Below are 88746 nucleotides of genomic sequence, written 5' to 3'. Positions count from 1 at the left end.
AACGCTTTACACAACGTGGATGGAGAGGGGAGATCGGCCGTGTCGAGGCCGATCTCCCCGGTTATTTGTGGCATCTCCTTCAGCAGATCAATCGTCATTCGGTAGGACGTATCGAGGTAAATCCGCAGACAATGGAGGGAAACGAGGGCATAGTCGGCGAATCCGCCGCCACCTTGCGGGGCGGCGGATTCGTCTCCATCACCGGTAACAACTTGGGCTATCGGCACAATCTCACCAGTGAAGCGGGAGATTTGTGTCATGGACAACCGAATCTCTCCGCTTCAACTCCTTTGATTTAGCGACCCATCCTGGTGCCGTCTAGTGATTCAACACAGCCTTTGTGAGGTACTGAACCTTCGGCAGGATGCTACGCCAGCTAGTGGACTTAGAGGTCTTAGCCCTTCAGACCGAGCCGCTCGATGCTCGCATCGAGCGGCGACTCAAGCAGTTCTGGGCGGATGCTTCCTGTCCACACTGCGAGCATCACAGCATTCGCGTCTGGGACGACATCGACCGTGTCTGGTGCCGTAACTGCGATTTCCGCCCGGTATACACGTATGGACCCCGTTCCACGAGAAGCACCTCACCACAGGAGAGGTGCTTCTCGCGTACATTATCTACGCTGATACGCTGTTGAACATCTCCCAGATCGCGGTCTTGTTTGACCGCACGTACAAGACCCTCTATTACGTGATCCGAGACGTGGAAGCCGCGACCTCTCGTGGCTTCCCCGCTGTCTTGGCACGAATCCAGCAAACGGTGTTCGGTTCGACCGAAGTCGACGAGAGCGGCAAAGTCTGTTCGGGCTACAAAGGACAAGAGCCGCTCTCGTGGCGGATCGTTCCGTAGGGGACGCACTCGCTGGCAGGGTCGCCACGGCGATCAGTTCACGCTCGTCGCGGCCTGCCGCGACAAGTTCACCGTGATACGGGTAAAGGAGGGGATTCGTTTCGAGAGGGATCTTCTCAGCGTAATCCAGGAGGCTGAAGACCTCTCCCAGCCGCTGGGAGAGGTCTGGACCGATGGGTTGCAAGCGTATCGAAGACTTGACTATAATCATCGGGTTGTGATACACGACGAACGATATGTGTCGCCTGGCGGCGCCCACATTAACCACGTTGAGAGTCTCTGGTCGGTGATTCATCCGTGGCTGCGGAAATTTCGCGGCCTGTCCGAGCAAGGCTTGGAACAGGCCGCTTACACCTTCGGCTTGCTGCAGTCACTCAATCGCGTGAGAGCACCGTTACTGACACTCGTCGATAGCGTTGCAATCGACTCGTTCCACAGTTCTACATAAGAGCGATAGAAGTCCCAATTCAGATCCAGGTCATAGAATCAGGGCTGAAACAGCCGTTAGATACAGGTGGTCAACCAGCCGCATCGTCTCGATAGGCTCGCTAAGGTCTTCCTCCCAAATGAAGGGCCTTGTTTAGACGCGTGAATTCACGGGGGTGAGTGTCTACTGCTGAGTTCGATGTTTCTCACGGCGCATTTCAACACGAGTTCGCGGAAGTGACCGAACCTGGTACCGAGAATTTCGTGAACTCGGGCTGAAGTGTGTCGTGAGAAACATCAAGCGACCCGTGACACAGTAAAATCACTCGCCGTATGGTGATTCACCAGAGCCCTCGTGCCCAACGCCTCGCTGTTGTCCTCTGGGCGGTCCAACGCCACCCGCCATAGTACGTGATAGCAGATAGTTCGGGGTACTGTGTAATCAATTTGGCTGCGTCTGCACGGTGGCCGGCGTGACCACTGAGGCGACCGGAGCAAACGATAGTGACGCGTGAGCCGGCAGCGAAGGGCCAGTGGTTATTACACTTCCAGCACAACAAATCGAACGACGCATGGAACACGGCTCTGACGCGCCCGAGAAGCCGAGGGCACTGGTCGTCGACGACGAGAAACAGGTCGCCGACGCGTACGCCCTCCGACTGGAGGGCGTGTGCGACGTCGACACCGCATACAGCGGCGGGGAGGCGCTTCCGACGGTGGAGGAGCGAGAGGTGGACGTGGTCCTCCTCGACCGTCACATGCCCGGCATGTCGGGAGACGAGGTCCTGTCGGAACTCGAGGAGCGGGACTACTACGGCCGGGTGATTATGGTCACGGCCATCGACCCGTCCTTCGACGTGCTTGAGATGCCGTTCGACGACTACCTCTGCAAACCCATCGAGCGAGCGGGCGTGCGTGCCGCCGTCCGCCAGCAGTGTTCTGTCCTCGGCTACGAGACGCTGGGGGAGTACTTCAGCCTCGAATCGAAGCGGGCGGTCCTCGAGGCGGAGCTACCGCCGGCAGAACTGGAGGCCAACGAGAAGTACCAGGGACTCGGGGAGCGGACGACGACGCTCGAACGTCGTGCACGCCGCGTGCTCGAGGACCCGGACCCCCTCTTCGACCGCTTCGAGACCGTGGAGCGCGAGGGCCGCTGAACGGGGATTTGGCCCGGAATCGACAGGGTGGGGACAGGGGATGACAGACGGTCTCGCTGCCGGATACTGCCGGCCGCCTCCGGACGAGGCGGGCACCCGTCGATACGCCGCGAGCGAGTGTCAAGGGTGATGCAGTGTCTCGCACGCTGAAACACCGCTTTGACTGTGCAGACGAGGGGGTCGCCGCTGTCCAAACTGCGGTGGTGAACCCAGCCAGCGACCACGCTCCATCCCGCGACCGTCGGCGGAGCGGCGCGACCCTCGTACCATCGCCGCGGTGGCGGTGCGCCTCGACGGCTGTCGGTCAGGCGAAGGGCGCTTCGAGAGATCATCGCCGCAGGGACACTGCGGGAGCGTGTCGGATTAGGTCAAGCGGTACGTGACGTCCGCTACAGCAGCCCACAAGTCGTGCTGATGGCGGCTGCAGCCATCGAGGCCGACCTGCTGCTCGCCGGCGAGGCGGCCGTCGAGACTGGCTGTTCTCGGGGAGCCCAGAGGTCTATCCTTCGCGGGGGTCCTGCTGGCGTCTCCTGTCGGCGGACCGGGGCTGCCCGAGCAGGAGTGGAAGGTGCTGGGTGCCGGCGAGGAGACCCAACTCGTTCACGGGAGCGGGCTCGGCCTGTGGCTCGTCTACTGGATCGTGCAGGGGTGCGACGGGGCGGTGTCGGCCGAGAACGTCGACACCGGTGCCTGCACCACGATTCGTCTGCAGGCGGTCGACTGAGTCGTCCTCCCACAACGTGTGACAGGTCACAGGTGATGATGACTGTGTCAGTTGTCGAGTACCGTCTGCGCATTCTCGAAGGTCGACAGTGATTGGTCGCGGACCGGGATGCAGCCACCACCCGGAGCGTCCGCCTCACTCGTCGTCTGGGTTGCCCTCGCCGATGAGCCCCTCCCACTCGTCGGTGTTCTCTCTGTCCGACTCCTCGACAGCCTCGAGCTCCGCCTCCATCACGCGTTCCTCCTGTCGCCGCTCCTCCTTGAGCGCCTTCTTGTCGCGACCTTTCTTCGTGTCTGCCATGTGCTACCAATCGACGCGTACCCTCCTAACTTTTGTGTATGCTGACGCAGTCAACGTGGTCTGCGGATTCCGGTCACGGGAGAGGAGTGGGCCGCAATCACCGGACGACCTAAACCATCGACGGACGTAGTTGCAGGTAAGCCACTGCCCCCATCATGGAACACATCGAGTACGCGTACACGCGAGGGATGGACGACGCGGAGATCGCCGAGAGACTGGAGTCCGCAGAGTCGGGTGTGCTCTCGATGGCGGCTGCGGGTGACGCCTACGGCGTTCCACTCGCCCACTACTACGACGGGGAGGACATCTACTTCCGGCTGGGGATGACGGAGGACAGTCACAAGCGCGCGGTCCTCGACCAGGACGGAGCGGTCTCCTACACCGTTTACGGCACCGAAGACACCGACGACCCACGCGGTGTCGACTCCTGGAGCGTCATCGTGCGGGGGACGGTAGAGCGCATCCCCGAGTCGGGCCACGACCGGTTCGACACCGCGGCGATCAACCGGCAGTTCACCCCGATACGCGTGTTCGACGAGGACATCAGCGAGATAGAGATCGTCATCTACAGGCTGGACGCCGACTCGATGACCGGACGCTCGACGCCGCTGGACTGAGTGGCAGAACCTGCGCGGGCCTAGCCACCGAAGTCGGTGACGACCTCCACGCCGCGTGTTCCGTAGTCGGTCATCGCCGCGAGCCGGTCCGATACGTCCGAGAGTGCGACGCGACGGGTCACGAGCGCACCCGGGTCGATACGGTCGGTCGCTATCATCCGCAGGAGTTCGTCGTATCGCGTCGGCGGCATCCCCCGGGAACCGAGGAACGAGATGTCCCAGCGTGACATCCGGTCGACCGGGAGCGCGATCTCCCCGCGTTCTGCGTCTGTCGTCAGCCCGAGCTGGACGTGGGTCCCACGCGTCCGCAGGCACTCGATGCTGTGCCGGCAGGTCTCGGCCCGGCCGAGCGCATCGATAGAGACGTGGACACCGCCGTCGGTGTGCGCCGCTACCGCCTCGGGGACGTCGGGGACGGTCGAGGCGTCGACCGTCGCGGTCGCTCCGAGGTCTGCAGCCAGTTCGAGCGGGCTTTCGCGCACGTCGACCGCGACGACACCTGCCCCGAGCGCTGCTGCCAGTTGCACGGCCGCGAGGCCGAGTCCGCCACAGCCGTGCACGGCGACCCAGTCGCCCGCCGCGAGATCGACCCGGTGCGAGAGGGCGTGGAACGCCGTCACGTACCGACAGCCGAGCGCGGCCATCTCCTCGGGGTGGACGTTCTCCGGAAGCGTCACGGCGTTGTAGTCGGCGTACGGGACGTGGACCGCCTCCGCGAAGGCACCGGGTGCGGCCTGTTCGAAGCCGAGTGCGAGTCCGTCGTCGCAGACGTTCCCGTGCCCGTTGAGACAGTGGTGGCACGTCCCGTCGCCGAGGTTGAACGGGACCGCGACGCGGTCGCCGACGGAGAGTCGTGTCACGTCCTCCCCGGCGGCGACCACACGGCCCGCGGGTTCGTGGCCGAGCACCTGTCCACGCTCGACCTGGTCGTCCGCCCACTCGCCGTGGCCCTGCCAGGCGTGCCAGTCGCTCCGGCAGATACCACACGCCTCGACCTCGACCACCGCGCCGTGCGGGTCGGGGGTCGGCTCGGGCACCGACTCGATGCGCACCGGTTCGCCGTATGCCTCGAGGACTGCTGCGCGCATAGCAGGACCGAGCGGCGGGACCACCTTAGCTCTGCCCCGAGCTCGGACGGCGAGACCGGCAAGAGCTAAATGGCGTTGCCACACAGTGTCGCACAGCATGTCGGTCGCCGAGGACGCGTCGAGTCAGCCTCCCGAGGCCACGCGGTTCCTGCCGAGTGGGCCGTCGGGTGTACACCACCGGGGGAGAGCATGACCGGGCGTGACGTCGGCGCGCGCGAGGACCGGCCGCTCGCGGCGACGTTCGACCGGTACCTGCAGGACAAAGGGAAGGGCCGCGGTGGCGACGGCGGGAACTACCGGCGGAACGCCGCCCGCGAACTCGAGCGCTTCGCCGACTGGGTACGAGGCGAGCGCGGCCCGGACGACTGGCCCGGTATCGCCCCCGAGACGGACCGGGAGCCGACGTTCGCTGACCTCGACGAACGTGTCTTCCGGGAGTACGCGCGCCATCTCGCCGGCGACCGCGGGCTCAAGTCCAACACCGTCCATACCTACTACGCCTACGTCTCGGCCTGGTGTGGCTGGTGTGTCAACGAGGGGTACCTGAGCGCCCATCGCGCCCAGCGCGCGAGTGCGACGGCCCCGTTGCCCGCGGACGACGGCCGCAAGCCCGGCGACCAGCAGGCGTGGACGCCCGAACAGCGCCACGCACTGACCCGCCACGTGGACGCGGTAGCCCGGGACGCCGTCGAGGAGTTCACCGGGCTCCCCGAGGGCACCGACCCCCTCGACCGCGGGCGTGCACGGTACCGAGCCATCCGCGCCACCAGGGACCGCGCGCTCGTCTTCGTCGTCGCCTACACTGCCGTCCGCATCGGCGAGGTGTTGCGCGACCCCGACGACCCCCGCCGGCGCGGCGTCCGCTGGAACGAGGTCGACGTCGACGCGGGGAGCATGGAGGTGTACCGCAAGAAACAGCAGTGGGACGCCGCGAGCCTGCCCGACCCCGTGATCGGACCCCTGCGCCGGTACCGCAAGCTCCTCGACCCGCCGAGTGACCGGTGGCCCGTGTTCCCGACGTTCGACCAGCGGACACTCGGCACGGTCGTGACGGACGGGCTGGCCGACCGCGGGCGCACGCCGGACGAGATTGCCGACCGGCGCGCGGAGCACGCGCGCGACCTGCTCTTGGCGCTCGACGCCGACCTGCGGCCGCCGTCGCTGACGACCGACGGCGGGCGGCGGGTCCTCCAGCGCGTGACGGAGGCCAGCGACGTGACCGTCGACCACCCGAAGCACGACTACCTCGCGCCCCACGGCGGTCGCCGCGGCATGGGCGAGGTGCTGGTCCGGGCGTTCGGTTACACCGTGGCCGCCCGATACCTGGACAACTCCGAGGAGATGGTCCGCGACCGGTACTCCCACATCGAAGCCGGTGAACTGGGCGACGTTGCGACCGAGGCGCTCGACGAAGTCGACTTCTGAGCCGACCGGACTCGTTCCTGGCACCCATCGTGTAACGACCTGACGGTGGCGCTGGCAGCAGTCCGGTACTGACGGCCGGTCGACACCGACGTACACATACGGGTCGAGACCGAGGACGGCCCATGGGACTCGTCGCCGAGTTCGAGATCACCTGCGAGGTGCTGCCGTTCGTCTCCGTCATCGACGACCTGTCGTGCGACGGTATCGATCTGGAGATGCAGTTGAACCACGGCGACACGCCGATTTTCCTCGCGTACGTGACCGGAGCAGCCGTGACCGAGGCGGACGCTGCGTTCGACCGTGCGTCGTTCGTCGGACAGTCCACGCTCGTCGGGCGGGCCGGCGACACCCTCCGCTATCAGGTCGTTCCGAGCGTCGGGATGGACGCACACATGGGCGAGGAGATCGACGACCTCGACGGCCTCCGCGGCCTCGCCGAGGCGGCGGCCATCATCGACCACATCGAGGTCACACCGACCGGGTGGGTCCAGTCGGGCTGGTTCGCCGACCGCGCGGCGTTCGACGAGTTCAGGCGCTTCTGGCAGGACGAGGGCGAGTTCACGCTCCGACGGCTGACCCGCGACGGCGAACCCGAACCGCCGGGCGACGGGCTGACCGACCCACAGCGCGAGGCGCTCCGCACGGCCTACGAGATGGGCTACTTCGACGTGCCACGTGGAGCGTCGCTCGACAACGTCGCCGCGGAACTCGGTATCGGAGCCTCGGCGGCCTCGGAACGGCTCCGGCGTGCACAGACTCACCTCGTCGAGACCACCGTCGCCTCGACCTGGCCGCCGCTGCCGGACTGACTTAAACGGCCCCACGAGTGCGAGTCACCGTTAGCCCTGACCGGCCCCCAGCAATGCACACCGTATGCCGACAGTAACCTCCGCGGATGGAACACGAATCGCGTACGAACGACACGGCGAGGGACCACCGATGGTCCTCCTCCACGGCGACTCCATCGGCAAGGAGTACTGGGACGCGGTCATCCCCCACCTGGAGGGCGACTACGAACTCACCGTCTCGGACCGCCGTGGACGCGGTCGGAGCGGGGACAGCGAGGCCTACAGCCTCCAGCGGGAGGTCGAAGATGCACGGGCGGTCATCCGCTCGGTCGACGGGAAGCCGGTCGTCTTCGGGCACTCCTTCGGCGGCCTGCAGGCCATCGAGGCAGCCCGTGAGGTCCCGGTCTCGGCGGTCGTCGCCTACGAGCCAGCCATCCTCGTCGGGGAGTACCGCGAGGAGGCCGACCTCGCGAGCAGGATGCAGGAACGGCTCGACGCCGGCGACCGCGAGGGCGCGATGAAGCACCACGTGGCGGAGGTCATCCACGGCGGGTCCCTGTCCGGCGACGCGCTCGACGCCTGGCTCGAGGAGTGGCCGGTCTGGCCCGAGTACGTCCGGTTCGTCGAGAACTCGGTCCGGATGAACCGCGCACTCGAGAACTACGAGCTTCCCGAGACAGCCGAACTCGACGCTCCTGCGCTCATGCTCACCGGGACCGAATCCCCCTCGCATCTCCGGGACGGTGTCCGGGCCGCGAACGAGACCGTCGTCGACAGTCGGCTCGTCGAGTTCGACGGCCTGAGCCACATGGGACCCAACGAGGACCCCGACCGCGTCGTGGATGCGGTCCGGTCGTTCCTGGAGACGGTCGACGGCCAGCAACCGAGCACGTAGCCGGCTGACAGACAGGGGGCCGCCGGTCCGAGTACCTGCCGGCCCAAGACACTTCCCGGAGTCGTCGACAGTCGGCGATATGCGACCGCGTGCTCTCTCACTCCTGCTCGTGGTGGTCGTGCTCCTCGCCGGGTGTTCGGCGGTCACGCCCGACGGCACGCCCGAATCGACCACAGAGCCAGCCGAGACGCCAGTCGAACCGACGACAGCGACAGAGACGCCGACATCGGCGTGGACGCCGGGCGGCACCGGTGCGAGGGTCCCCGACTCGAACCTCGTCCGGCTGTCGGTCGCCGCGCGGAACCTCTGCGGCGGCTACCTGCTGTAGTGCCGGTAGGAGCCTCGGTTTACAGGGCACGGTTGTCGCGTACCGTCCTCGAGTCGAGTGCTGCGGCCGGGAGAGTACTGTTCGTGTCCGGTGAGACGACATCCAGGTGATGAGACCGAAATCTCGAAGACGGCCGTCCTCGAAGGATGCCACCAGATGACGGACCCAGTTGGTCTCGGTGGCCGCGACGAACCGGCACGGAACGGCGAGGACCACTCGGAACTCCTCTCGGAGCTGGATTCGCACGACCTGGCCCTCGCGCTTGACGTCGTAGATACAGAGGAGACCGACGTGTTCGAGCCCGACGCCGACGGCGACCCCGACGATGTGTTCCCCCAGTCGGTCGCGAGCGGCGGTCCGACTCCCACTGGCGTCATCCTCTGGACGCGGATTTCGCCGGACGTCTTCGACCCCGACACGCCGCTTGCCGTCCAGGTTTCCGAGGACGATTCGTTCGAGTCAATCGTCTACGACGGCGTCGTGACGGAGTCCGAGAGGATCCGTTCGCACGACCACACCGTGAAGATAGACCTCGACGGGCAACTGGAGTCCGGCAGCCGCTACTTCTACCGGTTCGTCTACGACGGCGTCGCCTCGCGGACCGGACGCTGTCGGACGCTGCCACACCCCGACGACTCTCCTGAATCGGTCTCCTTCGCGGTCGTCGCCTGTCAGAACTTCCTGAACGGCTACTACCCGGCGTTCCACTACGTCGCCAACGAGGACGTCGACTTCATCGTCCACGTCGGCGACGCCATCTACGAGTCCGAGGCTGGCGACTTCAAGGGATTCGGGTCCTACGACTACCCCGGACGGGAGAAGGACCTGCCGAGTGGCAACGACCGCGTCCGGAACCTCGAGGACTACCGCTACCTCTACCGGACGTACCGCTCCGACCGGTTCTTCCAGGAGGCGCTCGAGTCACACACCCTCATCGCCGGCTGGGACGACCACGAACTCGTCAACGACGTCTACTGGGACGACCGGACCGACGCCCCCGCCGGTGACCATCCACGCGGAGACGACCCCGGGTTCATGACCGAACTCGTCGCCGACGGGATGCACGCCTGGTGGGAGTTCATGCCCGCCCGTGTGGAGTACGACCCGAACGGCGAGTCGCTCCAGGACCGCTTCCGGCTGTGGCGCAGACTTCAGTTCGGCGACCTCGTCACGCTCGCGATGACCGACGAGCGGCTGTTCCGCGACCCGCCCCGTGAGGCCATCCCGACGCCCGACAACGTCGGTCCACAGTACGAACCGCCGGGGCGGACGATGCTCGGCGAGGAACAGCGTGAGTGGCTCGTCGACACGATAACCGAGTCCGAGACGCTCTGGCGCGTCTGGGCCGACGAGGTGCTCACGGTTCCGTTCCGTCTCGGCTCCGGGCCGCTCTCGGTGTATCCGGTGCAGGGCGGCTGGGACGGCTACACCCGCGAGCGACAGCAGATCACCGAGGCAATCGCGAGCGCGGACGTCGAGAACTACGTGACCCTGACCGGCGACATGCACTGCTACGTCGCGGCCTACCAGCAGACATCGTACCCCGGTCGGGTCAGCGGGGGCGAAGGTGTCGCACAGGGCGAGCAGATCGGGGTGGAGTTCATGACGCCGGCCGTCACGTCGTTGAACGCCGCCGAGGCGCTGCACATCACGCGTGGCTGGCGCGGGAAGATCACCGAGCCGCTCCTGACGAAGCTCGTCACCGGCATGAACCCGCATATCGAGTTCTTCGACAGCCACAACTGGGGCTACTCAGTCGTCGAGTTCACCCGCGAGGACTGCACCTACGTCGGCTTCGCGGTGGACAAGACGACGAACTCGGAGTACGCAGACCGGGACGTGGTCGTTGCGTACCGCGTCCCCGAGGGGAAAGTGAAGCTCGAGGACGTTACTGGCGCGTACCGACGACGGTACCCGTCCCGGTAGCTGGTCAGGCGCTGGCTCTCGTCCCGAGTTCGACGTCCAGCGGGTCCTCTATCTCACCCATCACGGCCTCCAGCGCGTCGGTTGCGGTGACGAGGCCGACAACCGACCCATCGTCGTCGGTTACGAGCGCCAGCTCCTGGCGTTCTCGCTGGAAGGTGTCGACCGCCTCGCTTATTTTTGTCCCACCGTCGATGGTCAGTGGTTCCGCGGCGACGTCTTCCCAGCTCGCCGCCCCGGACCGCAGGTCGTCGACGTTGTCTACTACGGCGGGCACGTAGACGATGCCCAGGAACTCGTCCTGACTGTCACCCACGAGGGGGAAACGCGTGTGGGGGCTCGACCCGATCCGGTCGAGGTTCTCCGCAGCGCTCGCATCAGCCGAGAGGAAGATAACGTCGTCCACGTCCGTCATGACCTCGTCGACGCGCCTGTCGCCGACCGTGAACGCGTTGAGTATCTCCTGTTTGCGCTCCGCACTGAGGCCGCCACGTTCGAGCAGGGAGCCGAGGCGGTTCCGGAGGTCGGCACGAGACTCGACACGCTCTTCCTCGGTCTCCAGCCACGCACCCGTCATCTCGACCCCGAACAGCCCCAGCGTCCACTTCGCGACACCGTCACCGATGTAGATGGCTGGGGAGACGAGCGTGGCGAACCAGTACAACGGCGTCGCTCCGTATCGTGCGACGAACTTCGTGCGCTCCACACCGAGGTAGGTCGGCGTCTGCTCTCCGTGGGTCAGGTGCAGCAGGTTGATGATGAGGAACGCGAGCACACCTCCGGCCCCGACCGAGGCAAGCGCGGTGTTCTGGAGGAACGGCTCGAAGAGCGCGGCGAGTGCTGGCTCGGCCACGATTCCGACCGCGATGCTCGAGGCCGTGATCCCGACCTGGCAGCTCGTCAGGTAGATCTCCAGTTCCTCCGTCATGTCCCACGCCCGACGCAGACCGGGTCCCTCGAACTCCGATTCGGGATACTGTCGGACCCGGGTGAGTGCGAACTCGATGGCGACGAAGAAGCCGTTGGCGAGGATGAGCGACAGCCCGACGACGAGCCGGACCACCAGTTCGAACTCGTTCATATTCCACACTTCTCGACCACGCTTGAAGTCACTACTGCCAGTTCCCACGGTCTACTCCTGGGCCGGGAATCACCTCCCATCGTCCGGGAATCGGGACAATCATCTTAGGGGTCCAGTTCCTCCGTCGAACTGATGTACGATAGAATCCTCCTTCCGACTGACGGTGACTCCAGCACGACCGACGCGACGCGGCACGCCATCGAGCTCGCCGCGGCAACTGGCGCCACGCTCACTGTCCTCTACGTGGTCGACGAGGACGTGTACGGCGCCTACCCGGGCGACGAGTACGTCCACGACCACGAGGGTGCCGAATCCGGACTCGAGGAGGCAGGCCGTGAGGCGCTCGACGCCGTGGCCGAAGAGGCCGACGACGCCGGCGTCACTGTCGAAACCGTCATGGAGTACGGCCATCCCCACGAGGAGATCCTCGACACGGTAGCAGAGAACGGTGCCGACCTCGTCGTCATGGGCACGAAGTCGCGCTCCGGCGAGTACCGACAGTTGCTCGGCAGCGTGACCGACCGTGTGGTACGCCTCTGTGACGTGCCCGTGACCGTCGTGAAAACCGAGACGGACTGAGCGCCTCCGGCTCAGGGGTGGATTCCGACCCGTCATTCGACACCGGGCATGCGCGCGCCCACTCGATCAATAGCAGGGTTTTTCTCCAGCCGACGGCACCTGCACAGAAAGATTAAGACGGCCCGCGACGAATCGGGCCTACGCTCCCGGGTACGGTCGCGGTGTTCGCTCCCCGCGACTGTGGGGACAGCCCGCAAAACGACGCGGAGTTCCGCGGTGGGCTCGTGGTTCGGGACCGGACGGAACTGGGTACCATACGATGGGCGGTGGGAGGGGACCAAGCATGCACGAGGACGAACACACCGAGTCGAAGGCGACAGTACAACGACAGTTCGATTTCGAGGGCATCGACCCGTCAATGGCGGTTGTCCAGACACTGGCCGAGGCCACGGAGCAACCACCCCTCCAGGTGGAGACGCTGTTCGACTACATCGACCCTGACGCGTTGGACACTCTGCTTCGGTCGAGTGGGCACGGCGACTTCGAACCGGTCACGAGCGTCGTGTTCTCCATCGAAGAGCGGACCGTCACTGTGGGCTGTGACGGGTTCGTCGTCGTCGCGGGACCCTGAGCCGGGGCGCTCCGGCTGACAGCCGGCGCAGGGTTCTCGGAAACCATAGTTAGGCACTTTCTACCCCGTGATACCGTGGCGAAACGGACTCGCGGCTTTATTGTCATCAGCGGGGATGGACGTGGTGATGACTCCGAGACAGTGGCACGCATCGGCGGGGTCTCGTCTGCGACGGGGACCAGTACTCCGGACGGCTGGCGTACCCTCCGTCTCCGACTGTCGGACGCAGGAGGAGGACTGACGATGCCGTTCTGCAACAACTGTGGTCGGTACGTCTCCCACGATTTCGTCCGGGTTTTCGGCTGGGAGGGCGAGGTCGAGCACTGCCTCGACTGTGCTCGCCACGCCGATATCCACGATGGCGCAGCTGCCCGCTGAACGACACCACGACGTCCACGAGCAGACCGTCATACTACCGGGACTGGTGGAAACGGGTGTCCGATACCGGGTCGAAGAAGCTGGTCGACCGGGAGCCCCACCCCTGTGACCGTCGACGGGCGACGCTCCCACCGAGAGACCGGTGCCGGTCCGTCCGGTCGGCAACGAAACTGTCGTCGACGCTGTCGTTACCGCATACCGTTCCACGCGACGCCCAGGAGCGACGCGACCACGACGAGACCACCGGCAACGATGCCGGGAACCCCACCGAACGCCGCGAGAGCGTACCCGACGACCGCAGCCGACCCGAGAAGCAGCGTCTGCCGGCTGTCGTCGTCCGCACGTTCGTCGACGTCGAGATACGGGTCCAACTGTTCGACGTTCGGGCCTTCCGAAACCGTCCCTCGATTCTTGTCGAACTCGACGACCCCCGAATCGGCCATCTTCGGGAGGTGGCATTGATACAGTCCGACGTAGACGCGCTTGCGCTGCTGCGCCGACAGGGCCTCCTCGGTCGTGTCGTTCTCGATTGCTGCGATGTGCTCCGAGAGTTCGCTCAGTTTGAGCGTCTCCGAATCGCTCTCGTCGAGGCACTGGAGCACCAGTCGTCGACGTCTGTTCCTGATTATCTCGAAGATGACGTCCAGTGGCAGCTCCTGTGCCACCCTATCCGGCCGATGGTCGTGGTCTGCCTTCCGGTCACCTCCCGTCGCTGTTTCTCCGCTCGATCCCCCACTGTCTGCCGATACCGTGTTATTTTGAGCGCTCATAGCCGTTGAAAGGTTTCCTCGCTTCGATTAGACTCGCGGTCCCTCTTCCCCATAGCAGTGCGTAGCGACAGCATACCGCAGAGAGTGCACGGGGATTCCCCTTCGGAATCGCCACACACTTTGCTATGAGAACACATGGCAGTGTCACGTATAAATTTAATTCTACGAATCCGACGATAATCAGTCCGCGTTCGTGGGACAGCACTGGCGTTCCTCGTGGAGAGAACGTGTGGCCTCAGACAGGACGACTGTCGACGGTCACTCCGATTCGACCTGCACCGAGCGCGCTGTGCCCTGGTCCGTGTCAGACGCGAGTGATCTCGACCGAGCCGTTACCGGATACGAAGATTCGGCACCCCTCGTAGAGAAACGAAACCGAGAGTGACGGCTCCGCTGACTTGACGAGAGCGTCCAGCGCCTCGCAGTCGACGAACGAACCGAGAGGCTCCAGCTCCATGGCTTCCTGTTCTGTTACCTGCGCGACAGCGAAGGCGATCGACGTTGCCACCGACTCGTCGCCTTCGTACTCGAACTTCGTCTCGTACTCCTGTTGCCTGCCCGTGTCGCCGCCCGTAGTGCTTCCAATAGTCATGTTATCGTCGCTCGTAGTTCGGGAACCGCCATCGATCGCGAAAAATGCCATCGACGCTACAATTCTGGTGCCTCATCGTGGCTCCCGGTCTGTTTGGAGACGGACCGCCTCGTGTATAAATTACCCGGTGTGGCTCAGGTTATTCGTCGGTTCTATCATCCCTATGTTATCCTCGATGACCAGTAAGGTCTGGTGTCGGTACCGGATTTACCCGAGCTACACCCTGTTTGGTATCCAGTTCGCGACACCTCGGGCTGAGTCTGGTCACATCCTGCAACAAGGTGGTCCGTGATAGCTGCGAGCAGCGAGTGCACTCTGCAGACGGTCGTCTCTCAGCCGCGCTGGAGCAAGGTGCGCCCTCTTGCGAGCGGATACGGGCATCGAAACAACTCGGCCAAGGTATCGAATTATATACGCACACAGCTTGTGATGAGAAAGCGTATACAAACGTCAACGGGAACGACTCGATGTTGTGCAGGCGTCGCGAACGAGCGATTTGTCGTGCATCATCCCCTCGACGGCCAGCTCGTCGAGCGCCTCACGGACCCTCTCGAGGTTGCGTTCGAACTCCGCGACAGTCCACCAGTCGTGGAGCGGGACACCACCGTTTCAGTAATTCAGTTTCGGGAACAGTATCGACGGGGGCGTAGCCAGACAACAGACCGTTCGACACGAGCACGCAGCGACCCGGCTTCTGGGGACGAGAGGCCGTTCACCGAGAGAAGACGAGTGGGATCGAGGCGGTTCGCTGCCAGGGTCTGTCTCCGGTGTCCCTTCTGACCCGCCCTGCAACCGCTGTTGCTGCAATTCCTCGTCGAGTAATCCGGGCCCCGATTCGGAAGGACAGCCGAACAGGAACACACCCACCACCGTTTCAGCAATTTCGTGCAGACGGTGCAGGGTCGTGGGTGACCCCCGGCGTCCGTTTTCGGCGTTTGTTGGGAGCGAAGTCGGGACCACACCGCAGTATCCGGGACCGGTTGGCCACCCACCACCGTTTCAGGAACTTTCCGGTGGTGCTGGGTTGGGACTGAGCGTTCTGGACGCCGGTTCCCAGAATGAGACCGGTACTGTCGGGGGGACACCCACCACCGTTTCGAGAATTTCGGCCACGTCTCCGCCGGCTCGAACGTCGTTTCGGGACGAACTGTCGACACCACCGGAAGCACCCACCACCGTTTCAGCAATTCGAGTCGCTGCCCCTGCAGTCCCTCCATCCAATTCGGTTCGACCGTCCGCCGGCTACCATCGGCAACAGTACCGATAGGAGCGATACACGTGGCCTAGCGCTGATTCGAAACACAGGACGAATCACCAGACACCCACACCACCGTTTCAGGAACTCGCGACGAATCGGCGGGGTGGGCGAGCCACACCCACCCCACCGTTTCGGCAATTCACGGCGGACCAACCGGATGGAGGACGAACCAATGGGACAGTCGATGAGTGGACACCCACACCGCCGTTTCAGCAATTGCCGAGCTGAGACGGGGGCATCGTAGGGGTTGCCGACGAGGTATCTGTCGGTGAACGTGCTTTCGAACCCAGCTGTACGGACTGATGGCCGCGAAACCGACGTGACGTGATCCGGACTGTAGCCGCTCGTCGACGTTCGAGAGAGCCGAATCCGCTACCGAACGGAACGGCGTTCGTTGCAGGAACGGTTCGATGTCGGGTCGAACCGTGGACGTTGGCAGTGGACCATCACCCTCACACCACCGTTTCAGCAATTAACCAGTAGGGTGGAGGGGAGTCGTTCAGCGAGAGCGCGGGTGACCGTGACACTGAATCGGCTCGATATCCGTTTGCCGTATAAGTAAAGAGGTAAGAGGAGTTTGTGTGTTGGAAACAGCTGTCTCGAGTGGTGAGACACTACCCTTACTACTACTAAACGAAAACGTTATATTATATAATATGGGGTGAACGAGCCGAGAATCGATTAATTCGCCCTTTTCGAGCCCCAGTACAGCGGAAAACACGTGTCCTGCCCCGACTCCCACTGAATCTTCCCCCACCCCATCCTTCCGTGCAAATTCGTGAAATGGTGGTGTGGGTGTGTTCCCGGCAGAACCCTAATTCTAGACGTTCTCGACATTGCTGAAACTGGGGTTTTATCACCCTCCGTCGTGTGTACTCTCGATAATGACCCAGTTCTCCGAGACCTCGCCGATATTCGAGCGGGAGGAGGTCCTCCGTGAGGAACACTACCCCGACGACCTCCCGGAGCGCAAAGGCGAGATGGACGACCTCCACATGTCTCTCGCCCCGGCTGCTCGAGGTGTCGGTGCGAACAACGTCTTCCTGCACGGGAAGGCCGGACAGGGCAAAACGGCCGCCGCGCAGGCGAAGCTCTCCGAACTTCAGCATCACGCGGAGGAGGAGTCCGACCACCTGAACCTGACGACCTGTTACGTCTCGTGCGAATCGCACGACCTCTCAACCTCCTACAAGGCCGCGTCCCGCATCTACCAGGAGTTGACCGGGGAGACGAGGCCGACGGGGTACGCGACAGACGTGGTGATGGACATGATGTTCGAGGCGATGAACGATATCGGTGGCACCATCATCATCGTCCTCGACGAGATCGACACCCTGGGCGACGACGACCGGATACTCTACAGTCTCCCCCGGGCACGGGCGCAGGGTTACGTCGACGACCACGTGTTCCCCAGTATCATCGGAATCAGCAACGACCTGCAGTGGCGGGACAATCTCAGCCCGAAGGTCAAGAGTTCGCTGTACGACGACTCGGTCCTGTTCTCCCCGTACGATGCCACGCAGCTCCAGCAGATCCTCCGACGACGGGCCGCCAAGGCGTTCCGCGACACCGATCTCGTGCCTGTCGACGGGCCGGAGCCGTCACGACCCGCCGACGACGGCGACGAATCGGATTCCAGCGACGACGCAGCGGACTCCAGTGACGACGCAGCGCCACCCTCGGCGGACGCGACCGCCACGGCGTCTCCATCCACAGAATCCCGTTCGACGGCTTCTGCAGCGACAGTAGAGCCAGAGGCGAACGAGGGACGTTCTCCCGAGGCGCTGAGCGCAACGACGGACACTGTCGCGAGCGACGAGGCCGAGCAGCAGACGGACGCCACCATCGAGGGAACGCCGGTACAGGTCGATAACTCGGGGCAGGAGTACATCTTCCGGAGCGAGATACTCACGGACGACGTCATCCCGCTCATCGCCGCGCTGTCGGCACAGGACACCGGCGACGCCCGCCAGGCGATCAAGTACCTCCGGAAGGCAGGTGAGCTGGCCGACAAGAGCGACGAGCCGATGGTCGCCGCGGAGCACGCTCGCGAGGCCCAGGCCCTCGTGGAGCGCGAGGCGGTCGTAGAGGCGATGCGCGAGATGACAACCCAGGCCCATCTCGCGCTGGCAGCGCTCACCGCACTCGAACTCTCCGGAGACGCCCCCGTCCGGGCGAAACCCATCTACGGCGTCTACAAGAGCATCGCCTCCGAGGTCGACGCGGACAAGCTCGGGCAACGTCGGTTCAAGGACCACCTCCGCGAACTGGACATGCAGGGTATCGCCGACGGTGAGAAGGTCGCAGCGGGCTCCATCGGCGGCCCAGCGTGGCAGTACCAGCTCCAGGTCGATACCGAGATAGCTGTCGAAGTGTTGAAGGACACGACCCGCGTCGCCAACATCAACTTCAAGACCATCGGCGACGACCGGTCGCTCCCCTGAGCGACGGGCTATCGGCCCCGTTGTCGCCTTCACCCGGTTTCTCGACCGTCAATCGGTTCTGCTCTTTCCCCTCTGTCGGTTCTGCTCTTTCCCCTCTGTCGGTTCTGCTCTTTCCCCTCTGTCGGTTCTGCTCTCACCCCTCTGTCGGTTCCTCGACCGTCCTCCGACCGCACGTTCCATCTTTCCCGGGCTCCGTCCCCGGACTGCTCGTCGACCTCGATGCCCGGCCGCGGCCAGAGCGAGCGGAACCAGTACCGAATGCCGCGGTCTCCGGTCCACTCCACCTCCACACACCCACCACCGTTTCGAGAAATTCATTTGAACTGTCGAGAACGCCGGGTGGCAGAATAGGACACCGGAGTTTAACGTAGTACACCGCGAAGCTACGGACGACAACCATGTACGATACGGTCCTCGTCCCGACGGATGGGAGCGACCACGCGATACGCGCTGCTGAGCACGGGAGTTACCTGGCGGTGCTGTTCGATGCGACGGTCCACGTCGTCTCGGCCAGTGACCCGGACGACATCGACAATCGAGCGGCAGGTGGCGACGACGAGGCGGCTGCGACCGAGGGCGAGGCCGAGGCGGCAGCTGCAATCGACACCGTGACGGGCGTGTTGGGCGAGACCGTCGAGGTCGAGACTGCGGTGCTCGAGGGCGCTCCGGAGGAAGCGATTCTCGGGTACGCGGACGAGAACGACATCGACCTCCTTGCGATGGGGACCCACGGTCGAACCGGGGTGCACAGGTACGTCACCGGGAGCGTGACCGAATCGGTGGTGCGGGACGCGAACGCACCGGTGTTAACGGTCCGGTCGGTCGAGGACAGCCGGGTGGATGGCTCGTACGACGACGTGCTCGTGCCCACCGACGGCAGCGACGAGGCCGGGCGGGCGGTCGAGCACGGACTCGCCATCGCGGCGGAGGCCGGTGCGACCGTTCACGTCGTCAACGTCGTCGACGTGGCGGGTCTGGGAGCGAGTCCAGAGTACACCATGCCAACGAGCGTCCTCTCGGACCTGGAGTCGAGCGGCGAGTCGGCGGCGGATGCCATCGCTGCCCGTGCGAGGGACGCGGGACTCGAGGCGAGGACCGCGGTCCGACACGGCTCCCCCGGCTGGGAGCTCCTGGACTACGCGGCGGAGTTCGAGATCGACCTGATCACGATGGGCACGGCTGGCCGCTCGGGGATCGACAGGTTCCTCCTCGGTAGCACGACGGAACGGCTCATCCGCCACGCGGACGTGCCGGTCGTGGCTGTGAACGCTGGCCGGCCCGGGTCGGAGTAAGGAACTGGAGTCCGGATTCGAATGCAGGGAAGGGACACGGCGGACCAGGCGCTTAACCAACAATACGGCGATGTTGGTTAAGACCCGACTTCTCGGAGTCCTCTCGCAGTCTCCCACTCCGGCGGTGCAGCGTGCTGGCTCAGTCGGCCCCGACGAGCACGTCGGCGACTGCTGCCAGGGACTCGACGCGTAGGTCCGGCGAGGGGCCGAACGGCTCCCACGGCGTCCCCGCCCGGTCGACCCAGGCCGCCTGCATCCCTGCGTTTACCGCTCCGAAGACGTCGAACCAGCCGGCGGTCACGTGCAGTATCTCGTCGATGGGCGTCCCCGTCCGGCCAGCAGCGTGGCGGTACAGCTCTGCGGCCGGCTTGAACGTCCGGACCTCGTCGGCGCTGATGACGTCGGCGATGAGGCCGCCGATATCCGCGTGTGCGACCATCGACGCCAGCAACTCGGGATCTCCGTTCGAGAGGATGTAGGTGGGCACGCCCGCATCGTGCAGGCGTTCGATGCTCTCGCGGACGTCCGCGAAGACGTCGAGCTCGTGGTAGACCGCGAGGACCGCTCCGCGTTCCTCCTCGGAGAGGCTGACGCCGTTCGTGAGAAGCGCGTAATCGAGGGCGTCCCGCAGAATATCGTAGAAGGGGACGTAGCCGTCGATTTGGTTGGCGAGGAACGTGTACTCGAGGGACCGGGAGCGCCAGAGTCGCGAGACCGGTTCCGGTTCAGAGACGCGGTCCGCGAGTGCCTCCCTCGCTGCCGTCACGTCCACGAGGGTGCCGTACGAGTCGAAGGTGACCGTGCCGACGCGTGACGGGTCGAGCGACATACGGTCAGCTCACGGGCGGCTGACGCATAGGTATCCGGGTGTCGTGGGGGCCGAACCGGAGAGCGATTACCTTCCACACACTAGAACAGTTACAAGCGCGGCCGCCGAGGTGGCACGTATGTCGGACCCGTTCGTAATCGTCGGAGGGGACGCTGCTGGACTGAGCGCGGCCAGCAAGCACAGGCGCGAGAACCCGGACCGGGAGGTCGTCGTCTTCGAGAAGGGACGCTGGGTCTCGTACGCGCAGTGCGGTATGCCCTACTACGTGAAAGGCGAGGTCGACTCGCTGCTGGATATGCTGTCGTTGACGCCGAGCGATGCCGAGGAGCGAGGTATCGACCTTCGACGGGAGCACGAGGTCGTCGGGGTCGACACGGACGCGAGCACGGTCTCGGTCGAGGGACCGGATGGGCGGTTCGAACAGCCATACGGAGACCTGCTCGTCGCGACCGGTGCCCAGGCGGTGTCGGAGCCCATCGAGGGGCACCATCTGGGTGGAGCGTTCACCATCCACAGCATGGACAGTACGGCGGCCGTGAGGGCGTTCCTGACCGACCCAGCGGAGCCCGAGTTCGCCGAGCCGAACGTCGAGTACGTGGACACGGCACTGGTCGAGGAGTTCCTGGCCAGAGAGCCACCGGAGACGGCCGCCATCGTCGGGGGCGGCTACGTCGGCGTGGAGATGGCGGAAGCGTTCGCCGCACACGACCTCGATGTCCACCTGTTCCAGCGCCCCGAACAGTTGCTGGAACCGTTCGGCGAGCCGGTCGGCGAGCGGGTCGCAGAGACGCTCCGGGAGAACGGCGTCACGCTCCATCTCGGCGAGGCGGTCGAGCGGATCGAGTCCGACGGGAACGGCGATGTCGGCGGCGTCAGTTCGACCGGCGGCTCGGTCGACGCGGGATTGGTGGTGGTCGGTATCGGCATTCGTCCGAACAGCGGGCTCGTCGCCAACACACCCGTGGAACTCGGCGAATCTGGGGCCATCGCGACCGACCGGTACGGGGAGACGAACGTCGACGGTGTCTACGCCGCGGGGGACTGTGCGGAGATGCGCCACGCCGTGACCGGTAGTCACGACTGGGTGCCGCTGGGACTGACAGCGAACCGGGCGGGGCGGGCTGTCGGCCAGACCGTCGCTGGAAGACCGACACCCGTCGGTGACATCGCGGGCACGGCCGTCGTGAAGGCGTTCGACATGGAGTGCGGTCGAACGGGGCTCGTCGACCACGACCGAGCCAGAGACGCCGGGTTCGACCCCCTCTCGAAGACGGTGACTGCGGGGTCGCGCTCGGGCTACTACCCCGGTGGGGCGGAGACCACGGTGACGCTGACCGCCGACCGCGGGAGCGGAAAACTGCTCGGTGGGACCATCGCCGGGACGGACCGTGCAGCGATCCGCATCGACACCGTGGCGACGGCGCTCGAGAACGACATGACTGTCGGTGAACTCGAGCGGACGGACCTCGCCTACGCGCCGCCGTTCAGTCCCGTCTGGGACCCCGTCCTCGTCGGGGCGAAAGTGCTGAACGGAGCACTGGAGGACTGACCGGACGGCAGCACTGCCGTGGTATCAGTCGGTGGGGTCGGTCAGGTGTTCGAGTCCCCAGTCCCGCATCGCGACGATGACCGGTTCCAGTGACCTGCCCTGCTCTGTCAGGGAGTACTGAACGCGGAACGGTTTCTCGCTGAGGATCTCCCGGACCACCAGCTGGTTCTCCTCGAGGTCCTCCAGACTGTCCGAGAGCACCTTCGAGGAGATCCCGTCCACGTCGGTCTTGAGTTCGTTGAAGCCGCTTGGCCCGTGTTCGAGGAGCCGGTGGATGATGACCGGGTGCCACTTCCGGCAGATGAGCGACGCCGTCGTCGTCACCGGACACCAGTCCTCGCCGGCACACCAGACCTCCAGTTCGTCGGGAGCGCCGCCCGCACCTGACTGGTCTGTCATGGTCGAACCATCACGCTCGCCCGTCTTAATGGTGAACAGTCGAAAGCTGCTTTCGACCCGTAACCACCTTCGAACGCGACCACTGCTGCGGTCGCGGCCACGAACGGTCGGGGCCGGCGTGCCGCTGGCTACCGATGCGCTTACTCTCTAGCTTTTGATTGTGTGGCGCGTACGAGTAGAGATGAACAGACGTTCTTTCCTCGGCGCCGGCGCAGTGGTCCTCGCGACAGCTATCGCCGGCTGCACGACGTTCAACGTGCAGAGCAGCGAGACGACGACGGATTCGATTTCGGCCGACGACATCGACCGGATCCGTGTCAGCAACGCCGTCGGGGACGTCACCGTCACCGGAGCCGACATCGACCGTATCGAGTACAGTGCGGAGAAGCGACTTCGTGGCGAGGGGGAGGACTTCGACCGACTCACCGTCACGGTAGCAACGTCGGACGGACTGTTGGAACTGATCGGCGGCTTCAGTGGGTCCAGTTCCGTCTTCGAGGACCGCGGCAGCATCACGCTCGCTGTCAGGGTGCCGCGAGACCTCGTCGTCGAGGCTGTCGACGTGGACGTCGGGCGCGTCTCGCTGCGTGACACCACCGGCGACAGCATCGTGCGCGTCGGTGTCGGGGCTGTCGAGGCCCGCCGGGTCGATGGGTTCCTCGACCTCTCCACGCAGACCGGGAGTCTCGATGCAACCGACATCGCCGGGCTCGACCACGCGAGCACCGATATCGGTGACGTGACCGTCGAAGTACGGGGGCTCCGGCGTGACGTCGACATCGGGACGGGTATCGGTGCGGTCGAAGTGCGCGTGCTCTCGGAGCTCGACCTGGAGCTCGACCTCCGTGGGTCCAGCGTCGAGAGCGACCTCTCGCTGACCGATACGACTCGTGAGGGCGACCACATCACCGGCCGGTTGAACGGCGGCGGCTACCGGCTACGGGTCGGTAGCGACCTCGGAGAGGCTCGGGTCCGCGCGCTCTGAGTGGGGCAGGCAGCGGACCCGGCCCGACCTGGCTCGAACCACTTCTGGCGGCTGCTTACGCCGCGTCGAGCACGGGGAACAACGAGTCGAGTTCGGGACGGGAGTCCCGGAGCTCGTACTCTGTGCCCACGAGCGAGACGACGTCAGCCTCACGGAGGTGTTCGAGGTGAGCGTAGGCCTCTCCGGGCCCGTGGAGGATGTGGATGCCCTCGAGCTCGCCGAACAGCTGGGCGCTCACCGTCCAGGCGTCCGCGGGTCCCTGCGCCTCGAGAACGTCCAGGACACGGTCCGTGCGATCCCGATGGTGTCGCAGTATCTGCCGGGCCCGCGCTTCGGGAGTCGAAATCGGTGCTCGATGGCCGGGATAGGCGACGTCGAACCCGCCGTCGGCGATGCGGACCAGTGTGTCGAGGTACGACTCGAGCGCGTGCTCGTCTCTGATATCTGCCCCGCCGACGTTCGGCGTGTACTTCGGCAGCAGCGCGTCGCCACTGAACAGTGCGCGGTCGCCGTCGACGTCGAGCACGAACCCGGACTGACCGACGGTGTGCCCGGGCAGGTGCCACACCGCCGCCTCCCCGTCACCGACGGGGAACCGGTCGCCGTCGGTGAACGGCTCGATGTCCGCATCGTCGGCCGACCAGAGCGCGTCGTCCGCGAGGCTCTCCCGGAGCTCGGCCGCTGCGGGTTCTGGCATCCCCCAGTGGTCGAACAGGGCCGAGTGTCGCTCGTCGAACTCGGTGAGGGCGGCCGGGTCGCGGGTCACCAGCGGCGCGTCGGCTTCGTGGACACGAACGACGGCATCCCCGGCTGCCTGTATCGCGCCGGCACCGCCCGCGTGGTCGCCGTGGAAATGCGTGAGGAGGACCTGGTCGATGTCGGCGGGTGAGACGCCGACGGCTTCGAGTTCGGCGACGAGTTCGGACTGTACGGCCGGCTGTGCGGTGGCGGTGTCCACCAGTGTCGTCGGTCCGGCGGAATCGGCACCCAGCAGATAGACCGCGTTCGACCCTTCGAACTCCCGATTGTCCAGCTGTATTCTGTGCACAACTACCGGGGAGAACGGACTCGGGGCTCCTTAGACTGTCGTCCTCGGCCGTCAGCATCAGGTTCGACCTCCCATTAACCAACAGAGCGAAGGAAAACGCCGTTGTTGGTTAAGTCGGTCCAGCAGATGTCAGACGACCCACCGACGCCGCCGGTCGCGATTCCCGACGACCTCTGCGAGACGCTGGAGGACTGCACGCCGACGCAACTGCGCGAGGCCGCGAAGTACGCGGAGAAACTCGCTGAACTCCGGGAGCGGGACGAACGCCTCGACGCAGGGGACGGTTCCGGGGCAGCGGGACCTGGCTCCGACGGCAGGCCGGCGGCTGTCCCGACGAAGGCAAGCATCACCACGAAGACGATCAACGAGAACCAGTACTACTACTGGCAGTGGCGAGAGGGTGACGAGATACACTCGAAGTACCACGGGCCGGTCCACGGTGGCGAGTAGCGGCCGGCCGCAGTCGTGCGCTCCGAGCGTTCCATCCTCAACCACCGCGTTTTCGGTACCAGACCTGCTCGCCGACGGCTGACCCGTCGTCTCCGATATCCAGCCGGGAGACGAACAGGTCCCTGATAGCGAACGTGACGACCAGGTCGACCGACTCGCCGTCCGCTGAACGGACCGTGACGACGCAGTGGCCGTCGACCTCGTCGATGGTCTGTATGGTCCCGACCGACCAGCGCTCGACATCGTGGCTCGGCTCCCTGGCGTGGATTCGGTCGTGGTTCATCGGGGGTCACCGGCGAGGACTGCGGATGACTCGAGACCCGCCGGCCGGGTCGGGCTCCGACCGACGGAGGCTGGGTTCGACGTGCCCATTCGTTCGTCAGTACCGGCCGCAGCAGCAAAACCACACCGGCGGTTGGGCGGTCGTGAGTCACCGAGTGCCGAGAGTGCCGTGATGTGTGGCCTACACGGACACGCCTATTGCGCTGGAGCACTCCGGGTCGAGTAACGTATGTCGCCGCCAGCGTCGGCCCGGGTCGCCGCCGCGCACCCCGCGTTCGTCGAACGAGCAACGGGACGGGAGCTCGACGATTGGCTCTCCTACTTCGAGCCCGACGCGGTCGTCCTCACCGGGACGGAGTCCGCGCGACGGGCCACCAGCGCACTCCGACGCGTCACCGACGCCGGAACGATAGTCTTCGACCCGAACGGACACGACCCGGTTCGTGGTCCCCGCCGGGTCGACGGTGTCGAGTTCGTCTTCGCGCCGACCCTCGCGGACCTCGACGACGTCCCGGAGACCGGGCCGGCGTACGTCCTCTCCGGGTTGCTCTCCCTCGACGTGGACCGGGCCGCGCTCTCGACCGCGCTGGCCGGCCTCGACGAGTACCGGGCCGCACTCGAGCAGGGGTCCGACACCGACGGGCTCGTCCACCTCTCGACCGGACTGCCCGAGGGGTACGCCCGCGAGTGGGACGGCCTGTCGGTCGTCGGGGCCGGGGCGGAGGCCGGGGTCGGTGACCGCCCGCTCGTTGCGTTCGACTGCCGTCCCGACGGCCTGGTCCTCTCCAACACGCTGAAGCCCTCGCGCCTCGGACTCCGCGCACTCGACGGCGTCGGCGACACTCGCGCACGCCGACTGCGGGAGGCCGGGTACGGGAGCCGCGAGGCCATCGCCGCGGCCGACCCCACCGAGCTGGCGGCCGTCGACGGGCTCGGCGAGTCGAGCACGGAGCGAATCGTCGAGAGCGCCAGCGCAGTCGTCGATGGCCGCGTGGTCCGCCGCTCCGATGCACCGCTGCCCGCCGACGACCCGGTGTTCGTCGACATCGAGACCGACGGGCTCTCGCCGACCATCACGTGGCTGGTCGGCGTCCTCGACGGCACGCCACCCGACGGAACGTACCGCTCGTTCGTCCAGCGCGACCCCGACGACCCCGGTGGCGCCATCCGCGAGTTCCTGTCGTGGTACGACGCGGAGGCCGACGGCCGTCCGGTCGTGGCCTACAACGGCTGGCGGTTCGACTTCCAGGTGCTCGGCGACCACGTCGTCGAGCACTGCCCGGAGCTCGAACCGATCTGGGACGCGATGGACCGGTTCGACCCGTACCGATGGGCCGTCGAGCAGGACAACGCCGTGCTTCCGGGTCGGACGAACAAGCTGGAAGACGTGGCGGCGGCGCTCGGCCACGAGAGTGCCGGCACGGGTCTGACGGGAGCCGCCGTCGCACGCGTCTACCGCGCCTGGATGGACGACCGGTCGCCCGAGACAGAACCGGACTGGGACCGCTTCGAGACCTACTGCGAGGACGACGTGCGCGCTCTCGCGACCATCTGGACGGCGCTCGACGAGAGCGGGCGGGTCGTCTCGGCGACGAGCACCGACGCCGGCGACGGGACCACCCAGGGCACGCTCTCGGACTGGTGAAACACGATGGCACAGGACACACCGACGGACGCACCGACAACGGAAGCACGGCTCCGGGAGACGTATCCCGACTACGAGGGACAGGTACAGCACGCGGCGACCATCCCTGCGCGACCGGCCCACACCGTCGACCCGCACGAGGTCCTGCCTCCGGACCTCGCGCGCAGGTTCGCGGACGCCGTCGGCGAGCTCTACACCCACCAGGCGCGGGCGCTGGAGGTCCTCGCCGACGGGGAGAACGTCTGTGTCGCCACCTCGACGTCGTCCGGGAAGACGTTCGTCTACGCGCTCCAGATCGCCAGGAACCACCTCGAAGACCCCGATTCGACCGCGTTCCTCGTCTACCCGACGAAGGCGCTCTCGCGCGACCAGGAGGGTGAGCTGAACGAGTTCTACGGCGACCTCGGACTCGACATCTCGGTCCGGGTGTACGACGGCGACACGCCGAGCGACCGGCGGCGGCGCATCCGTGACACCGCCGACGTCATCATCACGAACTTCGCGGGCGTCAACGCCTACCTCGGCCACCACAGCGGCTGGCGGCGCTTCTTCGCGAACTGCGAGCTGCTCGCCGTCGACGAGTCACACACCTACACCGGCGTCCACGGGATGCACGTCGCCTGGACCGTCCGCCGGCTGCGGCGTATCCTGGACCACTACGACAGCGACCCGCAGGTCGTCTGCACCTCCGCGACGGTCGGCAACCCGGCCGAGCACTCGGAGCGCCTCGTCGGGAAGCCGTTCGCGGTGGTGGACCGGGACGGGTCGCCACGCGGTACCCGTGACGTGGCGTTCTGGCAGCCGCCGGTCGACGAGGACGAACTCGACGACGACGCAGACTTCGAGGCGTTCCAGTCCGCGACGACGAGCCCGGTCTGGGAGGGGGCGTCCATCGTCGCGCATCTCGGGCTCCACGACCGACAGACGCTCATGTTCGCGCGGAGCCGCAAGAACGCGGAGCTCGGAGCGAAGTACGCGCGGGACGCCGCGAGCAAGCACCCGCGGCACGGCGACGTCGATGTCGCGCCGTACCACGCCGGGCTGGGCAAGGAGACGAGACGCGGTACCGAGTACGAGTTCAAGACCGGCCAGCTCGACGGCGTCACGTCGACGAACGCGCTCGAACTGGGAATCGACGTCGGCTCGATGGACGCCACCGTCCTCACGGGCTACCCCGGCACCCGACAGTCGTTCTGGCAGCAGGTCGGCCGCTCCGGCCGGGGTGAGAGCGACGCGCTCTCGGTGTTCGTCGCCCGCGCCGACGCCATCGACCAGTACATCCTCGACAATCCGGAGTACGTCCTCGGCGACGCCATCGAGGACGGCGTCGTCGGGCTCGACAACAACCCGGTGTACGCGGAGCACGTCCGCTGTGCGGCGCACGAGAAACCTCTGACTGCCGACGACCGGAAGTGGTTCGACGGGGAGCGCCTCGACCGGGCCGTCGAGATGTGGTCCGACGCCGGCCAGCTCGCTGGTGATCTCTCCCGTGCGGTTCGGTACACCGGGCCGCCGAGACCGCAGTCGGAGGTGTCGATGTACGGCGCGGCCGACACACAGTTCGTCGTCCGCCGCGCCGATGGCGACATCGACATGGAGCCGGTCGACCGCGACCGGGCGTACCGCGACCACCACGAGGGCGCGCTCTTCCTCCACGCCGGAGCACAGTACCTGGTGACGGAGTTCGTCGAGGACGCCCCGCAGCCGTACATCACGGTCGAACGCGTCCGCACCGACGAGTACACGGAGACGAGCTCGGAGAAGACCGTCCGTGGCCTCGCGGTGGACGAGCGCCGGGAACTCGGCGACGGCTACGCCATCGCTCACGGCACGGGCACCGTCGAGATCCACTACACACACTACCAGCGCAAGAACATCAGCACTGGCGAGGCGACGACGCCGCTCCAGCCGACAGGCCTGCCACCGGTCGAACTCCGCACCGACCTGCTGTGGATCGAGACGCCGCCGTCGCTACGGGACGAGATACTCTCCGACGTCGGCGGGCTGGACCCGGAACTGGCGAGCGAGGGAGAGGTGATGGAGGTGTTCGGCGGCGGCCTGCACGGCGCCGAGCACGGGATGATCAAGCTCACGCCGCTCGAACTCCGGCTCGACACGGGCGACCTGGGCGGCCTGAGCACGCCGCTACATCCCGAGACTGGCGTTCCGACGTGGTTCATCCACAGCGCCGTGGAAGGAGGGCTCGGCTTCGCGCGGCGCATCTACGACCGCGCGGAACCGCTCGCCCGACGCACACGGGAGCGGGTGGCCGGCTGTGACTGCGCCGGAACCGGTGGCTGCCCCGCCTGCATCATGGACTCCCAGTGCGGCAACCAGAACCAGTTCCTGCACACCGAGGCGACGGTCGCCGTGCTCGACCGGGTGCTGGGCCAGCTGCCGGCCGAGGCCGAGTGAACGCCGGCGGACGGTCCGACCTGCACTCCACCCGAGAAGTTACAGCCTCACGTCACTTTCGCAGTGGGGGATAGTCTCGTTGCCAGGCCTCACGTGTTGTACGAGAACAATACGTGCGCTTCCGGGGCGGTGTTCAGATAAGCACTGAAAGGTGAGGAACGGCATTTTCGAAGTGTTCTATGCCCAAAAACGCCGTCCTCAACGACTCTTTGGACGAGATCGAGTTAGGTTTTGTGGAGCGAGAAGCAACACCGCGGCTGTTGATGAAGCTCAGTATTCAGCTGCATCTTGCTGGTCTCTCGCTTTCGAATACTGTTTCGATTCTTGAACTGTTCGGTGTTAACCGCGTCAAATCGACCGTTCACAACTGGGTTGATAAGGCTGATCTACAGCCTGAGGACGGTCACTCGCCGGATCACGTCGCGGTCGACGAGACCGTGATCCAACTGAATGACGAACGCTACTGGCTGTACGCTGCTGTCGACCCAGAAACCAACGAACTACTGCATACGAAGCTTGAACCGACGAGAACGAACGTGCTCGCTCACGCGTTCTTCACGGAACTACGCGAGAAGCACGACGTCGACGACGCCGTGTTCCTCGTCGACGGTGCGACGCCGCTGAAAGACGCCTGCACCCGTCACGGCCTCGATTTCCGCTACGAGAAACATGGAAATCGCAACAGCGTCGAACGTGTCTTTCGAGAGGTAAAACGAAGAACTACCGCTTTCTCGAACTGTTTCAGTCACGCAAGCGCAGAAACTGCTGACGAATGGCTCAAATCGTTCGCCTTCGCATGGAATCAGCTAATCTGAACGCGACCGCTTCCGGAGCACAAATTTTTATCTGTATAATGTCGCAACCAAGAGGTGGCATGGCAGACGATAGCCCCCCACCGCAGCAACGCGACCGGTCCCCGTGTGAGCTCAGCCGACGACGGTTCCTGACAGGCGTCGCCTCGGCGACCGCAGGCGTCGCGGCCCTCGAGGCCGGGACGGGCCTCGCAGCCGCGGGGCCAGACCCCACAGACACCGAGGTCGGGACCGACTTCGACTACGTGTACCGCAACACCGCGCTCGGCGAGGAGATACCGACGAGCGTCCAGGTCGCCGACGCGGCGACACTCGACGCGATCTCGACGCTCGGCTCCGGGTTCCGGAGCGTCACGGACCCGGTTCCAGGTGCGTACGTCCGACTGACGCGCACCGAGGCGGTCGAGGTGTACCAGACAGAGGGCGTCGAGGCGATGCGATTTGCCCCGGGCGCGAACCCGTTCTGGCGGCTCGACGAGTACCCGGGGCGCGTGTTTCCGGACTCCGGCGACGCCCTCGACTACATCGCGTACGACGAGGCCCTCGCTGGCCTCGACACGCTCGCGTCGGCGAACCCGGACCGTGTCGACGTCCGGACGGTCGGGCGGAGTCCCGGTCACGTCGACCGGGTGAGCGGCGAGCCCGAACGCTACGACGTGACGCTCGTGGAGTGCACGAACGACGTCTCGGACGACGCGGCGATGGCGGAGAAGGAGAAGGTGCTCTGTTCGCTGGGCATCCACGGTGACGAGCGCGCGGGGGTCGAGGCTGGCCTCCGCTTCCTGGAGGCCGTCCTCCGAGGTGAGGAGCCGGACGTCGCGAGCCGGCTGGACGATGTCGCCCTCCTGTTCGTGCTGCCGAACCCGGACGGTTGGGCGTCGCGCAGCCGTCTCACGGACGTCCAGGCCGCGAGCTCCACGTTCAAACGTGTGAACGCAAGCGGCGTCGACCCGAACCGACAGTACCCGACGGTCGGCTGGATCGACCCCGAGCACAATCCGGCCGAACCGAACGGCTCCGACCTCGCCGACGACGTGCCGGGGATCGACGACGACGTGGACGAGCGCTACACCGACACCGTTCCGGATTCACTGGGCGTCGTCGAGGCGCTCCGCGAGTACGAGAACTACGCGTTCGCCGCGGACTTCCACGGTATGTTCGGCTCCGAGAACCTGATCGAGGGGCTGCTGATGAACGACCGGTATCGACCCGACGAGCACGCCGTTCTCGATGAACTCAACCGCGCGGTCGACGCGAGCCTCGACGAGACCGTCGGCCCGCTGCTCGAGGAGAACAGGGACGCACTCGAGGAGGGAGCCGACCGACGGGCCCCGCGGACCGCCCGGGTGCCCGAGAACCCCTACAGCTACGGCACCATCCTCGACACCATCGGCTACACGACCACCGGCGGGTTCGGCTCGTGGTTCTCGGACGCGCTCGAGTACGGCGGCATCGACGCGATGGGCGTCTCCTTCGAGATGGCGCTCGACAACCGCAACCAGGGCGAGATGGCGTTCATCCCGGGGCTCAACGAGGTGCAGGTGACGGCGTACCAGACCTGCATGCGCGAGATGGTTCGACAGTCCGCGCTGGACCTGCAGGGGACTATCGACGCGCAGGGCCGGTCGACCGCTTACGTCGACACCGACGCGCTCACGCGCTCGTCGGCGGACCTGAACGTCGATACCGACACCCGGGTCGAGCGCGACGAGACGACGGTCGCCGTCGGACCGGCGGGCCGGACGCTCGCCATCTACGACGACCTCCCAGCCGAGGAGGGTCGGCTCCACCTCGCCGTCGACCCGGAGACCGGGCGTCGTGTCGACGTCGAACTCCGTGACCCGACCGGCGCGGTCGCTGCCTCGGCGAGCGCCGACGGTGGTGGGCTCCAGCACGGGACGCGACTGGCTGTCCCAGACGCCGGACCGGGCCCGTGGGAGCTCTCGCTCACCGCCGACGCGGACACCACCGTCAGGGTCCGGAAGACCTGGGTCGTCGCCGACGGCGCACCCTCGCCGATGGGCGTCCTCGGCTACGAGCAGCGCCCCTACGAGGTCACGCCGCTCGACTACCTCGACGAGTACGGCGGTGTGACCGACGGTGCGGACGTGACAGCCGAGTCCGTCGACGCCGTCGCGGGCGGTGGGCTGGTCTCCGGCGGCGGTCCGGTTGTCGACAACCTCGTCGTCCCACACGCCGACGGCGCGGACAACGCTGCGTACCTCGCCGCACTCGACGACTACGTCGCGGCCGGCGGGAACCTCGTCCTGACCGACACCGGGCTGGACCTGCTCGGATCGCTCGAAGCCGGCGGTGCGAGCTCCATCTCCGGCGGTGACGTCAGCCGGGTGACCCGCAACGCTGGTGCGCTCGGCGACAAGCGCGGCGGCGAACTCCTCGAGAACGTCCGTGGCATCGAGCGTGAGGTCTGGAAGGCGGCCCCGGTCGGCTACCGGACCCGGGGACAGGCCCCGCTATCGGTCGTCGACGAGGGGGCGTTCGAGGCGGCGGGTGGCACCGTCGCCGCCACGACCGGCGGCGAGGTCATCCTCGGGGAACTCGACGGCATCACCGTCGTCGGGACGCTCCTCCCGCCGGCGAACCAGGAGAACCTCCACCCGTTCGGCGTCTACGGCGCGGCGGTCTCCCGGATGGGGAACCAGCTCCTGGTGAACGCGCTCGGCCACAGTCAGACTGCGGTCGAGGGAGGTGACGGGACGTGAGCGAGGACGACAACGGGACGAGCCGTCGCTCCCTGCTCCGGCGTGCGGGCGTCGCGACGGGCGCACTGGCCACGAGCGGTCTCGCCGGTGTCGCGGGTGCTCGTGGACGTTCCCGGCCCGCGGCGTGTGACGGGGCGACGGAGACGACGACACGCAGCGGATCGCTCTCCGGGGCCGACGATGCGGCGACGCTCTCGTACAACACACGCACGAACGACCCCTGCGAGCTGAGCCTCGCACTGCGTAGCGCGAACGCGACGGACTTCGACCTCTACGTGACGACCGACGGCCGGACGCCGAGCACGGACGACTACGACGCGCGGTCGCGGCAGTCGCTGACCTCCGACGAGATGGTGACGCTCGGCGACTCCGAGCTGGACGCGAACGCGACCGTCGGGGTCCTCGTCGACTCCTACACTGCGGGCGGGAGCTGGACGCTCGAACTGACGGAGACGGCGACGGGCGGCGGCGGAGGCAACCAGCCACCAGTCGCCTCGTTCACCGTCAGCGCGAGCACCGTCGGTGTCGGCGAGACGGTCGAGTTCGACGCCACCGGAAGCGAGGACGCGGACGGCTCGGTGAGCAGCTACGAGTGGGCCTTCGGCGACGGCGCGACGGCCACCGGCCAGACGGCCGCCCACGCGTTCGAGGCGCCGGGGAGCTACACCGTGACGCTGACCGTGACCGACGACGACGGTGCGACGACGGACGCCACGAAGGAGATAACCGTCGAGTCCGGCGGCGGGGAGTGCGGCGTGACGAAGACCCGGACTGAGACGGGGACGCTCTCGGGCGACGGCGACGCGGACGAGTACGCCTACGGGGCACGGACGCTGGAACCCTGCGAGGTGACGCTCTCGCTGACCGGTGACGCCGGCACGGACTTCGACATCTACGTCACCTACGACGGACGCACCCCGTCGCCGTCGGACTACGACGACCGGGCGTACGACTACGGCTCCGACGAGGAGCTCGTCGTCGACGGGACGAACGTCCCCGCCGATGGCAGTCTCGGCCTGCTCGTCGATTCCTACTCCGGCAGCGGCGACTACACGTTCACAATCGAGGAGGTCGGAACTGGCGACGACGGCGGCGACGGGAACCAGCCGCCCATCGCCGACGTCACCCTCGGCGACACGTCGGTCGGTGTCGGCGAGACGCTGTCCGTCGACGGGAGCGGTTCGACCGACCCCGACGGCAGCGTCGCCAGCCACGACTGGACGTTCGGTGACGGTGCGACCGCGTCCGGTCAGACCGCGTCACACAGCTACGACAGCACCGGCGAGTACACGGTGACACTGACGGTGACGGACGACGACGGTGCCACGGCCAGCACCACGGAGACCGTCGTCGTCGAGTCGTCGGACGGTGACTGCGGTGCCGTCTCCGAGACCGCCAGCACGGACGGCACGTTCTGGTACTACGCCGACGGCGACACGTACACCTACGAGACGCGGACGGGCTCCCCCTGTGAGGTCACCGCGACGCTGGACGGGCCGAGTGACGCCGACTTCGACCTCTACCTGACAACGGACGGTCGGACGCCGACGCGGAGCGACTACGACGCGAGTTCGACCGGCTCCGGTGCTGACGCGTCGGTCACACTGTCGGCCGTCGATGCGAGCACCGCGGTCGGCATCCTTGTCTACCCGGCCAGCGGCTACGGCTCCTACCAGCTGGCGATCGAGGAGCTCGGCCGGTAACGCTCCGAACGGGCCCCCAGCCCCACACGTGCCGAACACCGTGGCTCTCTGTGTGGTCTCGGCCGGAGAAGTGCCGGCTCAATCGACTGTCCGGTCGGAAACCCGGGCACACCGTTATCCCGCGTGACACCGTATGTCGGAGTATGGCAGACGACAAACGCGGCAGGGAGAAGCAGTCCCGTGACGCGGACATGCGCCAGCGAAAGCGCGCCATCCTCGAAGAGCTGGAACGCACGAGCGAGACCGAGCCGCGCGTCGACTTCGAATCTATCGCGGAGGCGGAGGCCGCGCTCGAGTCCGTTCCCTTCCCGGCGACGGGACGACAGGTAGTCGAGGCGATCGGCGAGGTCGAGCTCGACGCGGCAGAGGGGCCGATGCAGGCGGGCGAACTGCTCCCAGACGCTGACGCGGAGACGTTCAACTCACCGACCGAAGTCAGGTCCCGGCTCCAGCGTCCCACCGTCGCCTCGGCGATGAAACGTGTCGTGGAGGCGGCCGACCAGACTCGAAAAGTCGAACTGAGCGGCTCACAGCGCGAGGCCTACGAGAAGACGTTCACGGCACTGGAGGACCTCGCTCCGGGCGACGAGGACGAGGGAATTCCCTACATCCGCGACTGGATACTCGACCAGCTAGCGGAGGGCGGCGAGCTCCCGGGTTCCCGTTCTGTACGCCGCGAGGCTGCGACCTTCGCCCGCGAAAACGGCTTTCCCGTCGGAGACGACGAGTGGCTCGGAATCTGAGCTTTCGACTGCTCTGGTGACTCACTTCGAGACGGCCGGCCCTGCTACGCCTCAGGTTCGAACACGTGTACCGTGTCGCGCTTCGTCGTCGCCGAGTCGACCTCTTCGAGCCCGCGTGAGGTGAACTCCCTGCGCCAGTCACGGAAGTACAGCGGAATACCGCCGCGGACCTCCACGGTCGTCCCCGGTTCGCGGTCCTCGTTCTCGACGACGACGAGCTCTTCGCCGGTGATTCGTGCGATCTCGTCGAACACCCAGGCCTCGTCCGGGTGGATGTGCTGGAGCGTCTCGACGGTGAACACGACGTCGAACGCGTCGTTCGGCAGGTCCGGGAGGAACTCCTCGATGGCGGCGACGTGGAAGGCCCCGTCCGCGGCCAGCTCGGTGAAGGACTCGACCAGCACGTCGATGGCGTCGGCGTTCACGTCCACTCCGGTGAGGTCCGAGAACCCGGCCTCACGGAGCGCGGCGAGGTGACGCCCCGAACTGCAGCCGAGTTCCAGCACGCTCGCGTCCCGGGCCACTCGCTCCGCGAGCGTCGAGACCAGCAGCTCGCTCGCCTCGTTCGACCCCAGGTGGGCGTAGTACGCCGGCGAGTACTCGCCGGACCGTTCCGCCCACTCGCGTCGAACGTCGTTAGATTCCACGTTCGGAAGCGGCGGGCTGGCCGTAAAGCTCTGGCGACCCGGTCGGCGGGCCGTCGTTCGTCGGGCGATTACAGCTCGACGGTCCCGAGGTCGGACTTGAGCTCGTCGACGAACTCGTTGTACGCGTCGACGAAGCCGGCGAACCGTGGGGCGTACTCCCGCACGTCCGCCGCGGAGGGCTGGTCGTACTGCGAGAGGAGGTAGAGCCCGCCTGAGCCGCCGACCCTGAGGTACGAGGTGCCGTCCTCGTCCCACTTCAGCTCCCACCGGTCGCCGTCGACCCGTTCGGTGAATGTGCCGTAGTCGCCGCCCTCGTACCGCCGCAGCTCCGCCGCGATGGTGTCACACACCTCCCGGACGCGGTCGGTGACGCGGTCCCGTTCCGCGACGACGGTGTCGGTGCTCGCGACAGCGGGGAAGTCGGTCGAGACGTCGTCGAGCACGCCGGTCCGGGCCTCGACGTACTGGTCGAAGGCCGCGACGAACGCGTCGTAGTCGACCATGGCGGACGCCAGTGCCTCGGGCTCGGGCGGCTGCTTCGTCGAGACGACGTAGACGTCGTCGCCGCGCTGCTGCTCGAACAGCAGGAACTCGAGGTCGCCACCCTCGTACTTCACGGTCCACTCGCCCGCGTCGGTGGTGAACGACTCGCGGCCGTAGTCGCCGCCCTGGAGTCGAGCCAGTTGGTAGGCGATACCGCCGGCGTGGTCGCGGACGGCGGCGACCAGTTCGTCCCGGTGCTCGATGGCGTCGGCCGCGTCGGCGGGCTCGCGTGGAGGCCAGTCTGTCACAGTCGACCCAGCAGCCGGAGGGAGATAACCGGCGTGGTGTCCGTCGCTCGTGGGCGGGCCGGATTCCCCTAACCCTAGCTATTTTCTGTGCCACAGCTTCACAGTATCTATGCCAACGATAGACCGGCACGACGTCGAGGCGGTCGTCCGGCGGTACGGCCTCGCCACCGACGACGAGGCCGTAGACGCCTACCTCGAGGCCACGGCGGAGCTGGCCACGCAGTACGGCGGCCTCGCTGCCGAACAGCCTGCGGCTGACACGACCGTCGACCCGACGCCCGGTGACGACGAGCACAACGCCTTCCGCTACCGCTTCGAACTGGGCGGCGGCAACGGGGCGCTGTCGGACCTCGACCTCGCCGTCAAGGAGAACATCGTCGTGGCGGGCGTCCCCTCGACCTGTGGCTCTCCGGGCTTCGAGTACGAGCCCCCGCACGACGCGACGGTCGTCGACCGACTCGTCGACGATGGCGCGACCCTCGTCGGGACGACGAACATGGACGAGTTCGCCTTCTACATCACCGGGGAGACGTGCGCGCACGGACGCACGAGCAACCCAACCGTCGAGGGCTGTGTTCCCGGTGGTTCATCGAGTGGCAGTGGCGCGGCCGTCGCAGCGGGGCTCGTCGACGCCGCACTGGGGACCGACACCGGCGGGTCGGTCCGGATACCGGCCTCGTTCTGTGGGGTCGTCGGCATCAAACCGACCCACCAGCGCGTCTCCCGCTTCGGCGTCGTCGACCTCTCGCACTCGCTGGACCACGTCGGCCCACTCGCGGGTGATGTAGAGACCGCAGCCAGGGTCCTCGAGACGATAGCGGGTCCGGACGGTGCCGACCCGTCGACGCGGGGGACGCCTGAGCCCGCCGGCTACGTCGATGCGGTCGATGCGGGCGTCGACGGGCTCGACATCGGCGTCGTCACTGAAGCGATGGCGACTAGCGAGGACGCCGTGGCTGACCGGGTCTCGGAAACGGTGGCCGAGCTGGAGGCTGCCGGCGCGACCGCCGAGGAGGTCTCGCTGGCCGGCTACCCGACGATGGGCCCCGCCGTCGGTGCCATCGCTGGCATGGAGTTCGCGGCGTTCGTCGGAGCGAACGGTGCCTCGTACTCGACGGGGACCGGCACGACGGCCGCACTCAGGGAGGCGCTGGCCGCGGCGAACGAGCGGGGGGAGTTCGGGGAGAACGTCGCCGGACTGCTCGTCACGAACGGTGTCCTGGCCGAGGGTGACGGTGCGGAGTACGTCGCTGCGAAGGGGATGCAACGACAGTTCAGCCGAACCGTCGGCGAAGCCCTCGAGGACTACGACGTGCTCGTCATGCCGACGACCCCGATCACGGCCCCCGAGTTCGGCGAGCTCGAGGGGATGGACGGGCTGCTCAGGGCGGTCGAGAACACTGCGCCGTTCAACTGTAGCGGGACGCCGGCTGTCTCGGTCCCCTGTGGCTCGGTCGACGGCAAGCCCGTCGGACTCCAGGTAGTCGCGGACTGGAACGACGAGACGACTGCGCTGCGTGTGGCGGGTGCCGTCGAGTCGCTCTGAGGGCAGCGAGGGGGCGAATCCAGGCGTACTCCGTGTTCAGCAGTGAACACAACCACTGAACAGAATCAATGAACATGCACTCTTCTTGCGGTTGTCTGGCACCCACGGTCGGGACACCGGTGTCGAGCGACCCAGCGTCAGGCGACCGACGCCAGGCGCGACAGGACCGTGTCACCGCCCGAGACGAGCGGCTCACCGTGGCCCATGCACGCGAACCCGAAGTCGAGGTCCCGCGCCGAGAGGGCACGGATACTCTCGCGGTTCTGCCCGGCGTCGTACGCGAGCGGCCATGGCAACGTCCCGAGGGAGCCGTCGTTCTCCCTGACGAGGTCGCCGAGGATCGCCACACCGAGCTCGGCGTGGTGGAACGTGGTGTGGCCGGGTGTGTGTCCCGGTGTGTGGTAGGCGGTGAAGCCGCCGATGCGCTCCTCGTCGGTCAGCCGTTCGACGGGCTGGTCCGGTAGCCCGAGCAGGAGTCCGGCAACCCGCTGAAACAGCCCCTTTCGGTTGCCGAACGGCGGTGTTCGCCTCCCGGCGGTGAAGCTCGCGTCGGGCTCCATCGCGTACACCGGACAGTCGGGGTCGAGACCGGCGATACCGCCGACGTGGTCCAGGTCGTAGTGCGTGACGAGGAGTCTGTCGAGGCCTTCGACGTCGTAGCCGGCAGTCGCCAGCCCCTGCCGGAGCTCCCCGACCGAGCGCGGCGTCCCCGCATCGACGAGGGTCACCTCGCCGTCATCGACGAGGTACGCGTTCACCGACCCGAGGTCGAGCCGCCAGACCCGTTCCTCGTGGTCGAGCGGTGTCGCGACGGTCATCCCTGGAAGAGGTTCACGACCTCGTGGGCCACGTCCGATTCCACCGCGACGATGTAGGTCTTCCCGACTTCGAGTCGCGTGTCGGGCCGGGCTACGTGGTCACCGGCCGCGCCCGAGACGACGAGGCTCCCACGGGGGAGTGTGATCTCCTCCAGAGTGCGGCCCGCGACTGGCGCATCCTCGACGACCTGAATCTGCAGGATGTCCAGGTCTCCGGTCACGGAGTCGAGCGTCTGTACGTCGCGCTCGATGAGGTTGACCGCCGCTCGCGCACCGGCGCCCTCGGTGAAGACGACGTCGTTCACCATCTCGTCGTACTCGTCGCCAACGTCGTACTCGGTTCGCATGACCGTGTACAGGTCCGGCTGGAGCTGTCTGGCCGCCATGCAGATTGCGAGGTTACTGCCCGTCTCCTGGGTCAGGGCCGCGAGCACGTCGGTGCGGGCCAGCCCCGCCTGTTCGAGGATAGTTGGTCGGGTCGCGTCGCCCGAGATGATGGTCGCGACGTGTTCCTCTTCCAGGAGCCCGACCTGTTCGGGGTCCTCCTCGATGACGACCACGTCGTGGCCGCGGTCGTCGAGGAGGTTCGCTGCTCGTCTGCCTACACGTCCACCGCCAGCGATCACGATTCGTTTCTGTGTCATGGTCAGTCGTTTCCTCCGGCTGCATCGGTGGTCGAATCGGGGCCGGTATCGGCCGTCTTCTGGCCGCCCCGCTCAGCTGATCCCGTTTCCCGGAAGTACGCGAAGTAGAACACGACTCCGAGAAGAATCCACGCGACGCTCAGCACGAGCGCGAGCGGGTCGGTCCGCAGCAGGTACTCCACGAGCACGCCCGTCAACACGAGGTTCAGCAGGATGCCCATGATGGGCGGCACGGGGTAGTACGGTATCTTGTAGGGCCGGTTCATGTTCGGTCGCTCCCGGCGCAGCTTGATGACCGCCCCGTTGACGATGACGAACGAGAGCAGGAAGAAGAGGCTCGACATGTTCCCCGCGCTCTTGGTCGGCAGCCCGACCGAGAGCAGCATGACGACCGCACTCGCCAGGATGGCGACGAACGGCGTCCCGTACCGGTGGTGGATGTTCCCGACCCGACTCGGGAGCTGCTCCTCACGACCCATCGCGAACGCGACGCGCGAGGAGGCGATGACGACCGCGTTGAGCGCAGTGATGGTCGAGAAGATGGCCCCGAAGACGATGATGGCACCGCCGTTCCCGATGACCGGTATCGGCGGCATGAACGAGGTCGCCGCCGCCGCGATGCCCGCCTCGCCTGCGTCCGCCAGCCCTGGCGCACCGAGGGTTCCGATGGCGACCGTCACGACCAGCATGTAGACCAGCACCGTCACCGCGAGGCTCACGAAGATGGCCTTCGGGATGTTCTCGCGCGGGTTCTCCACCTCCTCCGTCACGGTCGTGATGAGGTCGTAGCCCTCGAACGCGATGAACGTCAGCCCCATCGCGGGGAGGATGCTGAACGCGCCGTCTCCCTCCGGGAACAGCGGGTCGAAGTTCTGGAAGGTGAAGCTGGTCTCGCCACCGCCACCGGCCGAGAGGAAGCCGAACGCGACGAACACGAGCAGGATGGTCACCTTGATAGCCGTGAAGATGGTCTCGATGCTCCCGCTGGCGGCCGTCGAGACGGCGTTCACCGACACCAGCAGGAGGACCGCGGCGAACGCGAGGGCGACCTTCGCCGGAATCGCGACCGGCAACACGCCGAAGGTGACCGCACCGACCTGCCCCGGTGCGGGCACGAACCCGTAGACGTGGAGGAACTCGAGGAAGTTCGGCGCGAAGCCGAGCGCGTACAGCGCCCCGGCTATCATGTACGCGAACCAGAGCATCCAGCCCATCACGAACGACGAGAGGTCGTCGAAGATCTCCCTGACGAACGCGTATCCCCCGCCGCTCTTCGGAATCGACGCCGCCAGCTCGGCGTAGCAGAGCCCGGTGAACGCAGTCACGACCCCGTTCAAGACGAACACGAGGATGGCGGCCGGCCCGGAGATCTCGGCGGCCAACCCGGTCAGCACGAAGATACCAGCGCCGATCATCGCACCCATACCGATCATCGTCGCGTCAAGCAGTCCCAACTCGGCGGCCGGTTCGCGTTGGCTCATCTGTGACCTATCCCGAGTATCACGAGTGACTGTGATAGTGGTTTTCCCTGCAGGCTCGCCCCCGCGGTGGCCGGCCTGGACCGGCCGCATATCGGTCTTCGGCCCGCGCACGCGCCGAGGGTTCGGTCCCGACGACGGAAGCCGAAACACACTCGCACCACGAGAGCGAAGGGGCAGCCCGAGGATGTTACAGTCAGTCGGCGAGTGGCTGAGCGGGACCGAGGCGACCCTACTGGTCATCGTGCTGGGTCTGGCGACGCTCGGGACGACGGCACTGTTCCTGATCGGGTTGGCGGGCTACCGACGGCGCCGGTCGCGGGTCTACCTGCTGGTCTCGGTCGCGCTCGCGCTGCTCGTCGCCCGGTCGCTCGTGGGCTTTGGGACCGTGTTCGGCGCCGTCCCGATGCCGGTCCATCACCTCGTCGAACACGGCTCGGACTTCGTCGTCGCGACGCTCGTCCTGTACGCGCTCTACCGGAGCGAACCCCCTGTCCCCTCGAGCTGACGCTGCCAGTTCTCGCTCAGCGGGAACGAGTGGGGTATATTTAATCGCGAGACGGCTACCGTCGACTGTATGAGCGACGTGCGACGGAGCGTCCACCACCACATCGAGTCCCACCCCGGCGTCCACTTCAACGAGCTCGCCAGGGAACTCGACATCGCGACCGGACAGGCACAGTACCACCTCCGTCGTCTCCTGGAGGCCGGCCGACTCGACACCGAGGAGCTGCGGGGTCGGACGCACTACTTCCCGACGGGCTACGACCCGTGGGAGCAACGGACCATCGCACTCCTGCGCCGCGAGACGGTCCGGGGCATCATCGTGGCCGCGCTGGAGGAGCCCGAGCCCTCGGCGGCGGAGCTGGCCGAGGAGCTCGACGTGGCGCGGAGCACGCTGTCCTGGCACGTCTCCACGCTCGTCGAGGCCGGCGTCGCGGAGAAGTGCTACGACCAGCAGGGGCGGAGCCACATCACGCTGACCCGCCCCGAGGAGACGCGGCGGCTGCTGGACGAGGTCACGCCATCGCTGCCCGACCGGCTCGTCGACCGCTTCACCCGGCTGGTCGACGACAGCTTCCTCGAGTGAGCCGGGAGCGACCAATCGACCCCTGCCCGAGTTCGCGGAGCCTCTCCGCCGTTACTCCACCAGCTGGCCGCGGTACTGCTCGGCCAGTTCCCGGTCGAACGCGGAGAGTTCGACGATGTCCTCCTCGGCGAGGTACTCGACCTCGTCGACGTACGCCACGGCGTCCTCCCGTGCTTCGAACGGGGCCGGGTTCACCCGCATCGGGTCCTCCAACCTGTCCTGCTCGGTCTCGAGCGCGTAGTACGCGGTCGTCCCGTCGACGAGCGCCCGCGAGTTCAGGTCCCTGACCCAGAGACCCGCGATGTCGGCGTCGGTCTCGGCGAACTGGTCCGGGAGGGCGTAGTAGGTCGTCGCGCAGCCGGACGTACAGAAGAACTCGCGGGTGTCGTCTCCGTGCACGGCCTGTGCGTTCCACTCCGGGAAGTTCGCGGCCATCATGTCACAGACGGCACAGTGGGCGTCCTCGGGAACGTCGACCGGCGAGGCCGACTGTCCGTCGCTGTCCCCGCCGTCCGTCTCGTGTGCGACGTAGCTCGTGCAGTAGCCGCTCGGGTCGATGGTCCCCTCGACGATGGTGCAGGCACCGGCGCCGTCACCGTTCTTGTCGGGGATGTAGAACGTACAGCCGGAGCACTGCTGCCCGTCCTGGGGCTGGGGCTGGTAGCTCACGTCGCCCTTGCTGGCGAGATTATCCGGGTCGCGCTCGCCGCCGCCCAGCCCCGTCGCGGTCCGGTACTGTTCGGGGACCTGGTCGCTCGGCGTCGCCGTCGGGGTTGGCGTCCCGTTCCCCCCGTCGCCGCCAAGACAGCCGGCGAGGGCGGCCGCCGAGCCGGCTCCGACCAGGGCGAGCATCGTCCGTCTGTCGAGCGCCGTGTGTTCGTGTTCTGCCATGACTGGACCTTCGTGGGGGCCGGGGAAAGGTAGTCTGGTACGACCGTCGTAGTATTTCGAGAGCTGCACCAGACTGCTTACCTCCACCAGGCCGAAAGGGGCGACCATGCAGCGACGGACCTACCTCGCAGCCAGCCTCGGGCTCACCGCGGCGAGCGCCGGCTGCCTCACGTCGGCTCTCGGTGGAACAGAGGGGGGCGAGACGGTGCTCGACCCACCAGCGGACCAGCAGTACGACAGCAGTGAGCTGCCGTATCCGGCCCACGGGCAGGCGCTGCCCGACTTCGAGCTACCGGACCCACTGGCCGGCGAGGTCGTCGAGAGCGCGGCGGTCGACGGGACGCTCGTCGTGACCGCCTTCTTCGCGACCTGCCCAGTCGAGTGCGTCCGTCTCATCGGTCAGCTGGCGGGGGTCCAGCAGGGCACCGTCGAGCGCGGTATCGAGGACGAGGTGACGTTCCTCGCCATCACGTTCGACCCGGAACGCGACGACGCCGCGACCCTCCGCGAGTACGGCCAGCGGATGAACATCGACATGGCGGCGGGCAACTGGCGGTTCCTGCGGCCGGCGTCGCCCGAGCGCGCGGAGACGGTCGTCGACGAGAAACTCGGCGTCACCTTCGACCGAATCGGTGCCGGGGAGTCCCAGCGGCTACCGGGCTACGACTTCAGACACCTCTCCCTGACCTTCCTCCGCAACCCCGACGGCACCGTCGAACGAGCGTACCGCACCGACCGTCCGGACCACAAGCGCGTGCTCTCGGACGTCCAGACGGTCGTCGAGGCGACGGCCTGACAGATGGCCTCATGTACTCCAGCCAATCCACTCCTCGGGACGGAGACGCTCGGGCTCCCGGTGCTGGCCCTCGTCGGCCTGCTCGGCGGCGCACACTGCATCGGGATGTGTGGCCCGCTGGTCGCGACCTACGCGGCCAGGATGGACGGGGACGGCCGCGACGGCGTGCTCTCGGTCCGCGCGGTCAGGCAGCACGCGGTGTTCAACCTCGGGCGCACCGCCAGCTACACGCTGCTCGGTGGGCTCTTCGGCCTCGCGGGCCAGCTCGTCTTCGTGAGCGTGCGGGACGTGACCCTCGTCGCCACGGAGGTCCGCGCCACGACCGGCATCCTCGTGGGGCTCGTCGTCGCCGCGGTCGGCGTCAGCTACGTCGCCGGCAACGGGGCCCGGAGCGTCCCGATTCCGGGCGTCGAACGGGTCGCGAGCACGGTGCGGGGCAGCCTGCTCCCGCGAGTCGACGAGTGGGTCGGCGACTACCGCATCGCCGGCCTCGGAGCCGTCCACGGCTTCCTGCCGTGTCCGTTACTCTATCCGGCGTACCTGTACGCGTTCGTCCAGGGGTCGGCGCTCGGGGGCGCGGCGGCGCTCGCGGCGCTCGGCCTCGGGACGGTCCCGGCGGTCTTCCTGACCGGGACGGTGTTCGAGGGACTGGACACCCGGGGACACCAGCGGCTCCACCGTGCGCTCGGCGTCGCGTTCGTCGTGCTCGGCTACATCCCACTCCAGCACGGCCTGGCGGCGCTCGGCGTCCCGCTCCCGGCTATCCCTCTCCCGCACTTCCAGCCGTGGTGACCGGGCGTACTCGCGGAGGTGACCGGCGTGCGGCGGCGTGAGCTGCTCGGCGCGGTCGCCGCCGCGACGACGGTCGCGACCGCCGGCTGCAACAGCCTCGGCCGGACACTGACTGGCGACGACGGCGACGACCCGGAGTCGGTCACGGTCGAGACCATCGACGCGTCCGGCAGCCGGGCCGGCAGTACGGTCGTCCCCGAGCCGGGTCGCGTGACCTTCGTCGAGTTCTTCGCGACGACCTGCCCGATCTGCGCGTCGCAGATGTCGGTCGTCGGCGACGCCTACCGCCAGACCGGCGAGGACGTCCAGTTCCTCTCGGTGACCAGCGAGCCAGTCGGCCTGACCGTCTCGAGGGAGGACGTCGCGGCGTGGTGGGACGACCACGACGGCGGCTGGCCGGTAGGCGTCGACGACGGCGTGGCCCTGGCACGCAAGTACGGGGCCACGAGCATCCCGACGGCCGTCGTCGTCGCCCCGGACGGGACCGTGGCGTGGTCGCATACGGGGCGGACCACCGCCTCGCGAATCGTCGCGGAGATCCGGGCCGCGGGGGGTGACTCGACGCCGTGACCGGCCTGGAGGCGGGCCAGCTGGCGTTCGCCGCGGGGGCGGGCTTCGCGACGTTCCTCTCGCCGTGTGCGCTCCCCCTGGTGCCCGGCTACGTCGGCTTCTACGCCCGGTCGGCGGACGGGGCGGCGAACGCCAGCGGCGTGCTCTCGCGCGGACTCGCGGCCGCGAGCGGCCTCCTGCTCACCCTGGGGCTGCTCGCGACCATGGCGGTCCTCGCGGGCCGACCGGTCGCCCGGCTCCTCCCGCTCGTGGAGCCTGCCGTCGGGCTGGCCCTCGTCGGCCTCGGCGTGCTCGTGCTGACGAGGCGTGGCCCGTCCCTGACGGTCCAACTGCCGGAACGCCGGGCCGACACGCCGGGGTTCGCACTGTTCGGTGCCGGCTACGCCGCCGCGTCGGCCGGCTGTGTCCTCCCGGTGTTCCTGGCAGTCGTCGTTCAGTCGGTGTCGCTGCCGCTTCCCCAGGCTGCCGCCGTCGTGCTCGTCTACGCGTTGGGGGCCGCCCTGCCGCTGCTGGCGTTGACCCTGCTGGTGGGGCTCGGCGTCGACGTCGCAGCCGCCCGACTCGGCGGTCTCGGCAGTCTGCTCGAACGCGCCGCCGGCGTGGTCCTCGTCCTGGCCGGGACGGGACAGCTCGTCGTCGCGCTCGCACCGTCCGCGATGCCGTCTTCACCGATTCCAGTATGACAGGCGACACACCACCCTTCCACGGACACGAGCGGGGTCGGACGGGACGGCCCGCACGACCACTCCGCCAAGCCAGCAGCCGGACAGTATTGGTCAATCTTTGCACTAGTACAGCTCTCGAACCCGGCGACGGCAAGGAAGCCGTCGGCGCGCCTGGCGACGCCCCGACCGAAGTGAACGGGGTGAGGGCCGAGCCATGAGGACGGTCACGCTCGCCGGCGCCGTCGTGCTGCTCGCGCTGCTGGTCGCCGGGAGCGGGCTCGTCGTCGACACCGGCGACGGCGAGCAGCTCTCGCCGGTGGCCTTCGACCGGACCCTCACGACCGGCCTGACCGGTGTCGACGTCGAGCAGGCGCGGGAGGCGGGGTACGTCGTCCCGAGAGGACAGGTGTTCTACTCGCAGTACGAGTACGTCGTCGGCTACTACGGGACCGACGCGCTCGTCACGGGCGTCTCCCACCCCCGGCACCGGGCCCAGTTCGGCCGCCCGCTCGCGGTCTTCGTCAACGACCTCGCCGGCACCGACCCCGCGCTGACCGACGAGGGGTACGTGACGCTCCCCGACGCCGCGGCGCCCGGCTGGACGCGCGCCGAGGACGCCTGGTTCGTCGTCGGAACGCCGGCGCGGACACCTGCCGGACCGACCGCGCTCCCATTCGGCGACAGGGCGGCGGCCCGGGCGTTCGCTGCGGCCCACGACGGCAGCGTCGTCGACTGGGAGGGCCTCCGGGAGCGACGGGCGGACCGGACCGACGCCGTCGACCACGAGCCGCCCGTCGCCGAGCGACAGCGGTGGGCCGACCGGACCGTCGAACGGGCGCACGGGACGCTGGACCGGCCGGTGTCGATGGTCGTCGGCACCGATCGACCGGCGGTCGAGACCGCGGCCGGCCGGGTGTCCCCCGAAGACGCCGCCGGCGACGCGCCGGCTGCTGTGGTGCTGGGCGAGGACGCGCCGACGCTCGCCGCGGCTGTCGACCGCGCGCCGGCGAACACCACGGTCAGGCTCCTCGCCGGGCGGTACGACGCGAACCTCTCCGTCGGGAGACCGCTCACGCTCGCCGGGACCGGCACCGACACCGTCCTCGACGGGGGCGGCGACGGCACCGTCGTGACCGTCAGCTCGCCCGCCGTCGCACTCACCGACCTCCGGATCGTGGGGGTCGGGGACGCCAACGCCGGCCAGCTGGAGTCCGACGACGGGTCGGCCTGGGACCGTCGCATCAGGCTCACGTACGGCTACGGCGATGCTGCGGTGCGGCTGCACGACGCCGACCGGTCGCTGGTCGAGAACGTCCGCATCGACACGCCCTCGAACGGCGTCGTCGCCCTCGACAGCGACGGCGTCGTCGTCCGCGAGACCCAGGTGACCGGCACCGACGGGCTGTCTGGATTCATGAGCGTCCTGCCGATGTACTCCCGGATGGTCGTCGAGGACTCCCGGTTCGACGGCGGGCGTGACGCCGTCTACGCGCACTACGCCGACGGGACGGTGGTCCGCGACAACCACGTCGAGGACCTCCGGTTCGGCTTCCACGACATGTACACGAGCGACACGCTCGTCGTGAACAACACCGTCCGCGACGTGAACACCGGCATCTACGTGATGACCCGGCCGGCCGGCAACGCCGTGGTCGGCAACGACGTGCGGAACAGCAGCGTCGGCATCAGCACCGCCGGCACGGCCTCCTACGTGACGGGGAACGTGGTCGCGAACAACGAGGTCGGCCTCTCGATCGGCACCGCCCGGTCGACCTACCGCGGGAACACGGTCGTCGACAACGGCGTGGGCGTCCGGTCGACGACGATGCTCCCCACCAACGACGTGTTCGAGAACGACGTCGTCGGCAACGACAGGCCGGTGTCGCCCGGCACGGCGACGCTCGAGAGCTGGGCCGTCGACGGCCGCGGCAACTACTGGGGGGCCGTGCCCGGCGTCGACCGCGACGGCGACGGCGTCGTGGAGCGGGCCTACCGGCCGACGGACCCCGTCGACCGGAACGCTCGGCGCTCGCCGGTCGCGAACGCGCTCGCCTACTCGCCGGCGGCCCGCATGTTCGACCAGTTCCAGCAGGCGGCGCCGGGCCTCCGTCGCCCGAGCGTCGTCGACCCCGCACCGCTGACAGACCCGGTCCACCCGAACCGACTGGAGACGCACAACGTGAGCGTATCATGAGCACTCGACAGACCGGCCGAGCAGAGGAACAGCCAGCCGAACAGCGACCGGCCGTCGAGGTCACCGACGTGAGCCACTCCTTCGACGGCCTCGACGTCCTCGGGGACGTATCGTTCACCGTTCCGGGCGGCACGGTCGCCTGTGTCGTCGGCCCGAACGGGAGCGGGAAGACCACGCTGCTGCGACTGGTCGCCGACCTGCTCGAACCCGACGCCGGTTCCGTCACCGTCGCCGGCGACGGCGGCCGCCGGGTCGGCTACCTCGCCCAGCAGCCCGCGTTCCGCCGGCAGTTCACCGTCGCCGAGACCGTCGGGTTCTACGGGTCGCTCGTGGGGGACGCCACGGACGTCGACGCCGTCCTCGACAGGGTCGGGCTCTCGGCCGTCGCGGACCGCCGCGTCGACGCGCTCTCCGGGGGCATGCGCCGACTGCTCGGGCTCGCCCAGGCGATGGTCGGCGACCCGTCGGTGTTCGTCCTCGACGAGCCGGCGACCGGGCTCGACCCCACGATGGCCCGCCACCTCAGGGAGGTCATCGGCGCCCTCGCGGCCGACGGCGACGCTGTGCTCCTCTCCACGCACGACCTCCACACGGTCGACCGTATCGCGGACATGGTGCTGCTCGTCGACCGCGGCGAACTCGTCGCCGCTGGCCCGCCCGCGGAGCTGCTGGCCGAGGCTGGCGCGACGACGCTCGACGACGCCATCGAGACACTCGGCCACGGCGGGGGCACGGTCGGCGTCTCGCCCGGCCTCCACGGGGGTGACCGCGCGTGAGCGAGCTCCGCTACGTGGCCGACGTCGCCGAGCGCGAGTTCCGCACCGTCCTCCGGACCCCGACACTGCTGGCGGTCGGCCTCGGCTACGTGGTGCTGGTCGGCGGCATCGGATGGCTGGGCGGGACCGGCGCGTACCTCGCGCTCGTGCTCGACCTGCTGACGCCCGTCGAGCTGCTCGTCCCGGTGCTCTCGTTCGCCGTCGGCTACCGGGCGCTGCTCGGCGACCGCGAGAGCGGGGAGCTGGAGACCATCCGGACGTATCCCATCGCCGGGCACTGGTACGTCGTCGGGGTCTACCTCGGCCGGGCCGTCGTCGTGCTCGGGCTGGTGCTGCTCTCGTTCGTCCTCGCCGGCTCGGTCGTCCCCACGAGCGACACGGCACAGCTCTCGGTGGTCGCCTCCCACCCCACGGCGGACTCGCCCGCGCTCTACCTCCGATACGCGCTGGCGACGGCGCTGTTCGCGCTGGTCGCGCTCGCCATCGCGACGCTGGTCTCGGCCGCCGCACGTTCGACCCGTGGCGGGCTCGCACTGGCCACCGGCGGCGTCGTCGCGCTCGTCGTCGGCCTGGACAGTGCCCTGCTCGGCTCGGTATCCGGCGAGCACGTCCCGACCGCCGTACTCGCGCTCAGTCCGAACAGCGCCTACCGGAGTCTCGTCCTCGAACTGAGCGTCGCGCCGACGGGCGTCGCCGTCCCCGAGGGGCCGACCGCGCTCCTCGGCACGGCCGCGCTGCTCGCCTGGTTGGCCGCCAGCCTCGCGCTGGCGACCCGGCTCGCGTGGCGTTGACCGCTTCGGCCCGCGAGACGGTCGACTGCGTCGTCTCCGGAGACGCCCACACCACCGGCAGGCCCGGACTCGTGCACCTCGGGGTGGTACAGGCTCGTCGTGGCTGGTGTGAGACGGCCGCCGTGCTGAACACCCGGCCCTCGACGAGCTGCTGGCCGCCTTCGAGGGATGAGACAGCCCCGGCGGTCTGCCGCGGTCGATCACCGGTCAAAATCCGAGGGGTAGCCGGACGAACAGGGCCGCCCGGAGGTCGGTACTAGCAACCGTTCTGTCAGTCGGACTGGTCGGAGCTCCGCACACGGCCGACGCGCTCGGCTGCCTCGACCAGCGTCCCGAGCGTCCGCTGGACATCGTCGTTCCGGAGCGCGCCGAGCAACCCGAGCAGCCCGACCCGACGGTCGGTCGTCTCGTCGGCGAGCGCGCTCGCGCCGGCGTCGAGGGTCTCGACCACGTGAGGGTCGGTCGCCCGCTCCGCGACGGTCGCGGCCTCCCCCAGCTGCGTGCCGAGCCGGTAGTACTCGTCCGTGCTCCGGTCCGCGGCGTCGCCGAACCCTTCGACGAGGGCGACCAGCCCGCGGAACGTCTCCATGTTCTCGCCGAGTGCGGCGAGCGTCTCAACGGACTCCGCGCGGTCGAACGCGGCAGCCAGCCGGCGGACGTCCTCGCGGGCGGCGGTGGCGGCGGCCTCGTCCGCCGGGGCGACGTCGGCGAGCGCGTCGCTCGCCACCTCCAGCGTCGACAGCAGGTCGAGGAAGGTGTCGGTGTTCTCCCCGAGTCGCCGCAGGAGCACCACCGTCTCCTCCCGTTCGAGGGCCACCCTGAGCTGGGCGATCTCGCCGCGGTTCTCGGCGGCGACGGCCCGCAGCTCGGGCACGAGCTCCGCGGAGAGGTCCTGCGCGACGACCGCGAGGTCGAGCAGGTCGGCCAGGGAGTCGGCGTTGTTCCCGACCTGCTGGACGAGGCGCAGGGTCTCCTCGTTCTCGAGGGCGACCCGCAGGTCGGCCAGTGGCTCGCGGTTCTCGGCCGCGGCCGTCCGGAGCTCCGGGACGAGGTCGTCGCTCAGACCGCGGACCACCGTGAGCAGGTCGAGCAGCGCGAGGAGGTCGTCCGCCTGGGCGTCGACCCTGGCGGCCAGTTCCTGGAGGTCGGCATCGCCGTCCCGTGCGACCGCGTCGAACTCGGAGGGTGCGTCACTCATGGTTCAGGGGACGGGGTCGTAGCCGCGCATCCAGACGTTCCAGTACAGCGACGGTATCACGTTGACGTCGAGGAACCAGTTCAGCCGGCTGACGATGGGCGCCGAGATGGAGTCCTCGTAGTCGAACTCCGCGATCATCGCCTTGCCCTCCTCGGTCAGTATCGGACAGGCGGTGTAGCCGTCGTAGTCGGGGGCCGGGGACCGGCCGTCCAGGTACCGCTCGACGTTGTCGACGACGACGTGCGACTGCTTCCGTGCGGCCGATGCAGTCCGTGAGGTCGGGACGTCGGCGTTGTCACCCAGCGCGAACACCTCGGGGTACGTCTCGTGTTGCAGGGTGTTGTCGTCGACGCTGACGTACTCCCCGCCGTCGGTCAGCGGCGAGTTCTCGACGACGAACTCGTGGCCGTACTGCGGTGGGACCGGCGCGTAGAGGTCGTACTCGAGCGAGTCGCCCTCCGCAGAGCGGACGACCTGCTCCTCGTAATCGACCTCGGAGACGGTGAACTCGGGGACGAACGTGATGTCGCGCTCGTCCCAGATCTCCTCGATCCGCTCCTGGTACGGTGCCTTCGGACCGGTGCCGAACACCTCGGCCCCCGGCTTCGTCATCACGAGCTCCGCGTCGTCGCGGAGACCGCGCTTCCGGATGTGCTCCTCCATCAGCATCGTGAGCTTCAGCGGTGCGCCACCGCACTTGATGGGCGTGTCCGGCACGGTCACCAGGAAGCGCCCCCCGTCGAACTCGTCGACGGCGTCGCCGAGCGCCGCCGCCGCGGAGGCGTGGTAGAACGGGTACACCGAGTCGGTCCGGTTCCAGCCCTCCAGCATCCCCGGCACCGCGTCCGGCCGGCGGTCGTTCCCGACCGCGGTTATCAGGACGTCGTACTCGTAGCTGTCCGCCTCGCCCTCGACACGCCGGTCGTCGGGGTCGATTCCCGTGACCTCGTCCTCCACGAACGAGACCTCGTCGTGGAGCAGTTCGCGCGTGTCGCGCTCCTGGTCGGCCAGCTCCATGTAGTCGAACGGTATCAGGTAGTAGGCTGGCTGGTATCTGTGCGTCCGGCCTTTGTCTATCACGGTCACGTCGGCGTCGAGCCGCCGACGGAGCGCGTTGGCGGTCATCGTCCCGCCGGCACCGGCGCCGAGGACGAGAACGCTGGGTCTGTTTGCTGTCATTGGTATCGTAGCGTTGTTGTGTCGTCGTTCGATTGCCTGTGTCAGCTGGTCGTCTGTCCGCCCGGCGATGGGCCGGCGGTACCGACCCCATCCAGTAGCCGGACGAGGCTGTTCACGAGGACCGAACCGGCCGTCCCACCGCCAACGACGACGACGACGGGTTCAGTCATCGATACGTACGTAGAGGTCCCAGTGGTCGCCCCGGTCGACCACGTCGAGCAGTTCGTTCCCGGACTCCTCGCTCCACTCGGCGACGTCCGGTTCGGTGCCCTCGTTCGAGCTCTGGAGCCGGATGACCGTCCCGGGGTCGACGTCCTTGGCGTTCCCGACGAGCTCCATCAGGGGCCCTGGACACGACGAGCCGACCGCGTTCACCGTCACGTCCGCTTCGAGTTGTGTGTCTGCCATGGGTTATCGCTCCGTGCGAGCACTCGGGGATGGCCGTGTATGGGTTTTCAGTTGGCGCACAACAACATTCCCGCGTCCGCATGGACTCAGAGCGGCCCGAGACGCGCGACACCTCCGCCGGTGCCGAGGATGGCGCTACCGTCCTCGACAATCCGTAGCGCTGTGAGAGCCAGGTACTCGACCGAAACGACCTCTGGCCGTTCCGTCTGCACTCCTCCCTGTCGCGTTGAGCCGAACGACGGAGAGGGGAACGAACCGCCATAACCCGAGCGACAGTGAGTGTCGGGGCCGTCGATGAACGAATCTGAATGTCGTCTCAGGACAATACTGCTTGATTGGACCTCCCGGTCCCAGCGCGACAGACCAACGTGATGTCGGTGGCGGCCGCTCGCCGCGCGCTCACTCGCCGCGCTCGATGGGCATCCCGATCATGTTGCCCCACTCCGTCCAGGAGCCGTCGTAGTTCCGCACGGAGTCGTAGCCGAGGAGCTCGGACAGCACGAACCACGTGATAGAGGAGCGCTCCCCGATGCGACAGTAGACGATGACGTCGTCCGTCGGCGCGATGCCGTACTCCCGGTAGAGCGCCCGGAGCTCCTCGCGGGACTTGAACTGCTCGTCGGGCTGGATGTTGTCGCCCCAGAACACGTTGAGTGCGCCCGGCACGTGGCCGCCACGCATCGCGACCTCGTCGATCCCGGGCGGCGCCGTGATCTCCCCGCGGTACTCCTCGGCCAGCCTGACGTCGACGAGCTTCGTGTCGGAGCCGACCGCCGCGAAGACGTCGTCGCGGGAGGCTCGCACGTCGGGACTCGCCGGCGGCGAGAGCGAGCGACCGTACTCGACCGTCGGCGGGTCGACGGGGTCGGTCGACAGCGGGTAGGAGTGGTCCGTCCAGTACCCCCGCCCGCCGTCCATGATGCGAACGTCCGAGTGGCCGTAGTACGTGAGCTGCCAGTAGAAGTGCGTGGCGAACCAGTTCGAGTTGTCGCCGTACGCGACCACCGTCGTGTCCTCGGAGATGCCGCTCTCGCCGAGGAGCCGTTCGAGTTCCGCGGCGCTGAGGATGTCGTGCCTGTCCGCCGCGCGGAGGTCGCGCTCCCAGTCGAGCCCGACCGCGCCGGGCGCGTGGCCGCGGTCGTAGAACCGGGTGTTCACGTCGACCTCGACGAGACGGTACGCGTCGTCGTCCGCGGCGAACTCGTCGAGCCTCTCGGCCACCCACTCGGGCGAGACGAGCGCTGTCTCGGGAGAGTCGGTGGGCGTCATCGGGTACCCCTCCGTGCACTGGACGACTCGTCGGTTGGTGTCGTTCTCGTGGTCATGGTTGGTGTTCGACGAAGCCCTTCGCGAGTTCGGCGGTGGCGCGACGCAGGCGATACGAGACCGTCGAACGCGGCAGGTCGAGTTCGTCGGCGAGTTCGTCGAGGGTCACCTCCCTGGGTGTCTCGAAGTAGCCGCGCTCGACCGCGACCGCGAGCGCCTCGCGTTGTTCCGGACGCACGCCCTCCGGGGAGAGCAGCCGGCTGTCCCACTGGCCCCCCTCCGTGAGGTGGTCGAACGAGAAGTCCAGGCCGTCACCGAGGCGGGCGCTCAGGGTGTCGTACAGCAGGCCGATCTGGTCGTCGTTCTGGACGAACACCTGCCAGTGTGCCGTCTCTCCGTCTCGTGTCTGTCTGAAGAGGACGCCGTCGTCGACGTACTTCGCAGCGATGACCGGGACCGCGTCGCAGTACGTCACGTCGCTGACGTACGTGAAGGTGACGAGCCGCCGCGGGTCCGAGGCCAGGGTGCTCGTCTGTCGCGTCGCGTCACAGGGACGACCGCTCACCGAGTCCCGGTCCATGGACTCCGCGAGCACCAGGTCGCTGACGGCGGTTATCGACTCGGTGTCGCCGGTGACGCTCTCGAGAACCCACATCTCGGCGGGGTCGAAGCACGCGTAGACGGCCTCCGAGCGCAGCGAGTCGTCCTCGATGAACGCCTGCATGTACTCGTCGGCACCGTCGTCGTATCTGATGTCGAACGCGAACTCGTACATCTCCGTCATCGACCGGTCCTCGCGGCTGGGCCGAGCCGACACGCGGCCGGAGCGGTTCGGGTTGGCCCTCGACAACTCGCTCGATTTGGGTGGCTGGTACGTAGCATCTCGTGCATGAGACCGCTTCGGTCCCTTCGACGGGTGGTATCGGTCGTCCTCGGCTGCCGGGTCTGCGTGCCGGCGAGCCTGGCTGTACTGATCGCGGTCGCCGGCGTCGTGTACGGGCTGACCAACGACGACGTGGTGACAGCGCTCGGTGCACTCCTGTTCCTGCCGAGTGCGGCGATCCTGTTCGGCGTCGCCGCACGCCGGTGCTCCGACCGGGTGCCGTTCCGGGAGCGTCGAGCTAACTGACCCGGGCTCCGGAACAGCCCCGCCGGCTGGAGACGCTCGGCCGACACGTCGCGATCTGCACCAGCGCTCCGCTCACTGTTCATCTTGGAGTCGTGCCGTCACCAATCTGTCGACGTTGTACATGAAGACGGCGACGAGTGCGAGGACCGTCGCCAGGTAGACGACGAGCTCCGGCGGTCCCGAGGCGAACCCACCGAGGAGTGCGCCGAGGAACCCGACGGCGACGAGTCCGACCCAGGTCACGAAGATTCGGGAGGCCAGCCGCGGCCCTCGTGAGCGACGCCGGGCTGACTCCCCGGAAGCCTCGTCTTCGACCATTGTCAGTACGCCTCCCCTGGTTCCACCGGCCCACGGAACGCGCTGTAGAGGACGACGAAGTACGTCACCACGAGCGGGAGCAGGATGGCCGCACCGATGGACATGAGGTTCAGCGGGAGCGTCGACACGATACTGCCCTCCACGGTGGCACCGACCGCCGGGTCGATGAGCGGGTACATGACGACCGCGACGACGGCGACCAGGCCGTACGTGAGCCCGCCAGAGGCCGCGAGCGCGGCCAGGTGCGCGCCCCGTCGCATCGCGACGGCGTACCCGGCTGCGAGGCCGATTGACGCGACGACGAGTGCCACCACGGCTGGTGACAGGAGCGTGTCGATGCCGTCGGGGAGTCGAACGGCAAGCAGGGCGAGCGTCACGACGACCGCGCCGAGGTACCCCACCACGGCTCGGACGCCGTACGCCGTCACCGCATCGGGGAGGTACTCGCCGGCCTTCAGGCGCAGGAACGCAGCGCCCGAGACCACCGTGAGCAGGACCACGGTGACGCCGACGACGAACCCGACGAGCGTCAGCGAGCGGTCAGCACCGACGAGCCAGTTCCCGGCGAACGCGCCGAGGAGGAACGGGGCGAGGACGCTTCCGGCGACGAACGAGCGACCCCACCAGCGCTGCCACCCTTCGTCGTGGCGCTGCTCGTACATCTCCGGGGCGAGCCCACGGAGGATGAGCGCGCCGAGTATCGCGAACATCAGGAGGTAGTGGCGACTGAACAGGTCGGCGTACACCGCCGGGAACGACGCGAACAGCGCCCCGCCGAAGACGACGAGCCAGACCTCGTTCCCGTCCCAGAACGGTCCGATAGCCGAGAGCACCGCCTCGCGCGCCGTCTCGTCCTCCAGCGTCGCGAAGATAGCACCGGCGCCGAAGTCGAACCCGTCGAGGAACAGGAAGGTGCCGAAGATGGCGAACAGGAGCGCGAACCACAGCTCCGGGAGCGGCAGTCCGAGCAGCGGGCCGTCCGCGAGCGTGCTGGCGCTAATCATCGCCGGTCACCCCGGCCGGGCTTTCGGCCGACTGCCCGCCAACCGACCGCAGTTCGCCGCGGGACGGCGGCCCGCCGCGGATGATGCGGACGACGACGTAGGTGTACAGGACGAGGAGGCCCCCGTACACGAGCGCGAACCCTGCGAGCGTGATCGCGGCCTCGGTGCCGGTCAACCCGGGCGAGACGCCGTCGCTCGTCTTCATCACCCCCTGGATGACCCACGGCTGGCGGCCGACCTCCGTGACGATCCATCCGAGCTCCGTGGCCGCGATGCCGCCGAGCGAGGACGCCATCAACGCCTTGTGCAGCAGTCCGTCCTCGAACAGCTCCCCGGTGTACCAGCGGTAGCCGCCCCAGAACGCGAGCAGGATGAACCAGAACCCGAGGCCGACCATGGCGCGGAACGCCCAGAACACGATGGCGACCGGGGGTGATTCGGTGTCGAACGAGTTCAGCCCGCGTATCTCCGCGGACGGGTCGCCCCCGCTGGCGAGCCACGACGCACCTCCCGGGATGCCGATGCCGAACAGGTCCTTGGCGCGTGGGTCGGTGATGTCCTCGAGCGAGGTGGGGACGGCGACGATGTACTCGGGGACGTACGACTCGGTGTCCCAGACGGCCTCCATCGCGGCGAACTTCTGGGGCTGGGTCTCCGCGACGTGCCGGCCGTACATGTCGCCGTGGAGCACCTGGAGCGGGGCGGTGATGAGCAGGGCGACCAGCGCGATCTTCAGGGTCGCCTCCCAGAACTCGACGTTCCGTATCTGGACCCCCCAGACGTGGTGCCGGAAGACGTAGTACGCCGCCACACCCGCCATGAACAGCGCGACGGACTCTACGGCGGCGTTCTGCATGTGCACGAACATGTAGCCGAACCGCGGGTTGAGGTACGCGGCCATGGGGTCGACGAGGTGCACGACCGTCTGTCCGTTCTCCGTGACGAGCTCGTAGCCCCGCGGCGTCTGCATCCACGAGTTCGCGATGAGAATCCACACTGCCGAGAGCCACGTGCCCAGCCCGACGGCGACTGCGGAGACCATGTACAGCTTGTCGCCCACGCGGTCCCGCCCGAACACGAACACGCCGAGGAACGTCGCCTCGAGCATGAACGCCATCATTCCTTCGACGGCGAGTGGCCCGCCGAACAGTTCGCCTGCCGTCGTCGAGAACGCGGCGAAGTTCGTGCCGAACTCGAACTCGAGGACGATACCCGTCACCGTCCCGACGACGAAGGAGATAGCGAATATCTTGGTCCAGAAGCGACGCAACTGCTCGTAGATCGCCTCGTCTGTCCTGATGTCCTTCCAGGTGAAGTAGACGAGGAAGGGTGCGAGGCCCATACTCATCACCGGGAAGATGATGTGGACGATCGTCGTGAGGGCGAACTGGAGCCGGCTGGCGATTACTGGGTCTATCATGGGTGGTCGGGAGGGCAACGTCGAGGGCGTTCGTCGACGGTTCGACCTACGGAGTTCCTTCGAATAACTACCGTCTTGTCGTGGGACAAAACTCTGGTGCAGGTCACAGCGAACTGGGAACGGGGACTGCTCGTTTGTCTCGCGGCCTCGAGAGAGCGCGCGACGACTCGGGAAAGTTGTCCTCCACCAACGCCAGCGTTTCACTGTTGGGTCCCCTCGTCCCGGCTATGGAGACACGGCACGCGGTCCTCGCGCTCGTCCTCGTCGTGACCCTGCTCATGGCCCTCCGGGGAGTGCTCGCGCTCCTGGAGGGCGACCTCGGGACCTTCGGCCGGCAGGCAGGGGTCGGGGGAATCGTCCTCGCGTTCGGCGTCGCGCTGTACCGCAACTGGGAGGACCTCGGGTGACCCACTCGGGACGGAGTCCGTTCGATACGGCCAGGAGGATGGCAGTGCCCCCGGACAGGATTGTCCCGAGGCCGGTCGGCAGACAGCCGCGCGCCACGATACTCGCGCCAGTCCGGTGCAACGTCGCGTCGAGCTATCCCAGCCAGTCGGCAGGTGCGAGCCGGCGTAACGATAGCCCGGGACGGTCCCACGGGGCCACGGACGGTACGCTTCCACAGGGACCAGGCCCGACCGCGACCCGAACTGCGTCGGTTCGGACCCTGCGAGTTCCCCCGCCGCAGTAGCTGCCCCGGCCGGTCACGCCGGAGTTGTCCTTCGGTCGGTCGCTGGTCCGGTCGCGTGGGCACTTTCGGCACGGACGGCCTCTTGTTGACGCTCCACCCGAACTGAGAAGAGCACCTATACCTTTGAACGAGCGTCTCCGAGTCATGGACGAATGTACGAGTCAATCCTCATTCCCACGGACGGCAGCGAGAGGGCGACCGTCGCCGCCGAACACGCCCTCGAAATCGCGGACCTGCACGACGCGACGGTCCACGTCCTCTACGTCGTCGACGTCAGAATGAGTCCGATCGACGAGACGATGGACCACGACGAGGTCCTCGAACTGCTCGAAGAGGTGAGCGGGAAGCCCACCACCCCGGTTGTCGAGCAGGCTCGTGACAGGGACATCCCCGTGATAGAAGAGATTCGTATCGGCGTTCCGTACGAGGGTATTCGGGAGTACATCAACGAGCATGACATCGATTTCGTGGTGATGGGGACCCACGGTCGAACCGGACTCGACCACACACTGCTCGGCAGCACGGTGGACCGCATCGTCCGGACCGTCGACGTGCCAGTCCTGGCGGTCTGAGCGCTACCGGCCCCGCCCGAAGAGTCGGATGACGCGGTCACGATAGAGGTAGCCGAGCACCGAGAGCACCAGGAGTCCGACAGCGAGTGCCAGCGCGGGGCCGAACTGGTCGGTTCCCAGGAGGTCCCCGAAGACGTTGGCGAGGAAGAACCCCGGTGCCCGTCCAACGAGCGCGATCACGATGAGTTTCCAGAGCGGGATATCCGTGAGGCCACCGGCGAAACAGAGCACGTCGTCGGGCAGCCCCGGCACGAGGAAGAAGAAGAACAACGCCGGCGCTGCGTAGTCCTCGCTCACCGAATCGAACTGTGCGAGGGCCTCGTCGTGAACGATGTTCTCCACGTAGGCCCGGCCGTATCGGCGTGAGAGCCAGAAGGCGACCGTACTCCCGATCATGATGCCGATCATGTTGTAGAGGGTTCCCAACCACGTGCCGAAGACGTAGCCAGCGACGACTGCCAGCACCTGTCCCGGGATCGGCGCAGCGACGACCTGCACTGCCTGGAGGAGTATCAGCACGAGCGGTGCCAGGACACCGTATCCCGCCACGAACTCGCGTAAGGCTTCCGCGTCTCGCAGGAACGAGAGGTGGCGGCGGACGATGAGTACTGCGGCTCCGAAGGCGACGACGAGCACCAGCAGATGGAGCAGGAACCGCCTCCGACTCTGCTTCGATTCGAACAGCTGGAACTCTGCCAGCTGTGTCCGTACCCGCTCGAGGCGTGAATGCATGATGGCGAGGATTCCAGTCATTCTGATTCTACGTTCAGCTTACTTTGGCGTACCGGTCGGGACGAGGCGTCCGGGTCCAGCCACCCGGTCACGGTGAACGCCCAGAGAACCGACAGGACGATGGGGTGTGCAGTACGGCGAACAGTCGACAGGCACTCCGGACGGACCCAAGACGGCCAATCAAGACAGTGCCCGCCCAACCCACGTGTACTGATGGTCTCACTCTCGACACGCCGCGTGATGGCCTGGGGTGCGGTCGCCGTGGCGCTCTCGGTGCTGGCGATCCCCTGGTTCCTCTGGCGGGACAGCACGGTCGTCGCCGGGCTCCCGGTGTGGCTCTGGTGGCATATCGGCTGGATGCTCCTCGCGGCCGGTGTGTTCCGACTCTTCGCCCGGCAGGCGTGGGGCATCGGTATCGAGGAGGCGTGACCGATGTCGGACACAGTCCTCCAGCTCGGTATCGTCACCGCGTACCTGCTGGTCGCGCTCGGGGTCGGCGTCTTCGCCTACCGGCTCACCGACCGGACCGCGGAGGATTACTACCTCGCGTCGCGTACCTTCGGCACCTTCGTCCTGCTGTTCACGACCTTCGCGACGCTGCTGTCGGCGTTTACCTTCTTCGGCGGCCCGAACCTCGCGTACTCGGCGGGGCCGGAGTGGATTCTCGTGATGGGCCTGATGGACGGCATCCTCTTCGCCGTCCTCTGGTACGTGCTGGGCTACAAGCAGTGGCTCGTCGGGCGCAAGAACGGGTACGTGACGCTCGGGGAGATGCTCGGCGACCGGTTCGGCTCGACGTGGCTCCGGGGCGGCGTCGCGGCGGTCAGCATCTTCTGGCTGTTCCCGTACGTGATGCTCCAGCAGAAGGGAGCGGGCCAGGCTATCGTTGGTCTGACCGACGGGGCCGTCCCCTTCTGGGTCGGCGCTGGCGGAATCACACTGTTCATGATACTCTACGTCGCCATCGCGGGGATGCGCGGCGTCGCCTGGACGGACACGATACAAGGGGTGTTCATGCTGGGTATCGTCTGGGTGGCCGTCGGGTGGGTGCTCTCGGCGGCGGGCGGAGCGACGGCCGCGACGGACGCCGTTGCGACCTCGAACCCCGAGTTCCTCCGGCTGGGCGGCGGTCTCTACTCGCCGCAGTGGATGCTCTCGACCGCCATCAGCATCGCCTTCGGCGTGACGATGTTCCCGCAGATCAACCAGCGGTTCTTCGTGGCGCGGTCGAAACGCGTGCTCAAGCGGACCCTGGCGCTGTGGCCCGTGCTCGTCGTGTTGCTGTTCGTCCCGGCGTTCATGCTCGGGACGTGGGCGGCGGGGCTGGGCGTCGAGGTGCCCGCGGACGGGAACGTCGTCCCGGCAGTCCTCGAGGCGTACACCGCACCGTGGTTCACGGCGGTCGTCGTGGCCGGAGCGATGGCCGCGATGATGTCCTCCAGCGACTCGATGCTCCTCTCGGGGGCCTCCTACCTCACCCGGGACCTCTACCGGCCACTGACCGGGCAGGCCGAGGCGGTCGACGACGCGCTCGGCGGGGAGGCGACGGTCGCCCGAATCGGGGTCGTCATCTTCGCGTCGCTCTCGTTCGTCGCCAGCCTCTACGCACCCGGGACCCTGGTCCAGATCGGCGATACCGCGTTCAGTGGCTTCGCCCAGCTCGCGCTCCCGGTGCTGGTGGCGCTGTACTGGGACGAGACGACGAAGTGGGGCATCTCTACCGGCATCGCGGGCTCGCAGCTGTTCTACGTCGTGAGCACGTTCGACGTGCTGCGCCGGCTCTCGGACCTCCTCCTCGGCCGGCCGGCGGTCGTGCTGCCGGCGGACTACGCCGGCTGGACACCGGCCATCGCGGGGATGCTCCTCGGACTCGTGCTCACGGTCGCTGTCTCCATGTGGACCACGAAGAGTGTCGGTGAAGACACATCGGTCTATACCGTCTCCGGAGCGGAGGCAGACTGAGGATCCGGAGGAACTCGCCAGCCTCCCGTCGTACCTCTGACCCGGCAACGTGAGCACTGTCCTCTGGGTGATCGGTGCCTGCGTCAGGGAGGGGGCGGCGGCCGTCGACTGGCGGCTGTTGCGTCTGTCACCGGCAACACGTATAAACCGTCTGAGCCGGTAAAGGAGAACATACTTAATGGCTCGTCTGAACCGGCAATCGGAGACGGAGGAGACGCAGACCGAAACGGACACGGAAGAGTCGGAGACGGAATCCTGTCCGGAGTGTGAGTCTGAGCGTCTGGTAACGAGCGGTGACGGCGATGAACTCGTCTGTGACGACTGCGGCCTGGTGCTCGAGGACGAGATGATCGACCGGGGGCCCGAGTGGCGCGCGTTCAATCACGGGGAACGCGAGAGCAAGAGTCGGGTCGGGGCACCGACGACACAGACGATGCACGACAAGGGGTTGACCACCCAGATCGACTGGAAGAACAAGGACGCGTACGGTCGGTCCCTCTCCTCGGAGAAGCGCAGTCAGATGCACCGCCTCCGGAAGTGGCAGGAGCGCATCCGGACGAAGGACGCCGGGGAGCGAAACCTCCAGTTCGCCCTCAGTGAAACCGACCGGATGGCCAGCGCACTGGGCGTCCCGCGGTCAGTTCGGGAGGTCGCGTCGGTCATCTACCGGCGCGCACTGAACGAGGACCTGATCCGCGGCCGGTCAATCGAGGGCGTGGCAACGAGCTGTCTCTACGCCGCCTGTCGGCAGGAGGGGATTCCGCGGAGTCTCGAGGAGGTATCGGAGGTCTCGCGCGTCGAACAGAAAGAGATCGGGCGCACGTACCGGTACATCTCCCAGGAGCTCGGCCTCCGGATGGAGCCGGTCGACCCGAAGGAGTACGTCCCCCGGTTCTGTTCCGAGCTCGGCGTGAGCGAGGAGGTGGAGATGAAGGCGAAGGAGATAATCGACGTGACGGCCGAGAAGGGGCTCCTCTCCGGGAAATCTCCCACGGGGTTCGCCGCGGCTGCGATCTACGCGGCGTCGCTCCTCTGCAACGAGAAGCAGACACAGCGCGAGGTGGCTTCCGTCGCCCAGGTGACGGAGGTCACGATACGGAACCGGTATCAGGAACAGATCGAAGCGATGGGCATCCAGTGACCGGCTGAGAGAACTCTCACGGCCGGGCTCCTCCGCTAGAGGAACTCGGTGTTCTGTGGCCCGTTCGTGACGTGTACCTCGAACGGTTGCGTGTCGACGTGGTCCTGCTCGACGAGGTGCCAGTAGGTCTCAGCCAGTCGGTCGGGGTCGATGAACGTGTCGTCGTCGCGGTCCGGCGACCGCTCCCGTGCGCCCGGCCCGTCGATCTGGCCGTCGATGACCACGTGCGCCACGTGGACGCCGTCCGAGCCGAACTCCTGTGCAATGTCCATCGCCATCCCGCGGGCTCCGAACTTCGCAGCGGTGAACCCGATGGCACCGCCCGGACTCCTGACTGCCGAGGTCGCCCCGGTGAAGATGACGGTGCCGCCGTCGTCGTCGAGCATGTCACCGACGGCCTCCTGCGAGCAGACGAACGCGCCGCGACCGGTGACCGCCCAGGCTCGCTCGAACTCCTCGACGCTGGTGTCCAGCAGTCCCGTCCACGATGCGGCACTCGCGTGGTTGACCAGCACGTCGACTGCCCCGAACGCCTCCCTGACTGTCTCGAACGCTTCTCTGACCTGCTCGACGCTCGAGAGGTCCGTCTGGACCGCGAGCCCCTCGCCCGGCTTTGGGAGGTCGGCCGCCAGTTCCTCGATGAACTCGGCCGACCGTGCAAGCAGTGCGACATCACAGCCCGCCGCTGCGAACCTGCGTGCCAGTGACTCACCGAGTCCCGGTCCGACGCCGGCAATGACGGCTGTTCGTGCCATACACGCTATTCGGGGCTCTGTTGCAAAACCGTGGTGCCGAACGGGACGCACTCCCGGAGCTGTCGGCCTGCAGACGACGGCGACTCAGCGCCCGGGGAGCCCCTCGTCGAGCGAGTAGACGCGCTGGCGGGCGTCCTGGAACGAGATGCGGGACATGACGATGCCGCTCTCCTCCAGTCGCGTCACGGCGTCGCGGACGGTTCGGGGCGACAGTAGCGTCGACTCCGCGAGCTGGGACTGGGTCGCCTCCCCCTCGTACTCGAGTGTCTTCGCGACGAGTTTCGCACTCGGGGGGAGGTCCAGTATGTCGGTGTCCTGCTCGGCCGGTGAACGCGAGGTACTCCGGGCCATCGATTCGGACGACGGTCGGAGGCATCTTAACAGCGAACCGCGTGTGTACCGGGATTGCACGAGCGAATCGGCGGTCCCAGCGGGCTGACGAGCGGGCGCCGCGTCCGAGACCCAGCGGGGGCGGTGGGCCTCCGACTCAATCCATCCAGTCCGGGTCGTCTCGGGGTGGACTGAAGATGTCGAGCCCGACGGCCGGCACGTCACCACGATTCTCAGCGCCGTGGGCCTCACCGCCCGGGAACACGTAGGAGTCCCCCGCCTCGACGACGTGGGTCTCACCGTCGACAAAGAACGTCAGTGCTCCCTCGAGGACGTACCCGGTCTGCTCGTGGGGGTGGCTGTGCTCGGGGACCGTCGCACCGGGGTCGACGCGGAAGTGCTGGACGTTCATCTCGGTGCCGCCGGCCAGGAGCTTCAGATGCGCGCCGTCGACAGCCTCGGTCGATTCGACGTCGGATTCTGGAACGATGTCCATGCGGACCCAATCGCGGGACTGGCCCAAATATCCCCCTCCCGTACCTGTAAGCAGTCGGCGTACGAAGTTCACGTATGCCGAAGTCACGGCCGTTCGAACGACATACGGACCGCTACGACGCCTGGTTCGAGGCGAACGATGCCGCGTATCGGTCGGAGGTGGCGTCGCTCGAGCGATTGGTTCCCCACCCGGGTGAGGGGCTCGAGATCGGCGTCGGTACTGCACGGTTCGCCGCGCCGCTCGGGATAGCGGTCGGCATCGACCCGGCAGTCGAGATGTTGGCGCGGGCCCGCCGGCGCGGTGTCGACGTTGCCAGGGGCGTCGCGGAGGACCTGCCGTTCCGCGACGGGAGCTTCGACACGGCGCTGGTCGTCACGACGATCTGTTTCGTCGACGACATCCCGCAGACGTTGTCCGAGGCGCGACGGGTGTTGCGCCCCGACGGCTCGCTGGTCATCGGATTTATCGACAGGGACAGCCCGGTCGGGCAGATGTATCAGGAGACGCAATCGGAGAACCCGTTCTACCGCGAAGCGGTGTTCGTCTCCACGGACGAACTCGTCGACGCGCTCGAGGCGGCAGGTTTCTCGGAGTTCGAGTTCGTCCAGACCATCTACCGCTGGCCGGGCGAGTTGGACGAGCAGGACCGAATCGAGGAGGGGCACGGCGAGGGGTCCTTCGTCGCTATCGAGGCGAGTCCGTAGCGGTCGTGACGACCGCTGGCGGGTTATTCCTGGAGACAGAACCACCAGTCCAGACACTCGTAGCCCTGTTCCTCGGCCCTCGCGACCCGCTCTTCGGCCGCAGCGACGTCTGCCGGTGGTTCCAGCAGGACACGGTCACCGAAGTTCTCGTTGTCCGGCCAGTCGGCCGGTACGGCAACGTCCGTCGCGTCGGCGGTCTGGAGCGCCCGGATGGACCGGAGAATCTCGTCGATGTTCCGGCCGATCTCCATGGGGTACTGGAGTTCGAGCCTGATCACGCCGCCCGGGTCGACGATGTAGACCGAGCGGACCGTGCTCGACCCCATCTCGGGGTGGAGCATCCCGAGTCGCGTCGCGACCGTGCCACCCTCGTCGGCGATGATGGGGAACTCGATGGACTCGTCGAGCTCGTCTTCGATCCACTCGACCCACTTGATGTGGGAGTGGACGCGGTCGACGGAGAGACCGACCAGGCTCACACCGAGTTCCTCGAACTCCGTGGCGCGCTGCTGGAAGGCGACGAACTCGGTCGTGCAGACGGGCGTGAAGTCGCCTGGATGACTGAACAGGACGAACCACTCGCCCTCGTAGTCGTCCGGGAGCGATATCTCTCCGTGGGAGGTCTGTACGGTGAGTTCCGGGAACTCGTCGCCCAAGCCGGGCTTTCGGGGTGTCTCGTCGGGGTTCATCGGTCTACATCGGTGGTAGGTCGAGGGAAGATAAACGGGGAACGGCGGTTCCGTACGCGCTGGAAACAACCGGACATTTTTAGTGTAGTAAATACAATTATGCGAATTACTATATGGCTGTGGGGGAACTCCGGAACTCTTTGCTCTCTCGATTCGGTGCCGTGGAGGGGATAAATACCCTCAGAAAGCTACACTCGCTGTCTCATAATTCCAAATCTCTGTTGTGATGTTGTGAAAAGTGCGAACAACTGACGGCGTCGAATATCGGTGTCACCGTCACCAGCCGTGTAGTTCTCGACGCCACAGGCGCCCGCCGCGCCGCACTCGCACCGTGGACCGCGCTGGCAGCTCACGCGCGGGATGGAACGACAGAACGGTGCACGCAGCGCCGGCCCCACCCGACCGCACGCACGACGGCAGTCGCGAGCCCTGCTGGGATGGGGATGAGAGCGCCACAGTTCATAGCGGGTATCTGTCTACGTGGCGTGGAACGGGGCCGGTGCGACAGGGCCTACGCGTGGGGTGTCCCACGCCCCCGGTCGGCACCACCTGACGTCGCGGAGCCTACTTCTCGAACGCTCGCTCGCCCGCCTCGATGGGCACGTCGAGCCAGTTCTCCGTCGGCGGCAGCGGGCACTCGTACCGGTCCGAGTACGCACACGTCGGGTTGTACGCCTCGTTGAAGTCGAGAATCCAGCGGCCGTCCTCGGTGCGGTGGTGTTCCGGCTCCAGGTCGAGATACCGTCCCGCGCCGTAGGTCTCCTCGCCGCTGGTCTCGTCGCGGAAGGGGACCCAGAGGCGGTCCTCCTCGGAATCGCCCTTGTACGCCGTGACGCTCACCGCCTCGCCCGCGATCTCCACCGTGAACTCGCCCCAGGCGAGGTACTCCTGTTCGCCGTCGGTGCTGGTGCCGACGACCACTGGCTCGGGCTCGTCGTACGCCTCCAGTTCGACGACGAACCGGTAGTCCGGGTCGACCTCGTAGTAGTCCAGCCCGTCGAACTCGGCTCGAACGTCGGGTGGGAGCGGCGAGCGCTGGTCCTCGCCGAAGTACTCGTCCTTCCGTTCGCGCTGTGCCTCGACCTCCCGCGCCCACTGCTGCGTGTGCTGCTCCGTCATGTGTACCAGTGTTCTACTTCTCGCCCTGGCTTCTTTAGTATTGTGATGTAGATGAAATATTGGCCCCGCTCGGCCCTGCCGTGGTGTCCGCTGCAGTATCGCCGTCGGGTGGGGTGGCAGGACGCCCGTTCGGGAGGTCCTCGGTCACGGCTCGGCGTACAGGAGGGTTCGTCGGCAGTCGGGACACACGTACGGTACCGGTGTCAGTATCTCGTCCGCGCGCACGCTGCTGAGGAAGCCGTCGTCCGACGCCTCCGAGACGATAGACAGTTCACCGATAGCATCGGTTCCTTGCAGTTCCATCTCCTCCAGCTGCTCCCCGCAATCCGGACACGTTCTCTCGGCTACCATGCGGGATGGAGTTGTGGCTGCCCTCGAAAAACGGTGTTGCTGTCTTCGCTGTCGGTGCCGGGCTAGTGAGTGTGGACGGTCCGTTGCTCGCGACCCTGAACGGGCGGACTCTGCCGGACCGGGCCGACTCGCCATCGGCCCCGTCCGGGTCTCAACACCCGATTCCTGCCAGCAACTACCGCGCCGGCACACCACAGCAGTGCCTGGGAGGGCGGACGCCGAGAGAGGGCGACGGTGGCGAGCGGTCGAACAGTCGCCTGGTAGGTACCGTGGCGACACCCGAGAATCAAAATTGTAGAATCGACACAATACTTTATGGTCGCGGCGAGCGAAGAACTGCGTATGTCTGGCCCGTTCGTGATCGTCGGCGGTGACGCGGCAGGGATGAGTGCGGCGAGCAAAGCGAAGCGGGACGACCCGGACCGCGACGTGCTCGTCTTCGAGAAGGGTGAGTGGGTGTCGTACGGTGCCTGTGGCCTCCCCTACTACGTCAAGGGCGACGTGGAGACCCTGGAGGACCTCGTCTCGGTGACGCCCGAGGCCTTCGTCGAGGAGCGCGGCATCGACCTGCGGACGAACCACGAGGTGACGGCCATCGACCGGGAGCGTCGGACGGTGACCGTCGAGGGACCCGACGGTGCGTTCGACCAGGAGTACGCCGACCTCCTGATCGCGACGGGGGCGCATGCGGTGGTTCCTCCCTTCGACGGGATGGACCTCGACGGCGTGTTCACGCTCCACGACATGAACGAGGCGGCGGCCATCCGCGGCTATCTCGGACTGGACGCGCCGAGTGCGAGCCTCCCGGAGACGGGCTACGGGGAGGCGGCCGCGGAGTACGCCGAGTCGGAGCAGCCGGAGTCGGTCGCCGTCATCGGTGGCGGCTACGTCGGCATCGAGATGGCGGAGGCCTTCGCGGCCCACGGCCTCGACGTGCACCTCTTCGAGATGTTGCCGCACACGCTCCAGCCCTTCGGGGCCGCGGCGGCGACCGTCGTCGAGGACCACCTCCGCGAGCAGGGTGTCGACCTCCACCTCGACACGGCCGTCGACGGCATGGTGGGTGACGGCCACGTCGAGGCCATCGCGGCCGGCGACCTGACCGTCCCGGTCGACCTCGCGCTGGTCGGCGTCGGTGTCGCCCCGAACACCGAACTCGCGGAGGCAGCGGGCATCGAACTCGGGCCGACCGGTGCCATCGCGACGGACGAGTACGGCCGGACGAACGACGAGCACGTCTTCGCGGCGGGGGACGACGCCGAGATGACCCACGTCGTGACCGGCGAGCCCGACCACGTCCCGCTGGCGTTGACGGCGAACCGTGCCGGGCGTGCCATCGGCGCGACGGTCGCCGGTGACCCCACGCCGGTGGGCGAGATAGCGGGCACCGCCGCCGTCAAGGCGTTCGACCTGGAGGTCGCTCGGACCGGTGTCGTCGACGAGGAGGCGGCCCGCGAGGCTGGGTTCGACCCGGTCTCGGTCACCATCACTGCGCAGTCCCGGGCGCACTACTACCCAGGCGACGAGGAGATCCAGGTCACGCTGCTCGGGGACAGAGAGAGCGAGCGCGTCCTCGGAGCGAGCATGGTCGGTCGTGAGGGCGTCGCGAAGCGGATCGACACCGTCGCGACGGCGCTGTACGCCGGGATGACCGTCCACCAGCTCTCGTACCTCGACCTGGCGTACGCGCCGCCGTTCAGCCCCGTCTGGGACCCGGTCCTGACCGCCGGGAAGGTGCTCGACGGCAAGCTGTCGTCCTGACGTGACCCGGCTCGGGGTCGACCCCTGAATCAGTCCCCGTGGGGCGAACACCCAACCCTGTAGTACCGACCCTCGTGCTGGACGATGGCGGTCCCGCCGTCGCCGCCGTTCCGCTGGTACGGACACCTGACGCCGAGTTCTGACAGCGCACGGACCGCGTCCCGCTCGTGCTCGAACCCACGCAGCGACAGGTGGCACTCCCGGAACCCCTCGGCGTCGGTCTCGCAGTTCCCGGACGAGAACAGGGCGGACGCGACCACGGGCCGGTCCGACAGCGACCCCACCGTCGCGTCGTCGACAGGCGACGCCGGCACCTCCTGGGCGGTGACGACGTAGCCCCATCCCCAGCCGATACCGACCGCGGCCAGCAGCATGAGCAGCACCACGGCCGGGACGCTCCCGACGAACGTCGGCAGTGCGCCGGACCGAACGTCGAACCGGAGCCAGAGGAGCACCGGGGCCCCCAGGAGTACCAGCACGAGCAGCAGGAGCGCGATGGGCGTCGACGGGAACCCGGCCAGGGCGACGGCAGTGAAGGCGACGGGCACCCCGAGGAAGACGAGCAGGACGGCGACGAGTGCGTCCCGGTTCGCGAGCCCGGTGTGCACGTAGTCGGCGACGACCAGCGGGACGAGGACCGCCGCGAGACCGCTGACGAGGAACTGGAGGAGGATGGCCGCTTCCGTTGCCCCGCTCGGGCCGAGTCGCAGGTACAGTGCGTCGTAGACCGGGCGCTGGAGGCCGGTGGTGACGTTGAGCAGCACCAGGGCGACGGCGAGGGTACCGACCAACCCGAGCAGGACGTCGGCGACGCCCCGTCCGATGCGTCGGATGATGGCGCTGGTGTCGGTCATGGGTGGGCGCCGACCGGGATGGTCCGGTCTGACTACCCGAACTACAGCCGCCTGCCGCAAGTGTGTTATGGAGTACCGTGACTTGGTTCTCAGTCGGACTCCACAGCGGCCGGGACCTCGTCGCGGTCGTCGGTGGCGTCGACGCCCACGTGTTCGGCGACCTGTCTGCGGTTCACCTCGCCGATGCGGTCGGCGACGGCGTCGACCATGTCGAACAGCTCCTCCTTGACCGGGCTGTCCTCGTCCCTGATGGTGGGCCCCTCCGTCGAGCCGCTGTCGAAGTCGGGGTGGACCGGCAGTTCGGAGAGCACCGGCACGTCGTAGTCCTCGCGTATCTCGTCGCCGCCCCCCGCGCCGAACACCTCGTGGGTGTCGTCGCAGCTCGGGCACCGGAACGCGCTCATGTTCTCGACGACGCCGAGGACCGGGGCGTCGTGGTCCGCGAACAGCTTCAGCCCCTTCCGGGCGTCGGCGACGGCCATCTCCTGGGGCGTCGTGACGATGACGACGCCGGCGACCGGGAGCGTCTGGAGCAGGTTCAGCGACGCGTCGCCGGTGCCGGGCGGGAGGTCGACCACGAGGTAGTCGAGTCTGCCCCACTCGACCTCCTCGACGAACTTCATCATCACGTTGTTCACCATCGGACCGCGCATCACCGCCGGCTGGTCGCCGTCCGGCATCAGGTGGTCGGTGCTCATCACGGCGACGCCCTCGGAGCGTGGCGGGACGATGTCGCCGTCCGGCATCACGCCGGGTTCGTTCTCCGACGGGAGCAGCCGTGGGACGTTCGGGCCGTGTACGTCCGCGTCGAGGATGCCCACGCGGGCACCGCGGTCGTTCAGTCCGGCGGCGAGGTTCGCGGCGACGGTCGTCTTCCCGACGCCGCCCTTGCCGGAGGCGACGGCGACGACGTTGCGGACACCCGGGAAGACCTCCTGGTCGAAACCGTGTTCCTCGCCGATATCGGCGCGGAGGTCCGGCTCCATCCCGGCGTCCTCCACGATATCTCGAATATCGTTGCCGATCTCCAGTTCGGTCGGTGCGTAGGGGGCGTTGAACGCGAGGGAGACGGTTGCTCCCTCGTGGTCGATGTCGATGTCGTTCACGAGGCCCAGGGAGACGATATCGTCGTCGTTCATGGGATCCTCGACGGCTCTCAGTCTGTCTTCGAGTTCGGATTCGGGTAGTGGCATGGGTGGTGTGTCGTGATGTGAGTGGGTGGTTGTCCGGCGGTGCCTCAGAAGTACAGCACGTCGATGGCCATCGTGGCGACGAACAGGCTCCCCCACAAGACCGTGGTGAGTCCGACGAGGTAGCCGACGCCGAGCCAGGCCTTCGACCGGTCGCTCGGCTCGCCGACGTACCAGGCGACGACCATCAGGTACACCGGCGCGAGCACGATGCCGAAGATGAGGTACGTGCCCGGGCCGACGAACGGGAGCGAGTGGCCGCCCCCACCGCTGCTGGCGGCCAGCGGCAACAGTGCGGCCAGCACCGTCGGGAGTGCCGCCGCAGTCATGCGTCGTCCCCCCCCTCGTGGGCCGCCTCGATGGCGTGCAGTTCGACCACGGGGATGACCTTCGCGACGACGAGGAAGAACAGGACGACGATGCCGACGGTCCCGAGCAGCGCCGACAGCTCCACCGGAGAGGGGACGTAGACGCCCGGCACGCCGTCGTACAGCTGGAAGTGCGCGTGCTGGAGCCCCTCGACGACGAACAGCACCTTCTCGACGAGAGTGCCGACGAGCACGCCGAACGAGAGCGCCACCAGCACGGGAATGCTGAACAGCGAGGGCCGCAGCGAGCACGCGAACACGTACAACATCGCGGCGAGCACGAGTCCGATGGCGACCCAGTACACCGGCGTCGCTATCTTCACCTCCGTCGCGTGCTGGAGCGTCGTCGGCGCGGCGAAGATGCCGGTGATGACCTGCTGGAGCTGGAGCCAGAGGAAGATGAGGCCGAAGAAGCCCAGCCACTTCGCGAGTCCCCGGAACACCTCGACCGGGACGAGCTCCTCCCAGCCGTAGGCACGGCGGAACGACGCCGCGACGATGATGATGCCGCTGACCGCGGAGGTCAGCGCGATGGAGAGGAACGACGGACCCTGGACGCCGCCGGCCCAGCCGGCCATCGACGGGAGCAACGCGAACAACCACGGGATGACGCCCCCGTGGAGCAGCAGCGGTGCCATGATGATGATGGCGAAGGCGATCCACCAGACCATCCGCTCGACGATGGCGTCCTCGCGCTCCGAGTACCCGACCATCAGCACCGCGTACACCGGTTCGAGCTGGTCCGGCAGTCGGTCACGCAGCCGGTGGATATCGTACCGGATGGTCAACGCGAGGTACGTCGCCGTCAGGACGAAGTAGGCCGTGATGACCGTCACGTCCCACATCAACGGCGACCACTGGACCCGCGTCGGCCACGCGGGGAGCACGCTCGTCACCAGCCTGTCCGGCCGGCCGACGTGGATGAGGATGAACACGCCGGCACAGGTCAGTGCCGCGATGGTCAGCAGTTCGGCCATGCGGGCGACCGGCTGGTACCGGTCCATCCCGAGCAGTCGAACCGCGGCCGACAGGATGATGCCGCCGTGGGCGATGCCGACCCACCAGATGAACGCGCCGATGTAGAGCCCCCACGGCACGCCGCCGCCGGAGCCCCAGTCGGCGAGGTTCGTCACGATGAGGCCGTGCTGGAGCTGTTGCAGGTAGAAGAACACCCAGACGCCGATGGCACCTAGCGCCGCTACCAGCGCGAGCAGGTACTGCTTCGACAGCGTACCGATGGGGCGGACGAGCGTCTCGCGGCTCACGTCGGTCGTGTCGACGCTCATGCCTCCTCACCCTCCTCGTTGGCGGCGGCACCGTCGTCGAGCACCTCACTACGGTCGTCGACGAGCCCGACATCCTCGTAGGAGACCGGCCCCTCGACCTGTTCGGCGTGGGGCGACGGCTCGTTGCCGATGTAGTGGACGTTCGGGCTCGTCCCGCGCTCCTCCAGCAGGTTGAACGTCGAGACCGTGTGCTCGGTCCGGTCCGGGAAGGAGGAGCGGTCGTTCTCCTGTTCGCCCCGGTACTCGTGGAGGTGCTGGTTCGGTGCGCTCTCCTCGTCGTTGAGGTCGCCGAAGTGGATGGCGTCCATCGCACAGGCCTCCTCGCAGGCGGTCGTCCCGACCCTCTCCTCGCCCATCTGGCCGTCCTGCCGGTCGACGCAGAAGGTACATTTTCCCATGACGCCCTCCGGCGGCCGCGACCCGACCCACTTCCCCCGGTCGTCGAGCTGGTGCTCGTTCGGGATCTCCGCGTCCGGCACGTCGGGCTCGCCCCACTGGAAGTAGTTCACGCCGTACGGGCACGATACCTCGCAGTACCGGCAGCCGATACAGATGTCGTAGTCCGTGAGCACGAGCCCGTCCTCGTCGCGGGTGTGGCGCGCGCCGACCGGGCAGACCTTCGTGCACGGCGAATCGGTGCAGTGCTGGCAGGGCCGGACGAGGAAGTTCTCGTCGTCCTGGTTGCGGTCCTCGTAGGTGAAGACGTACATCCAGTTCGCGCCGCGGGAGAGGCCGTGCTCCTGCGAGCAGGCGCTGACGCAGGCGAGGCAGCCGTCGCAGTTGTTGAGGTTGATGACCATCCCCCAGCGGGTGCCATCGCCGTCCGTCGGCGTGTCACCGTGCTCCCCGCCGGAGCCGCTCCCGGCACCGGCGAAGACGCTCAGTGCCGCGGCAGCCGCACCGCCCTTGGCGAGCAGTTCCCGCCGCGAGACGTCCTCCCTGTCGGCGAGGGCCGCCAGCGACTCGCGGACGCTCGTCGCGTCCGAGGTCTCCGATACCACCTCGCCGTCGAGGTCGTCCCGGAGCTCGGGGAGTTCGCGGGCGTCCTGGCCGAACTCCTCGAGCATGTCCTCGTGGTACCTCGCGTAGAACTCCGCGTCACTCAGCTCACCGGCGACGACCCGCTGTGCGTCACGGGCCATCTCCAGACCGAGGTCGGTATCGTACTCCGTCTCCGAGAGCACGCGCCGCATCTCGGTCTCGGACTGGTCGTCGAACGGGAGCCGTCCCTCGTCATCCATGTCGGTTCACCTCCAGTTCCCATCGCATCCCCGGGTCTGTACTCGTCATCGTGTACCAGTCGAGACTGGTGGCGGTCGAGTCATAACCCATCACGCCGGTTCTCAGAACCCGGAACGCAGCCAGAATATGTTCGCTGGGGGACTCAAGTGACGCTTCGGTCACCGGCGTGGGGAGCCTCCCCGGGTGAACCTTGGCTTACCCTTTTCACTGGTGTCCCCGATTGGTACGATAGTAATGGGTACTGGACAGGAGGAGATCTCGACCACCGAGGGCGCGAACCGCGAAGGAGAGGTGCCGGAGCGGGTCGTCAAAGCCGAATCCGCGTCCGGCGAGACGTCGGTCACCGAGGAAGGGACCGAGCTCGAACGGACGATCGGCCTCAAGGGCGGCCTCGCCATCGGCGTCGGGACGATGATCGGCGCGGGCATCTTCGTCTTTCCCGGGCTCGCGGCCGGACAGGCCGGGCCGGCGGCCGCCGGGTCGTTCGGCATCGGTGCGGTCATCGCCCTGCTCGTCGCGCTCCCGGCCTCGGAGCTCGCGACGGCGATGCCGAAGTCCGGCGGCGGCTACTACTTCATCTCCCGGGCGCTCGGCGCGCTCGCGGGGGCCATCGTCGGCATCAGCATCTGGCTCGGCCTCGTCTTCGCGACGGCGTTCTACCTGGTCGGCTTCGGCAACTACGCCGCGGCCGTGCTCGCCGAAGCGGGCGTCGCCATCGGCGGCGTCCCGGTCGTCGTCCCGCTCGCACTCCTGTTCGGGGTGCTGCTGACCGTCCTGAACCTGGTCGGCACCGAGAACGCCGCGACGCTCCAGAACTACGTCGTCGGGCTCCTGCTCACCATCCTCGTCCTGTTCCTGAGCTTCGGAAGCCTCGACGCTGTCGGTGTGTTCGGGGGGAGCTCCACCCCCGAACGGTTCCTGCCGTTCGGGCCGCTCCCCGTGTTCACGACCGCCGCGCTGGTGTTCACGTCGTACCTCGGCTTCGCACAGGTCGCGACGGTCGCCGGGGACATCAAGGACCCCGGACGGAACCTCCCGCTGGCGATGGTCGGGTCGGTCCTCATCGTCGGCACGCTGTACGTGGTGACCATCTTCGTTGCCACCAGCGCCTTCGACAGCACCACGCTCGCCGGGTTCGGCGAGACGGCCATCGTCGAGGTCGCGCGGAACTTCATCGGGGCACCGGGCGCTATCGTCATCCTCGTCGCCGGGCTGCTGGCGACGGTCTCGAGCGCCAACGCGTCCATCCTCTCGACCTCGCGGGCGGTGTTCGCGCTGAGCAAGGACGCCATCCTCCCGCGGTTCGCGAGCCGGATAAACCTGCAGTACGGGACGCCTCACATCGCACTCGCGATGGGTGGGGGGCCCGTGCTCGTCCTCGTCGCTCTCGGCGAGGTCGAAGTGCTTGCCGAGGTCGCGTCGTTCCTGCATCTCGTCATGTACGGGCTGATGTGCGTGGCGCTCATCGCCATGCGGCGCGACGAGCCCGAGTGGTACGACCCGGACTTCCGGGTCCCTGCCTACCGGCTGGTCGCGGGCCTCGGTGCGGTCGCGAGCTTCGGACTCATCCTATTCATGAAACCCATGTCACAGATAATCGGTGTCGCGATCATGGTCGCATCGGCTGGCTGGTTCGTCTACTACGCCAACGACGTCTCGCTCAAGGGGGTGCTCTGAATGTCGTGGGACGCCACCGAGGACCCCGCTGACTCGGGGGACCTCGCCGTGCGTGAACCGCCGAAGATACTCATCCCGGTTCGGGTGCTGGAGGGCCAGACGGTTCCCGAACCGCTCGTCGAGTTCCTCGCGCCGGCTGAGATCGTCGTCCTCGGCTACCACGTGCTACCCGAACAGACCCCCACTGAGCAGGGGAGCATGCAGTTCGAGGACCGTGCTCAGGAGGCTGTCGATGCCATCGCCGAGGCGTTCCGCGATGCCGGCCGGGACATCGAGACCCGCATCGTCTTCACCCACGACCGCGACCAGACCGTCGAGCGGGTCGCCGAGGAGGTCGGTGCGACGGCGACGCTCCTCCCGAACCCGAGCGGGGAGGTCGAGGACGTGCTCGTCGCGGTCCGGGGGAAGATCGACGTCGCCCGTCTCGTCGACCTCGTCGCGGCGCTGCTCGTCGACGGCGACGAACGCGTCACGCTCTGGGGCGTGAAAGGCGGCGGCTACGACGCCGAGTCCGCGGTCCAGCGGGCCGACGCCACGCTCGAACAACGGGGCTTCGACCCGGACCGCATCGCCGTGGAGACCGGCGACTCCGAGACCCCCATCTACGACATCGTCGCCCGGACAGCCGAGTTCGACGTCGTCGTCATGGGCGAGGGTGGCCCGCCGGTGCTCTCGGCGGTGTTCGGCGACGACGCGGAGCGCGTGGCGGAGGGCGCGGTCGCGCCGGTGCTGGTCGTTCGGGACCTGCCGGAGCCGGCCGAGTCCGAGGACGAGGCGGACGCCACCGACGGCGATGCGGACGACCGAGACGAGCAGCAGGACGAGGGGGCTGGAGCGGGCACCTGAGGCCGCACTCAGTGGTCGCGGTTCAGGTACGTGCTGACGACCTCCCGTTCGGCCTTCTGGAGATGCTCCGACGCGGTGCTCGGTGCGCAGTCCATCGCCGCGGCGACCTCGTCCCGCCCGGCCTCGCGCGGCACCTCGTAGTAGCCGAGCTCCAGCGCGGTCCGGAGGGCCTCGTCCTGCCGGGGCGGGAGTGACGGCGGGATGGGCGGTCTGCCGAGGTCGTACTCGCCGACGCGTTCGAGCGTGGCGTCGATACCCGGCGGCACCGACTCGACCGCCGCCTGGAGCGTGGCCGTCGGCCCGACGATTCGGGCGGTGATGGTCCCGTCGTGGTGGTACTGAATCGGGAACACGGGGATGAGCCCCTCCATCGTCCCGACCTCGAACAGTCGCCACTCGATGGGGTGCGGCTCGGAGTGGACGTAGACGTAGCCCCTGTTCTCGGCGAACCGCGTCACGTCGTGCTCCAGCACGAGGTCGGTCGCCGCGAGCACCTCGACGAACCGGTCGATGTCGCCGTCCACGTATAGCAGCACGGTGGCCCGCGGCGGGTCCAGCGAGGGTGCCCAGTCGACCATCTGCGCCTCGCGGAACACGTCGGGGTCGGTCAACGACGGGACGAGGGGGTGGAGCTCCGCCTCCGACCCCGCGACCCGGAGCGTGAGGTAGCGCATTCGTCCGCCGGTTCGAGAGACTTTGATAAATACCCCGACCAATGTCGGCAGTTCCAGCTTGGTTTCGCGCGGCCAACAGTCGAGCATGCAGGTGTTCATCGCCGGCGCGACCGGCGTCCTCGGACGTCGACTGGTCGCACTGTGTTCGGCCCGTGGCCACGAGGTCGTCGGACTGACCAGGGACGATGCGGGGGCCGAGCTGGTCCGGGAGTCGGGCGGTGACCCCCGTCGCGGCGACGTGCTCGACCGCGAGTCAGTGGTCGAGGCCGCCAGCGGTGCCGACGTGCTGGTCCACGCGGCGACCGAGATCCCGACGGACACGAACCCGTCCGAGGAGGAGTGGGCACTGAACGACCGCGTCCGACGGGTGGGTGCGGAGAACCTGGTGGCCGCCGCGGCCGAGTACGACGCCGACCGGGTCGTCCTCCAGAGCGTCGTCTGGGTCGCCCGCCAGCCCGACGGCAGCCAGTTCGACGAGGAGAGCGAACCGCACCCGGACCGCTCGACGCGGTCGGCGCTGGCGGCCGAGCGCATCGTCCGCGACGGCGCCGACGAGCACGGGTACGAGCCGGTCGTCCTCCGCGACGGCTACTTCTACGCCGCCGACACGGCGCACACGAAGCTGTTCGGTGAGCGACTGGCGGACCGCCGACTGCCGATCATCGCCGGCGGCCTGCTCGGTCGGGCCGACGCCGAACTCTCGTTCGTCCACGTGGACGACGCTGCGAGGGCCTTCGCCGCGGCTGTAGACGGCGATGCGACGGGGACGTTCCACGTGGTCGACGACCGCCCGACGACGTACGCCGAGTTCCTCCGGGGCTTCGCCGACCGGCTGGACGCCCCGAAACCGCGCCGTGTCCCGGCCTGGCTCGCCGGCCTCGCAATCGACGATAACATGCGACGACTGCTCACGAGGCCGATGCCCACCTCGAACGCCCGCTTCCGGCAGGCGTTCGACTGGGAGCCGGAGTACCCGACGGTCGAGCAGGGGCTCGACCGCGTCGTCGCCGAGTGGCAGCAGACCGGCGAGGTGCTGGACCGGGGGAGTCGGTGATGGCGCACCGTCCCGCGCTGCTGGTCGTGCTCCTGTTCCATCTCCTCGTTGCGGGCAGCCACGGGGCGATACACGGGCTGGTTCCGGTCCCGCTCCCCGACTGGGCCAGCGTGCTCGTGCTGACGACGACGTTCTTCGGACCGCTGGCCGACGTGGTGCTCGACGGGCGAGACCACCAGCTCGGGCGGGTTCTGTTCACAGCGTCGATGGCTGGCGCGTTCGCACTGGGCGTGCTCCTGCACTTCGTCGTCGAATCGCCGGACTACGTCCACGCAGTGCCGTCCACTGGCTGGGCAGTTCCCTTCCAGGTCACCGCGGTCGCCGTCGCGGTGACGTCGGCCGCCGGCACCGTCGTCGGCCTGCGTCTCGGGCAGGTGCGCTGACCGGTCCCCGGCCGTGCCGGTCAGTCCTCGCGTGGCTCGCGCCGCACGTCCTCCACGTGGCCGTCGGCGGTGACCGTCGCGACGACCTGTTCGTCGTCGACAGCGAAGCGGATGCCGAACGCCGGATGCTCGTGGTCGTCGACGAACGCCTCGTGGACGTCGAGGTCGGCCCATATCTGGGACGGATGGCGCGAGGACACGTCGAAGCCGTGCTCCGCGAGGAACCCCTCCACGATGGGGTGCAGCGTCACCATCGAGCCGCCGGTGACCACTCCCGACATCCCACACCGCGTGCACTCGAACGAGACCTCCGATGGCCCCCGCCCCTCCTCGACGCTCTCGGGCGGGTGGAGCAGGTCCCGCTCGACGCGACCGCTGCAGACGCCACAGAATCCGTCGAACAGCTTGCGGAAGCTCTGGTGGTACCAGCGGGCGAACGCTCTCGGGAGCTCGTCGCGGTCGTACTCCTCGAGGTTGCCGGGCGGGAACGGGAACTCGGCTCCCTCCTCGCAGTCCTCACACCGGAACTGCACCCGCTCGTCCTCGTAGCGGATGAGCATCTCCCCGCCACAGAGCAGGCAGTCCCAGTCCGCGGAGATGGGTTCGATGGACGCGTTCGCGGTGAACGTCCCGGCGTACACCGCCCCGATGACGCTCTTGCCGGCGTGGGTGAGCTCGTAGCCGTCGTCCTTGCGGACGAACACACCCTCGAGCTTGCTGAGGTGGTAGTTGAAGTTCCCGCTGTCGTCCATCTCGACACGGTCGTAGAGCTCCGAGAACGAGTACGTGGCGTCCGGCCTGGTGCTCATCGCCTGCAGGATCTCGAGTCGCACCTCGTTCCCCAGCAGGCCGAACACGTCGTCGGGTGGTCGCTCCTGGACCTGTTTGGCCGCCCCTCCCTCAGATTCAACTCCCATAGATGGACGTACTCGGGAGCGAACATTTCGTTTGGGGTCGAAATAACACCTCACTTACAGTAGCGCCGTACAGATTACGTTTATCCTGCGTCCGGCACTGGCATCTCGTCAGGACAGACCGACCGGAACCGCTCACAGTCAATCCACTACGATATGTCGACAACGACCCCAGTCCGCTACCTGTTGCATCGGTTCGCACGCCGTCGCAGTCGCCAGTTCGTCGGCGGGACCGTGCTGGTCCTCCTCGCACTCGCGTTCCAGCGCGTCCCCGCCCTGGTCATCGGGGTGGCCCTCGACTCGCTGCTCCTGGAAAGCCAGGCGTTCACCCTGCCGCTGGTCCCCGACGCCTGGATTCCGACCGATACCGCGGGACAGGCGACGCTCGTGGTCGCCTCGCTCGTGGTCGCCGTCGGCGGCGAGAGCCTCTGTCGGTGGTACGGCGTGCTCGTCTACGAGCGAGCCAACCTGGAGACGCTGCACGACATCCGCACTGCCGCCTTCGAGACCGCGACCGCGCTCCCGCTCTCGGCTCACCGGGCCGAGGACCGCGACCTCCTGAGCGTGCTGAACGACGACGTCGACAACCTCGAGGACCTGTTCGACGGCGGGCGAGCGGCCGTGCAGTACGGTGGCGAGCTCGTCACCGCGTTCGCGTTCATGCTGCTGCTGAACTGGAACCTCGCGGTCGTCATGGCGCTGCTCCCCATCGTCGTCGCCATCACCGCGCGGTACTACGCCGGTCTGCTCGAACCGCGCTACGACGCCGTCAGGGCGAACGTCGGCCGACTGAACGCTCGACTCCGGGACGCCATCGAGGGTATCCGGACCGTCAAGTCGCTCGTCCGCGAGGGCCGGGAGGCAGAGCGGGTCGGCCACGCCTCCGGCGAGTACAAGGCTGCGGCCTGGTCGGCGCTCAAGCTCCGTGCGATCTACAACCGCGTCTCGTGGCTGCTCGCCGTCGCCGGCGTCTGGTTCCTCTTCGGCGTCGGCAGCTACTGGATACTCACCGGCACCCCCGCGGTGTTCACCCAGTCGCTGACCGCCGGGACCCTGTTGACCTTCATCATGTACACGTTCTCGCTGATGGACCCGACCCGCAAGCTCGCCGTGGAGGTGCTCGACAAGATAGAGAGCGGCCAGGCATCGAGCCGGCGGGTGGTGCCCCTCCTGCGGCACGACGCCGCCGCGGCCCGGAAAGACGACGTCCCGCCGTTGTCGGTCACCGACGGTGGGGTCGAGTACGACGCGGTCAGCTTCGACTACGGTGAGGGAGACGGCAACGAGGACGGCGACGACGAGTCGACCCTCACCGACGTCTCCCTGACCGCCGCTCCCGGCGACTTCGTCGGTATCGTCGGCCACAGCGGGGCCGGCAAGTCCACGCTCGTGAAGCTCCTGCTCCGGTTCCAGGAGCCGGATGCCGGGGAGATACGCGTGGACGGTCAGCCGGTCGCCGACCACTCCGTCCGGAGCCTCCGCCAACACGTCGGCTACGTCGGACAGGACCCGTTCCTGTTCCCCGGAACGGTCCACGAGAACGTGGCGTACGCCCGGCCCGACGCGACGCGGGACGATGTCGTGGATGCGGCGAAACGGGCGAGCGCACACGAGTTCGTCGCCGAACTGCCCGAGGGGTACGACACCGAGGTCGGCGAGCGGGGGACGACGCTCTCGGGCGGCCAGCGCCAGCGCCTCGCCATCGCCCGCGCGCTGCTCTCCGACCCCGAGGTCCTCGTGTTCGACGAGGCGACGAGCCACGTCGACACCGAGACCGAGGCCGAGATACAGCGCACGCTCCGGACGGTCGCCGCCGACCGCACCGTCTTCGCCGTCGCCCACCGGCTCTCGACGGTCCGTCAAGCGGACCGTATCGTCGTCCTGGACGACGGCCGGGTCACCGAGCGCGGGACCCACGCCGAACTCGTCGAGCAGGACGGCAGGTACGCCGGCCTGTGGGCGGTTCAGACCGGTGCAGTCGCGGCTGCGGTAGAAACCAGCACCGACGCCGCCGAGACGGAGGTGCGTGGATGACCGACGCCTTCTCCGAGCGAGCCGACCACTACCCGCTCGTCTCGCTGGTGCGCCGGTACGGTCGGGCCGACCTGGCACTGCTGCTCGTCGCGATGGTGTCGACTGCGGTCTCCATCTTCCTGAGCCTCGCGGACGTCTACCTCATCGGCCTCGGCATCGACGCGCTGTTCAACGACCAGCCGTTCGCGCTGCCGCTGCTCCCGGAGTCGCTGGTCCCGTCCGCGCCCGTCGACCTGCTCGTGTTCGTCACCGGCCTCATCGTCGTGACGAGCCTCGTGACGCATCTCCTCTCGTTCGTCGGCGAGTACTGCTTCGGGCTCTACACCCAGCGGTTCCTCCACGAGCTGCGGACCGACTCGTTCTCGCGCGTCGTCCGCTTCGACCTGTCGTTCTTCGACGAGCACCGCACCGGGAACGTCATCAGCGCGCTGAACGACGACGTGAACCAGCTGGACACGTTCTTCAACAAGCTCGTCGAAGCGAGCATCTGGGCACTCACCACGCTCGTGAGCGCCTTCGTCTACATGGCGCTGTTGAACGTCCAGCTCGCGCTGTTCGTGCTGTGCTCCGCGCCGGTGCTGGCCGCCACGAACCTCTGGTTCTCCCGGCAGGTGGAGCCGATCCAGGACGACATCCGCAGCGAGCGCGGCGGCCTGAACGCGTTGCTGGCCACGGCGCTCGGCGGCCTCGACGTCATCAAGGCGAACACCGCCGAAGATGCGGAACGAGGGCGGATCACGCGTTCCTCACGCGACTACACCGACGCCAGACTCGAGAACCGACGGCTCTCCATCCGGCAGGCGCCGCTCAACCGGCTCGTCGTGGGTGTCTGGCTCGTCTTCGTCGTCGCCATCGGCGTGCAGTGGATCACAGTCGGCCCGCCGCTGTTCTTCTCCGGGACGCTCACCGCCGGGGAGCTCGTCCCGCTCCTGTTCTACCTGGAGCGGATGACGCCCCCGCTGAAGAACCTCGGTGGGCTCATCAACGGCTACAAGGGTGCGAAGGCCGCGGCGAAACGAGTCGGCGGTCTCACCGCACGCGATGCCCGCACCGGTGGCGAGGATGGCGAACACGTCACGTTCGACGCCCCGTGCGTCGAGTTCGACGGCGTCTCCTTCACCTATCCCGGGACTGACCAGCGGGTGCTCGACGGCGTCGACCTCGACGTATCCCCCGGCGCGACCGTCGGCATCGTCGGCGCCACTGGCGCGGGCAAGTCCACGTTGCTTGACCTGCTCCTCCAGTACCACGACCCCGACGAGGGACGGGTCCGCGTCGGTGGTCACAACTTAGAGGATGTGGCACCCCGGTCGCTCCGCGAGCAGGTCGGCTACGTCGACCAGGACTCGTTCCTGTTCGACGGCACTGTCCGCGAGAACGTCGCGGCGGGTGCGCCGCGCGGGGAGGCGACCGACGACGAAGTACGGGCTGCCGCCGGGATCGCCGGCGCCCACGAGTTCGTCACCGACCTCTCCGCCGGCTACGACACCGAACTCGGCGAGCGGGGCACGTCGCTCTCGGGTGGCCAGCGTCAGCGTCTCGCCATCGCCCGCGCGGTCGTCGGCGACCCGGAGCTGCTGGTGCTCGACGAGGCGACGAGTCACGTCGACACCGAGTCCGAACGCCTCGTCCAGGAGCACCTCGCAGACATCACCGCGGACCGGACGACGTTCGTCGTCGCCCACCGGCTCTCCACCGTCCGACACGCGGACGAGATCGTCGTGCTCGACGACGGCGTCGTCACCGAAACGGGGACGCACGACGAACTCGTCGACGCGGGCGGGAGCTACGCGAACCTCTGGAACGTCCAGGTGGGTGCTCTCGAGGCCGCGGGCGACTGAGGACGACCCTCGCGGCCCCAGGCGAACTCGCCTATTAATCGAGAAGCCCGGCCAACGTTCGAGTACCATCCCGAGCGATGGCCGCAAGCGACCGCACCCTCGCACGCTGGTGCGACGATACTGTCGGTCGCGAACCTGTTCGGGCGAGGGGGATACGTTCGACCGATTCGGGGAACAGCCCTCTCAGATTATGGTGGCTACATAGTATAAAATCAGAATAGTAGAATATCTTAAATATCTTGTCCCTGCGCTACTGCGCCCGCACCGTCTACCTCTCTCCCGATTGTTGCCATCATCCGTATCCGACGGTGGGGGCTCCAAACCACCGCAGGTGGTCGACCTTCCCCGAAACTATCCCCAGCACACTCCCGCATGGTTGTCGCTGGAACCCGATGACAGGTGGCTGAACGCTAGATATCCGGCTGTGGGATTGCTCGGTGACCTGTCTGGTCCACCGTGACACGACCACTACGTACGGTGGTCGTGGCCCCTACTGCGGCGTCGCTGTTCGTCCTCCACCCGCTCCAAGCTGTGCATCGTCCCGGAAACCCAGCTCTGGCCGCGCGCCGAGCACGGGCTGCCAACTAACTATTTCTCTCTAAGGATATATTTTAATCTGGTAGTTCTGCAAACTGCGGATCGGCGGGTCCCATGGTGGCGCGTGCCTTCTCCCTGTCACGACCAGGGCCGCCCCGTGACCGTCTCAGCTGTGATTGGCGACCCCAGGTGTAGACACGATGGCATCGCTCTGCCCGTCCTTCGACCGTCGTCTGACACTGTCCGGCACTGGACCCGACGGAATCTATATATCCGTTATGATGTCCTGTCCCGCAGTGACCTCACGCGCGTCCTCCGGGAGTAGCGCGACGACCAGAAACTCCGGATAGTCCGCGAAGTACTCGACGACCTTCGCGATGCGGGCCGCGTCGATGGCTTCCAGCGAGTCCAGGAGCATTATCGGGACCGTCTCGTGAAGGTCGTGAACGAGATAGCCAGCCAGTGCGACGACCAGCCCGACGACCTCGCGCTCGCTCTCGCTGAGCGTGTCGATAGTCCCCTCGTACGCCCCGCCGGAGTCGGCCTCGCGGACGACGTGAAGCTCGAAGACGGTCTCCTGAACCGTCTCCCGGCCTCGTCTGGTCTCCCGTTCCCGACGGTCGATCCACACTCGGGTGATGTTCTCGTACTCGAGGAGCTCCAGAATCTTCGCCATATGGTGGTTGAACTCCGAAACGGCCCGTTCCTCGATGCGGTCGATTCGGGTTCTGAGTTCATCGAGCTCCTCGACGATCTGGTCCCGCCGGTCCTCGTACTCCTGCCTGTCAGCGAGGGCTGACTCGACCTCATCGATCTCCGATTCGACCGATTCGAGCTCCTTCTCCAGCTGTTCGAGTTCCAGCTCGACCCTGTTCGCCTGCTTGTGGAGCTGCAAGACGTCGTCGTAGTTCGAGGTCGGGTCCTGCTCGATGGCCGACTCCAGTTCGTCGATCTCGTCGTGGAGCCGCTCGCGTCGCGTTTCGAGCTCCGTAACCCGTTCCCGCTTCGCTTCGAGCTCGACCTCGATCTCGGCCAGACGTTCTGTGAGTGTGTCCAGTTCGTCCGCGACCGTCTCGATGCTGGAGACGCGGTCTTTCGTCTCGTCGATCTCTTCCTGGATCGTCTTGCGTTCCGTCAGTTTCTCCTGCCGGAGCGACCGTAGCCGGTCCAGCGTCGCTTCGATATCGTCCCGGTCCACCCGGGAGCCACACGTCCAACACGTGACGGTGTCGTCGCTTTCGAGCAACCGGTCCGTGGGCGAGTTGGCACTGCCCTCGTCGGCCGCATCCTGGAGGACCGCGGCTATCTCACTGTCCGTCCCCGCGAGCATCTCCTCGTTGAACTGGACGATGCTCTGGAGTTCGTTCATCTGGGAGTTCACCTCGCGCTTGCGGTCGCGGAGGTCGGCGAGTTCCGCGCGCAGGGAGTCGATATCCGTGTCGGGCTGCCCGGCCAGCTCCTCCCGGCGGTCGCGTTTCTCCTCCCGTTCCGTCTCCAACGAGGCGATGGTCTCGTGAATCGTCTCGAGCTCGAACCGGATGTCCTCCAGCTGTGTCCGGTGTTCCTTCAGCTCGTCCAGTTGGCCCTCGATAGCCGCCCTCGACTCCCGCTCGGCAGCGACATCCACGTCTGCCTCCTCGATTTCGGCTTCCAGGTCCTCGAGCCGCGTCTCGTGCTCCTCGACCTTCGGCTGCAGCTCCTGCTTGCGACGTTCGAGCTCGACCAGTTCCCGTTCGCGTTCCTCTATCGACGAGAGTCGGTCGTCGATGTTCCGCTTCTCCGCCTGCAGTAGTTCGATCTCGGCCTCGATTTCGTCGGTGTCGATCGGCCGAGTGAGTAGCTCGTGGAGATTGTCACCGCGAGCGACGGCCCTTCGAGCCGGATTCTCCTCGAGGAGGAACGCGAACAGCTCGGCGACTTCGGGCTCGTCGAGGTAGCCCGCTCCCGTCGCGTGGACGGACCCGTTCCGGCGCTCGAATCGACGCTCGACCACCGTGTCTCCGAGGGAGAGCTCCACACGCCCTGCCGCCGCATCGCCTTTCAGCGTGTACTGGTCGCTGCCCATCGCAGCCATCAACGCCTGGAGGAACGACGTCCGGTTCGTCGCGTTGCGGCCTTCGAGCACAGTGACGCCCTCGGAGAGGGTCACGTCGGTTTCCGAGATGCCGCCGATGTTCTCCACCTGGAGAGAGAGTTCACCGTGTATAGAATCCGTATCGGGCATGCGTTCGACCTATTGGCGATAGCTAATAGCTCTTTTGTCCGCTCCCTCGTGTTACTCGGAGGGGCAGCCACAGCCGCTGGTCAGCAGCTGATCGAAGTCCATCGACTGCCCGCAGTCGCGGCAGACGACGCTGATGTCCACGAGCACCTCGGGGTCGCCGACCGCTGTCACACCGGCTGTCTGCAAGGACTCGACCGTCGACTCCGTCACTACCGACGCCCGCTGCTGGAGCGCGTAGACCCTGTCCCGGGCCTGTTCTCGTCGTTCATCGGCGGTTTTCTCCTCTGGGCCGACTGCTCCCAGGCAGTTCTTGAGGTGCCGATACACCGTCTGATGTGACACCAGGTCCGCGCCCAGCTGTTCGACGTCCACGCCGGCTCGTTCGAGTTCCCGCCGAATCTCGATCCGCTCCGGCTCGCTCAGTTCGTCTGTGTGCAGGGCTTCGTACACCGGAGTTTTGCTCCACGTGAGTCGACTTGCGCCGACAGCAGCCAGTTCTCGCTCGACGAGTTCCTCGTTGAACTCCTCGGTGAGGCTGCGGATACTGGTCCCGTCTTGCCACTCCTCGAGCAACCACGCGTCGACGTTCGAATGCCCGTAGGATGCCGCTACACGCCCCACCTTGCAGCCACAGGAGTCGTCTTCGCTCATTCGTACCTCAGTCTGTGTTACAACTGTATAGGTGTAACGGACATCTCCGTCGCGTCCGCGTCCATTCCTTCACCGAGTCGGGCACGCGGGCACCACCACTGTTCGGTGCGAGCAGTCGCCGTCCCAGGCTGTTTCCGCGGTATCGACAGCAGTGCTTCACCAACTGACCTGGCACCGATTCGACGGCCGGAAGGTGATGCCGGTTCGGGGGTCGCCTGCTGTGATTCCTGCTGGATTGAGCATCGGGCATGGTACGGGCGTGTCGATGCAACGCGCATCGAGTGTCCGAATGATTCGGATACGGACTTCTCCCGTGTGTAACTGTTGGTAACATTCCACATGGTTTCGTGATTGTGCGACCAGAAGCAGTCTATCCACGACTTTCGTCGGTTTCACGACACCGGGCCGTTCCGGCTTCCGGAAGCTCCAGTGACCGGACGTACGATGCAGTGGAAAGTATCGGGAAGAATTCACAGGAAGTTGAGTGGCACCTGTCCAATAATAATCCAAGCCTTTCGGATATTTGTGGTTCGAAGCACGTGCCGACAGATATCCAGAACCAGCACCCCGGCCACCGGCGGACGATGCCGTTCGGTTCGAATGGGTGCCCACCACCGTTTCACCAATGTTGTCCGGGTAGCTCGGATTCAGTGCGAACTATTAACCACTGTCACTCCGTACGATGCCGCATGTCACCACCCGATTCCGTCAACCGGCCCGTGAAGACGACGGAGTACTCGATCCGCATTCTCGAAGCCCTGAAGTCGAACCCAGGCCAGTCGTTGGCCGACCTGACCGAGGAGTTCGACATCGCGCGCAGTACTATCCATCGACACCTCCTCACCCTGGAGGCCAACGACCTCATCGTCCGGGACGAGGACGGGACCTTCTCTCTCGGCCTCAGACTGCTGGACTTCGGACGGCGAGCCCGTGAGTACGTCGAGTTCTACGATGTCGCACGACAGCAGGTCGACCGACTCGCCGAGATGACGGGCGAGAAGGTCTGGCTCATCGCGAAAGAGGGCGACCACAGCGTCCACCTCTACAAGGCGCACGGTGACAACCCGCTGGAGACGTCCGCACAGGTTGGACAGCGGCGTAACCTTCACCAGCTCGCCGCAGGGAAGTCGATTCTGGCGTTCCTCCCAGACGATGAACTCGACGCGATCCTCGAACGCCGCGAGCTCGAGGAACGGACTGACAGCACCATCACGTCCGAGGCGGTCCTGCGTGAGGAGCTCGCGGACATCCGTGACCGAGGCTACGCGTTCAACATCGGCGAGTCCGTGACCGGTCTCAACGCCGTGGGCGCACCCATCCGCGACGAGGATGGCTACCCTGTCGGTGCGATCAGTATCTCCGGGCCGGCCCATCGGGTGAAGGACTCCCTCCTCAACGAGGAGCTCCCCGACAAGCTGCTCGCCGCACTCGACGAGATCCACATCAGCCTTCGCTACGGCATGAACGGCTGAGCCGAGCAAGCTGGCAGACCCGAATCTCCCCCTATCGGAGCCCCCGGCCCCCTGCTGCGATTGGGGGTATGCGATGTTTTTTGTGTCCGCCCGCTGATTCTCCATCTGCATGTTCAAGCACGTAGCGTTGCTCGTCCGCCAGGACGACCTGACGCACGCGGAGTTCCGCGAGTACTGGGAGAACAACCACTCGCCGCTGGCGAAGGACATCGAGGGCGTCGTCCGCTACCAGACGGTGTACCCGACCGAACCGGAGCACGCCGAGTTCGACGGCATCGCCGAACTGTACTTCGAGACACTGGACGACCTCCACGAGGCACTCGGCAGCGAGGGGAGTCGCGACTACGACCCGACCCGCGAGGTCGCCGCGCAGGCACGCGAGGACGTGAACAACTTCCTCGATGTCGAGGAGCGCCCGCGGTTCATCGGTGAGGAGAAGGTCTGGAAGGACGAGGTCGACGGCGACACCGACGGCCTCTACAAGCATTCGGCACTGCTGGTCCGTAAGGACGGCATGAGCCACGAGGAGTTCCGCGAGTACTGGGAGCACAACCACTCGCCACTGGCGAAGGACATCGAGGGCGTCGTCCGCTACCAGACGGTGTACCCGACCGACCCCGAGAACGCCGAGTTCGACGGCGTCGCCGAGCTGTACTTCGAGACGCTCGACGACCTGTACGAGGCCCTCGGCAGCGAGGGCAGCCGCGACTACGACCC

Annotated in this window: 88 protein-coding genes and 2 pseudogenes; 49 read left to right on the top strand and 41 right to left on the bottom strand. The window is 67.2% G+C overall.

The window, feature by feature from the left end; all coding sequences use genetic code 11:
* Positions 1 to 260: pseudogene (locus BLT27_RS13315) on the bottom strand (IS5/IS1182 family transposase); the annotation flags it as partial.
* A 104-nt stretch (positions 261 to 364) separates the two neighbouring features.
* On the opposite strand from BLT27_RS13315, the pseudogene BLT27_RS13310 reads away from it, so the two are divergent.
* The 3 genes and pseudogenes from BLT27_RS13310 (at position 365) to BLT27_RS19240 (ending at position 3156) form a co-directional block, all read left to right on the top strand.
* Positions 365 to 1297, top strand: a pseudogene (locus BLT27_RS13310) (IS1595 family transposase).
* Between the two features lie 550 nt (positions 1298 to 1847).
* Positions 1848 to 2432 (top strand): response regulator, encoded by a 585-nt coding sequence (locus tag BLT27_RS13305; protein ID WP_089734690.1) that lies wholly within the window; start codon positions 1848 to 1850, stop codon positions 2430 to 2432.
* A 568-nt stretch (positions 2433 to 3000) separates the two neighbouring features.
* Positions 3001 to 3156 (top strand): HAMP domain-containing histidine kinase, encoded by a 156-nt coding sequence (locus BLT27_RS19240; protein ID WP_139172339.1) that lies wholly within the window; start codon positions 3001 to 3003, stop codon positions 3154 to 3156.
* 135 nt (positions 3157 to 3291) lie between these two features.
* Here the strand turns inward: BLT27_RS19240 and BLT27_RS19845 are convergent, their stop codons facing one another.
* Positions 3292 to 3456: a hypothetical protein gene (locus tag BLT27_RS19845; RefSeq protein ID WP_175526462.1), complete on the bottom strand. Its 165-nt coding sequence runs from the start codon at positions 3454 to 3456 to the stop codon at positions 3292 to 3294.
* A 155-nt stretch (positions 3457 to 3611) separates the two neighbouring features.
* Here BLT27_RS19845 and BLT27_RS13300 point away from each other — a divergent pair, with 155 nt between their 5' ends.
* Entirely contained in the window at positions 3612 to 4073 is a 462-nt protein-coding gene (locus BLT27_RS13300; RefSeq protein WP_089734688.1) for a pyridoxamine 5'-phosphate oxidase family protein, read from the top strand.
* Between the two features lie 20 nt (positions 4074 to 4093).
* Here BLT27_RS13300 and BLT27_RS13295 read toward each other — a convergent pair whose 3' ends face one another.
* Positions 4094 to 5161 carry a zinc-binding dehydrogenase gene (locus tag BLT27_RS13295; protein WP_089734685.1) on the bottom strand — a complete coding sequence of 356 codons (1068 nt, stop codon included), beginning with the start codon at positions 5159 to 5161 and terminating at the stop codon, positions 4094 to 4096.
* A gap of 189 nt (positions 5162 to 5350) precedes the next feature.
* Here BLT27_RS13295 and BLT27_RS13290 point away from each other — a divergent pair, with 189 nt between their 5' ends.
* The 5 genes from BLT27_RS13290 to BLT27_RS13270 all read left to right on the top strand — a co-directional run bounded on the left by BLT27_RS13290 (position 5351) and on the right by BLT27_RS13270 (position 10523).
* The gene (locus tag BLT27_RS13290) at positions 5351 to 6586 is read left to right on the top strand and encodes a tyrosine-type recombinase/integrase (protein WP_089734683.1); all 1236 of its coding nucleotides are present in this window, start codon (positions 5351 to 5353) and stop codon (positions 6584 to 6586) included.
* 122 nt (positions 6587 to 6708) lie between these two features.
* Positions 6709 to 7395, top strand: a complete 687-nt coding sequence (locus tag BLT27_RS13285; protein WP_089734681.1) for a helix-turn-helix domain-containing protein — start codon at positions 6709 to 6711, stop codon at positions 7393 to 7395.
* 64 nt (positions 7396 to 7459) lie between these two features.
* The gene (locus BLT27_RS13280) at positions 7460 to 8269 is read left to right on the top strand and encodes an alpha/beta fold hydrolase (RefSeq protein WP_089734679.1); all 810 of its coding nucleotides are present in this window, start codon (positions 7460 to 7462) and stop codon (positions 8267 to 8269) included.
* Between the two features lie 79 nt (positions 8270 to 8348).
* Entirely contained in the window at positions 8349 to 8597 is a 249-nt protein-coding gene (locus BLT27_RS13275) for a hypothetical protein (protein ID WP_089734677.1), read from the top strand.
* Positions 8598 to 8753: 156 nt separating this feature from the next.
* The gene (locus tag BLT27_RS13270; RefSeq protein WP_089734674.1) at positions 8754 to 10523 is read left to right on the top strand and encodes an alkaline phosphatase D family protein; all 1770 of its coding nucleotides are present in this window, start codon (positions 8754 to 8756) and stop codon (positions 10521 to 10523) included.
* 4 nt (positions 10524 to 10527) lie between these two features.
* Here BLT27_RS13270 and BLT27_RS13265 read toward each other — a convergent pair whose 3' ends face one another.
* Positions 10528 to 11601, bottom strand: coding sequence for a hemolysin family protein (locus BLT27_RS13265; RefSeq protein ID WP_089734672.1), 1074 nt, complete (start codon positions 11599 to 11601; stop codon positions 10528 to 10530).
* A 132-nt stretch (positions 11602 to 11733) separates the two neighbouring features.
* Between BLT27_RS13265 and BLT27_RS13260 the strand changes: the two genes are divergently transcribed.
* The 3 genes from BLT27_RS13260 to BLT27_RS20615 all read left to right on the top strand — a co-directional run bounded on the left by BLT27_RS13260 (position 11734) and on the right by BLT27_RS20615 (position 13129).
* Complete coding sequence (locus BLT27_RS13260; RefSeq protein WP_089734670.1) at positions 11734 to 12180, top strand: universal stress protein; 447 nt, start codon at positions 11734 to 11736, stop codon at positions 12178 to 12180.
* 283 nt (positions 12181 to 12463) lie between these two features.
* Positions 12464 to 12751 carry a HalOD1 output domain-containing protein gene (locus BLT27_RS13255; RefSeq protein ID WP_089734668.1) on the top strand — a complete coding sequence of 96 codons (288 nt, stop codon included), beginning with the start codon at positions 12464 to 12466 and terminating at the stop codon, positions 12749 to 12751.
* Between the two features lie 243 nt (positions 12752 to 12994).
* The gene (locus BLT27_RS20615) at positions 12995 to 13129 is read left to right on the top strand and encodes a DUF7563 family protein (protein WP_257300366.1); all 135 of its coding nucleotides are present in this window, start codon (positions 12995 to 12997) and stop codon (positions 13127 to 13129) included.
* Positions 13130 to 13317: 188 nt separating this feature from the next.
* Here the strand turns inward: BLT27_RS20615 and BLT27_RS13250 are convergent, their stop codons facing one another.
* On the bottom strand, positions 13318 to 13794 hold the full coding sequence (locus tag BLT27_RS13250) for a DUF7344 domain-containing protein (RefSeq protein WP_139172338.1): 477 nt from the start codon (positions 13792 to 13794) through the stop codon (positions 13318 to 13320).
* 409 nt (positions 13795 to 14203) lie between these two features.
* On the bottom strand, positions 14204 to 14542 hold the full coding sequence (locus BLT27_RS19235; RefSeq protein ID WP_089734664.1) for a HalOD1 output domain-containing protein: 339 nt from the start codon (positions 14540 to 14542) through the stop codon (positions 14204 to 14206).
* Between the two features lie 2091 nt (positions 14543 to 16633).
* Here BLT27_RS19235 and BLT27_RS20210 point away from each other — a divergent pair.
* On the top strand, positions 16634 to 18193 hold the full coding sequence (locus BLT27_RS20210; RefSeq protein WP_245707754.1) for a Cdc6/Cdc18 family protein: 1560 nt from the start codon (positions 16634 to 16636) through the stop codon (positions 18191 to 18193).
* A 398-nt stretch (positions 18194 to 18591) separates the two neighbouring features.
* Positions 18592 to 19485, top strand: coding sequence for a universal stress protein (locus tag BLT27_RS13230; protein WP_089734662.1), 894 nt, complete (start codon positions 18592 to 18594; stop codon positions 19483 to 19485).
* 139 nt (positions 19486 to 19624) lie between these two features.
* On the opposite strand, the gene BLT27_RS13225 is transcribed toward BLT27_RS13230, so the two are convergent.
* Complete coding sequence (locus BLT27_RS13225) at positions 19625 to 20314, bottom strand: haloacid dehalogenase type II (RefSeq protein WP_089734660.1); 690 nt, start codon at positions 20312 to 20314, stop codon at positions 19625 to 19627.
* Positions 20315 to 20432: 118 nt separating this feature from the next.
* Between BLT27_RS13225 and BLT27_RS13220 the strand changes: the two genes are divergently transcribed.
* Positions 20433 to 21863, top strand: a complete 1431-nt coding sequence (locus BLT27_RS13220) for an FAD-dependent oxidoreductase (RefSeq protein ID WP_089734658.1) — start codon at positions 20433 to 20435, stop codon at positions 21861 to 21863.
* Positions 21864 to 21887: 24 nt separating this feature from the next.
* Here BLT27_RS13220 and BLT27_RS13215 read toward each other — a convergent pair whose 3' ends face one another.
* Positions 21888 to 22262, bottom strand: a complete 375-nt coding sequence (locus BLT27_RS13215) for a winged helix-turn-helix transcriptional regulator (RefSeq protein WP_089734656.1) — start codon at positions 22260 to 22262, stop codon at positions 21888 to 21890.
* Positions 22263 to 22443: 181 nt separating this feature from the next.
* On the opposite strand from BLT27_RS13215, the gene BLT27_RS13210 reads away from it, so the two are divergent.
* Entirely contained in the window at positions 22444 to 23247 is an 804-nt protein-coding gene (locus tag BLT27_RS13210; protein WP_089734654.1) for a DUF4097 family beta strand repeat-containing protein, read from the top strand.
* A 55-nt stretch (positions 23248 to 23302) separates the two neighbouring features.
* Here BLT27_RS13210 and BLT27_RS13205 read toward each other — a convergent pair whose 3' ends face one another.
* The gene (locus tag BLT27_RS13205) at positions 23303 to 24295 is read right to left on the bottom strand and encodes an MBL fold metallo-hydrolase (RefSeq protein ID WP_089734652.1); all 993 of its coding nucleotides are present in this window, start codon (positions 24293 to 24295) and stop codon (positions 23303 to 23305) included.
* A 126-nt stretch (positions 24296 to 24421) separates the two neighbouring features.
* Here BLT27_RS13205 and BLT27_RS13200 point away from each other — a divergent pair, with 126 nt between their 5' ends.
* Entirely contained in the window at positions 24422 to 24745 is a 324-nt protein-coding gene (locus tag BLT27_RS13200) for a DUF6788 family protein (RefSeq protein WP_089734650.1), read from the top strand.
* Between the two features lie 37 nt (positions 24746 to 24782).
* Here the strand turns inward: BLT27_RS13200 and BLT27_RS13195 are convergent, their stop codons facing one another.
* Complete coding sequence (locus BLT27_RS13195) at positions 24783 to 25028, bottom strand: DUF7861 family protein (RefSeq protein ID WP_089734648.1); 246 nt, start codon at positions 25026 to 25028, stop codon at positions 24783 to 24785.
* 228 nt (positions 25029 to 25256) lie between these two features.
* Between BLT27_RS13195 and BLT27_RS13190 the strand changes: the two genes are divergently transcribed.
* From BLT27_RS13190 to BLT27_RS13165, 6 genes are all read left to right on the top strand, one after another.
* Positions 25257 to 26672 carry a ribonuclease H-like domain-containing protein gene (locus BLT27_RS13190; RefSeq protein ID WP_089734647.1) on the top strand — a complete coding sequence of 472 codons (1416 nt, stop codon included), beginning with the start codon at positions 25257 to 25259 and terminating at the stop codon, positions 26670 to 26672.
* A 6-nt stretch (positions 26673 to 26678) separates the two neighbouring features.
* Positions 26679 to 29087 (top strand): DEAD/DEAH box helicase, encoded by a 2409-nt coding sequence (locus BLT27_RS13185; RefSeq protein ID WP_089734645.1) that lies wholly within the window; start codon positions 26679 to 26681, stop codon positions 29085 to 29087.
* 179 nt (positions 29088 to 29266) lie between these two features.
* Complete coding sequence (locus BLT27_RS13180; protein ID WP_089734643.1) at positions 29267 to 29902, top strand: IS6 family transposase; 636 nt, start codon at positions 29267 to 29269, stop codon at positions 29900 to 29902.
* Positions 29903 to 29961: 59 nt separating this feature from the next.
* Positions 29962 to 32622, top strand: a complete 2661-nt coding sequence (locus BLT27_RS13175; RefSeq protein ID WP_089734642.1) for a M14 family zinc carboxypeptidase — start codon at positions 29962 to 29964, stop codon at positions 32620 to 32622.
* Positions 32619 to 34325, top strand: coding sequence for a PKD domain-containing protein (locus BLT27_RS20205; RefSeq protein ID WP_175526461.1), 1707 nt, complete (start codon positions 32619 to 32621; stop codon positions 34323 to 34325). Before BLT27_RS13175 ends, BLT27_RS20205 begins: the two co-directional genes overlap by 4 nt.
* A gap of 143 nt (positions 34326 to 34468) precedes the next feature.
* Positions 34469 to 35068, top strand: coding sequence for a DUF5789 family protein (locus BLT27_RS13165; protein WP_089734640.1), 600 nt, complete (start codon positions 34469 to 34471; stop codon positions 35066 to 35068).
* 44 nt (positions 35069 to 35112) lie between these two features.
* Here BLT27_RS13165 and BLT27_RS13160 read toward each other — a convergent pair whose 3' ends face one another.
* Both BLT27_RS13160 and BLT27_RS13155 read right to left on the bottom strand, forming a co-directional pair.
* Complete coding sequence (locus BLT27_RS13160; RefSeq protein WP_089734638.1) at positions 35113 to 35715, bottom strand: class I SAM-dependent methyltransferase; 603 nt, start codon at positions 35713 to 35715, stop codon at positions 35113 to 35115.
* 68 nt (positions 35716 to 35783) lie between these two features.
* On the bottom strand, positions 35784 to 36506 hold the full coding sequence (locus tag BLT27_RS13155; protein WP_089734636.1) for a profilin-fold protein: 723 nt from the start codon (positions 36504 to 36506) through the stop codon (positions 35784 to 35786).
* A 109-nt stretch (positions 36507 to 36615) separates the two neighbouring features.
* On the opposite strand from BLT27_RS13155, the gene BLT27_RS13150 reads away from it, so the two are divergent.
* On the top strand, positions 36616 to 38052 hold the full coding sequence (locus BLT27_RS13150; protein ID WP_089734634.1) for an amidase: 1437 nt from the start codon (positions 36616 to 36618) through the stop codon (positions 38050 to 38052).
* Positions 38053 to 38189: 137 nt separating this feature from the next.
* On the opposite strand, the gene BLT27_RS13145 is transcribed toward BLT27_RS13150, so the two are convergent.
* The 3 genes from BLT27_RS13145 to BLT27_RS13135 are packed head-to-tail and all read right to left on the bottom strand — an operon-like array spanning position 38190 to position 40995.
* Positions 38190 to 38870, bottom strand: coding sequence for an MBL fold metallo-hydrolase (locus BLT27_RS13145; protein WP_089734633.1), 681 nt, complete (start codon positions 38868 to 38870; stop codon positions 38190 to 38192).
* Complete coding sequence (locus BLT27_RS13140; protein WP_089734631.1) at positions 38867 to 39514, bottom strand: potassium channel family protein; 648 nt, start codon at positions 39512 to 39514, stop codon at positions 38867 to 38869. The genes BLT27_RS13145 and BLT27_RS13140 overlap by 4 nt, the downstream gene beginning before the upstream one ends.
* A 2-nt stretch (positions 39515 to 39516) precedes the next feature.
* Positions 39517 to 40995, bottom strand: coding sequence for an APC family permease (locus BLT27_RS13135; protein ID WP_089734629.1), 1479 nt, complete (start codon positions 40993 to 40995; stop codon positions 39517 to 39519).
* Positions 40996 to 41179: 184 nt separating this feature from the next.
* On the opposite strand from BLT27_RS13135, the gene BLT27_RS13130 reads away from it, so the two are divergent.
* Both BLT27_RS13130 and BLT27_RS13125 read left to right on the top strand, forming a co-directional pair.
* Positions 41180 to 41500: a DUF7471 family protein gene (locus BLT27_RS13130; protein ID WP_089734627.1), complete on the top strand. Its 321-nt coding sequence runs from the start codon at positions 41180 to 41182 to the stop codon at positions 41498 to 41500.
* A gap of 69 nt (positions 41501 to 41569) precedes the next feature.
* Positions 41570 to 42082, top strand: coding sequence for a winged helix-turn-helix transcriptional regulator (locus BLT27_RS13125; protein ID WP_089734626.1), 513 nt, complete (start codon positions 41570 to 41572; stop codon positions 42080 to 42082).
* Between the two features lie 51 nt (positions 42083 to 42133).
* On the opposite strand, the gene BLT27_RS19835 is transcribed toward BLT27_RS13125, so the two are convergent.
* Complete coding sequence (locus BLT27_RS19835) at positions 42134 to 42973, bottom strand: nitrous oxide reductase accessory protein NosL (protein ID WP_175526460.1); 840 nt, start codon at positions 42971 to 42973, stop codon at positions 42134 to 42136.
* A gap of 106 nt (positions 42974 to 43079) precedes the next feature.
* On the opposite strand from BLT27_RS19835, the gene BLT27_RS19830 reads away from it, so the two are divergent.
* The 7 genes from BLT27_RS19830 (at position 43080) to BLT27_RS13090 (ending at position 49557) form a co-directional block, all read left to right on the top strand.
* Positions 43080 to 43769: an SCO family protein gene (locus BLT27_RS19830; RefSeq protein WP_175526459.1), complete on the top strand. Its 690-nt coding sequence runs from the start codon at positions 43080 to 43082 to the stop codon at positions 43767 to 43769.
* A 3-nt stretch (positions 43770 to 43772) separates the two neighbouring features.
* Positions 43773 to 44561 (top strand): sulfite exporter TauE/SafE family protein, encoded by a 789-nt coding sequence (locus BLT27_RS19825; protein WP_175526458.1) that lies wholly within the window; start codon positions 43773 to 43775, stop codon positions 44559 to 44561.
* Positions 44562 to 44588: 27 nt separating this feature from the next.
* Positions 44589 to 45131, top strand: coding sequence for a TlpA family protein disulfide reductase (locus tag BLT27_RS13110; RefSeq protein ID WP_175526457.1), 543 nt, complete (start codon positions 44589 to 44591; stop codon positions 45129 to 45131).
* Positions 45128 to 45814 carry a cytochrome c biogenesis protein CcdA gene (locus BLT27_RS13105; protein ID WP_089734622.1) on the top strand — a complete coding sequence of 229 codons (687 nt, stop codon included), beginning with the start codon at positions 45128 to 45130 and terminating at the stop codon, positions 45812 to 45814. The genes BLT27_RS13110 and BLT27_RS13105 overlap by 4 nt, the downstream gene beginning before the upstream one ends.
* A gap of 196 nt (positions 45815 to 46010) precedes the next feature.
* Positions 46011 to 47990 carry a NosD domain-containing protein gene (locus BLT27_RS13100; protein WP_089734620.1) on the top strand — a complete coding sequence of 660 codons (1980 nt, stop codon included), beginning with the start codon at positions 46011 to 46013 and terminating at the stop codon, positions 47988 to 47990.
* The gene (locus BLT27_RS13095) at positions 47987 to 48766 is read left to right on the top strand and encodes an ABC transporter ATP-binding protein (protein WP_089734618.1); all 780 of its coding nucleotides are present in this window, start codon (positions 47987 to 47989) and stop codon (positions 48764 to 48766) included. Before BLT27_RS13100 ends, BLT27_RS13095 begins: the two co-directional genes overlap by 4 nt.
* Entirely contained in the window at positions 48763 to 49557 is a 795-nt protein-coding gene (locus tag BLT27_RS13090; RefSeq protein WP_089734615.1) for an ABC transporter permease, read from the top strand. Before BLT27_RS13095 ends, BLT27_RS13090 begins: the two co-directional genes overlap by 4 nt.
* A 271-nt stretch (positions 49558 to 49828) precedes the next feature.
* Here the strand turns inward: BLT27_RS13090 and BLT27_RS13085 are convergent, their stop codons facing one another.
* The 6 genes from BLT27_RS13085 to BLT27_RS13065 all read right to left on the bottom strand — a co-directional run bounded on the left by BLT27_RS13085 (position 49829) and on the right by BLT27_RS13065 (position 54392).
* Complete coding sequence (locus tag BLT27_RS13085) at positions 49829 to 50755, bottom strand: DUF1641 domain-containing protein (RefSeq protein WP_089734613.1); 927 nt, start codon at positions 50753 to 50755, stop codon at positions 49829 to 49831.
* Positions 50756 to 50758: 3 nt separating this feature from the next.
* Positions 50759 to 51934 carry an NAD(P)/FAD-dependent oxidoreductase gene (locus BLT27_RS13080; RefSeq protein ID WP_089734612.1) on the bottom strand — a complete coding sequence of 392 codons (1176 nt, stop codon included), beginning with the start codon at positions 51932 to 51934 and terminating at the stop codon, positions 50759 to 50761.
* Between the two features lie 41 nt (positions 51935 to 51975).
* Positions 51976 to 52104, bottom strand: coding sequence for a hypothetical protein (locus tag BLT27_RS20425; protein WP_281241459.1), 129 nt, complete (start codon positions 52102 to 52104; stop codon positions 51976 to 51978).
* A complete protein-coding gene (locus BLT27_RS13075; RefSeq protein ID WP_089734611.1) occupies positions 52097 to 52342 on the bottom strand; it encodes a sulfurtransferase TusA family protein in 246 nt (81 codons plus the stop codon). Before BLT27_RS13075 ends, BLT27_RS20425 begins: the two co-directional genes overlap by 8 nt.
* A gap of 399 nt (positions 52343 to 52741) precedes the next feature.
* Positions 52742 to 53611 (bottom strand): sulfurtransferase, encoded by an 870-nt coding sequence (locus tag BLT27_RS13070; RefSeq protein ID WP_089734609.1) that lies wholly within the window; start codon positions 53609 to 53611, stop codon positions 52742 to 52744.
* A 52-nt stretch (positions 53612 to 53663) separates the two neighbouring features.
* Entirely contained in the window at positions 53664 to 54392 is a 729-nt protein-coding gene (locus BLT27_RS13065; RefSeq protein WP_217639155.1) for a helix-turn-helix domain-containing protein, read from the bottom strand.
* A 132-nt stretch (positions 54393 to 54524) separates the two neighbouring features.
* Between BLT27_RS13065 and BLT27_RS13060 the strand changes: the two genes are divergently transcribed.
* Positions 54525 to 54737 (top strand): hypothetical protein, encoded by a 213-nt coding sequence (locus BLT27_RS13060; protein WP_217639154.1) that lies wholly within the window; start codon positions 54525 to 54527, stop codon positions 54735 to 54737.
* A gap of 72 nt (positions 54738 to 54809) precedes the next feature.
* On the opposite strand, the gene BLT27_RS13055 is transcribed toward BLT27_RS13060, so the two are convergent.
* The 3 genes from BLT27_RS13055 to BLT27_RS13045 are packed head-to-tail and all read right to left on the bottom strand — an operon-like array spanning position 54810 to position 57479.
* Positions 54810 to 55055, bottom strand: coding sequence for a hypothetical protein (locus BLT27_RS13055; RefSeq protein ID WP_089734605.1), 246 nt, complete (start codon positions 55053 to 55055; stop codon positions 54810 to 54812).
* 2 nt (positions 55056 to 55057) lie between these two features.
* Positions 55058 to 56059, bottom strand: a complete 1002-nt coding sequence (locus BLT27_RS13050; protein ID WP_089734603.1) for a cytochrome d ubiquinol oxidase subunit II — start codon at positions 56057 to 56059, stop codon at positions 55058 to 55060.
* Positions 56052 to 57479 (bottom strand): cytochrome ubiquinol oxidase subunit I, encoded by a 1428-nt coding sequence (locus BLT27_RS13045; protein WP_089734601.1) that lies wholly within the window; start codon positions 57477 to 57479, stop codon positions 56052 to 56054. Before BLT27_RS13045 ends, BLT27_RS13050 begins: the two co-directional genes overlap by 8 nt.
* Positions 57480 to 57706: 227 nt before the next feature.
* Between BLT27_RS13045 and BLT27_RS13040 the strand changes: the two genes are divergently transcribed.
* Positions 57707 to 57886 carry a DUF8073 family membrane protein gene (locus tag BLT27_RS13040; protein ID WP_089734599.1) on the top strand — a complete coding sequence of 60 codons (180 nt, stop codon included), beginning with the start codon at positions 57707 to 57709 and terminating at the stop codon, positions 57884 to 57886.
* Between the two features lie 436 nt (positions 57887 to 58322).
* Complete coding sequence (locus BLT27_RS13035) at positions 58323 to 58742, top strand: universal stress protein (RefSeq protein WP_089734596.1); 420 nt, start codon at positions 58323 to 58325, stop codon at positions 58740 to 58742.
* 3 nt (positions 58743 to 58745) lie between these two features.
* On the opposite strand, the gene BLT27_RS13030 is transcribed toward BLT27_RS13035, so the two are convergent.
* Complete coding sequence (locus BLT27_RS13030) at positions 58746 to 59474, bottom strand: TVP38/TMEM64 family protein (protein ID WP_089734692.1); 729 nt, start codon at positions 59472 to 59474, stop codon at positions 58746 to 58748.
* A gap of 240 nt (positions 59475 to 59714) precedes the next feature.
* Here BLT27_RS13030 and BLT27_RS13025 point away from each other — a divergent pair, with 240 nt between their 5' ends.
* From BLT27_RS13025 to BLT27_RS13015, 3 genes are all read left to right on the top strand, one after another.
* Positions 59715 to 59903 (top strand): DUF3311 domain-containing protein, encoded by a 189-nt coding sequence (locus BLT27_RS13025; protein WP_089734594.1) that lies wholly within the window; start codon positions 59715 to 59717, stop codon positions 59901 to 59903.
* A gap of 3 nt (positions 59904 to 59906) precedes the next feature.
* Positions 59907 to 61436 carry a sodium:solute symporter family protein gene (locus tag BLT27_RS13020; protein ID WP_089734592.1) on the top strand — a complete coding sequence of 510 codons (1530 nt, stop codon included), beginning with the start codon at positions 59907 to 59909 and terminating at the stop codon, positions 61434 to 61436.
* Between the two features lie 178 nt (positions 61437 to 61614).
* Complete coding sequence (locus BLT27_RS13015) at positions 61615 to 62577, top strand: transcription initiation factor IIB (protein WP_089734589.1); 963 nt, start codon at positions 61615 to 61617, stop codon at positions 62575 to 62577.
* 35 nt (positions 62578 to 62612) lie between these two features.
* Here the strand turns inward: BLT27_RS13015 and BLT27_RS13010 are convergent, their stop codons facing one another.
* The 3 genes from BLT27_RS13010 to BLT27_RS13000 form a co-directional block, all read right to left on the bottom strand.
* Positions 62613 to 63332 carry an SDR family NAD(P)-dependent oxidoreductase gene (locus BLT27_RS13010; protein WP_089734587.1) on the bottom strand — a complete coding sequence of 240 codons (720 nt, stop codon included), beginning with the start codon at positions 63330 to 63332 and terminating at the stop codon, positions 62613 to 62615.
* Between the two features lie 84 nt (positions 63333 to 63416).
* On the bottom strand, positions 63417 to 63683 hold the full coding sequence (locus tag BLT27_RS13005; RefSeq protein WP_089734586.1) for a MarR family transcriptional regulator: 267 nt from the start codon (positions 63681 to 63683) through the stop codon (positions 63417 to 63419).
* Positions 63684 to 63819: 136 nt separating this feature from the next.
* A complete protein-coding gene (locus BLT27_RS13000) occupies positions 63820 to 64158 on the bottom strand; it encodes a cupin domain-containing protein (RefSeq protein WP_089734584.1) in 339 nt (112 codons plus the stop codon).
* Between the two features lie 74 nt (positions 64159 to 64232).
* Here BLT27_RS13000 and BLT27_RS12995 point away from each other — a divergent pair, with 74 nt between their 5' ends.
* Positions 64233 to 64862, top strand: coding sequence for a class I SAM-dependent methyltransferase (locus tag BLT27_RS12995; RefSeq protein ID WP_089734582.1), 630 nt, complete (start codon positions 64233 to 64235; stop codon positions 64860 to 64862).
* Positions 64863 to 64885: 23 nt separating this feature from the next.
* Here the strand turns inward: BLT27_RS12995 and BLT27_RS12990 are convergent, their stop codons facing one another.
* From BLT27_RS12990 to BLT27_RS12980, 3 genes are all read right to left on the bottom strand, one after another.
* A complete protein-coding gene (locus BLT27_RS12990) occupies positions 64886 to 65551 on the bottom strand; it encodes a peroxiredoxin (RefSeq protein WP_089734580.1) in 666 nt (221 codons plus the stop codon).
* Positions 65552 to 66115: 564 nt separating this feature from the next.
* Positions 66116 to 66670, bottom strand: coding sequence for a DUF1684 domain-containing protein (locus BLT27_RS12985; RefSeq protein WP_089734578.1), 555 nt, complete (start codon positions 66668 to 66670; stop codon positions 66116 to 66118).
* Between the two features lie 144 nt (positions 66671 to 66814).
* A complete protein-coding gene (locus BLT27_RS12980; RefSeq protein ID WP_089734576.1) occupies positions 66815 to 67021 on the bottom strand; it encodes a hypothetical protein in 207 nt (68 codons plus the stop codon).
* A gap of 342 nt (positions 67022 to 67363) precedes the next feature.
* Here BLT27_RS12980 and BLT27_RS12975 point away from each other — a divergent pair, with 342 nt between their 5' ends.
* Entirely contained in the window at positions 67364 to 68782 is a 1419-nt protein-coding gene (locus tag BLT27_RS12975) for an FAD-dependent oxidoreductase (RefSeq protein ID WP_089734574.1), read from the top strand.
* Between the two features lie 29 nt (positions 68783 to 68811).
* On the opposite strand, the gene BLT27_RS12970 is transcribed toward BLT27_RS12975, so the two are convergent.
* The 5 genes from BLT27_RS12970 to BLT27_RS12950 form a co-directional block, all read right to left on the bottom strand.
* Positions 68812 to 69636, bottom strand: coding sequence for a hypothetical protein (locus tag BLT27_RS12970; RefSeq protein WP_089734572.1), 825 nt, complete (start codon positions 69634 to 69636; stop codon positions 68812 to 68814).
* An 89-nt stretch (positions 69637 to 69725) separates the two neighbouring features.
* The gene (locus BLT27_RS12965) at positions 69726 to 70829 is read right to left on the bottom strand and encodes an Mrp/NBP35 family ATP-binding protein (RefSeq protein WP_089734570.1); all 1104 of its coding nucleotides are present in this window, start codon (positions 70827 to 70829) and stop codon (positions 69726 to 69728) included.
* Positions 70830 to 70873: 44 nt separating this feature from the next.
* Complete coding sequence (locus tag BLT27_RS12960) at positions 70874 to 71155, bottom strand: hypothetical protein (protein ID WP_089734568.1); 282 nt, start codon at positions 71153 to 71155, stop codon at positions 70874 to 70876.
* Positions 71152 to 72480: an NrfD/PsrC family molybdoenzyme membrane anchor subunit gene (gene nrfD, locus BLT27_RS12955; RefSeq protein WP_089734566.1), complete on the bottom strand. Its 1329-nt coding sequence runs from the start codon at positions 72478 to 72480 to the stop codon at positions 71152 to 71154. Before nrfD ends, BLT27_RS12960 begins: the two co-directional genes overlap by 4 nt.
* Complete coding sequence (locus tag BLT27_RS12950; protein ID WP_089734564.1) at positions 72477 to 73721, bottom strand: 4Fe-4S ferredoxin N-terminal domain-containing protein; 1245 nt, start codon at positions 73719 to 73721, stop codon at positions 72477 to 72479. Before BLT27_RS12950 ends, nrfD begins: the two co-directional genes overlap by 4 nt.
* 235 nt (positions 73722 to 73956) lie before the next feature.
* Between BLT27_RS12950 and BLT27_RS12945 the strand changes: the two genes are divergently transcribed.
* Both BLT27_RS12945 and BLT27_RS12940 read left to right on the top strand, forming a co-directional pair.
* A complete protein-coding gene (locus BLT27_RS12945; RefSeq protein ID WP_089734562.1) occupies positions 73957 to 75399 on the top strand; it encodes an APC family permease in 1443 nt (480 codons plus the stop codon).
* Positions 75400 to 76245 carry a universal stress protein gene (locus BLT27_RS12940; protein ID WP_089734560.1) on the top strand — a complete coding sequence of 282 codons (846 nt, stop codon included), beginning with the start codon at positions 75400 to 75402 and terminating at the stop codon, positions 76243 to 76245. It abuts the gene before it with no gap.
* Between the two features lie 8 nt (positions 76246 to 76253).
* On the opposite strand, the gene BLT27_RS12935 is transcribed toward BLT27_RS12940, so the two are convergent.
* Complete coding sequence (locus tag BLT27_RS12935) at positions 76254 to 76919, bottom strand: helix-turn-helix domain-containing protein (protein ID WP_175526456.1); 666 nt, start codon at positions 76917 to 76919, stop codon at positions 76254 to 76256.
* Between the two features lie 85 nt (positions 76920 to 77004).
* On the opposite strand from BLT27_RS12935, the gene BLT27_RS12930 reads away from it, so the two are divergent.
* Both BLT27_RS12930 and BLT27_RS12925 read left to right on the top strand, forming a co-directional pair.
* The gene (locus tag BLT27_RS12930) at positions 77005 to 77973 is read left to right on the top strand and encodes an NAD-dependent epimerase/dehydratase family protein (RefSeq protein ID WP_089734556.1); all 969 of its coding nucleotides are present in this window, start codon (positions 77005 to 77007) and stop codon (positions 77971 to 77973) included.
* A complete protein-coding gene (locus BLT27_RS12925) occupies positions 77973 to 78356 on the top strand; it encodes a hypothetical protein (protein ID WP_089734554.1) in 384 nt (127 codons plus the stop codon). Before BLT27_RS12930 ends, BLT27_RS12925 begins: the two co-directional genes overlap by 1 nt.
* Before the next feature lie 20 nt (positions 78357 to 78376).
* On the opposite strand, the gene BLT27_RS12920 is transcribed toward BLT27_RS12925, so the two are convergent.
* Positions 78377 to 79273 carry a winged helix-turn-helix domain-containing protein gene (locus tag BLT27_RS12920; protein ID WP_139172337.1) on the bottom strand — a complete coding sequence of 299 codons (897 nt, stop codon included), beginning with the start codon at positions 79271 to 79273 and terminating at the stop codon, positions 78377 to 78379.
* 153 nt (positions 79274 to 79426) lie between these two features.
* Here BLT27_RS12920 and BLT27_RS12915 point away from each other — a divergent pair, with 153 nt between their 5' ends.
* Both BLT27_RS12915 and BLT27_RS12910 read left to right on the top strand, forming a co-directional pair.
* Positions 79427 to 81304, top strand: coding sequence for an ABC transporter ATP-binding protein (locus BLT27_RS12915; protein ID WP_089734550.1), 1878 nt, complete (start codon positions 79427 to 79429; stop codon positions 81302 to 81304).
* Positions 81301 to 83145 (top strand): ABC transporter ATP-binding protein, encoded by a 1845-nt coding sequence (locus tag BLT27_RS12910; RefSeq protein ID WP_089734547.1) that lies wholly within the window; start codon positions 81301 to 81303, stop codon positions 83143 to 83145. The genes BLT27_RS12915 and BLT27_RS12910 overlap by 4 nt, the downstream gene beginning before the upstream one ends.
* A gap of 802 nt (positions 83146 to 83947) precedes the next feature.
* Here BLT27_RS12910 and BLT27_RS12905 read toward each other — a convergent pair.
* Together BLT27_RS12905 and rdfA are read right to left on the bottom strand one after the other, a co-directional pair.
* A complete protein-coding gene (locus tag BLT27_RS12905; protein ID WP_089734545.1) occupies positions 83948 to 85906 on the bottom strand; it encodes an archaea-specific SMC-related protein in 1959 nt (652 codons plus the stop codon).
* Positions 85907 to 85957: 51 nt separating this feature from the next.
* Positions 85958 to 86557, bottom strand: a complete 600-nt coding sequence (gene rdfA, locus BLT27_RS12900) for a rod-determining factor RdfA (RefSeq protein ID WP_089734543.1) — start codon at positions 86555 to 86557, stop codon at positions 85958 to 85960.
* A gap of 689 nt (positions 86558 to 87246) precedes the next feature.
* On the opposite strand from rdfA, the gene BLT27_RS12895 reads away from it, so the two are divergent.
* Both BLT27_RS12895 and BLT27_RS12890 read left to right on the top strand, forming a co-directional pair.
* On the top strand, positions 87247 to 88029 hold the full coding sequence (locus BLT27_RS12895; RefSeq protein ID WP_089734541.1) for an IclR family transcriptional regulator: 783 nt from the start codon (positions 87247 to 87249) through the stop codon (positions 88027 to 88029).
* A 109-nt stretch (positions 88030 to 88138) separates the two neighbouring features.
* A partial coding sequence (locus tag BLT27_RS12890) for an EthD domain-containing protein (RefSeq protein WP_089734539.1) occupies positions 88139 to 88746 on the top strand: 608 nt, incomplete at its 3' end.

Origin of the sequence: Haloarchaeobius iranensis, from assembly GCF_900103505.1 — an archaeon.
GTDB classification, from domain to species: domain Archaea; phylum Halobacteriota; class Halobacteria; order Halobacteriales; family Natrialbaceae; genus Haloarchaeobius; species Haloarchaeobius iranensis.
Note: the sequence above shows the minus strand (reverse complement) of the source record. Positions and strands in the feature narration are given on the sequence as shown.

What these genes read in the sequence shown, in the direction of transcription:
- BLT27_RS13075 (WP_089734611.1), bottom strand. Translation starts at nt 52,342, where the DNA reads ATGGCAGACACACAACTCGAAGCGGACGTGACGGTGAACGCGGTCGGC.
- BLT27_RS12985 (WP_089734578.1), bottom strand. Translation starts at nt 66,670, where the DNA reads ATGACGGAGCAGCACACGCAGCAGTGGGCGCGGGAGGTCGAGGCACAG.
- BLT27_RS13145 (WP_089734633.1), bottom strand. Translation starts at nt 38,870, where the DNA reads ATGACCGTCGCGACACCGCTCGACCACGAGGAACGGGTCTGGCGGCTC.
- BLT27_RS13185 (WP_089734645.1), top strand. Translation starts at nt 26,679, where the DNA reads ATGGCACAGGACACACCGACGGACGCACCGACAACGGAAGCACGGCTC.
- BLT27_RS12905 (WP_089734545.1), bottom strand. Translation starts at nt 85,906, where the DNA reads ATGCCCGATACGGATTCTATACACGGTGAACTCTCTCTCCAGGTGGAG.
- BLT27_RS12965 (WP_089734570.1), bottom strand. Translation starts at nt 70,829, where the DNA reads ATGCCACTACCCGAATCCGAACTCGAAGACAGACTGAGAGCCGTCGAG.
- BLT27_RS12995 (WP_089734582.1), top strand. Translation starts at nt 64,233, where the DNA reads ATGCCGAAGTCACGGCCGTTCGAACGACATACGGACCGCTACGACGCC.
- BLT27_RS19825 (WP_175526458.1), top strand. Translation starts at nt 43,773, where the DNA reads ATGGCCTCATGTACTCCAGCCAATCCACTCCTCGGGACGGAGACGCTC.
- BLT27_RS12945 (WP_089734562.1), top strand. Translation starts at nt 73,957, where the DNA reads ATGGGTACTGGACAGGAGGAGATCTCGACCACCGAGGGCGCGAACCGC.
- BLT27_RS13175 (WP_089734642.1), top strand. Translation starts at nt 29,962, where the DNA reads ATGGCAGACGATAGCCCCCCACCGCAGCAACGCGACCGGTCCCCGTGT.
- BLT27_RS13080 (WP_089734612.1), bottom strand. Translation starts at nt 51,934, where the DNA reads ATGACAGCAAACAGACCCAGCGTTCTCGTCCTCGGCGCCGGTGCCGGC.
- BLT27_RS13305 (WP_089734690.1), top strand. Translation starts at nt 1,848, where the DNA reads ATGGAACACGGCTCTGACGCGCCCGAGAAGCCGAGGGCACTGGTCGTC.
- BLT27_RS13070 (WP_089734609.1), bottom strand. Translation starts at nt 53,611, where the DNA reads ATGACGCCCACCGACTCTCCCGAGACAGCGCTCGTCTCGCCCGAGTGG.
- BLT27_RS13275 (WP_089734677.1), top strand. Translation starts at nt 8,349, where the DNA reads ATGCGACCGCGTGCTCTCTCACTCCTGCTCGTGGTGGTCGTGCTCCTC.
- BLT27_RS12915 (WP_089734550.1), top strand. Translation starts at nt 79,427, where the DNA reads ATGTCGACAACGACCCCAGTCCGCTACCTGTTGCATCGGTTCGCACGC.
- BLT27_RS20425 (WP_281241459.1), bottom strand. Translation starts at nt 52,104, where the DNA reads ATGACTGAACCCGTCGTCGTCGTCGTTGGCGGTGGGACGGCCGGTTCG.
- BLT27_RS19830 (WP_175526459.1), top strand. Translation starts at nt 43,080, where the DNA reads ATGCAGCGACGGACCTACCTCGCAGCCAGCCTCGGGCTCACCGCGGCG.
- BLT27_RS13280 (WP_089734679.1), top strand. Translation starts at nt 7,460, where the DNA reads ATGCCGACAGTAACCTCCGCGGATGGAACACGAATCGCGTACGAACGA.
- rdfA (WP_089734543.1), bottom strand. Translation starts at nt 86,557, where the DNA reads ATGAGCGAAGACGACTCCTGTGGCTGCAAGGTGGGGCGTGTAGCGGCA.
- BLT27_RS13020 (WP_089734592.1), top strand. Translation starts at nt 59,907, where the DNA reads ATGTCGGACACAGTCCTCCAGCTCGGTATCGTCACCGCGTACCTGCTG.
- BLT27_RS13015 (WP_089734589.1), top strand. Translation starts at nt 61,615, where the DNA reads ATGGCTCGTCTGAACCGGCAATCGGAGACGGAGGAGACGCAGACCGAA.
- BLT27_RS13215 (WP_089734656.1), bottom strand. Translation starts at nt 22,262, where the DNA reads ATGACAGACCAGTCAGGTGCGGGCGGCGCTCCCGACGAACTGGAGGTC.
- BLT27_RS12910 (WP_089734547.1), top strand. Translation starts at nt 81,301, where the DNA reads ATGACCGACGCCTTCTCCGAGCGAGCCGACCACTACCCGCTCGTCTCG.
- BLT27_RS13295 (WP_089734685.1), bottom strand. Translation starts at nt 5,161, where the DNA reads ATGCGCGCAGCAGTCCTCGAGGCATACGGCGAACCGGTGCGCATCGAG.
- nrfD (WP_089734566.1), bottom strand. Translation starts at nt 72,480, where the DNA reads ATGAGCGTCGACACGACCGACGTGAGCCGCGAGACGCTCGTCCGCCCC.
- BLT27_RS13200 (WP_089734650.1), top strand. Translation starts at nt 24,422, where the DNA reads ATGTCAGACGACCCACCGACGCCGCCGGTCGCGATTCCCGACGACCTC.
- BLT27_RS12895 (WP_089734541.1), top strand. Translation starts at nt 87,247, where the DNA reads ATGTCACCACCCGATTCCGTCAACCGGCCCGTGAAGACGACGGAGTAC.
- BLT27_RS13195 (WP_089734648.1), bottom strand. Translation starts at nt 25,028, where the DNA reads ATGAACCACGACCGAATCCACGCCAGGGAGCCGAGCCACGATGTCGAG.
- BLT27_RS12940 (WP_089734560.1), top strand. Translation starts at nt 75,400, where the DNA reads ATGTCGTGGGACGCCACCGAGGACCCCGCTGACTCGGGGGACCTCGCC.
- BLT27_RS12920 (WP_139172337.1), bottom strand. Translation starts at nt 79,273, where the DNA reads ATGGGAGTTGAATCTGAGGGAGGGGCGGCCAAACAGGTCCAGGAGCGA.
- BLT27_RS13255 (WP_089734668.1), top strand. Translation starts at nt 12,464, where the DNA reads ATGCACGAGGACGAACACACCGAGTCGAAGGCGACAGTACAACGACAG.
- BLT27_RS13085 (WP_089734613.1), bottom strand. Translation starts at nt 50,755, where the DNA reads ATGAGTGACGCACCCTCCGAGTTCGACGCGGTCGCACGGGACGGCGAT.
- BLT27_RS12925 (WP_089734554.1), top strand. Translation starts at nt 77,973, where the DNA reads ATGGCGCACCGTCCCGCGCTGCTGGTCGTGCTCCTGTTCCATCTCCTC.
- BLT27_RS12990 (WP_089734580.1), bottom strand. Translation starts at nt 65,551, where the DNA reads ATGAACCCCGACGAGACACCCCGAAAGCCCGGCTTGGGCGACGAGTTC.
- BLT27_RS13165 (WP_089734640.1), top strand. Translation starts at nt 34,469, where the DNA reads ATGGCAGACGACAAACGCGGCAGGGAGAAGCAGTCCCGTGACGCGGAC.
- BLT27_RS12970 (WP_089734572.1), bottom strand. Translation starts at nt 69,636, where the DNA reads ATGACCGACACCAGCGCCATCATCCGACGCATCGGACGGGGCGTCGCC.
- BLT27_RS13040 (WP_089734599.1), top strand. Translation starts at nt 57,707, where the DNA reads ATGGAGACACGGCACGCGGTCCTCGCGCTCGTCCTCGTCGTGACCCTG.
- BLT27_RS13045 (WP_089734601.1), bottom strand. Translation starts at nt 57,479, where the DNA reads ATGATAGACCCAGTAATCGCCAGCCGGCTCCAGTTCGCCCTCACGACG.
- BLT27_RS13265 (WP_089734672.1), bottom strand. Translation starts at nt 11,601, where the DNA reads ATGAACGAGTTCGAACTGGTGGTCCGGCTCGTCGTCGGGCTGTCGCTC.
- BLT27_RS13125 (WP_089734626.1), top strand. Translation starts at nt 41,570, where the DNA reads ATGAGCGACGTGCGACGGAGCGTCCACCACCACATCGAGTCCCACCCC.
- BLT27_RS13000 (WP_089734584.1), bottom strand. Translation starts at nt 64,158, where the DNA reads ATGGACATCGTTCCAGAATCCGACGTCGAATCGACCGAGGCTGTCGAC.
- BLT27_RS13130 (WP_089734627.1), top strand. Translation starts at nt 41,180, where the DNA reads ATGTTACAGTCAGTCGGCGAGTGGCTGAGCGGGACCGAGGCGACCCTA.
- BLT27_RS13005 (WP_089734586.1), bottom strand. Translation starts at nt 63,683, where the DNA reads ATGGCCCGGAGTACCTCGCGTTCACCGGCCGAGCAGGACACCGACATA.
- BLT27_RS13225 (WP_089734660.1), bottom strand. Translation starts at nt 20,314, where the DNA reads ATGTCGCTCGACCCGTCACGCGTCGGCACGGTCACCTTCGACTCGTAC.
- BLT27_RS13065 (WP_217639155.1), bottom strand. Translation starts at nt 54,392, where the DNA reads ATGACGGAGATGTACGAGTTCGCGTTCGACATCAGATACGACGACGGT.
- BLT27_RS13150 (WP_089734634.1), top strand. Translation starts at nt 36,616, where the DNA reads ATGCCAACGATAGACCGGCACGACGTCGAGGCGGTCGTCCGGCGGTAC.
- BLT27_RS13030 (WP_089734692.1), bottom strand. Translation starts at nt 59,474, where the DNA reads ATGCATTCACGCCTCGAGCGGGTACGGACACAGCTGGCAGAGTTCCAG.
- BLT27_RS20615 (WP_257300366.1), top strand. Translation starts at nt 12,995, where the DNA reads ATGCCGTTCTGCAACAACTGTGGTCGGTACGTCTCCCACGATTTCGTC.
- BLT27_RS13010 (WP_089734587.1), bottom strand. Translation starts at nt 63,332, where the DNA reads ATGGCACGAACAGCCGTCATTGCCGGCGTCGGACCGGGACTCGGTGAG.
- BLT27_RS12930 (WP_089734556.1), top strand. Translation starts at nt 77,005, where the DNA reads ATGCAGGTGTTCATCGCCGGCGCGACCGGCGTCCTCGGACGTCGACTG.
- BLT27_RS20210 (WP_245707754.1), top strand. Translation starts at nt 16,634, where the DNA reads ATGACCCAGTTCTCCGAGACCTCGCCGATATTCGAGCGGGAGGAGGTC.
- BLT27_RS13050 (WP_089734603.1), bottom strand. Translation starts at nt 56,059, where the DNA reads ATGATTAGCGCCAGCACGCTCGCGGACGGCCCGCTGCTCGGACTGCCG.
- BLT27_RS13190 (WP_089734647.1), top strand. Translation starts at nt 25,257, where the DNA reads ATGTCGCCGCCAGCGTCGGCCCGGGTCGCCGCCGCGCACCCCGCGTTC.
- BLT27_RS13290 (WP_089734683.1), top strand. Translation starts at nt 5,351, where the DNA reads ATGACCGGGCGTGACGTCGGCGCGCGCGAGGACCGGCCGCTCGCGGCG.
- BLT27_RS13025 (WP_089734594.1), top strand. Translation starts at nt 59,715, where the DNA reads ATGGCCTGGGGTGCGGTCGCCGTGGCGCTCTCGGTGCTGGCGATCCCC.
- BLT27_RS13230 (WP_089734662.1), top strand. Translation starts at nt 18,592, where the DNA reads ATGTACGATACGGTCCTCGTCCCGACGGATGGGAGCGACCACGCGATA.
- BLT27_RS19845 (WP_175526462.1), bottom strand. Translation starts at nt 3,456, where the DNA reads ATGGCAGACACGAAGAAAGGTCGCGACAAGAAGGCGCTCAAGGAGGAG.
- BLT27_RS13260 (WP_089734670.1), top strand. Translation starts at nt 11,734, where the DNA reads ATGTACGATAGAATCCTCCTTCCGACTGACGGTGACTCCAGCACGACC.
- BLT27_RS13220 (WP_089734658.1), top strand. Translation starts at nt 20,433, where the DNA reads ATGTCGGACCCGTTCGTAATCGTCGGAGGGGACGCTGCTGGACTGAGC.
- BLT27_RS19235 (WP_089734664.1), bottom strand. Translation starts at nt 14,542, where the DNA reads ATGGCATTTTTCGCGATCGATGGCGGTTCCCGAACTACGAGCGACGAT.
- BLT27_RS13270 (WP_089734674.1), top strand. Translation starts at nt 8,754, where the DNA reads ATGACGGACCCAGTTGGTCTCGGTGGCCGCGACGAACCGGCACGGAAC.
- BLT27_RS12975 (WP_089734574.1), top strand. Translation starts at nt 67,364, where the DNA reads ATGTCTGGCCCGTTCGTGATCGTCGGCGGTGACGCGGCAGGGATGAGT.
- BLT27_RS12960 (WP_089734568.1), bottom strand. Translation starts at nt 71,155, where the DNA reads ATGACTGCGGCGGCACTCCCGACGGTGCTGGCCGCACTGTTGCCGCTG.
- BLT27_RS13135 (WP_089734629.1), bottom strand. Translation starts at nt 40,995, where the DNA reads ATGAGCCAACGCGAACCGGCCGCCGAGTTGGGACTGCTTGACGCGACG.
- BLT27_RS13285 (WP_089734681.1), top strand. Translation starts at nt 6,709, where the DNA reads ATGGGACTCGTCGCCGAGTTCGAGATCACCTGCGAGGTGCTGCCGTTC.
- BLT27_RS19835 (WP_175526460.1), bottom strand. Translation starts at nt 42,973, where the DNA reads ATGGCAGAACACGAACACACGGCGCTCGACAGACGGACGATGCTCGCC.
- BLT27_RS13140 (WP_089734631.1), bottom strand. Translation starts at nt 39,514, where the DNA reads ATGACACAGAAACGAATCGTGATCGCTGGCGGTGGACGTGTAGGCAGA.
- BLT27_RS13035 (WP_089734596.1), top strand. Translation starts at nt 58,323, where the DNA reads ATGTACGAGTCAATCCTCATTCCCACGGACGGCAGCGAGAGGGCGACC.
- BLT27_RS13100 (WP_089734620.1), top strand. Translation starts at nt 46,011, where the DNA reads ATGAGGACGGTCACGCTCGCCGGCGCCGTCGTGCTGCTCGCGCTGCTG.
- BLT27_RS12935 (WP_175526456.1), bottom strand. Translation starts at nt 76,919, where the DNA reads ATGCGCTACCTCACGCTCCGGGTCGCGGGGTCGGAGGCGGAGCTCCAC.
- BLT27_RS12950 (WP_089734564.1), bottom strand. Translation starts at nt 73,721, where the DNA reads ATGGATGACGAGGGACGGCTCCCGTTCGACGACCAGTCCGAGACCGAG.
- BLT27_RS13300 (WP_089734688.1), top strand. Translation starts at nt 3,612, where the DNA reads ATGGAACACATCGAGTACGCGTACACGCGAGGGATGGACGACGCGGAG.
- BLT27_RS13055 (WP_089734605.1), bottom strand. Translation starts at nt 55,055, where the DNA reads ATGGTCGAAGACGAGGCTTCCGGGGAGTCAGCCCGGCGTCGCTCACGA.
- BLT27_RS13210 (WP_089734654.1), top strand. Translation starts at nt 22,444, where the DNA reads ATGAACAGACGTTCTTTCCTCGGCGCCGGCGCAGTGGTCCTCGCGACA.
- BLT27_RS12980 (WP_089734576.1), bottom strand. Translation starts at nt 67,021, where the DNA reads ATGGTAGCCGAGAGAACGTGTCCGGATTGCGGGGAGCAGCTGGAGGAG.
- BLT27_RS13095 (WP_089734618.1), top strand. Translation starts at nt 47,987, where the DNA reads ATGAGCACTCGACAGACCGGCCGAGCAGAGGAACAGCCAGCCGAACAG.
- BLT27_RS13180 (WP_089734643.1), top strand. Translation starts at nt 29,267, where the DNA reads ATGCCCAAAAACGCCGTCCTCAACGACTCTTTGGACGAGATCGAGTTA.